Origin of the sequence: Novosphingobium sp. ES2-1 (assembly GCF_015169775.1) — a bacterium.
Lineage (GTDB): Bacteria > Pseudomonadota > Alphaproteobacteria > Sphingomonadales > Sphingomonadaceae > Novosphingobium > Novosphingobium subterraneum.
This window is the reverse complement of record NZ_CP063445.1, coordinates 2,316,250-2,427,576: the sequence shown is the minus strand read 5'-3', so window position 1 is coordinate 2,427,576 and position 111,327 is coordinate 2,316,250. Positions and strand designations below refer to the sequence as shown.

The window sequence follows — 111,327 nt, the reverse complement described above, 5'->3', positions numbered from 1 at the left end:
CGGCGCGGCCTGATCCTCGTCGACAAGTCGTCGCTGTGGAAGGGCAAGCCCGTCAAGGCGCTGACCGAAGGCAAGTCGAAGACCGGCGGCCGCAACAACAAGGGCCATGTCACCTCGCGTGGCATCGCCGGTGGTCACAAGCAGAAGTACCGCTACATCGACTTCAAGCGTCGCAAGTGGGACATGCCGGCTACCGTCGAGCGTCTGGAATATGACCCGAACCGCACGGCGTTCATCGCTCTCATCAAGTATGAGGACGGCGAGCAGACCTACATCATCGCTCCGCAGCGTCTCGCCGTTGGCGATACCGTTGTCGCCGGAGAGAAGACCGACGTGAAGCCTGGCAATGCCATGCTGCTGTCGCAGATGCCGGTCGGCACCATCATCCACAACGTGGAGATGAAGCCTGGCAAGGGCGCGCAGATCGCACGTTCGGCAGGCACCTATGTCCAGCTCGTCGGTCGTGACCGCGGCATGGTCATCGTTCGCCTGAACTCGGGCGAGCAGCGCTACCTGCGTGGTGACTGCATGGGCACCGTCGGTGCCGTGTCGAACCCCGACAACGCCAACACGAACCTTGCCAAGGCCGGCCGCAATCGCTGGCTGGGCAAGCGTCCGCTGACTCGCGGCGTTGCCAAGAACCCGGTCGACCACCCGCACGGTGGTGGTGAAGGCCGTACTTCGGGTGGCCGTCATCCTGTGACTCCGTGGGGCAAGCCGACCAAGGGCGCCCGCACCCGTCACAACAAGTCGACGGACAAGATGATCATCCGTTCGCGCCACGCGAAGAAGAAGAGGTAAGACCACATGGCACGTTCCGTCTGGAAGGGCCCCTTCGTCGACCTGCATCTGCTGAAGAAGGCGGAAGCCGCTCACGATGCAGGATCGCGCGCTGGCGCCATCAAGACCTGGTCGCGTCGTTCGACCATCATTCCGCAGTTCGTTGGCCTGACGTTCAACGTCTACAACGGGCACAAGTTCATCCCGGTTTCCGTCTCGGAAGAGATGGTCGGCCACAAGCTCGGCGAGTTCGCACCCACGCGCACTTTCCCGGGTCACGCCGCTGACAAGAAGGGCAAGCGCTGATGAGCAAGCCTAAGGCACCCCGTCGCGTTGGCGACAAGGAAGCGCTGTCGGTCGGCACGCAGATCCGTGGTTCGGCCCAGAAGCTGAACCTCGTTGCTGCGCTGATCCGCGGTCACAAGGCCGAAGACGCGATGAACATCCTCGCGTTCTCGAAGAAGGCCATGGCTGTTGATGCCCGCAAGGTTCTCGCTTCGGCGATCGCCAATGCGGAAAACAACCACAACCTCGACGTCGACGCTCTGGTCGTGGCGGAAGCCTCGGTCGGCAAGTCGATCACGATGAAGCGCTTCCACACCCGTGGTCGCGGCAAGTCGACCCGCATCCTCAAGCCGTTCTCGCGGCTGCGGATCGTGGTCCGCGAAGTTGAGGAGGCCTGATCATGGGTCATAAATCGAACCCCATCGGTCTGCGCCTGCAGATCAACCGCACCTGGGACAGCCGCTGGTACGCGGAAGGTCGCAACTATGCGCAGATGCTCAAGGAAGACCTTGAGATCCGCAAGTTCATCGTCACGAACCTGCCGCAGGCAGCGATTTCGAAGGTGGTGATCGAGCGTCCTGCCAAGCTGTGCCGCGTATCGATCTATGCCGCCCGTCCGGGCGTCATCATCGGCAAGAAGGGCGCCGACATCGAGAAGCTTCGCTCGAAGCTTGCCACGATGACCGGCAGCGACGTGAAGCTGAACATCGTCGAGATCCGCAAGCCGGAAATCGACAGCAAGCTCGTCGCCCAGGGCGTTGCCGACCAGCTGGTCCGTCGCGTTGCCTTCCGTCGTGCGATGAAGCGCGCCGTGCAATCCGCCCTGCGTCTTGGTGCCGAAGGCATCAAGATCACCTGCGGCGGTCGTCTCGGCGGTGCGGAAATCGCCCGCGTCGAATGGTACCGCGAAGGTCGCGTTCCGCTGCACACGCTGCGCGCGAACATCGACTACGCGGAAGCCGAAGCCCACACCGCCTATGGCGTGATCGGCATCAAGACCTGGATCTTCAAGGGTGAGATCCTCGGTCACGATCCGATGGCGCAGGACCGACTGATGATGGAAGCCCAGACTTCCGGCGTCCGTCCGGCACGCTGAGCCTAGAGGGTAGAGAAGCACCATGTTGCAACCGAAGAAGACCAAGTTCCGTAAGGCCTTCAAGGGCCGCATCCACGGCGTTGCCAAGGGTGGTACGGACCTGAACTTCGGCTCCTACGGCCTCAAGGCCCTTGAGCCGGAGCGCGTTACCGCTCGCCAGATCGAAGCGGCCCGTCGTGCGATCACGCGCCACATCCGCCGTCAGGGCCGTCTGTGGATCCGCGTGTTCCCGGACGTGCCGGTCTCGAAGAAGCCCGCCGAAGTCCGCCAGGGCAAGGGCAAGGGCTCGATCGAATACTGGGCAGCCCGCGTGAAGCCGGGTCGCATCCTGTTCGAACTGGACGGCGTCCCCGGCCCGCTCGCGGCCGAGGCATTCAGCCGCGCCGCGATGAAGCTGCCGATCAAGACGAAGGTCGTTGCCCGCCTGGGTGACACTTCGCACCTTGGTGGCGAGTGATTGGGAGTCGAATGATGGCCAAGATCGAAGACCTTCGCGCCAAGAGCGACGACCAGCTGAACGCTGAACTCGCCGAGCTCAAGCGCGAGCAGTTCAACCTGCGTTTCCAGGGCGCGACGAACCAGCTTGAGCGCCCCGCGCGCATCAAGGAAGTCCGTCGCGACATCGCGCGCATCAAGACGCTGCAGACTGAGCGTTCTCAGTCGGCCCAGGCGTAAGGAAGCCAATATGCCCAAGCGTATTCTGATCGGCACCGTGGTGTCCGACAAGACCGACAAGACCGTGGTCGTGAAGGTCGAGCGCAAGGTGAAGCACCCGCTCTACGGGAAGATCATCCGTCGCTCGAAGAAGTATCACGCCCACGACGAGGCGAATGCCTTCAAGACCGGCGAGACCGTGCGCATCGAAGAGACCGCGCCGATCTCGAAGCTGAAGACGTGGAAGGTCATCGACCGCGTCCAGGCCGGCAAGGGCACCGCCATCGAAGCGGACGTCTGATAAGGTCGTCAGCCAAAGTTTGGGGTTGCTTCGCGGCTCAAGTCGTGTAGCGGCCCCGGCTACTGTTTTGGAACTGCCGGACTGGTTCCGGCAAGCCAGTGAGAAGGAACCGGATCAATGATCCAGATGCAATCCAATCTCGACGTGGCGGACAACAGCGGCGCAAAGCGCGTCCAGTGCATCAAGGTGCTGGGTGGCTCGAAGCGTCGGTTCGCAAGCGTCGGTGACATCATCGTGGTGTCGGTCAAGGAAGCGCAGCCGCGCGCCCGCGTTAAGAAGGGCGACGTGCACCGCGCCGTCATCGTTCGCACGAAGAAGGACGTCCGTCGCACCGACGGTTCGGTCATCCGCTTCGACAGCAATGCCGCCGTTCTGGTCGGCAAGAACGAAGAGCCGATCGGCACGCGTATCTTCGGCCCCGTGGTTCGCGAACTCCGCGGCAAGGGCTTCATGAAGATCATCTCGCTCGCTCCGGAGGTGCTGTAATGGCTGCCGCGAAGATCAGGAAGGGCGACACCGTCGTCGTTCGTTCGGGCAAGGACAAGGGCCGCACCGGCACCGTTCTCCAGGTCCTTCCGAAGGATGAGAAGGTCGTTGTGCAGGGCGTGAACATCGCTGCCCGTCACCGCAAGCCGAGCCAGCAGAACCCCCAGGGCGGCATCGACCGCTTCGAGGCTCCGCTGCACATCTCCAAGGTTTCGGTCGCCGACAAGGATGGCAAGCCCACCCGCGTCCGCTTCGAGACCAAGGACGGCAAGAAGGTCCGTGTGGCCGTCAAGTCCGGGGAGGCCATCGATGGCTGACAAGTACACTCCGCGTCTGAAGGGCAAGTACGACGCCGAAATCGCAGCTGCGATGCAGGCCAAGTTCGGCTACAAGAACGCGCTCGAGATCCCGCGCATCGAAAAGATCACGCTCAACATGGGTGTGGGCGAAGCGAGCCAGGACAAGAAGAAGGTCACGACCGCAGCTGCCGAAATGGAGCTGATCGCCGGTCAGAAGCCTGTCATCACCAAGGCGAAGAAGTCGATCGCGCAGTTCAAGCTGCGTGAAGGCATGCCGATCGGTTGCAAGGTCACCCTGCGCCGCGAACGTATGTACGAATTCCTCGACCGCCTCATCACCATCGCAATGCCCCGCATCCGCGACTTCCGTGGTCTGAACCCGAAGTCGTTCGATGGTCGCGGCAACTACGCGATGGGTCTGAAAGAGCAGATCATCTTCCCCGAGATCAGCTACGACCAGATCGAGAAGGTGCGTGGCATGGACATCATCGTCACCACGACCGCGAAGACGGACGAGGAAGCCCGCGAGCTGCTTCGCCTGTTCGGTTTCCCGTTCCCGCAGGAAGCTGCTGAAGAGCAGCAGGCCGCGTGATCCAGAATTGAAGAAGAGAGCTTAAGTCCATGGCGAAACTGAGTTCCATCAACAAGAACGAGAAGCGCAAGAAGCTCGTTCAGAAGTACGCGGCCAAGTACGCTGCGCTCAAGGCCCAGGCCGACGATGAATCGCTCGACGAAACCGAGCGCCTGATCGCCCGCCTGAAGATGGCCGAGCTGCCGCGCAACGCGAACCCGACCCGGGTGCGCAACCGCTGTGCAACCACCGGCCGCCCGCGTGGCTACTATCGCAAGTTCGGCCTTTGCCGCATCGAGCTGCGGGACAAGGGCAACAAGGGCCTTATCCCCGGCCTGACGAAGTCGAGCTGGTAAGGATCATCCGATGGCTATGACCGACCCCCTGGGTGATATGCTCACCCGCATCCGCAACGGCCAGCAGGCGAAGAAGGACTCGGTCCTTTCGCCCGCTTCGAAGCTGCGTGCGCACGTGCTCGAAGTCCTTCAGCGTGAAGGCTACATCCGCGGTTTCTCGGAGGACGCCACTGGCGCCCATCCGCAGCTGCGCATCGAGCTCAAGTATTTCGAAGGCCAGCCTGCGATCAAGCATGTTGCCCGTGTCTCCAAGCCTGGCCGCCGCGTCTACTCGGGTTCCAAGGAACTTCCGGTGATCCGCAACGGTCTTGGCATCACCATCGTCTCGACGCCGAAGGGCGTGCTTTCGGATGCCGAAGCACGCGCTGCCAACGTCGGTGGCGAAGTGCTGGCGGAGGTGTTCTGATGAGCCGCATCGGCAAGAAGCCGGTGGCGATCCCGAGTGGCGTCACCGCGAACATCGCGGACGGCGTGCTGACCGTGAAGGGCCCCAAGGGCACCCTGACGCTCACGCTGCGCGACGAGATCAGCTACACCGTCGATGGCGACACGATCCTCGTGAAGCCTGCGAACGACACCAAGGGCGCTCGCGCGTTCTGGGGCATGCAGCGCACTCTCGTCGACAACCTCGTCACTGGCGTGACGCAGGGCTACACCAAGGTCCTCGAGATCACCGGTGTCGGCTACCGCGCCAACGCCCAGGGCAAGAACCTGAAGCTGCAGCTTGGCTACAGCCACGACGTCGACTTCGCGGTGCCGGAAGGCATCGAGATCAAGACCCCTGACAACACCACGGTGGAAATCTCGGGCATCGACAAGCAGAAGGTCGGCCAGGTTGCCGCCGAGATCCGTCGCTGGCGCAAGCCCGAGCCTTACAAGGGCAAGGGCATCAAGTACCGCGGCGAGTTTATCTTCCGCAAGGAAGGGAAGAAGAAGTAATGGCAAAGCTGTCTCTCTTCGAACGCCGCCGCCGTCGCGTCCGCACTGCGCTCAAGGCGCGCTCGGGTGGCCGTCCTCGCCTGTCGGTGCATCGCTCCGGCCGTCACATCTACGCCCAGATCATCGACGATGCGGAAGGCAAGACCCTTGCTGCCGCTTCGACGCTGGTGAAGGGCCAGAAGTCGATCGGCGCGAATGTCGATGCCGCCGCCAAGGTTGGCACCGAGATCGCCGAGAAGGCCAAGGCCGCCGGTATCACCACTGTCGTGTTCGATCGCGGCGGGTTCCTGTTCCATGGCCGCGTCAAGGCGCTGGCCGATGCCGCCCGTGAAGGCGGGCTGGAGTTCTGACAATGGCTGACGAAACCAACCTGGAAGGCGCAGCCGCGGTCGAATCGACCGGCGGTGAGCAGCGCGAAGGTCGCGGTCGTGGCCGCGGCCGTGGCGGCAATGACCGTGGTGGCGAGCGTGGTGGCCGTGGCCGTCGCGACGACCGTCGCGGTCGTGGCAACAACGACGAGGAAGGTGGCGAGGAGCTGATCGAAAAGCTCGTCCACATCAACCGCGTTTCCAAGACCGTGAAGGGCGGCAAGCGCTTCGGCTTTGCAGCACTCGTCGTGGTCGGCGATGGCAAGGGCCGCGTCGGCTTCGGCAAGGGCAAGGCTCGCGAAGTGCCCGAGGCGATCACCAAGGCTACTGCCGCTGCAAAGCGTGCAATGGTCCGCGTGCCGCTCAAGGAAGGCCGCACCCTGCACCACGACGGCAAGGGTCGTTTCGGCGCTGGCAAGGTCAACGTGCGTTCGGCTCCGGCCGGTACCGGGATCATCGCCGGTGGCCCGATGCGCGCCGTGTTCGAAAGCCTTGGCGTTGCTGACGTGGTGACCAAGTCGGTCGGCACCTCGAACCCCTACAACATGATCCGCGCAACCTTCGACGCGCTGACCGACCAGACTTCGCCGAAGTCGGTTGCACAGCGTCGTGGCAAGAAGGTCGCCGATCTCCTCGGCCGTGGTGGCGCTTCGCAGGTCGAAGCCGAAGCCGCTGCCGAAGCCATCACGGAGTAATCGGTCATGGCAACGATCAAGATCAAGCAGATCGGTTCGCCGATTCGTCGCCCGGAAAGCCAGAAGAAGATTCTGATCGGCCTGGGCCTGGGCAAGATGCACCGCGTGGTCGAGTTGGAAGACACGGCCGAAGTGCGTGGCGCCATTGCCAAGCTTCCCCACATGGTGGCCGTGGTCGACTGACCATCGCTCCCCGATGGGAAAAAGGACGCCCCGGCCCCGTGCCGGGGTTTTCCTTTGGGGCTCGGCGGCGCGGTGCCTCCAGTCCCGTGAGGGGGTGACAAGTCCGGCCTGATCGGCTAGGCGGCGCCCTTTCCAAAGCGCGTCTCAAAGCGAAAGCGAGTGCAGAACATGAAACTGAACGAACTCAACGACAACTACGGCGCCCGCAAGGGCCGCATGCGCGTTGGCCGTGGTATCGGCTCGGGCAAGGGCAAGACTGCCGGTCGCGGCCAGAAGGGTGCGAAGGCACGTTCGGGCGTCAGCATCAACGGCTTCGAAGGCGGTCAGATGCCGCTTCACATGCGCATCCCGAAGCGCGGCTTCAACAACATCTTCGCTAAGGACTACGCCGAAGTGAACCTCGGCATGATCCAGAAGATGATCGATGCCGGCAAGCTCGACGTCTCGGGCACCGTTGACCACGCCGCTCTCAAGGCTGCTGGCCTTGCTCGCGGTGGCAAGGATGGCGTCCGTCTCCTCGGCAAGGGCGAACTGACCACCAAGGTCGCGTTCTCGGTCGCTGGTGCCTCGAAGGGCGCCGTGGCTGCTGTCGAGAAGGCTGGCGGTTCGGTCTCGGTCATCGAAACCGGCCCGAGCGAAGCCGAGAAGAAGGCAGCCCGCGCTGCGGCCAACAAGGCCAAGTAAGCCAGTTCCGATCCCCGCTCGCCAGTCGGGCGGGGATTTCGGCTTGCAGGGGGTTCGACTTTCGTCACCCCGCACTATATGGGCTAGCTCAAGACGTCCGAAACGCACGTGGCCAGCAGGCCCGGTTTCGCAGCAAGGCTTAGAACCCCGAAATGGCATCACGCGCCGACAACATCGCCAGCAACCTCAGCCTGGCCAACTTCTCCAAGGCAACCGAGCTCAAGAAGCGCATCTGGTTCACGGTGGGCGCGCTCATCGTCTTCAGGTTCCTCAGCTTCGTTCCGCTGCCCGGCGTAAATCCGCTGATCCTGGAGACGCTTTACGACCAGACGCGCGGCGGCGTTCTCGACATCTTCAACGCGTTTTCAGGCGGCTCGCTCGAGCGCATGAGCCTGATCGCGCTCGGCGTGATGCCCTACATCACCGCGTCGATCGTGGTGCAGCTTGCCGCCTCGCTCCATCCGGCGCTCGCCGCGATGAAGAAGGAAGGTGAAAGCGGGCGCAAGAAGCTCAACCAGTACACCCGCTATGGCGCGGTGCTGCTGACCGCCATCCAGGGCTGGGTGCTCGCCTCCGGGCTGGAAGCATACGGCGCGTCGAGCGGGCTGCAGGCTGTCGTGAACCCGGGCATGCTGTTCCGGGTCGGTGCCGTCATCTCGCTGATCGGTGGGACGATGTTCCTGCTGTGGCTTGGCGAGCAGATCACCTCGCGCGGAATCGGCAACGGTGTTTCTCTGATCATCATGGCCGGTATCGTCGCGCAGCTGCCCACGTTCTTCGGCAATCTGTTCGAAGGCGGTCGCACCGGCTCGATCTCGCCGTTCCTGATCGTCGGCATCGTGATCATGCTGATCGCGCTGGTGCTCGGCATCTGCTTCTTTGAGCGCGCGACGCGGCGCCTGCTGATCCAGTACCCCAAGCGCGCCACGCAGCGCGGCATGATGAATGCCGACCGCAGCCACCTGCCGCTGAAGCTCAACACTGCGGGCGTCATTCCGCCGATCTTTGCCAGCTCGCTGTTGCTGCTGCCGCTGACGATCACGCAGTTTGCCGGCAACTCGATCTCGCCCGACACGACGATGGGCCAGGCGATCGTCACGCTGAACCAGTATCTCGGCCACGGCAAGCCGCTCTACATGCTGCTCTATGCGCTCGGCATCATCTTCTTCGCGTTCTTCTATACTGCTGTGGTCTTCAATCCCGAGGAGACGGCCGAGAACCTCAAGAAGAACGGCGGGTTCATTCCTGGCATCCGCCCGGGCAAGAACACCCAGAACTACTTGGACTATGTGCTAACTCGCATCACCGTGCTGGGTGCGGCATATATCACCGTGGTCTGCGTCGTGCCGGAATTCATCATGGCGGAGACGGGCATGGGAACGCTGTTCTTCGGCGGCACCAGCCTGCTGATCGTGGTCAACGTCACGGTCGACACCATCACGCAGATCCAGTCGCACCTGCTGGCCCACCAGTATGGCGATCTGATCAAGAAGGCGAAACTGAAGGGCAGGCTGCGCTGACAGCAGCAGCCGCATGAGGGGGACGGTACCTTGAACATCATCCTTTTGGGGCCTCCGGGCGCGGGCAAGGGCACCCAGGCCCAGCGTCTGGTCGAACGCCACGGCATGAAGCAGCTCTCCACGGGCGATATGCTGCGCGCGGCCGTGAAGGCGCAGACGCCGGTCGGTCTCAAGGCCAAGGCTGTGATGGAAGCGGGCGAGCTGGTCTCTGACGAGATCGTATCAGCGCTGATCGGTGACGAGCTCGATGCCATGCCCGAGGGGCAGGGCGCGATCTTCGACGGTTACCCTCGCACGGCGCCCCAGGCCGAATCGCTGGGTGAACTGCTTGCTTCGCGCGGCAAGAAGCTGGACCACGTGATCGAACTCGACGTCAACGAGGATGCACTGGTCGAGCGCATCACCGGCCGTTACACCTGCGCAACCTGCGGCAAGGGCTATCACGACACCTTCGAGAAGCCTGCAGTCTCAGGCACCTGCGACAAGTGCGGAGGGCATGAATTCAAGCGCCGCCCTGACGACAACGAGGAAACCGTGCGCACGCGCATGGCCGAGTATCGGGCCAAGACCGCGCCGATCCTGCCGATCTATGAAGCGCAGGGTATCGTCGCCCGCGTTGACGGCATGGCGGACATGGACGACGTGACGGCAGCCATTGAGGCTATCCTCGGCAAGCGCTAACACCCGAGCGTGACCCGCCCGTCCCGGAGCGGGCGGAGGCGCGTGATGGGCAAGCTGTGGTATATCCTGACGGCGGGGCTTGGTGGCCTCGCCGTTGTTGCATCGGTGCCTGCCCGGGCTGAAGTTACGGCACGGACCGATTCCGGTTTCGTTATTCGCGTCACCGGGGAAGTCGCCGCCAGCCCGGCAGAGGCGTGGAAGGCCTTTACGACGCCGTCGCTGTGGTGGAACCCGCAGCACACTTTTTCCGGCGAGGCGGCCAATCTTTCCCTGGATGCGAGTGCAAACGGCTGCTTCTGCGAGAAGCTGCCCGTTCCGAAGGGCGCTCCGGCTACGCAGAAGCCGGGTTCTGTCATGCACATGCGCGTGATTTACGCCGAACCTTACCGTGCCCTCAGGCTGGTGGGCGGGCTTGGCCCGCTGCAGTCCGAGGCGGTGAACGGGACCATGACGGTAACATTCAAGCCAGTGGAGGGCAGCGGTGGAAAGTCGACCCGCATTCTCTGGGAATATGTTGTCGGCGGCTTCATGCGCTACAAGACCGACACCATTTCGGGGGCCGTCGACAAGGTCCTGGGCGAGCAGATCAGCGGTTTGACCAAACTTATCGGACCAGCGAGTCCGGTTGACACCAAGCTGCTTTCGACGGAGCCGCTGGCCCCGGAAGCCTCGCTTGCCGGAACCAGGCCGGGTGCGAACGACAGTACCACAGACGTGGCACCACCACCACCAGAAGAAGATGCACCGACCTACACCCCCGATCCGACAAAGGATGACGCAGCGGCCGGTGAGTCGGTGAAGTCGGCGCTCGACCAGCTTTTCAAGAAGAAGGACGATCGCTTGCCGCCTGGGCGGTGAGGGCAAGCATCGCCGCTTTCCCACGGCGCAAAAGGCGTTAATCTGAATGCCAACAACAGCGCGACTCGGAACCTCTCCGGGTTGGGCGAATAACGGGCCGCACCCGCCGCTACCGGCATGCATATCGTGAGCCGACAGAGGCTCCGACCTGGGGGAGAGTACCGTGGCCGTATCCGATCATGTTGACCTGCCGACCTTCATGGAGGGCGTGAAGAAGCGCAATCCGTATCAGCCGGAATTCGTCCAGGCGGTTCAGGAGGTTGCTGAAGACATCTTCGAGTTCATGCAGGACAAGGAGGAGTATCACTCGCAGCAGATCCTGCGTCGCATTGCCGAGCCGGATCGCGTGGTCTCGTTCCGCGTTTGCTGGGAGGACGACAACGGCAACATTCGCGTGCAACGCGGTTGGCGCGTGCAGAACAACAATGCGATCGGTCCCTACAAGGGCGGCATCCGCTTCCATCCTTCCGTCACCGAATCCGTGCTGAAGTTCCTTGCGTTCGAGCAGACCTTCAAGAACGCGCTGACCGGCCTGCCGATGGGGGGTGGCAAGGGCGGATCGAACTTCAATCCCAAGGGCAAGAGCGTGCGGGAGATCATGCGCTTCTGCCAGAGCTTCATGACCGAACTCTACCGCCACATTGGTGCCGACATTGACGTTCCCGCAGGCGACATCGGCGTAGGCGGGCGCGAGATCGGCTTCATGTTCGGCCAGTACAAGCGCATCACCAACAACTTCACAGGCGTGCTGACCGGCAAGGGCCTCGAATGGGGCGGTTCCCTGATCCGCACCGAGGCGACCGGTTATGGCGCGGTCTACTTCCTGGCCAACATGCTGGCGACGAAGGGAGAAGACCTCACGGGCAAGACAGCGGTGATCTCCGGCTCCGGCAACGTGGCAACCCATGCCGCCGAGAAGATCGTGCAACTGGGCGGCAAGGTCCTGACACTGTCGGATTCGGGGGGCTACATCCACGACCCCGACGGTATCGATCAGGAAAAGATCGACTGGGTGAAGACGCACAAGACCCACCGTCGCGGCCGGATCGAGGAATATGTCACGGCGTTCCCGAAGGCGACATTCGTGGCCGGCAAGACGCCTTGGGGCGTGCCTTGCGACGTCGCGCTGCCCTGCGCGACCCAGAACGAACTGCTCGGCGATGATGCGCGCATGTTGATCGCCAACGGCTGCAAGGCGGTGGCCGAGGGTGCCAACATGCCGACCGATCTGGACGGTGTGCATGTCTTCAAGGCAGCCAAGATCCTTTACGCGCCAGGCAAGGCCTCCAACGCTGGCGGCGTGGCCGTCTCCGGCCTCGAAATGAGCCAGAACTCCGAACGCCGCTCGTGGAAGGAGGAAGAACTCCAGCAGATGCTCAAGGACATCATGTCGGGCATCCACAAGTCGTGCCTCGCCTATGGCGATCAGGGCGGCGGCTATATCGACTACGTCAAGGGAGCGAATATCGCCGGCTTCAAGAAGGTGGCGGATGCGATGCTGGCCTTCGGCGTCGTCTGATCCGCAAGGCGAGGCTGGAGAACCGGGGGTGCCGAACGGGGCACCCTCGGGTCAGACGGTAGGTTGCTCAAGTTATCTTAGAGGCGCTGTCGAGCAATGACCGGACCGGAGAGATCTCCTGCAGGGAGTACCCTGCCGGGCCCTGACTGACGATTCGCAGATTTGGACGCAGCTTGGAGCGCAGGCCGGAAATCAGGACTTGCAGCGACTTCGTGCTGATCGGTCGATGCGTCGAACGGCCACTGATGGCAAGCTGGCTGCTCCGCACAGGTGACCCGCGCGCGGCCACGAGCATGGACAGGACACGCGCCTCGCGGCCGAGCAGTGGCTCTCGGGTGAAGTGCTGAAGATGCAGGTCCCTGACTTCCTCGACGACCTTCGACTGCTGGCTCTGGGCGATGCGGCCCAGCACGGCTCGCACCCGCGCTGCAGCCTCGGCGACCGGCATTTCACGATCGAAGACATCGTCGAAACCGGCATTGAGCAACTGCGCTTTCACGCTTGGCCGTACTTCGCGCATGATGACTATCTTGGCCTTCATTTTCAGCAAGGGGCGATAGATGCGCATGAGCTTGCGGATCCGGACAGCGTCGCTGCCAATGACGAAAAGCGTGTTATAGTATTCCCGACTGTCATCGATATGGCCGATGTAATCGTCGGTAATGCGGTGGAGCTGAACCCGGCCCGAGATCGCCCGAGCGAGCGCGGTTTCGGGCGCTGGATCGCCATTCCCGAAGTATAGCGTACGTGCACTGACGACTTCCTGGCGCGGGCCTTTCGGCTTCGCGCCCGGGGGCGGGCTACCTGGTCTGCCCCCGCCGCCGCCACCGGCCGCAGACTGCGGCTTACGGGATTGAGACATTTGGCAGTAACTTTCGATATACGGTCCGGATTAACTTTATAGATATTCTGCATTCTTGCAATGACGCCGCCGGCTCTGCGGTCGGTGAAAGGCAGGGCGCCGCGATTCGATCACAAGCAACGCTTCACGGAAGCGCGTCCAATTTGGCGCGAAACCCACCCGCGTCGTGGACAACGCCGTTTGCGCACCATCCTGCCGGCCGGGCATATTGCGAGAAAAGCGAGATAAGCTAAGGATTTGCGCCAAGGCGTTGCCAAATCGGCGCGGATATTTCGTTCCCCTCTTGTTCCACGGGAACACAACGAGTACATAACCCTTGTTGACGGCTCGTGTCAGCCAACTCTAGCAAGGGAAACGAAGCCATGGCGGCTCAGCTCAAGCTCATCGAGGAAGGTAAGATCAAGGACATGGATCGTCAGAAGGCGCTCGACGCAGCCCTTGCACAGATTGACCGTGCGTTCGGCAAGGGTTCGGCAATGAAGCTGGGCTCGAAGGAAGCGATGCAGGTGGAGGCGATCTCCACCGGGTCGCTGGGGCTTGATATCGCACTCGGTGTCGGCGGTCTGCCGCGCGGACGCGTGATCGAAGTCTATGGGCCGGAAAGCTCGGGCAAGACCACGCTCGCGCTGCACGTCATCGCCCAGGCCCAGAAGACCGGTGGCACGGCGGCATTCATCGATGCCGAGCATGCGCTCGACCCGGTCTATGCCAAGAAGCTGGGTGTCGATATCGACAACCTGATCGTGTCGCAGCCGGATACTGGCGAACAGGCGCTGGAAATCACCGACACGCTGGTGCGCTCCAACGCGATCGACGTGCTGGTGGTGGACTCCGTGGCCGCGCTCGTGCCGCGTGCGGAAATCGAAGGCGAGATGGGCGACAGCCACGTCGGCCTGCAGGCCCGCCTGATGAGCCAGTCGTTGCGCAAGCTGACCGGTTCGATCAGCCGTTCGCGCTGCATGGTGATCTTCATCAACCAGCTGCGCATGAAGATCGGCGTGATGTACGGCAACCCCGAGACGACGACGGGCGGCAACGCGCTCAAGTTCTACGCCTCGGTCCGCCTCGACATCCGCCGCACCGGCCAGATCAAGGATCGTGACGAGATCGTCGGCAACGCCACGCGCGTGAAGGTGGTCAAGAACAAGGTGGCTCCGCCGTTCAAGCAGGTTGAATTCGACATCATGTATGGCGAAGGCATCTCGAAGATCGGCGAAATCCTCGACCTCGGCGTCAAGGCCGGGCTGGTCGAGAAGTCGGGTGCCTGGTTCAGTTATGACTCGATCCGCATCGGGCAGGGGCGCGAGAACGCCAAGAACTTCCTGCGCGAGAATTCCGAACTTTGCGACCGGTTGGAAGCCGCGATCCGCGGCCGCACCGACAAGGTTGCCGAAGGTCTGATGGTCGGTCCGGACGCGGACGACGACGTCTGATCTTCAAGGCGGCGGGCAGCCTCCATCCCCGGTGCAAGCCGGGCCCGCCAGCCAGACAAAGAGCCCGCGCGTTCCCCGGCAGGATCGCGCGGGCTTTTTGTTTGCGCGCCGGCGGTTGCGGGTTAACCTTCCACTTAAACCGCACGGAGAATCGCCTTGGGCATCATCGTTCACCATCTCAACAACAGCCGTTCGCAGCGGGTCCTCTGGTTGCTGGAGGAGCTTGGCGTCGATTACGAGATTCGCCACTATCAGCGCGATGCGGTGACCAACCTGGCGCCGCCCGAACTGAAGGCCGTGCACCCGCTGGGCAAATCGCCCCTGCTGGAGATCGATGGCCGGGTCATCGAGGAATCGGGCGCGATCGTGCAGGTCCTGTGCGAACGCTATGGCAAGGGCACATGGCTCCCGGCGGAAGGTTCGGACGACGCCCTGCGGCACCTCGAACTGATGCATTTTGCCGAAGGCTCGGCCATGACCCCCGTCCTCCTGCAGCTTTATACCTCGCGCCTTGGAGAGGCTGCCGCGCCGCTGAAGCCGCGCATCGACGAACAGCTGGCAGCCCATTTTGGCTACATGGAGCAGATCCTGCGCCCGTCCGGCCACTTTATCGGCGACAATTGGACCGGGGCGGATGTGATGATGAGCTTCCCGGCAGAGATCGCGGTCATGCAAGGAGCGGGTGCGCATTTCCCCAAGCTCGCGGCATTCGTCGCGGCCATCCACGCGCGGCCCGCGTGGCAGCGCGCGCGCGAAAAGGGCGGCGACTATTTCGGGATGTAAGGCATGACCAACGCGAGTGACTGGCAGGGGACGGTCGGACGGAGCTGGGCCAGCGAATGGCGGCGCACCGATGTCAGCTTTTCCGACCTGACACCCAAACTTCTGGCCGCCATCGCTCGAGAGCCGGGCGCGGCTGTTGCAGATATCGGTTGCGGAGCGGGGGAGCTGTCGATCGCCATTGCCGAGGCAAGGCCGCAAGCGCAGGTGACCGGCGTGGATATCTCTGCCGATCTGGTCGATGCGGCCCGCTCCCGCGCCATTCAGCCAAACCTGACGTTCGAGCTGGCCGATGCCTCGCAGTGGCAACCCGCGTCACGGCCGGACCTGTATGTATCGCGCCACGGCGTGATGTTCTTCTCCGATCCGCAAGCAGCCTTCGCCCATCTGGCCGCGCAGGCGATGCCAGGAGCGCGCCTGGTCTTCTCGTGCTTTCGCAAGGCTGCCGAGAACGACTGGGCGGCGGCCATCGCGGCGCTACTGCCGAAAGGTGATTCTCCGCCAGCTTCGCCAACTGCGCCGGGCCCCTTCGCATTCGCCCTGCCGGAGCACGTGCGACGCTGCATGGCAGGATGGCGGGCGGTGGAGTTCGCGCCGGTGGATTTCCGGTACATCGCCGGCACCGGGCCAGATGCCGTGGGCGAGGCGATGGCGCTGTTCGGCCGCATCGGACCTGCTGCGGCGGCCTTGCGGACTTTGCCCGAGGCCGAGCGCGCAGCGGTCGAGATGCGGCTCGCCGAGCTTGTGGAGGCCCATCATCGGGACGGCGTGGTGGCATTCAATGCTGCGGCGTGGCTGGTAAGCGCCACGTCCGATCACAATGATGGATGAAACGTGCTTGTAGCGCGCCGAACGCTCGCCTAATCGGCCTTTCATGACTTCGACGAACGAAATCCGCCGCTCCTTCCTCGAATACTTCGGCTCGCACGGGCACGATGTGGTGCAGTCTGCGCCGCTGGTGCCCTACAACGACCCGACGCTGATGTTCACGAACGCCGGGATGGTGCCGTTCAAGAACGTTTTCACCGGGCTCGAGACACGCGCGACCCCACGCGCCACCTCGTCGCAGAAGTGCGTGCGCGCGGGCGGCAAGCACAACGATCTCGACAACGTCGGCTACACTGCGCGGCATCACACCTTCTTCGAGATGCTCGGCAACTTCTCGTTCGGCGACTACTTCAAGGAGCAGGCGATCACCCATGCGTGGACGCTGCTGACGCGCGAATGGGGCCTGCCCAAGGACAAGCTGCTCGCCACCGTCTACCATACCGACGACGAGGCGTTCGAGCTGTGGAAGAAGATCGCAGGCCTGCCTGAAGATCGCATCATCCGCATCGCCACCAAGGACAACTTCTGGGCGATGGGCGACGATGGCCCGTGCGGTCCCTGCTCCGAAATCTTCTTCGATCATGGCGATCACATCTGGGGCGGCCCTCCGGGATCGCCGGAAGAGGATGGCGACCGCTTCATCGAGATCTGGAACCTCGTGTTCATGCAGTTCGAGCAGACCGCGGGTGAAATCACCGGCAGCCTGCCCAAGCCGAGCATCGATACCGGCATGGGCCTCGAGCGGATTGCCGCCGTTCTGCAGGGCGAACACGACAACTACGACACCGACACATTCAAGGCGCTGATCGCCGCCTCCGAAAGCCTGACTTCGGTGAAGGCCGAGGGCGAGCAGCGCGCCAGCCATCGCGTGATTGCCGACCACCTGCGCTCGACCAGCTTCCTGCTGGCCGATGGCGTGCTGCCTTCGAATGAGGGCCGCGGCTATGTGCTGCGCCGGATCATGCGCCGCGCCATGCGCCACGCGCACCTGCTGGGTGCCAAGGATCCCCTAATGCACCGCCTGGTGCCGGCACTGGTCGCCGAGATGGGCGCTGCTTATCCTGAGCTTGGCCGTGCACAGCCGCTGATCGAGGAAACCCTGCTGCGTGAGGAAGTGCAGTTCCGCCGCACGCTTTCGAACGGCATCAAGCTGCTCGACGAAGCGACCGCTGCGCTGGGCGAGGGCGATGCGCTGCCGGGCGAGACCGCATTCAAGCTCTATGACACTTACGGCTTCCCGTACGACTTGACCGAAGACGCACTGCGCGCACGCGGCATCGCGGTGGACCGCGAAGGCTTCGATGCGGCGATGGCGCAGCAGAAGGCGGCGGCGCGTGCGGCGTGGAAGGGTTCCGGCCAGGCTGCGGACAGCGAAGTGTGGTTCGATATTGCCGAGCGTGTCGGCGCGACCGAGTTCACCGGCTACACCGCCACCACCGGCGAGGCGCAGGTCGTGGCGCTGGTCAAGGACGGCAAGGAAGTCGAGAGTGCTGCGGCGGGCGACGACGTTACCGTGATCGTCAACCAGACGCCGTTCTACGGCGAAAGCGGTGGCCAGACCGGTGACGCAGGGACGATCACCGGCGCTGATGGTCTCAAGCTGGCAGTGAGCGACACCGCCAAGCCGCTGGGCCGCCTGCACGCCCACAACGCGAAGGTCGAGGCCGGCGCGATCAAGGTCGGTGACGTGGTGAAGCTCGACATCGATGTCGAACGTCGCGATGCAATCCGCGCCAACCACTCGGCCACGCACCTCCTGCATGCGGCACTGCGCAATCGCCTTGGCGGGCACGTGACGCAGAAGGGCTCGCTGGTCGCCGCCGATCGCCTGCGTTTCGACTTCTCGCAGCCGACTGCACTGACGCCTGAGGACATTGCCGCGATCGAAGCGGAAGTGAACGCCGAGATTCGTGCCAACGAACCAGTGACGACGCGCCTGATGAGCCCCGATGATGCGATCGAGGCGGGGGCGATGGCACTGTTCGGTGAAAAGTATGGCGAGGAAGTGCGCGTGCTTTCGATGGGCCGTGCGACGGAGAAGCACTATTCGGTCGAACTGTGCGGCGGGACGCACGTTCGGGCGCTGGGCGATATCGGCGTGTTCCGCATCGTCAGCGAAAGCGCGGTCTCGTCGGGCGTGCGCCGCATCGAGGCGCTGACCGGCGAGGGCGCGCGGCAGTGGTTCGTGGCCCGCGAAGAGGCATTGAAGCACACCGCGTCGATCCTGCGCACGACGCCGGAAGACGTGGAAGCTCGCGTGTCCGCGCTGATGGAAGAGCGCAAGAAGCTAGAGCGCGAACTGGCCGAGGCGAAGAAGGCGCTGGCGCTGGGCGGCGGTGCAGCCAAGGCGGAGAACGCGGACGAGGAAGTGGGCGGCATCAAGTTCTCGGGCCAGGTGCTCGACGGGCTGGACCCCAAGGAACTGCGCGGACTGCTCGATCAGGCAAAGCAGCGTCTGGGTTCGGGCGTTGCGGTGATCGTCGCGGTGAACGAGGGCAAGGCTTCGATCGCGGCGGCGGTGACAGAGGATCTCGTCGGAAAGGTCAGCGCGGTCGATATGGTGCGCGCAGGCGTGGAAGCACTTGGCGGCAAGGGTGGTGGTGGCCGTCCGGACATGGCCCAAGGCGGCGGTCCGGACGGAGCAAAGGCTGCCGAGGCGATTGCTGCGGCTAAGGCTGTTCTTTCGAATTGACCGTTATTGCCTGCGCCCGCTGGCGCCGCGCGTTTCGGGTTCGGAGCCGCGGGCCAGATCCTTTTCGCGCATCGTGGCGTCGGTCTGCTGCGGCCCCTTGATCGGGCCCTTGTTCGGCTGATCGTCCTGCGTTGCCGGGTTCAGGTCGGGCTTGTTGCTGCGGTGGGTCATGTTTCTCTCCTTGCCCTGAAAACACAGGGCAAGGAGATCGGTTGCGGGCTGTCAGGCAGAGCGTTCCCGGAGCGAGGCAGACTTGAGCTTGGGAAGCGAATTGAGCTCGCCTTCCTCCTTGATCTTCTGGCGCAGTTCGTCGCGCTTTTCGTGGATCGAGGCGATGACCGGGCCCATCGGGAAGCCGAGATCGACGAGCACAGCTTCGGACAACTGTAGCGAACTCTCGAGCGTCTCGGGCACGGCATGGCTGGCGCCGGCCTTGTAAAGCGCGGCGGCGTGCGTCGCGTCGCGCGCGCGGACGATGATCGGGAGGTCAGGATGTGCGCTCCGCAGGCGCTTGACCATGCGCAAGATGAGGACGGGTTCGTCCATCGTCAGGATCATCGCCTTGGCATCATCGAGGCCGAGCCGGGCGATTGCCGCTTCGCTGTCGACGTTGCCGAACAGGACCGGCAGGCCATCCTTGCGCGCGTTCCTGACGATGCCGGGGTCCGAATCGATGCCGAGCCAGGCGGCCTTGTGGACCGTCAGCATCTCGGCGATGAGCCTGCCGACGCGGCCGAAGCCCATGACGACGACGCGCTCGCCTTCGGGCTCCTCGACGAACGTATTCTGTCCGACGTCCGCAGTCCCGCGCGCGACCCGCTGCCCCCATGTCTCACCTAGTTTGGCCAAGAGCGGCGTAATCGTCAGGCCGATGGCGGTGACGATCTGCCAGAATTGGGCAGTCTCCCGGTCGATGAGGGTTGCCTCGGCGGCCGTGGTCAGAACGATCAGGGTAGTTTCCGATGGGCTGGCCATCAGGATGCCGGCTTCGAGTGCGGTAGCGCGCTCCTTGCCCATGGCGCGTAGGGCGAACATCGTGACAAGCGCTTTGAGCACCACCACACCGACGACTGCGAGGGTGAGCGGCCCGATCTGTGCCCAGACGACGCGCAGGTCGATGCCCATGCCGATGGTGATGAGAAAAACGCCCAGCGCAAGCCCCTTGAACGGCTTGGTAATCGCTTCGACCTCGGTGTGATACTCGGTCTCGGCGATGAGCAGGCCCGCCAGCAGCGCGCCCATGATCGGCGAGAGGCCGACGAGAGACGTCGACAGCGCTGCGGCGATCACAACCAGCATCGTGGCAGCAAGGAACAACTCGGGGCTCTTCGTCTGTGCAGCCTGGGCGAAAAGGCGCGGTAGCAGCAGGCGTCCGCCGACCAGCAGGACGGCAATGACGATGCCGCCATAAAGCAGCGTTTCGCCAAGGGTTGGGCCATCCGAATGCGCGGCGACCGGGCCCATTGCACCAAGGATGAAGATGATCGGCACGAGCGCGATATCCTCGAACAGGAGCATCGACAGCGCGGCGCGGCCGACGGGACCATGGGTGCCGGCGATGGGCAGGACCAGCGCGGTCGAGGAAAGCGCAAGTGCAAGGCCGAGGCCGAAAGCGCCGCTGATCTGCAAACCGGTGGCAAGAAGTGCCGCCGACAGGAGGAAGGCCGAAATGCCAAGCTCCATCGCGCCAAGGCCGAAGACCAGTCGGCGCATGTCCCACAGGCGATTGAAGGACAACTCCAGGCCGATCTCGAACAACAGGAGGATGATGCCGAACTCCGCGAAAGGCGTGATCGCGGCCGGATCGGAAATGGTGAAGTGGTACAGCCAGGGGTACTGCGGCACGAGCGCGCCGAGGCCGAACGGGCCGACCACCAGTCCGACGAGGATGAAGCCGATGATCGGGGTGATGCGGAAGCGGGCGAAGGCCGGGATGACGATGCCTGCGGCACCGAGGATTACAAGAGCGTCGGAAAGTGCGGTCGTCGGTTCGAGATTGCCTGCCATTGGCGAAGGTTAGGGGAGGGGGGCAATGGTGTCACCCGTTTCTGCATGTCGAACTGTTGCCAAAGCAAAAGGGCCCCGGCGGCAACCGGAGCCCTTTGCTGTTTCCGTAATGGAACCGGCGCTTATGCCCAGTTCTTCATTTCGGCTTCGAGGTTCTCGACGATGGCTTCGAAGAACTTCTCGGTGGTCATCCAGGCCTGATCCGGGCCGATCAGCAGGGCGAGGTCCTTGGTCATCTTGCCGCTTTCGACGGTTTCGATGCAGACGCGCTCGAGCGTTTCGGCGAACTTCACGACTTCCGGGGTCTCGTCGAACTTGCCGCGGTACATCAGACCGCGGGTCCACGCGAAGATCGAGGCGATCGGGTTGGTCGAGGTCTGCTTGCCCTGCTGGTGCTGGCGGTAGTGACGGGTCACGGTGCCGTGGGCAGCTTCGGCTTCGATGGTCTTGCCGTCGGGCGACATGAGGACCGAGGTCATCAGGCCGAGCGAGCCGAAGCCCTGCGCAACCGTGTCGGACTGCACGTCACCGTCATAGTTCTTGCAGGCCCAGACGAACTTGCCCGACCACTTGAGCGCCGAGGCGACCATGTCGTCGATCAGGCGGTGTTCGTAGCTGATGCCGGCGGCGGCGAACTTTTCCTTGAAGCCTTCGGTGTCGAACACTTCCTGGAACAGATCCTTGAAGCGGCCGTCGTAGGCCTTGAGGATGGTGTTCTTGGTCGACAGGTAGACCGGCCAGCCCAGCGACAGGCCATAGTTGAACGACGCGCGGGCGAAGTCGCGGATCGAATCGTCGAGGTTGTACATCGCCATGGCGACGCCACCCGAGGGGTAGTTGAACACTTCGCGGTCGATCGTCTCACCGTTGTCGCCTTCCCAGACGAGACGCAGCTTGCCGGGGCCGGGGACGACGAAGTCGGTGGCGCGGTACTGGTCGCCGAAGGCGTGACGGCCGACGACGATCGGGTCGGTCCAGCCCGGGACGAGGCGGGGCACGTTCTGGATCACGATCGGTTCGCGGAAGACCACGCCGCCGAGGATGTTGCGGATCGTGCCGTTGGGCGACTTCCACATCGACTTGAGGTTGAATTCCTCGACGCGCTGTTCGTCAGGCGTGATCGTGGCGCACTTCACGCCGACGCCGTACTGCTTGATTGCATTGGCGGAATCGATGGTGATCTGGTCGTCCGTCTCGTCGCGCTTCTGGACCGAGAGGTCGTAGTACTTGAGGTCGATGTCGAGGTAGGGGAGGATCAGGCGCTTGCGGATCCATTCCCAGATGATCCGGGTCATTTCATCGCCGTCGAGTTCGACGACCGGGTTCTTCACCTTGATCTTCGCCATGTCCGTCCTGTCTTTCAAGCTGGGGAGAGAAATTGCGCCTTCCCTTAGCAGAGGCTTGCCGGTGCGCAAGGCAGTGGGGCGATTCGCGCAATTTTTGCAGGCTTTGCGCTGGACATCGGCGCATGGGCAATGCAGATATTTAAGTGACCGGTTAAAGCCGGGTGGAAGTCCTTTTGGAGAGATGCGATGAGCGAGGCGGAAGTCCTTACCCAAGTCGATGGCAACGTGCTGATCGTCACGATCAACCGGCCCGATGCAAAGAATGCCATGAACAAGGCTGCGGCCGAGGGCATTTCGGCAGCGATGGACCGGCTGGATGCCGAGGCCGACCTGCGCTGTGCGATCCTCACCGGGGCTGGCGGCACGTTCTGTTCAGGGATGGATCTCAAGGGCTTCCTGCGCGGGGAGTCGCCGTCGATTCCCGGGCGCGGTTTTGGCGGCCTGTCGGAATGGACGCCGAAGAAGCCGATCATCGCTGCGGTCGATGGCTATGCCTTGGCGGGCGGCATGGAACTGGCGCTGTCGTGCGACCTGATCGTGGCGAGCGCTTCATCCAAGTTCGGCATTCCCGAAGCCAAGCGCGGACTTGCCGCTGCTGCCGGTGGCCTGATCAAGCTGCCGCGCCAGATCCCGCCGCGCATCGCCATGGAACTGGCGCTGACCGGCGACTTCATCACCGCCCAGCGCGCTTATGAGCTCGGCTTCATCAACCAGATCGTCGAGGGCCCGTCGCTGGAAGCAGCAAAGGCTCTGGCAGCGAAGGTCGCCGAGAACGGTCCGCTCGCACTGATCGCGTCGAAGGGCATCATCCGCGATTCGCATGAGTGGACCGAGGCGGAAATGTGGAAGAAGCAGCAGGCCTATATCGCGCCGGTATTCACGTCGAGCGACGCACGCGAAGGCGCCGCCGCCTTTGCCGAGAAGCGCAAGCCGAACTGGCAGGGCAAGTAAGATCGCAAGGGCGGGGGCGCTGGTCGCTCCCGCCACTTTTCCTACCGATCAACAAAAGCCTGCGTCGATCAACAAAAAACCCCGCCATTGGCGGGGTTTCTTATGCGATGGTGGGCGTAGCAAGGATTGAACTTGCGACCCCTACGATGTCAACATAGTGCTCTACCACTGAGCTATACGCCCGCACCATCTGCTTGTCCCTTGGCTGGCGGAGAACCGCTGATCGCGTCGGGAAGCGCGCCATTAGCCCCCGTCCCGATTCATGGCAAGGGGGAATTTGCAGCCGGAGTTCAGCGGCTGCCCGCGAACTGCGCATCCTCGAACACGCGCTCGACTTCCAGCACCAGATCCTTGAGGTGGAACGGCTTTGACAGAACCCGGGCCTGGGGTGCCTCACGATTTGCCTTGAGCGTCACAGCGGCAAACCCGGTGATGAACATGACCTTGGTGCTGGGGCTGATCTCGCTGCAGCGTTGCGCCAATTCGATCCCGTCCATTTCCGGCATCACGATGTCAGACAAGAGGAGGTCGAAATGTTCGGATTCGAGCAGGGGAATTGCGGCGGTGCCCCTGTCCACGGCAGCCACCGAATAGCCGGCATTTTCCAGCGCGCGGGTCAGGTAAGTGCGCATCGCCTCTTCATCTTCGGCGAGCAGGATCCGGATCATGGCGAACCTGTTTTTTAGTGGGGCTTCAGTTCCATGGCCTATAACGCCGATGGGGTTAACAATCTCCCGCCTGAAGCTTCGCGCAAACCGCTTTTTGCCCGCAACCCGACATGTGGTCCAATCGTTGTCGGACCTTGCTTTGACTTGCGTGCGAATCGGTTGCACCTTTGCGGGATGCAGCATGAGTGTGAGCACCAGGGCGATTCGGCTTCGGTCCATGGCGGGTCGGTGCCGGGCAATCCCGGTGTGCCGGCCTACAGCCTGACCACGATCGATCCTTCGCCGATCCCCGTGGTGATCGCCGTCCCGCACGCAGGAAGGGCCTATGCCAAGTCGCTGCTGGACCGGATGCGTCATCCCGCATTCGCAGCGCCCCGGCTTGAGGATCGCTACGCCGATCTCTTGGGGCAGGCGGTTTCTCGCCGGACCGGCGCGGCGCTGCTCATCGCCCATGCGCCGCGGGCCATGCTCGATCTCAACCGTGCCAGCGATGATGTCGACTGGGAGATGGTCGGTGGTCCACCGGCCGATGCTTCGGCCGCGCCCAGCGGTTTTGGCAGGCGCGCACGAAGCGGGCTGGGGCTGGTGCCGCGTCGTCTGCCGGGCCTTGGAGAGCTGTGGAAGCGCAGGCTCGACCACAGCGAACTGGCAGAGCGGATTGCAGCGGTGCATCAGCCTTATCACATGGCGCTCGCCAGCACGCTCGAGACGATTCGGGACCGTTGGGGCGCTGCCCTGCTGATCGATCTTCATTCGATGCCACCGCTGGCGGCGCGTTCGCCCGGAGAGCGTGCGCCGGAATTCGTCGTGGGCGATCGGTTCGGCGCTTCGTGCGATGGGGGTGTGGTGGCTTCCGCGTTCGGCTTCTTCACCGAAGCTGCGCGACGGGTGTCGCACAACCGGCCTTATGCCGGGGGCTACGTGCTGGAGCGACACGCAAGGCGTGCCGAAGGCCTTCACTGCATGCAGCTCGAGATAGACCGCACCTGCTACCTCGATGCACGCATGGCCGAACCCGGCCCCGGCTTCGAAGCCACGATCGAACTGTTGGTGGGCCTGGTGCGCCGACTCGCGGTCGATGTGGCGGACCTTGGCCGCGCATCCGATCGCGGACGCTGGCGCGCTGCTGCCGAGTAGGTGCGCGCTTTATGGGCAAACGCGCGGGCAGACTTGCGCAAGCTCATGTAACCCAAGAAAAAACCACCTGGAGCAAGCTCCAGGTGGCCAAGGTTCAGGGAGGAGGTGCACGTGAGTGCACCAGTTACGCTGGGCCATGAGGGGAGCCGCAACGCAACAATCACAAGATAGGTGAGGGGATTTGCCCCTGCAAGGCCTTTCGAGGGATTTTTGCAACACCCCAAGAAAAAACGCGATGAACCGAATGGTTCACCGCGCTTTTCTGTTGACCTGTGGCGCGATCGCTCAAGCCCGATGTCAAATCGTGTCCGGCTTATTCAGCCGGAACCTGGATCGCCGGAATCGGACCCTTGCCCAGTTGAACCTGTGCGCCGAAGATCTGGCTGATCAGTTCGAGCGAGAACAGGTGGGCATAAAGCAGCGGCAGCAGGCCGCTCTGCGCCCAGCCACGCAGCACGTCACCCCGCACATCGCGCAGCTTTTCCTGATTGACCATCTGGAAGCCGCGATAGACGAACGGCTGGTCATTGCCCTGCTGCTGGATCGCGACTTCGCCCTCCATGAGCAGGTCGTGCTTCTTCAGCTCGTCGATGAAGGCCTGCGTGCGCTGGCCGGCCTGTTCGAACTGTTCGCAGAAGCCGAGTGCAGCCTGGGTCGCTTCAGAAGGCTGGCCGTCGGTGAAGAGCTCCTGCCCTTCCACCGAATCGCCGAGCAGGTTTGCCGAAGGGTCGAAGCACAGCGAAAGTTCTTCGCTATTGGGGTTCAGCTTGGCGAGCAGGAACGGGTAGCGGCGGACATAGGCCGGAATGTAGATCGGCTGGGTGACCTTGCCTTCATCATCAACAAAGACGTTCACGCCTTCGTTCAGCCCCATCAGCGCCAGCGGAACCGGGTTGTCACCCGATGCAAAGATGATCGGGTAATGGCGTGCTGCTTGGGGAAATTCCTCAGCCGTCAGGGGGATGGCGTGCTGTCCGATCAGCCAGGGAGCTGCATCCGCGTTCTTCGCCTTCCACGTTGCATGGTCCCGGCTGTTGAGCGGCATCAGGTCGTTGTAGAACATCGGCAGGTTCGCTTGCGGCGCGCTGGCCATTTTGCATCTCTCCAAGAATCAAAACATTCGCGCGGGCAAAACTCACTCTGGCCGCGGCTTAGCGGGAACGCCGGTTCTTAGGGGCTGCCAGAAGGCCGCGCAAGCCGCGTCAGACAAGCTTTCCGGGGTTTAGCAGGCCGTCCGGGTCCAGTGCCTGCTTGATGGCGCGCATCGTGGCAAGCACCGTGGGATCGGAAAGGCGGGCCAGTTCGTCACGTTTCAGCCTGCCGATTCCGTGTTCGGCAGAGATCGAGCCTCCCCACGCAACCACCATGTCGTGGACCTGTGCACTGATCGCCTTGCCGTCGCCTGCTTCCCACGATGCCCGGTCGCTGACCGGCGGCGCGATGACGTGGAAGTGGACGTTGCCGTCACCGAGATGCCCGAAACAGACCGCGCGGGTGCCCGGCCAATCGGCTTCGAGGCGCGGGACGGCGGCCTCGACAAAGGCGGGCATCTTTTCGACCGGCACGGAAATGTCGTGCTGCATCGCCGGGCCAAGCGCGCGTTCGGCTGGCGAGATGGTCTCGCGGATCAACCACATGCGCTCGGCCTGGTCTTCGCTGGCGGCGATCGTGGCGTCAGCGATGAGATCGCGTTCGAACGCCGTGGCAAGGATGCGCTCGGCCAGTTCGGGCAATCTCGCGGCGGTGTCCTCGTCGCCTGCGACCAGTTCGATCAGGGCGTGCCAGGCATGAGGCTCCGTCAGCGGCGCGCGCGTTCCGGGGGTGTAGGCCTGAACCGCCTCGAGGCTGTGCTGGGGCAGGACCTCGAAGCCTTCCAGCAGCCCCGGCGCCATGTCCTCTGCCAGAAGCAGGAGGCTGCGCGCATCGTGGAGTGAGGTCGTGCCGGCCCACATCACCGTCCTGCCGGCAATGGCGGGAGCGAGCCGCAAGGTCGCAGCGGTGACGATGCCCAGCGTTCCTTCCGAACCGATCAGCACCTGCTTGAGATCGAAACCCCGGTTGTCCTTCTTGAGCGGGGTCAACAGGTCGAGCACGCTGCCATCGGCCATGACAGCTTCGACCCCCAGCACCAGCGCTCGCATCGAGCCATGGCGCAAGACTTGCGTACCACCGGCGTTGGTCGATACGAGCCCGCCGATCGTGGCCGAGCCCTTGCCGCCAAGCGTGAGGGGGAAGCGCAGGCCCTCTTTCTCCGCCGCCTCGTGCAGGACCTGCAGGATGACGCCTGCCTCGCACGTGGCCGAACGCGCCGCGGTATCGAGCGCGGTGATCCGGTTCATGCGGCGCAAGGAGAGGATGATCTCGCGCCCGCTTTCGAATGGTGTCGCGCCACCCGACATGCCGCTGTTGCCGCCCTGCGGCACGATCGGCACGCCATGCCTGGCGCACAGCTTCACCAGAGCGGCGACCTCGGCGGTCTTGGCTGGCGAAGCGATTGCCCGCGCCGCGCCGGTGTAGCGGCCGCGCCAATCGGTCAGCCATGGGGCCATGTCAGCGGGATCGGTAGTCAGACCCTTTGGCCCGAGCAGACGGGCCGCTTCTGCAAGAAACGTTTCGCTCATCACGGCATCGGCTATTGCCACCCCGCAGGAAGGGCAATTCATTTTTCATTGCTGGCAGGTTAAGCAACCGTTCAACCCCGGAGGCTAGGGGTGTCAGGAGCGGTTGGAGCGGGGTCAGGGCCGCTTGGCCGTAGAGGGGACGTCGAGAGTTTTTGCATCGGAATGCCCAACGTATTCAACCTATTGGCCTCATTGGGCATGCTGCTGGCCGTACCGGTTGGTACACCCGTGGCGATACCCGATAGCGATACGCAATGGGCGACTGCTTCCATTCCGGCAGGATCGCCCCTCATTGTCGACGACTTCGGGGCGAGCGCTTTCAACAGCTTCATTGCCGACGGCTTGGGCGACCAGTCCTGGAATCAGGTGCGCATCGAGCAGCGCATGATCATCCGTATTGCACCGCGCCTGCCCGGCCAGATGTACACGCCGATGCCGGCCGCGCCTCAGCCGCCGCGTTTTTATGAGCGCAAGACCAGCAAGTGCCTGCCGATCACCAGCATTGCGGGCGTGCAGATCGAATCGCAGGATCGCCTCCTGCTTGTCACGCGCGGGCGGAAGCTGATCGGTGCCAGTCTCGACAAATCCTGCCGCGCTCGCGACTTTTATTCGGGCTTCTATGTCGAGAGGAACGAGGACGGGCAGCTCTGTGCCGGCCGGGATACGATCCATTCGCGGGCCGGAGCGAACTGTGCCATTACCAAGATGCGCGAACTCGTGCTGGAAGATGACTGACAGTCCCGTCTCGTCGCGGAATTCTTGACTTTTCGGGCCGTATCGTCTTAGCGCGCAGACAGTGCTGGCGGCGTTTTGCGATGCAGGCTGTCCAGCGGGCACATTTGCGTTCGTGCCGTCTCTAGTTCTCGGAAAATTGCCTGCATGAAGTTTGCCGATCTCGGCCTCTCGGATGAATTGCTCCAGTCGGTGCTCGACGCCGGCTATGATGAGCCCACTCCGATCCAGGCGCAGGCAATTCCCGCTGTCCTGATGATGAAGGACATCATCGGCATCGCCCAGACCGGCACCGGCAAGACGGCCGGGTTCGTGCTGCCGATGATCGACATTCTCGCTCATGGCCGCCGCCGCGCGCTGATGCCGCGCTCGCTGATTCTCGAACCGACGCGCGAACTGGCCGCGCAGGTTGCCGAGAATTTCGAGAAGTACGGCAAGAACCACGACCTCAAGATGGCGCTGCTGATCGGTGGCGTGCAGATGGGCGATCAGGTCAAGGCGCTGCAGGACGGTGTGGACGTGCTGATCGCCACGCCCGGGCGCCTGATGGACCTGTTCGAACGCGGCAAGATCCTGCTCACCGGCTGCGATCTGCTCGTGATCGACGAGGCCGACCGCATGCTCGACATGGGCTTCATCCCCGATATCGAGAACATCTGCACCAAGCTGCCGACTCAGCGCCAGACGCTGCTGTTCTCGGCAACGATGCCGCCGCCGATCAAGAAGCTGGCCGACAAGTTCCTGTCGAACCCGAAGATGATCGAAGTGGCACGTCCGGCCTCGACCAACACCAGCATCGCCCAGTTCAAGGTGAAGTGCACCTCGCGCCAGAAGCGTGAAGTGCTGCGCCAGCTGCTGCGGACCGACAATGTCACCACGGCCATCGTCTTCGCCAACCGCAAGACGACCGTGCGCGAACTGGCCAAGTCACTGCAGCGCCATGGCTTTGCCGCAGGGGAAATCCACGGCGACATGGACCAGAGCGCGCGCAACGCCGAGCTGCAGAAGTTCAAGGACGGCGACATCTCGATCCTCTGCGCCTCCGACGTCGCCGCACGCGGGCTTGATGTGAAGGGCGTGAGCCACGTCTTCAACTTCGACACGCCCTGGCACCCGGACGACTACGTCCACCGTATCGGCCGCACCGGTCGCGGCGGGGCGACGGGACGCGCCTTCACGCTGGTGGCGTCGGAAGATGCCGAGGCGATCGACAATGTCGAGAAGCTGCAGGGGACCAAGATCCCCGAGTTCAAGCTCGAGATCGCCGAGAAGGAAGAGCGCAAACCCCGCGAGACCGAGCGCCGCGAGGAAGAGCCGAAGCGCGAAAGCCGCCGCGAACGTCCCGCTCGCGAGGAACGCAAGCCCCGCGCCGAACGCGAACCGCGTGCAGAAGCCCGCCAGGAACGCGCTCCACGGCGCGAACAGCCCAGCTACCGCGACCACTCCGAACCGCCGTCAAAGCCGGGTGAGTGGAACGGACCGATTCCGGAATTTCTGGCGGTTTCGGCGCTTTAATCAGGCGACACGAACGGATGTTGGGCGATTGAGACAGGACGCCCCCTGATGAAGTCGTCGGCCCGGACTTGATCCGGGCCTTGGCTTTTCTCTTCGGACGCTGCGCCGGAAGAATAGCCCAACCCCGTGTCAAGCACGGGGTGACGGGAGGTAGATCAGGGCAAGCTTATCGGAAGGCGGCAAATGGGCAAAACCGGTCATTGCCAAACGCAATTTTAGTTCGCGTTAAGGCACATAAACGAAGTGCACTTTGAAATCGAAACCGCCAGATCGCTCGAAAATGTGAACATGCAAAACTAGATCACTACATCCCTCCTCGACGGTGAATAAGTCCACCAGCACCTCCCAGTAATCCAGTTGCCACTGGCAGACCGAGGTTGCCCAGGTTGCGTCCGGGAGCGAAGTTAACGTGAATCCATAGTGTTTGATATTTCGGGCAATTGCAGAAGCTGCGTCATCGTCTTGCGGTGCGACATCGGCGACACGAAACAGGTTGAAGTTGCCATCTTTCAGCGCCTCCGCGATGTCCCGAAGCTTACTCCTCCATAATGACGGGACAGGATGTTCCCGCTCTTCGTCCTTCAGAATTGGAACTGGTCCACTCACAAGCCTGCGCTCCGAAACGGGCAATCGTTGCCGGTAGACAGGAAGTTTTGCCTTATTCCAGACTCGCGGAAACTGGGCGTATTAGATCGTTAAACAATAGCAACCGACAAAGCCAACGCTCTCAAGCCACCTTAACAAAGCTATCAATCACCCGCTTGCGCCCCGCGCTTTCGAAATCGATCTCCAGCTTGTTGCCTTCCTGCTCGGCCACGGTGCCGTAGCCGAACTTTTCGTGGAAGACGCGCGCGCCCACGGTGATGTCGCCGCGGGGTTTGGCGGCGAAGCTGGCGGCGCTGCGGGTGGGTTCGGCGATGCGGCGGGGGGCGGGGTTGAAGGTCTGCGCTGCGGCGCGTTGCCAACCCGGGCCGCGCGAGGCGGCGCGGTTGGCGTTGGCCTGTGCGACGTGGGCGAAGGGGTCTTCGCGCTCGCTCCAGCTGGCGCGCCACATCGATGCGCCGCCCGAGAGAGTGGTTTCCTCCTCGATATGCTCGGCGGGCAGCTCGCCAATGAAGCGCGAGGGGATCGAGCTGGTCCACTGGCCGTAGATCTGGCGATTGGCGGCGTGGAGGATTGTGCAGCGACGGCGCGCGCGGGTGATCGCGACGTAGGCGAGGCGGCGTTCCTCCTCCAGTGACGCCAGCCCACCCTCATCCAGTGAGCGCTGCGAGGGGAACACGCCTTCTTCCCACCCCGGCAGGAACACGTTGTCGAATTCGAGGCCCTTGGCGGCGTGGATGGTCATGATCGTGACCTTGTCCTCGTCGGCGGTGTTCTCGTTGTCCATGACGAGGCTGACGTGTTCGAGGAAGTCGCCCAGCGTCTCGTATTCCTCCATCGCGCGGGCGAGTTCGGTGAGGTTTTCGAGGCGGCCTGCGGCTTCGGCGGTCTTTTCGGCCTGAAGCGCGGCAGTATAGCCGCTTTCGTCGAGGATCGTGCGGGCGAGCTCGGCTGGCACCAATTGCTTGGCGGCATCGCGCCAGCGCGCGAAATCGCGCATCAGCGCGGCGAGGGTGTTGCGCGCGCGGGCAGGCAGTTCGTCGGTATCGAGGATTTCGACCGCCGCCATTGACAGCGGTATTCCCCGCGCTCGGGCATGGCGGTGCAGCTTTTCCAGCGTCTTGTCGCCAAGGCCGCGCTTGGGAGTGTTGTAGATCCGCTCGAACGCAAGGTCGTCCTGCGGGCTGGCGATCTGGCGCAGATAGGCCAGCGCATCGCGGATCTCGGCGCGCTCGTAGAAGCGGAAACCGCCGACGATGCGGTAGCCAAGGCCGATCTGGATGAAGCGGTCCTCGATGGTGCGCGTCTGGAACTGCGCGCGGACGAGAATGGCGACGCGATCGAGCGGCGCGCCCTCGCGCTCCAATCGTTCGATGTCCTCGCCGATCCGCCGCGCTTCTTCGGGAGCGTCCCACACGCCGATCACGCGGACCTTGTCGCCGCCGTCAACCTCGGTCCACAGCGTCTTGCCGAGGCGTTCTGAGTTCTCCGCGATCAGGCCCGAGGCCGCGCCGAGGATGTGCGGGGTGGAGCGGTAGTTCTGTTCGAGGCGGATGACCTTGGCGCCGGGAAAATCCTTCTCGAACCGCAGGATATTGGCGACTTCCGCGCCGCGCCAGGAATAGATCGACTGGTCGTCGTCCCCCACCACGCAGATGTTCTTGCGGTTCTGGGCGAGCAGGCGCAGCCACAGGTACTGCACCGCGTTGGTGTCCTGGTATTCGTCCACCATCACGTACTTGAAGCGCTGCTGCCATGATTCCAGCACGTCGCGCTCGCGCCGGAAGATGTTGAGCATGTGCATCAGCAGGTCGCCGAAATCGCAGGCGTTCAGCTCGCGCAGGCGGTTCTGGTAGAGCGCGTAGAGGCGTTGGCCCTTGCCATTGGCATAGGCCTCGTTCTCCAGCGCATCGAGATCGCCGGGGTTGAGGCCGCGGTTCTTCCACTTGTCGATCAGCCCGGCGAGCTGCTTGGCGGGCCAGCGCTTGTCGTCGACGCCTTCGGCCACGATCAGCTGCTTGAGCAGGCGCAACTGGTCGTCGGTGTCGATGATCGTGAAGTTGCTTTGCAGCCCCACCAGTTCGGCATGGCGGCGTAGCATCTTGGCGGCGATGGCGTGGAACGTGCCGAGCCAGGGCATGCCCTCCACCGCCGGGCCGATCAGATGCCCCACACGCTCGCGCATCTCGCGCGCGGCCTTGTTGGTGAAGGTGACGCAGAGGATCTCGCTCGGCCAGGCGAGCCGCTGGCGCAGCAGGTTGGCAAGGCGTGCGGTCAGCGCGGCGGTCTTGCCCGTGCCTGCGCCTGCCAGCATCAGCACCGGCCCTTCGGTCGTCGTCACAGCCTCGCGCTGGGGCGGGTTCAGGCCATCGAGCCAGCTCTGATCTTGATTCGCAATCTGGGACACTTGGGAACGGTTAGAGAACATCGGCCCGCCCGACAAGGCCGTTACGGTTCGCTCAGTCTTCGTAGTTCTCGTAATAGTCCGCGTTGTAATCGGAATGCTCGTGATAGGCGGCGGCGTTGTTGTCGCGCTCGTTATGCGCCTTGAGCTCTTCCTTCTCGTACCATTTTCCCGACCTTCTCCGACGATTTGGACACCACGACTGCAGTGCCCGCGCCGATCATCGCGCAAGACCCCAGCCAAAGCAGGCCAAGGCAGCCCAACCCCATCAGCACGTTGCGAATTACGTCAGTCGCTAGGCCCCCGATGCACAATGCAACGCTGAAATAATGCAACGCAGGTTAACGGAGACCATTTCCAGCGATCTCATCAAACGCCCGGTCCGTCCCACCTGCGGGAACCGGTTCCGGTGTCGAAGCTTCGCCGTTGTAATTCGGGTACAAAAATAAATTCAGGAGATTCCATATGCGAAACCTTCTTGCCGGGAGCGCGCTGGCGCTTGCCGTCGCTTCGAGCCCTTCGTTCGTGGCCGCCCAGTCGACCTCCACGACAGCAACCGCAACCACGTCAGACACCACCGCTGCAACCACGGCGACCGGCACCTTCTCGCCGACGCCCGACCAGCAGCTTCAGATCGACGCCTGGGCCGCCGAACAGAAGAGCAGGTATGCGGCATGGCCCTCCACGTACCAGGAGTACTTCTGGAGCCTCGATGCTGATCAGCAGAAGGGCTGGTGGGCGCTGACCGACGAGCAGAAGGCGCAGATCTATGCCATGACGCCGGAACAACGCACGCAGGTCTGGCCCTCGATCGTGGCGCAGGTTTCCGGCAAGGCAGTGCCTTCATCCGGTGCGACGCCAGCCCAGCCCAATCCCGGCATGGGTACGCCCGCAACGCCAGCCACTCCCGCAGAGCCTGCAACGCCTCCCTCAGGCGGGATGAGCAGCATGGACAGCAGCACTACCGGCAACATGACCCCGCCGCCCGCATCGGCCATGAACAAGAAGTATCCGGTCTGCAGCAAGACTGTAACTGACAGCTGCCGCAATCGTGGCGGCATCTAAGGGCTACTGACCATCGTCGCGCAATGGGGCGTCGGGAAACCGGCGCCCCATTGCGTGTGCGCAGCGGTTGACCCGGATCGCTTGAGACGGAACAACCCGCCCCGCGTACGAGGGGAGAAGCGCCACGATGAATCCGATTCGCCAGCATGGTCGCGTTCTGACTGCCAGTCTGGTCGGGACGGCGGTAGAGTTCTACGACTTCTACATCTACGCCACGGCCGCGGCGCTGGTCATAGGGCCATTGTTCTTCCCCACCGAATCGGAGGCAGCACAGACGTTGCTGTCCTTCATGACCTTTGGCCTCGCGTTCTTTGCACGGCCGGTGGGCGCCATTGCCTTCGGCCACTTCGGCGACCGGATCGGGCGGAAGTCAACGCTGGTTGCCTCGCTGATGCTGATGGGCGGCTCGACCTTCCTGATCGCCTTTCTGCCGACTTACGCGATGATCGGCTGGGTCGCACCTGCACTGCTGTGCTGCTTGCGCTTCGGCCAAGGCTTCGGCCTTGGCGGCGAGTGGGGCGGAGCCTCGCTGCTTGCAGTGGAAAACGCGCCGAAGGGGTGGGAAGCCCGCTTTGGCAGTGCGCCGCAGCTGGGCGCCCCACTGGGCTTTCTCTGTGCCAACGGGCTGTTCCTGTTGCTCGGCAAGGGGCTGTCGGATGCCGACTTCGCCGCCTGGGGATGGCGGGTGCCGTTCCTGGCGAGCGCGCTGCTGGTTGGTCTTGGCCTGTGGGTGCGCCTCAAGATCGGCGAAACACCTGCGTTCAAGGAAGCGCTCGAGAAGGCAGAGCCGCCCAAGGTGCCGGTCGGTCTGCTGTTCCGCAATCATCTTGGCGCCGTGCTGGCGGGGATCGCGGGCGTGGTCGCGTGCTTTGCGATCTTCTACCTCGCGACGACATTTTCGCTGTCCTTCGCCACGACCAGGCTCGGTTATGCCAAGCAGGAGTTTCTAGGGCTCCAGCTTGGCGCCAACAGCTTCCTTGCGCTCGGCATTCTGGTTGCGGGGTACTGGGCGGACAAGGCCTCGGCGCGGCTTGTCCTTGGCACCGGGGCGGCGCTGACGATCATCGTCGGCATGATGTTCGGCACCGGCCTTGGCGCGGCATCGCCTTGGGTGGTCTTCGCCACGCTGGCAAGCGCGCTGTTCGTGATGGGACTGGCCTATGGACCGCTGGGCGCCTGGCTGCCGACGCTCTATCCGGTCGAAGTCCGCTACACCGGCATTTCGGTGGCGTTCAACATGGGTGGGATCATCGGTGGCGCATTGGCCCCGTTCGCGGCGGCGTGGCTCGCCGGCATAGGCGGCACGGCCTATGTCGGGCTGTTCCTGACGCTGGCTGGCGCGATGACTCTGGCAGGCGTGCAGTTCTCGCCCCGACAGGCGGATTAGGACTTCAACCGCATCAGCGTGATCAGCGCCTTGCCGACCTTGCGCTCGGCATCGACCTCGCACACGCGCACGTCGGGCACTTCCTTGGCAGCCGTTTCAAGGCAGATCCAGGTCGCCTCGCCGATCCAGCCAAGCCGGGTCAGCCGGTCGATCGCGACGGCACCTGCGCCGGTACCATAGGGCGGATCAAGCATGACGAGGTCGAGCGGCTGCTTCACCGGGCCGAGGCTGAGCACCGACGAGGCGCGCACATCACATTGCGGGGCGCAGCGCAGGGCCGCGATGTTGGCGCGGATGGTGCGGATTGCGCCTGCGTCCTGCTCCACGAAGATTGCCGACGCCGCTCCGCGTGACAGCGCTTCGAGGCCGAGCGCGCCCGACCCTGCAAACAGGTCGGCGACGGTCAGGTCCTCGAAGCTGCCGAGGCGGCTGGCCAGCATCGAGAACAGCGTCTCGCGCGTGCGGTCTGCAGTGGGGCGGGTGGTGTCACCCTCGGGCGCGCGCAGGGGCCGTCCGCGCCATTCTCCGGCTATAATTCTCATTTGGCTTTCAGTGTCTTGCGGAAGCGTTCGACCATGACCTGCGGGATCTCCTCGACCGAGCCGCGTTGCAGGTCAGCCAGTTCAAACGGGCCATAGCTGGTGCGCAGCAGACGCGAAACTTCCAAGCCGAGATGTTCGAGCACGCGACGCACTTCGCGGTTCTTGCCTTCGGTCAGGGTCAGCTCGATCCACTTGTTGCGGTTGGCGCTGCGCTCAAGATTGGCGTTGATCGGGCCATAACGCACGCCGTCGATTTCGATGCCTTCCATAAGTTCTTCGAGCCGCGCCTGCGTGATGTCCCCGAAAGTGCGGGCGCGGTAGGTGCGGGGAATGCCGGTGGAGGGCAGTTCCAGCGCGCGCTTCAATTCGCCATCGTTGGTCATCAGCAGCAGCCCCTCGGTATTCACGTCGAGGCGGCCGACCGGCATGACGCGCGGCGCGTCCTTGGGCATGGCATTGCGCAAAGCGGTGTAGATCGTGGGGCGACCGGTGGGGTCGCGCTCGGCTGTGATCAGGCCTGCAGGCTTGTGGAAGCGAAACAGGCGCGGAGCAGCTATCGGGCCGACCATCTTGCCATCGACGCTCACCCCCTTGAGGCTGGTCAGCAGCGTGGCGGGCGTGGTCACGACCTCGTCGCCGATCTTGACGCGGCCTTCCTCGATCATGCGCTCCACCTCGCGGCGGCTGGCAATTCCTGCGCGGGCCAGCAGCTTGGCGATGCGATCGCCCTCGCGCTCGGAGCCATCGGCGTTCGGCGCGCGCTTGGCGGGAACGACAGGCTGCGACGTGCGCGGCGCACCGCTGCGCATGGAGAAAGGCTTCTTTTCAGTGGTACCGGGCCGAGGGCTGAACCGCTTCGGCCTGTCGCCACCGTTTCTTGGGGGAAAAGTCATGGGGCAGCCCTTACGCGAGAACGCCTCTTCCGTCACCCCTAGCGCCGCTGGAATTGGCCGCTAGTCTGCCAGCAACATTTGAGGGAGCGCAGTCGTCGATGAGCACCGAGGCCAGTGACCGGAACCTGTGGGACTCGGTGCGTCCCTATCTTGAGAAGGAATCGCTGGCCGCGTTCTTCCTCGGCGTGTCCTCGGGCTTTCCCTATGCAATGATCGGCGCGACGCTGACGACCAGGCTGGCGCAGGACGGGATCGACAAGAAGACGGTCACCGCCTTTACGCTCGCGTTTCTCGTCTACAACCTGAAGATCTTCTGGGCATGGCTGGTCGACGGCGTGCATTTGCCGCTGCTTGGGCGGCTGGGGCAGCGTGTATCATGGATGCTGCTGGCCGGATCTCTGGTCATGGCCGCAGTCGCCAACCTGGCGCTGGTCGATCCCTCGGCAGATCTTGGCGCGACGGTGCTGGCGGCCGTGCTGGTCGGCGTCGCGGGGGCGACTTTCGACATCGTGATCGACGCCTACCGCATCGAGACCTTGAAGCCCTACCAGCTCGGCACCGGCTCGGGCATGAGCCAGTATGGCTGGCGCATCGGCTCGGCAGGGGCAGGGGCGCTGGCGCTGTTCATGGCGGCGCGTTCCGGCTGGAGCGCGGCCTATCTCGCCTGTGCACTCTTCGCCCTGCCGGCCATGCTGACGGCGCTGATCCTGGGTGAACCCGAACGCCACCGCGAGCCCACCGCGCGCAAGGGCGTGGGCGAAGTCATTGCTTCGATCATCGGGCCGTTTGGCGAGTTCTTCCATCGGCACGGCGCCTGGCTGGTGCTGCTGTTTATCCTTGTTCACAAAGTGGGCGACACGCTGGCGAACCTCACCTTCCGGCTACTGTTCGACGATCTCGGCTTCACCAACGACGAAATCGCGATCTGGGACGTTGGCGTCGGCTTCTGGGCCTACCTGATCGGCGTGTTCATCGGCGGCGTGGCTTATGCGAAGATGGGCCTGAAGCGCTCGGTCCTGCTGGCGCTGGTGCTGATGGCGGTGTCGAATCTTTCCTTCGCGGCGCTTGCGGCGGCTGGCCATTCCAACCTGGGCATGGCCGGTGCGATCGGATTCGAGAACGTCGCCTCGGGCTATGGCGGCGTCGTTGTCGTCGCGTACTTCTCGGCGCTGTGCGACTTGCGCTACACGGCGGCCCAATATGCGCTGATCTCCGCTGCTGCGAGCATCGTCGGCCGCTTTGCCACCGGCACCACCGCAGGCGCTCTGATCGAGGGCATGGGCTACGTGAACTTCTACCTGCTCACCACGGTGCTGGCGCTGCCGGGCATCGTGCTGTTCTGGTGGATGAGCCGCAGCGGCCTTGTCGATGCGGCGATGGGCACGGCGGGCGAGGAGGGATCTGACGCCGATCCTTTCGCCTGATCAGTCCGGAATCTCGTCGTTCAGCCGCAGCACTTCGCCCGCGAGATAGAGCGAACCGACGATCAGCACGTCACCCTCGGGTGGCAAGGCCGCCAGCGCTTCAGGCACGGTGGCAAAACTGCCGACGGGCAGGCTGGTGAACGGCGCGAAGTCCGCAGGCTTGTGCGCATCGTGCCCGGGGGCCGGTACGACGGAGATTGACAGGGCGCGGTCCGCCAGCGGCGCGAGTATCGCCGAGGGGTCCTTGTTGGCCAGCATGCCCATGATCAGGTGCACCGGTGGCTGGCCTTCAAGATGCCGCGCAATGGCACGCCCCGCATCGGGATTGTGCCCACCGTCGAGCCAGACGGTGCGCCTGCCTGCCAGATCTGTCAGCGGCCCCGCGCCCAGACGCTGCAAGCGCGCAGGCCACCGCGCATCGACGATGCCCTTGCCGAGCGCGCCCAGCGTCACCTGCACGGCATGCTGGTGCCGGATCATTGCGACGGCCAGTGCCGCATTCTCTGCCTGGTGCGTCCCGGGCAGGGCGGGGAGGGGCAGCGGCAACTCGCCACGCTCGTCGCGATAGAGGATCGAGCTGGCAATCTCGGCATCCCAGTCGCGCCCACGCATGATCAACGGCGCACCGATTCGAGCCGCCGTCTCGGCCACCGAATCGGCGGCGACTTGGCTATAGGCCATCGTCACGAGCGGCACGCCGGGCTTCGCGATGCTGGCCTTTTCGAACGCGATCCGGGCAAGCGGATCGGTCGGCACGCCCTCTTCGGGCGCGAGCAGGAACGCTTCATGGTCCATGCCCAGCGTCGCAATCCCGCATACCGCAGCGGTCGGCATCACGTTGGTGGCATCGAGCCTGCCGCCAAGCCCGGTTTCGATCACGCAGGCGTCCGCAGGCGTGCGCGCATAGGCCAGGAAAGTGGCGACCGTGGTCACCTCGAAGAAGCTCGGCTCAAGCCCTTCGCCCGCGTCCATCACTTCCTTGAGCAGCGCGGCGAGCAGATCGTCCTCGATCAGCTTGCCGGCGATGCGGATGCGTTCGTTGTAGCGGACCAGATGCGGCTTGGTGGCGGAGTGAACCGTCAGCCCTTCGGCCTCGAGGATGTATCGCAGGTAGGTGCAGGTCGAACCCTTGCCGTTGGTTCCGGCAACATGGAACACCGGCGGCAGGCGGTCCTGCGGATTGCCAAGCCGCGCGCAGAGTTCGCGCACGGTATCCAGGCCAAGGCGCCCCGATGGCAGCGACAGTGCCCCGAGGCGGTCAAGCTGCGCCTGCACCGCCGGGTTCTCGGAGATCGCGAAGTCCTTCAAGCAACCCCTCCGTCATTGGCGTTGCCAATGCCACCTCCCCATTTGCACTTCGTGAAAACGGGGAGGAACTTTGCTGTTGGTGGAAGGGCCCTTAAGCCGCCGCCTTGCCCGCCATCAGGTAATCGATCACCTGCGCCAGCGTCACCTTCAGGTCGCGGCGGTGGGTGACCATGTCGACCATGCCGTGGGCGTGGAGGTATTCGGCGCGCTGGAAGCCTTCGGGCAGCTTCTCGCGGATCGTGTCCTGGATGACGCGCTGCCCCGCAAAGCCGATGAGCGCACCGGGTTCGGCAATCTGCACGTCGCCCAGCATCGCGTAGGACGCGGTCACGCCGCCGGTGGTCGGATCGGTCAGCACCACGATGTAGGGCAGGCCTGCCGCACGCAGGCGGGCGATGGCCACGGTCGAACGCGGCATCTGCATCAGGCTGAGGATGCCCTCCTGCATGCGCGCGCCGCCTGCTGCGGTTACGGCCACGTAGGGGCACTTCTCCTTGATCGCGCGCTCGCATCCGGCGACGAAGGCATTGCCCACGGCCATGCCCATCGAGCCGCCCATGAACGCGAATTCCTGCACGCCGACCACGGCTTTCTGCCCTTCGATCCTGCCGAAGGCATTGGTCAGCGCATCGGCATGGGGATTGGCAGCGCGGGCGGCCTTCAGGCGATCGACGTACTTCTTGCTGTCGCGGAATTTGAGCGGGTCTTCCTTGACCTTGGGCGCGGGCAGCAGCTCGTAGCCAGCGTCGAGCAACTGGTCGAACCGTGCGTCGGCACCAATGCGGCCGTGGTGGTCGCAATAGGAGCAGACCGAGAGGTTGTCCTCATAGTCCTTCGTGAACAGCATTTCGCTGCACGAAGGGCACTTGATCCACAGGTTGTCCGGCGTGTCCCGCTTCGGCGTGAAGGGGAGGGCGTTACGGACCTTGTTGAGCCAGCTCATACGAGTTCCTTGCGGGCAGAGTGGACGGCGGCGGCAAGCGCAGCGGTGAGTTCCTTCACCGGGCCAGCGGCATCCGCACCATGCTTGGCGACGAGATCGATGAAGGCCGATCCGACGACAACGCCATCGGCAACCTTGGCAATGGCCCCGGCCTGTTCGGGCGTGCGCACGCCGAAGCCGACGGCAACCGGAATCGTCGCCGAAGCCTTGATCCGCGCCACGGCCTCTTCGATGGACGATTGCGCAGCCTGCTGCATCCCGGTGATCCCGGCGACGGAGACGTAGTAGAGAAAGCCGGACGAACCTTCGAGAACAGCGGGCAGCCGCGCATGGTCGGTTGTCGGCGTGGCGAGGCGGATCAGTGAAACGCCGGCCGCGCGCAGGGCAGGGCCAAGTTCGGCGTCTTCCTCTGGCGGAATGTCGACGCAGATCACGCCATCGACGCCCGCCCTGACGCATTCAGCGGCGAACCAGTCGGCGCCACGGATGGTCATCGGATTGGCATAGCCCATCAGCACCAGCGGCACGTCCGGGTGACGCGCGCGGAATTCGCTGGCGATGCGCAGGATATCGGCCGTCTTGGTGCCGGCGCCGAGCGAACGCAGGTTGGCCAGCTGGATCGCCGGACCATCGGCCATCGGATCGGTGAACGGCATGCCCAGTTCGATCACGTCCGCGCCCCCTTCGACGAGAGCGTCGAGGATGGAAGCAGTGGCGTCAGGCGTCGGATCGCCGCCTGTGACGAACGTGACGAGGGCAGGTCGGCCCTTGGCGAAGGCGGAGGAGAGGCGGGTCACAACGAAACTCCCAGATGCTCCGCCACCGAGAAGATATCCTTATCCCCCGACCGCACAGGTTGGCGAGGATGATCTGGTCCTTGCCCATCGTCGGCGCAACCTTCTTGACCGCCGCAATCGCGTGGGCAGGTTCCAGCGCCGGGATGATGCCTTCGGTGCGGCAGAGCAGCTGGAAGGCGTCCAGGGCTTCCTTGTCGGTCACCGAGGTATAGTCCACGCGTCCGATTTCCTTGAGCCACGAGTGCTCAGGGCCGATGCCGGGATAGTCGAGGCCCGCCGAGATCGAGTGGCCTTCGGTGATCTGGCCGTCCTCGTCCTGCAGCAGGTAGGTCTTGTTGCCGTGGAGGATGCCGGGGCGTCCGCCTGCGAGGCTGGCGGCGTGCTCCTTGTCCAGCCCGTGGCCCGCCGCTTCCACGCCGAGCATCTTGACGCTGGCATCATCGAGGAACGGGTGGAAAAGGCCGATGGCGTTCGAACCGCCGCCGATGGCCGCGACCAGCACGTCAGGCAGGCGTCCGGTGCGGGCGAGCATTTGCGCGCGCGCTTCCTTGCCGATCACGCTCTGGAAATCGCGGACGAGTTCCGGATAGGGGTGGGGACCTGCGGCAGTGCCGATGATATAGAACGTGTTGTGCACGTTCGCCACCCAGTCGCGCAGCGCCTCGTTCATCGCATCCTTCAGCGTGCCCGCGCCCGCGGTGACGGGCACGACTTCGGCGCCCAGCAGCTTCATGCGGAACACGTTGGGCTTCTGCCGCTCCACGTCGGTTGCGCCCATGAAGATCACGCAAGGCAGGCCGAAGCGCGCGCAGACCGTGGCGGTGGCGACGCCGTGCTGGCCCGCGCCGGTCTCGGCGATGATCCGCGTCTTGCCCATGCGCATGGCGAGCAGAATCTGGCCGATGCAGTTGTTGATCTTGTGCGCGCCGGTGTGGTTCAGCTCATCGCGCTTGAACCAGACCTGGGCGCCGCCCAATTCCTCGGTCAGCCGGGGCGCGAAATAGAGCGGGCTCGGGCGGCCGACATAGTGTTCGAGCAGGTCATCGAACTCGGCCTGGAACGCCGGGTCGGCCTTGGCCTTGCGATATTCCTGCTCGAGATCGAGGATCAGCGGCATCAGCGTTTCGGCAACGTAGCGGCCACCGAACTGGCCGAAGTGGCCGCGTTCGTCGGGCTGGTTGCGGAAGCTGTTGGGAGTCTGCGCGTTCATGGGCTCGCGCTTGGCAGAGCCTTTGCGGAAAGTCCAGATTTGCAATGCCTGCGCCTTTGGGGCAGGGGCGGTGCAAGGATTCCATGCTGCATTGCGGCAACCTGCACGATCCGTTCATGTGCGGGCAATCTTGATCAGACTAGGGCGTCCTTGCAACGTCGTGAAGGCGGCTCCGAAAGGGGTCGCCTTTTGGCGTTATAATAATGGCCAAGTAATTCTCGAAAGTATCTGCGATTGTTAGGCTGCCGAATGTTGCAGCTATGTCACATCCTCGGATGGATTTGAATTTCTTGTGACTTTCGTCATTGTCTCCGAACTGGACCGGTTCTACCTGCCGCCTCGCCACCTTCACAGAAGGGGCCAAAAAGTCAGGAGTAAAATCTATGCGTCTGGTTCTTATCTCTCTCGCCGCCTCGCTTGTTGCGGCTACCCCGGCTCTCGCCAACGAAACCCGCGTCGAAGCACGTGGCGGCGTTGCATGGAGCGATGGTGAAAGCGAAGCCCTCGCAGGTATCGCTGCCGGTTACGACTACGACCTCGGTGAAACCGCTTTCGTCGGCGCCGAAGTTTCGGCTGACAAGCTGCTGACCGAAGGCACCAAGGTTTCGTTCGGCTTCAACGGCCGCGTCGGTGCGAAGATCGCCGAAGCTGGCAAGCTCTACGCTGTTGGCGGTTACAACACCGAATTCTGCGACCTGTGCGACGGCACCTGGACTGCCGGCGCTGGCTACCAGCACTCGTTCGGCAAGCTCTATGGCAAGGTCGAGTACCGTCACTTCTTCGTGAAGGACAGCACGATCGACGTCGACGCAGTTGCTGTCGGCCTCGGCGTGAAGTTCTGATCGAACTTCGCCACAAGCGAAATGAAGCGGGCGGCCTCAAAAGAGGTCGCCCGTTTTCGTTTGGGCGATCAGCACATGGAGGTCGTTGTCACTTCCATCCCGCATGGGTGGGCTTGCGACGTGTCGGCTCTCAGCGGAGAATCAGGCGGCCCGCGCGTTGAAGCAGAATGTGCGGATACGGTCGGCATCCTTGACGCCCGGAGCGCTTTCCACGCCCGACGACACATCGATCAGCGACGTGCCGGTGCCGCGCACGGCTTCTGCCACGTTCGCGGGCGAAAGCCCCCCGGCAAGCCCCCATGGCAGCGGGCCCTTGTAGGCACGCAGCAGGTCCCAATCGAACGCAAGGCCAAGGCCACCGGGTAGCGCCGCGCCCTTTGGCGTCTTGGCATCGAACAAGATGAAATCGGCAACCCCGGCATAGGCATCGGCCTTGGCCACGTCGCCCGGGCCTGCCACCGAAATCACCTTCCACACCGGCTTGCCGAAACGGGTGCGAATTGCCGCCGCCCGCGCCGGGTCTTCCTTGCCGTGCAATTGGATTGCGTCGAGCCGGGCCGCGGCCACGGCATCGCCCAGAGCCGCATCATCGGCATCGACGAACACGCCGACGCGGGTCAACCGGCCTTCGGCCTGCATGGCCAAGGCCTGAGCATCGGCCAGCGCAAGAAAGCGCGGGGAGGGCGGGAAAAAGTTGAACCCGACATGGCTTGCCCGCGCCTCGATCGTGGCGGAAAGCGCGTCGCGGGTGGTCACCCCGCAGATCTTGATGGACGGTCCAGGCATGAGCGGCGCGTTAGGAGAGGCGCGCCGCCCATGTCAATCAGGCCTCAGGGCGCCAGTTCGTAGCTGACGTTGACGGTCACGGTCATTTCAAGCTCGCCTGCGGCCACTGGCGAAGCGCTTTGCACCATGGCCTTTTCTGCCCGGGCGAACATCACGGGCGGCTGCGGCGGCGCCCAGCCACCGTTTTCGCTGATCGAGAGCACGCGGATAACGCGCAGCCCTGCGGCCCTGGCATAGAGATCGGCCCGCGCCCGCGCCTTCTTCATGGCTTCGAGCCGCGCCTCGTCGAGTGCACCATCGGGGCTGTCGATCTGGAAGGTGGGGCCGTTGACCTGGTTGGCACCGGCCGAAACCAGCGTATCGATGACCTTGCCGTACTGGTCGAGCTTGCGCTGGCGGACCGAGACCTGGTTGGTCGCCTGATAGCCGATGATGACCGGATCCTGCTGTTCAAAGGAGCCGTCGGGCAGGCGCTTGGGCTGGCCGTAAACCGGGTTCACCGAGAGGTTGCTGGTCTGGATGTCGCGCTCGGCGATGCCGGCTTTCTTCAGGGCGGCGATGACAGCGGTCATCCGCTGCGCATTCTCGGTCAGCGCTTCGCCCGCTGTCTTGCCCTGCGTGGTGACGCCGGCGTTGAACACTGCGAGGTCAGGAGTGCGGGCGGATTTGCCCTCTGCCGAGATGTTGAGCAGGGTGTTTCCAGCGGCGACGACGGGCCCGGACGAGACGGCCTGCGCGTGCGCACTCTGCGCAAGGCCTGCGCCGGCGAGCGCGACCAGCGGCAGTGCGGCAAGAACGGTTGCGGATTTGAAGAACTTCACGGGGCTTGTCTCCTGATGGATTGCGGCAAGACTTGCCCAGTCCAACTGTCGCACACCTGAACTGGTGCCCGGTTAAACGCGAAACCCCGGATTAATCCTTCGCGGTTATGTGATGTTCATGTTGGGCGGGGGGAATACATGAAGCGTTCGGGACTGATTCTTGGAGTTGCACTGGCCAGTCTGCTTGCTGGATGCGTCGCCAAGCCTGACGAATATCCGCTCAGCCGCAAGCAGGCATACGACAAGCTGCTCTCTGCCCGCATCGCGTCGTCCGGAGACGGGCCGTTCTTCCGGTTGCGGACGACCATCACCGGCAATGGCGGCTCCGAAGTCACCTATGATGCCCTGGGCGACATGGCCCACCGCGTTTGCCACATGCACCTGACCGAGCTTGAGCCCGAGCTGACCAAGGTCAAGGTGACCTGCGAAGGCGGCGGCGCCGGGGAAGGCGCAGCGGCAGGCATGGCCCACAACATGATCCGCAACCGCGTGATCGAACTGGTCGATGCCACGCTGAAGGACCGTCCATTCAACCCGGAGCTTGCCGGGGGCTCGACTGCCTACCGCTGGCCAAGCGACGGTGTTGATGGCAGCTTTGCAGGGGCTGCAGGCAAGGCGCTCAAGCAGGATGCCGAAATGCACCGCGACATTGCTGAGGCCGAGCAGGCTGCGAGCGAGGCACAGGCCGAAGTGCCGAGCGATTATGGCGATTCGGCTGCCGGTTCGGAACCGTCGCCCGAATAGACCGCTCAGCTAAGGTCTTTCTCAAGCACAACCATGCGGAACGGCACGGCCTCGTCATTGGGGAACGGCCGCGTCTCGCCGCTGCGCGCATACCCGCGGCGTTCGTACCAGGCGATCAGTTCGGGCCGCGCGTCGATGACGGTCATTTCCATGAGCCGCGCGCCGAACACTTCGCTTGCCATATCCTCGGCATCGGCAATCAGTGCGCGGCCCAGGCCTTCGGCCTGAAGGTCGGGATCGACGCAAAGCATGCCGAGATAGGCGCGGTCCTGGCCCACATCGGTGATCGTTACCGTGCCTGCCAGCGCTCCGTCGATCTCGGCGAGCAGCACCCTCGATGATGTCGAGGCAATGGTCTCGGCGAGTTCCGCGTCGCTCGTGCGTTCGTCGTCGAGCAGGTCGGCCTCGTGCGTCCAACCGCGCTTGGCGGTGTCACCGCGATAGGCTTTCTCGACCAGCGCCCGCAGCGCTGGCACGTCCCCAGCCTTGGCCAACCGAAAGCGGATCATGGGGTCAGAGCGTTGCCTCGATCGCGCGCGCGGCGGCGACCGGGTCTTCCGCGCGGCTGATCGGGCGGCCGATCACCAGCACGCTGGCGCCCGCATCGCGTGCGGCGCGAGGGGTGACGGCGCGCTTCTGGTCGCCCAGCTTGCCGTCGGCAGGGCGCAGGCCCGGCACCACGAAATAACCGTTCTTCCAGCGCTTGTGGATCGCTCCGACCTCATGCCCCGAACAGACGATGCCATCGAGCCCAGCTTCATGGGCGAGGTCGGCAAGGCGAAGCGCCTGGTCATGGGCCGAGCCGCCAACGCCCATCGCCGCCATGTCGCTGTCGTCCAGGCTGGTCAGCACGGTCACGGCGACGACCTTGGTATGCTCCCCTGCCGCCGCCTTGGCATCCTCCATCATCGCGCGGCCACCGCCGGCATGGATCGTCACAATCGCCGGTTCGAGCACATGGATCGACTGCATCGCGCCCGCCACCGTGTTCGGGATGTCGTGCAGTTTCAGGTCGAGGAAGATCGGCAGGCCCACCTTGGCCACCTCGTGCACGCCATGATGGCCGTGCGCACAGAAGAACTCGAGCCCCAGCTTCAGCCCGCCGACGTGGCCCTTGACCTTCTTGGCAAGCGCGATGGCGGCGTCGAGCCGGGGCAGGTCGAGGGCAAGGTAGATCGGGTTGCTCACGGGGTCTCGCTCTTGAGTGTATCCGCGTCACGCGCGGTTTCGAGATTGGTCGACGACAGCGAAGGCGCGGCCTTGGCGCCAAGCGATGCCTCGAGGTTGGCAATGCGCCGCGTCAGCCGCCAGCGCGTCGTCCGGTACAGCAGCCAGGTCGGCACGAGACCGAGCAGGAAAGCAAGGATCACCAGCGCGGGCAGGCGGGTCTCCAGCAGCAGGCCTTCCCAGATGCGGACCTCGACCGGTTGCCAGTTGGCTGCGGTGAACGCAGCCAGCACGCCAACGACGAGTACCCAGAAAATCGTGCGCAGCATCCTCATGCCTTTCGCTCCGTGAGCCACCCGTCCTGCCCCGATGATTAGGACAGGTTAAGTCTCTTGGCGAGTCCCGGCAGGAAGGGGCTCAGGCTTCCCCGAACACCCGCGCGAAGATCGTGTCGATGGCCTTGAAGTGGTAATCGAGGTTGAACTTCTCCTCGATCTGCTCCGCGCTCAGCACCGCAGCGACCTCAGGGTCCGCCTTGAGCAGTTCCATCAGCGAAAGCTGGCCGTCCGATTCCCACACCTTCATCGCATTGCGCTGCACCAGACGGTAAGAAGCGTCGCGCTCCAACCCGGCCTGGGTCAGCGCCAGCAGCACGCGCTGCGAGTGGACAAGGCCGCCCATCTTGTCGAGATTCTTCTGCATCCGCTCGGGGTAGATCACGAGCTTGTCGACCACCGAGGTCAAGCGGGCGAGTGCGAAATCGAGCGTGATCGTCGCGTCCGGGCCGATGAAGCGCTCGACCGAGGAGTGCGAGATGTCACGCTCGTGCCACAGTGCCACGTTCTCCAGCGCCGGGGTGACGGCCGAGCGGACCATGCGGGCAAGGCCGGTGAGGTTCTCGGTCAGCACCGGGTTGCGCTTGTGCGGCATCGCCGACGAGCCCTTCTGGCCGGGCGAGAAGTATTCCTCCGCCTCGAGCACTTCGGTGCGCTGCAGGTGGCGGATTTCCACGGCAAGGCGTTCGATCGACGAGGCGATGACGCCGAGCGTCGCAAAGAACATCGCATGACGATCGCGCGGGATCACCTGCGTCGAAACCGGCTCGACCGCAAGGCCGAGCTTATCGGCGACGTATTCCTCGACCGAGGGATCGATGTTGGCGAACGTGCCGACCGCGCCCGAGATTGCGCAAGTCGCGACTTCCGCCCGCGCGGCGACAAGGCGCGCACGGCAGCGGGTGAACTCGGCATAGGCTTCGGCGAGCTTCTTGCCGAAGGTGGTCGGCTCGGCATGGATGCCGTGGCTGCGGCCGATGGTTGGGGTGTACTTGTGTTCGAACGCGCGGCGCTTGATCGCCTCGAGGAGGGCGTCCAGATCGGCCAGCAGCAGGTCCGAGGCGCGGGCGAGCTGCACGCTCAGCGTGGTGTCGAGCACGTCCGAGCTGGTCATGCCCTGGTGCATGAAGCGGGCTTCGGGGCCGACCTGCTGCGCCACCCAGTCAAGAAAGGCGATGACGTCGTGCTTGGTCACGGCCTCGATCGCGTCGATCGCGGCGACGTCGATGGCGGGGTTGGTCGCCCACCAGTCCCACAGTGCCTTGGCGCCCGAAGGCGGCACCACGCCCAGTTCGCCCAGCTTTTCGGTGGCGTGCGCTTCGATCTCGAACCAGATGCGGTAGCGGGCTTCGGGCTCCCAGATCGCGGTCATTGCGGGGCGGGCGTAACGGGGGACCATGTTCGACTCCGTGAATCTTGGCGCGGCAGGCTTCGCCGGGGCCGCTAGGGGCAAGGGGGCCGGAACGCAAGGGGCGAGGCGTCAAATCGGCCCGATCCGCTCCAGCATCCGGGCAATCACCCGGTCTGCTCCATGCGGGGTGAGGTGGGTGTCGTCAAAGTAGAGCGCTTTGCCGTGCTGCACGATGTCGCAGGCCTGCGGCCCGCACAGCACCTCTTGCGGATCGAAGAATCTGACGCCCGGGTGCGTTGCGGCGTAGCGCGAAAGCAGGGGGTTGATCCGGTACCCTTCCGCATCTTCGCGCGGCAAATGCTGCGGGCAGCGCGCGTTCACGAAGGCCAGGCACCGCATGTACCCGCCAACCATCTCGGGGCCCGCAGAAGCAGCGGTCGGCACGCTGCCGATGATCACGATTCGCGTTGCTGCAGGCAGGCTGGCCCGCAGCTGGTCCAGCGCTGCCTCGAGGCGGGGCCATCCGTCCCTTGAAGCGCGACCGAAGCGATGAAAATCCGAAGGGTCGAACAGCGCGCGGTCCCACCGATTCGCGATTATCACCACGGGAATAGCCCGCTGGCGCACCAGGCCGGCCAGAGCTGTGTAATGCTCGACGCAAGCCGAAGCCTCGCTGGATGCATAGCTGTAGTTGGTCACGCCCGGCAGGGAGAAACAGCCTGCCTGGGTCAGCATTGCCCCTTCGCCCGCGCGTGCCGCCAGTACGTGAACATATTGGCGGGCATGGCTGTCGCCGAACAGGATGTATGGAACAGGCACCCCTGCCGGCGGCATGTGTTCGACCGGCTGGGGCAGTGCAGCCGGGTAAGCCAGCAGGGCATCGCGCCGGGCAGCGCTGGCCGGTTCCAGTTTCCCGAAAGCGCCAGCTGCACCAATGCCGAGGCAAAGCGCCAACCCGGCAATGCAGAACGCGGCCAGCGCCTTGCGTGAAGCCAGCATCCGACGCTCGCGCACCGGACGCTCGACAAGGTGCAGCGATCCGAACCCCAGCAGGACCGAAAAGGCGACCGCAGCTGCCGTCAGCCAGATCGGCGGCGTCCCCAGCCATTGATAGCGCGCAAATGCCAGAAGCGGATTGTGCCAGAGATAGAGGCCGAAGGAGGCACTGCCGATCGCCACCAGCGGGCGGAGCGACAGCATGCTGCCGAAAGCATTGTCCGGCCGCGCATGGCGGAGGAGGAGTGCGGTGCCCAGAACGGGCAGCATCAGCCGCCAGTCCGGTGCGCTCGCCGCCTCGACGAAGGCTAGCCCCGCCAGAACCAGTGACAGGCCGGAAAGGGCCAGCCACGGGTTCGTCCGACCTTGCGGCAAGGCCATGCAGAATGCACCGAGCAGAAGTTCCCATGCGCGCGTCGGCAGATAATAGAAGGCGATCGTCTGGTGGCTGCCCGCAAGGGCGAGGCAACCGGTCAGCGATACGGCCGCCGCCCCGGCAAACCAGGGATGCAGGCGCCTTTGGCCTGCCCACCATAGCAGCATCACCAGCGCGGGAAACAGGATGTAGAACTGCTCTTCGACCGACAGGCTCCAGGTGTGGAGCAGGGGCTCGAACCCCTCGTCATCGTCGAAGTAGCCCGAGCCCCGAGCGAACATCATGTTCGAGGCGAAGACTGCGCTCGCACCCAGTCCTTTGGCGAACCGGCGAAAATCATCGGGGATCATCACGGCCCACGCCGCCAGTGCACTTGTCAGCAGCACCGGAATCAGCGCAGGCAGGATGCGGCGGGCGCGGCGTTCATAGAAGTCTGCAAGGCTGAAGCGCCCTTGCTTCAGATCGGCCAGGATCACGCCGGAGATCAGGTAGCCGCTGATCACGAAGAACACGTCGACGCCCACGAAGCCGCCACCGAATCCCGGCGTGCCGGCATGGAACAGCACCACCGGAATCACGGCAAGCGCTCTCAGCCCTTCGATTTCACGCCTGTATTGCAAAACTGCCCGCCCAACCGTCCTGAGGACCACGATGGCCAAACCCGGCCGATCACGCAATTCCTGTTACGCTGCCGGTGTCGTGGTGCCGGTGTCGTGGTGCCGGTGTCGTAGTGGAGGTGTCGTGGTGAAGATTGCCGGACCCGTCGCCATGGCCATGCACGAGATTGCATCGACGGCGGCCGCGCTATATCCGCGTCAGCGCATATTGCACGGAGAATGCACATGGCTCGCAAGGTTCTGGTCCTCGTCGCACTTGGCTGTTCACTGGCCCTCGCGGCCTGCAACACCGTCCAGGGCATCGGTCGCGACATCGAATCGGTCGGCAAGGCAGGCGAGAAGGCGATCTGATCCGCTAGATCAGGCCCTGTGCCTTGAGCGAGGTATAGCCTTCGCGCCCGATGACGATGTGGTCGTGCACGGTCATGCCCATAAGGCGCGCGGCTTCCGTGATCTTCTGCGTAACCTGAATGTCGGCCCGGCTGGGTTTGGGGCTGCCCGAAGGGTGGTTGTGGACGAGGATCATCGCCGCCGCCCCCACGTCGAGCCCCTTCTTTACCACCTCGCGTGTATAGATCGGACTTTCGTCGAGCGTGCCATCGCCGACCAGATGGTCGAGTATCAGCATGTTCTGGGTGTTGAGATAGAGCACCCGCACCCGCTCCACGTTGAGATGGGCCATGTCGATATGCAGGTAATCGAGGAGAGCCTGCCAGTTCGAAAGCACCGGCTGTTCGCGGACGACCGTCCTCGCCAACCTGCGTGCGGCAAGCGCGACGATCCGCAGCGCGGCCGCGCTGGTCTCGCCCATGTTGGGATGCAGCGCCAAGGCTTGTGGATCGGCGGTGAGCACGCCTGCCAGACTGCCGAAACGCTGGATCAGCGAACGTGCAATCGGCTTGGTGTCGATCCTCGGCCGCGCCACCATCAGCAGGTATTCGATCACCTCGTGGTCGGCGAGGGCGTCTTCCCCGCCGCTCATCAGACGCTTGCGCAGACGCGCGCGATGGCCGCTGGCATCGCCGCCATCGAAGCTTGTCTTGCTGCCGCTTTCGCCGTTCCGTTCAGGAAAGAGTCCGGTTTGATCCGTCATTGATCCTATCCGGGCACCACTTCGGCGCTCAAGTGTTCGCCAATCGGTACAAACAGTTCGTACACGCAAGATGTAGATGCCGTGCATTGCCCAAGCGGTGGGAGTGCGCAAGAAGGGGGCAGATGGCAGATAGTTTCGAATTGGCGGAACCGGATGCGCCGCCAGACCCTGCGCGTTCGCGAAAGGGGCTTCGGCGCGTCAGCGTATCTGTGCTTGTCCTTGCCGTGGCAGGTCTGGGGGGGCTGTGGATTGCCCGCAATTCGATCGCTGACCGCATCATTGTCGGCCAGCTCAAATCCTACGGTTTGCCCGCGACTTATGAGATAGAAAGCATCGGTCCTGGCAGGCAGGTTCTCCGCAACGTGGTTGTGGGGGATCCCCGCCGCCCGGATCTCACGATAGAGCGGGTCGAGGTGGGTATCCGCTACGGCCTTGGTGCGCCCTATCTCGGTTCGGTCAAGCTGGTCGCCCCGCGTCTTTATGGCCAGTACCGGGATGGCAGGGTCAGTTTTGGCTCGCTCGACAAGGTGATCTACGCGCCCAAGACCGACAACCAGCCTTTCGCGCTGCCCAGGCTCGACCTGCAGGTCCGGGACGGTCGCGGCCTGATCCTCACCGATTCGGGGAAGATCGGCCTTTCGGTGGAAGGCAAGGGCGGCTTGCAGAACGGCTTTGCCGGGACACTGGCTGCGGTTGCGCCGTCGCTGATGGGGGGCGGCTGCAAGGCGGACGGCGCTCGCTTTGTCGGCAGAATCGCGGTGCGCGAGGAGCGCCCATCGCTGACCGGGCCGCTCCGGCTGGATCGCATTGCGTGCGACAGCGGTGCGAGCAGCGGGCCACTGGTGGCGGATCTTGATGCACGGGCCGACAAGGGTTTTGCAGGAATCGCCGGTGCCGCCACGGTGCGCGGCAACAAGCTGGTCTTCCCCGGCCTCTCTGCCGAAACGCTGGCGCTTGATACGCGCCTCGCTTTCCGTGATGGCGCATTGACCGGTCGGGTCGATGCCAATGCTGGCGGGGTCAGCAGCGGCGGCGTTCGCTTTGGCCTGCTCGGGCTGGAAGGTTCGGTCCGCACTCGCGAGGCTTTCCGCAAGGCCGAATTCCGCGGAACGATCGACGGGCAGGGCCTGCGGCAGGGGGCGGCCCTCGACAACGCCTTGGCCTCGGGTGAGCGGAGTGCCAGCGGCACGCTCCTCGCCCCGATGCTCGCCCAACTGCGCGCCAGCCTCAAGCGCGAGGAACGTGGCAGCCGCCTCGGCGGCGAGATCGCGCTGCGCCGCAATGGCGAGGCGATTTCGGTGGTTGTTCCGCAGGCACGGCTGACCGGCGGAACCGGGCAGACCCTGCTCACGCTTTCGCGCTTCCAGATGGCCAGTGGCACCAAGGGCGGGCCACCGCTGCTGGCGGGCAGTTTTGCAACCGGTGGCGCGGGTCTGCCGCGAATCGTCGGACGGATGGAGCGCGGGCGGGCCGGGCAGGCGCTGTTCCGTCTGACCATGGCGCCGTGGCGTGCAGCCGGCGGCTCGCTGGCAATCCCCGAAATGATGGTCGCCCAGATCGCCGATGGATCGCTGGGCTTTTCAGGAACCACGCAACTGTCCGGCGCAATTCCGGGCGGTTCGGTGCAGAACCTCGTGCTCCCCGTCAGCGGTGCCTACGGTGCGCGAGGCGAACTCGCACTCTGGCGCCACTGCGTCACCGCCCGCTTCGACCGGTTGGAACTCGGCCAGATGGCGGTGGATGGCAATGCCCTTCAGCTCTGCCCGCCCGGTGGCAGCGCGATCGTTCGCAATGGGGCGAGGGGGCTGCAGGTGGCAGCCGGCACGCCCGGACTCGACCTCACCGGCAAGCTTGCTGACACGCAACTTGCCCTGCGCACCGGCGCTGTTGGATTTGCCTGGCCGGGCGTGCTCAAGGCGTCGGCCGTGCATGTCACGCTGGGCCCGCCTGCTACCGCAACGCACCTCACAGTTGCCAATCTGGACGCGAGAGTTGGGGGAGAGTTGGGGGGGAGTTACGGGGGAGTTGGAGCCACGCTCGCAGCCGTCCCGCTCGATATCTCCAATGCCTCAGGGCATTGGCGCTATGTCGATGAAAAGCTTGTGCTTTCCGGCACCGAGTTTGACCTCACCGACCGCCTGGACCCAGCGCGGTTCGAAAGGCTCCATGCCACGGGCGCGACGCTCACGCTGGCGGATAATCGCATTACGGCCAATGCCTTGCTGCGTGAAGCAAAGACCTCGCGCGAGGTTGGAGCGGTGAAGGTGCGCCATGATCTCGCAACCGCCAGCGGCCACGCCGACATCAGCGTCGACAACCTCGTCTTCGACAAGGGCTTCCAGCCTGCGCAACTGACCCGCCTTGCCCTCGGCGTGGTCGCCAATGTCAACGGCAAGGTGACCGGCGACGGGGTCATCGACTGGAATGCGCGCGGGGTGACAAGTTCCGGCACGTTCGGCACCGAAAACCTTGATCTTGCAGCAGCTTTCGGTCCGGTGAAGGGCCTGAAGGGCAAGCTTGTGTTCACCGACCTGCTCGGCATGGTCACCGCCCCGCATCAAAAGCTGACTGTTGCCTCGATCAACCCCGGCATCGAGGTGACCGAGGGTGTGGTCGACATAAGTCTCCTGCCGGATCAGGTGCTTAGACTGCACGATGCGCGCTGGCCGTTCCTCGGGGGCACGCTGGTGCTGGAGCCAACCGACTTGCGCCTCGGCCTGGCCGAAGCCCGTCGTTACACCCTGACGGTCATCGGCATTGATGCCGCCAAGTTCATCGAGAAGATGGAACTGGGAAATCTTGCTGCGACAGGCACTTTCGACGGACAGTTCCCGCTGATTTTCGACGCGAACGGCGGGCGGATCGAGGAAGGGACGCTGGTCTCCCGCGCGCCCGGCGGCAACGTCTCATACATCGGCGCGTTGACCTACGAGAACATGGGGGCGATGGCGAACTTCGCGTTCGATGCGCTGAAATCATTGGATTACAAGACGATGACCATCGCCATGCGGGGCGATCTGGAAGGCGAGATCGTCACCAACGTCAAGTTCGGCGGTGTAAAGCAGGGTGCTGGCACGAAGCGGAACTTCATCACCAAGCAGGTTGCCAACCTGCCGATCCAGTTCAACGTGAACATCCGCGCGCCATTCTACCAGCTCATTACCTCGTTCAAGGCGATGTACGATCCCGCCTTCGTCAAGGATCCCAGAACCCTGGGCCTGGTCGATGCGCAGGGACGACCGCTCTACCGTTCGGCATACGGCGTGCGCCCCGGCGGGGTGCCGGTGATCGTCCTTCCCGGAAACACTGAAAACATTCAGCCTGCAGAAAGCGGAAAAATGCCATGAGGAACCTGGAATTGACCCGATCCGCGAAGCCTGCGACGAGAACCGTCATGGGGAAAGACGGATTTCAGTTCTGGTCGCGCCTTCTGCTGGCGTTGCCATTGATGGGGGGCCTGGCATTGGGCGGCTGCATTTCGGTGAAGGCGCCGGACAAGCCGATCGTGATCGAGCTCAACATCAACATCAAGCAGGAGGTCGTGTACCGGCTCGCGCAGGATGCGAATAACACGATCGAAAGCAACCCGGACATCTTCTGATGTCAGGCGCGTTCTAAGGACGAAGACGATGACCAAGGTTTCGATGCGCAGGCCTTTCGCAATTATCGCTGCAACCGGGCTCGTGCTCGGCACGATCGCGGTGCCCGCCTTCGCGCAGAGCCGCGATCCGGCTTATGCTGCGGCGCGGTCTGCCGGCCAAGTTGGCGAAAAGATGGACGGCTATCTCGGGTATGTCACGCCGCCCTCTCCGGCGCTGCGCGCGGTGGTCGAGGACATCAACATCAAGCGCAAGGCCGTCTATGCCGAGAAGGCCCAGGCCAACAAGGCAACCGTGGAAGAATATGCGCTCACCTCGGGCTGCCTGCTGATCGCCCAGACCAAGCCCGGCGAGAAGTACCAGGCGCCCGACGGTTCCTGGCAGACCCGCGGTGCGGGCGCCCCGTTGCGTGATTCGCGCTGCCCCTGACGCAAAATTCCGCATACGAATCGCTGCCCGGTTTCAGCCACTTTCACGCCCTTCCTCGCACTTGCGGGGGAGGGCGTTCGCATTTGCGATGATACCTTGGGTCAGACTGGGGATCAGACACGGTTCGTGACGGTTGACTCAAGAATACCCCCCGCCTAAGGGGGCGGCGCTCTCGGCGGTCATCCGTCGTTTGTGCTGCACTTTCGGTCGGGCGACTGATCAGGGGAACAAGCATGAATGACGAACCCGGCGGGACGGAGCCAATCGGCGAGGATGCGCGGATCGACGCGCTCGACAAGCGGCTGAAAGCCCTTCGCGAGCGGGAAGAGGAGCGCAACCGGCCAAAGGCAGGTGGGGAAACCGATGCGAATTACCGCATGGGAAACCGCGTGCTGGCGGAACTGATAGGCGGCCTCGTGGGCGGCGCGTTCATCGGCTGGGTCATCGACCAGTTTGCCGGGACGAGCCCTTGGGGTCTCTTGGTGATGCTGTTCATGGGGGTCGTCGTGGCATTCCGGAACATCATCCGAATTTCGAGCCGGCGCCCCGAATAGGGCGCTGTTGTTGTATTCGAGTGATACGGGGTTAAGCGCGTGGCCGAAGGCAAGGTCGATCCGGTTCACCAGTTCACGATCGAGACCCTTTTCGGGACCGATCACTGGTCTATCGGCGGTTACAACATCGCGTTCACCAACTCGTCGCTGTGGATGGCGATCACCACGGTCGTGCTGGTTGCGTTCGTCGCCGGTGGCGCCAAGCGCGAACTGGTTCCGGGGCGCTGGCAGATGGCTGTCGAAGGCCTGACCGGTTTCGTCGACAACCTGCTTCAGGCCAACATCGGCAAGGCCGGTCGCAAGTACCTGCCTTACGTGTTCTCGCTGTTCGGCTTCATCCTGTTTGCCAACATGCTCGGCCTGCTGCCGCTGGCTCTGGTCGGCGTGCATCCGTTCACGGCAACCAGCCACTTCACCGTCACCGGCGTGCTCGCGATCATGAGCTTTGCCATCGTGCTCGGCGTCGGCTTTGCCAAGCATGGCCTTCACTTCTTCTCCCTGTTCGTGCCGCACGGCACGCCCGTTCCGATGATCCCGATCATTTTCCCGATCGAGCTGATCTCGTTCATGGTGCGTCCGTTCAGCCTTGGCCTGCGTCTCTTCGTGGCGATGATGGCCGGGCACGTGCTGCTCGAAGTGCTCTCGGGCTTCGTCATCTCCGGCACCAACGCCGGGGTGGGGACCTTCTTCCTCGCCGCCGTTCCCAGCTTCGTGCTGATGATCGGCATCTGCGCGCTGGAACTTCTGGTGGCTGGCATCCAGGCTTACGTCTTTGCCCTGCTCACTTGCGTCTATCTGAACGACGCCGAGAACCTTCACTGATACCCGCAACATTTTCCCATACGGAATTGAGAAAAAGGAGTTTTTGACATGGACGCAGAAAGCGCAAAGCTGCTCGGTGCTGGTCTCGCCGCTGTTGGCGCCGGTCTCGCCTCGCTCGGCGTGGGCAACGTGTTTGCCAAGTTCCTCGAAGGCGCGCTGCGCAATCCGGGTGCTGCTGACGGTCAGCAGGGCCGCCTGTTCATCGGCTTCGCCGCCGCCGAACTTCTGGGCCTGCTCTCGTTCGTCGTCGCGATGATCCTGATCTTCGTTGCCTAAGGCACGCGAAGCTCACTGATTGTTGAAATGCTGGCCGGGGTCCGCCCCGGCCGCCTGACGCCCGGACACCCGCGATGCCTCAGATTGAACAGCTTGCCACCACCTATTCCAGCCAGGTCTTCTGGCTGCTGGTGTTTTTCGGCATCGTCTTCTTCGTGATCGGCCGGGGCATGCTGCCCAAGGTCGTCTCCACGATGGACGGCCGCGACAAGCAGATCGCCGACGACCTTGCCGCTGCCGAAGCCGCACGGGCCGCCGCCGATGCCGAGGAAGAGGCATGGCGCGTCCAGGCGAACAAGCAGCGCGCCGAAGCCCAGGCCGTGATTGCGGCCGCCAAGGCTGACGCCGCCAAGGCCACCGACGCCAAGCTTTCCGCCGCTTCGGCTCGCATCGACGAGACCGTGACGGCTGCCGAAGCCCGCATTGCCGCTGCCCGCGCTGCCGCGCTGGGTGAAGTGGAAGGCGTTGCCGCCGAAGCCGCGCAGGACATCGCAAGCCGCATTGCCGGCCTGTCGATCCCCGCTGCCGAAGCGCAGGCCGCCGTGAAGGGAGTTCTCGCAAATGGCTAACGCTGTAGAGACGACCGCTGTCGTCGAGCACGAAGCTGCGGGCGGCGAACACCACGTCGAACCTTCGGCACTCGGCCTTGGGCCTGGTGCATGGGTTGCCCTGTCGATGGCCATCTTCCTCGCGATCCTCGTGTCGAAGAAGGTCCCCGGCGCGATCGTCGGCGGTCTCGACAAGCAGATCGACGCGATCCGCAAGCAACTCGATGAAGCCAAGGTGCTCCGCGCCGAAGCCGAGAAGCTGCGCGCCGAATACGCCGCAAAGATCGCCAACGCCGAGAAGGACGCGGCGGCCATGGTCGAGCACGCCAAGACCGAAGCTGCTGCCATCGTCGCCAAGGCCGAAGCTGACACTGCGGCCGTGATCGCCCGCCGCGAGAAGATGGCCTCGGACAAGATCGCTGCTGCCGAACGCGCTGCGGTCGACGACCTGCGCGCCAAGGCTGCACAGGCTGCAACTGCTGCCGCGCGCGACCTGATCGCGAAGAACCACTCCGCAGGTGCCGACAAGGCTCTGGTGGATGGAGCGATTGCCGGGCTGGTGAACTGATCGGCTTCAAGCCGCTTCACGGCCAACAAAACATGAAAGCCCCTCTCGGTGTGAGCCGGGAGGGGTTTTTGTTTGTGTCCTCAATTCCGCCCTTCAGTGGTGTGGGTTGAAGGCGAAAAGAAGAGCACCCAGCAGCGGCAATGAGAGCAAGGCTGCGATGATACCGGCAAGCGTCAACGCGTCTTTGGAATCCTGTCGATTCCACTTCATGCCCGTGTCGATCCCCGGATCACCAGCTTGACCGGTACGCGCCGTCCCGACCCTTCGGTGCCGTTTATCTTCGCCAAGAGTTGCTCGACCAGCAGGGCCCCTGCCATCTGGAAGTCCGGTTCGATCGAGGTGAGGGGCGGGGTGGACCACGCGCCGGCGCGGATGCCGTCGAAGCCGATGATGCCGACCTGGTCTGGGATAGCGTAGCCGCGCGCGGTCAGTTCCTTGAGCGCGCCCAGGGCCATGTCGTCGCAGACGGCGAAGATGGCGTCGAACGGGGTGCCGCTCTCGGCCAGGGCAATCGCGGCGCGGCGGCCCTGTTCTTCGCGGGCGAGGCCGCTTTCGACCTGTTGCAGGACAGGTTCCAGGCCTGCCGAGCGCATTGCCTCGGCATAGCCTTCATAGCGCTCCTGGAACTGGCGCTGGGGCGAGGTGGCTGAGCCGATGCAGACGATCTGGCGGTAGCCGCGCACCAGCAGATGGCGGGTTGCGAGCGTTGCGCCCGAGAGGTTGTCGCTGCGCACCCATGGCATGTCGTTGTCGGGCGAGCCCCAGCAAGTCCAGTGCGTGCCTTCCGGCATGTCGCGGAAATAGTCCCAGGCCTTGGTGTTGGTGGTCGTGCCGATCACGATCATGCCGTCGGCCTTGCGGCGCTCCTGAAAGTGGCCCCAGAAGTTCTCGGGCGCATCCTGGAAGGAGACAAGGGTTTCGTAGCCCTTGGCCGAGGCGGCGGCGCAAGTGGAGCCGAGCAGCGAGAAGTAGAAGGGGTTGATATCCTTGCGGTCCTGCGCCTCGCGACAGATCATCACGACGGCCAGTGTGCCGGTGCGGCCCCGACGCAGGCGAGCGGCGTTTTCGTCGACCTGATAGTTCAGGCGGCGGGCGGCTTCCATGACACGCTGGCGGGTGGGTTCGCTGATCGATGTGTCACCGGCAAGGGCACGGCTGACGGTCGACTGGCTGACGCCCGCCGCCTCGGCCACGTCGAACGACGTTACGCGGATGATCTTTCTCTCGCCGGCCATGCTACCCCCAAGTCAACTATCGCTTTAGCAGGATCGGCGTCAGCGGAAAGTGTCCTTGGCCTTGCGCAGGGCGGCAAATGTCTCTTCGGGCGATGATCCGCCCCAGCGCGAGGCCATCTCCGCGTCGTCCGCGCGCAGGAAGGGGTTGGCGGCGAGCTCTGCGGCGAGGGTGGTGGGCACGGTCCATTCGCCGCGCGAGCGCTTTTCATCCACGCCTCGGGCATAGCCGGCGAGGGCTGCGTTGTCCGGATCGGCGAAGAGCGCAAAGCGGGCGTTGGACTGGGTGTATTCGTGCGCGCTGTAGAGCGTTGTTTCGTGGGGCAGGGCCTTGAGGCGCGTGAGACTCGCCCAGAATTGCGGCGGGGTGCCTTCGAACATGCGGCCGCAGCCCAGCGGGAAGAGGGCGTCACCGACAAAAGCCACCGAAGCTGTGGGCAGGTGGTAGGCGCAGTGACCCATGGTGTGACCGCCGACGTCGATGACCGTCGCGGTAAAGCTGCCGAGTTGCACGGTGTCGCCTTGAGCCACAGTGCGGTCCACGGCGGCGATCTTTCCGGCGTCATCTTCGGGGGCGATGACGGTGCAGCCGGTGGCGGCCTTGATCGCCTCGTTGCCGCCGGCATGGTCGGGGTGCCAGTGTGTGTTCCAGATCTGAGTGATGCGCCAGCCCTTCGCCTCGGCCTCGCGCAGGTAGGCTGGCGCGTCGGGCGTGTCGATGCACGCGGTTTCGCCGCTTGCCGGATCGTGGGCGAGGAAGCCGTAGTTGTCGGACAGGCAGGGGAATTGGTGGATCTGTAGCGTCATGGCTGCAGCTTAGCGCCGCGTTCCGGACAAAGCAAAAGCCCGCCCGGATTTCTCCGGACGGGCCTTGCTTTTTGCTCACTTCGAGGAAGCGCAGCGCTTGGCCGAGGGGGGCCCCCGCCTTCGCGGGGGCGCAACCTTCGGTCGCGCTTACTGCTTCGCCTTCAGAGCGGCGCCGAGGATGTCGCCCAGCGATGCGCCGGCATCCGACGAGCCGTACTGTTCCACGGCTTCCTTCTCTTCGGCCAGCTGGCGGGCCTTGACCGAGAAGTTCGGCTTCTTCGAACGATCGAAGCCGGTGACCATGGCGTCGAGCTTCTGGCCGACCTGGAAGCGGTCCGGACGCTGTTCGTCACGGTCGCGGCCCAGATCCGAGCGCTTGATGAAGCCGGTTGCGCCGTCTTCGCCAGCCTGCACTTCGAGGCCGCCGTCGCGGACTTCGAGAACGGTGACGGTGACGACTTCGCCGCGACGCAGCGAGCCAGCGCCAGCAGCCGAAACGCCACCAGCAGCCGGAGCGCCCTTTTCAAGCTGCTTCATGCCGAGGCTGATGCGTTCCTTCTCGACGTCGACATCGAGAACCACGGCCGAAACCTGCTCGCCCTTGCGGTGCAGAGCCAGCGCGTCTTCGCCCGAGATGCCCCAGGCGATGTCGGACATGTGGACCATGCCGTCCACGTCGCCATCGAGGCCGATGAACAGGCCGAATTCGGTCGCGTTCTTGACTTCGCCTTCCACGGTCGAACCGACCGGGTGCTTTTCGGCGAAGGCTTCCCAGGGGTTCTGCTGGGCCTGCTTGAGGCCGAGGCTGATGCGGCGCTTGTCGCTGTCGACTTCCAGAACCAGCACGTCGACTTCCTGCGAGGTCGAGACGATCTTGCCGGGGTGGACGTTCTTCTTGGTCCAGGACATTTCCGAAACATGGACGAGGCCTTCGATGCCGGCTTCGAGTTCCACGAACGCACCGTATTCGGTGATGTTGGTGACAGTGCCCGAGAGCTTCGCGCCGACCGGGTACTTGGCGGCAACGCCATCCCACGGATCGCTTTCAAGCTGCTTCATGCCGAGGCTGATGCGCTGCGTATCCTGATTGATGCGGATGATCTGCACCTTGACGGTATCGCCAATGGCGATGACTTCCGACGGGTGGTTGACGCGCTTGTAGCTCATGTCGGTGACATGGAGCAGGCCGTCGATGCCGCCGAGGTCCACGAACGCACCGTAATCTGTGATGTTCTTGACGACGCCGTCGATGATCTGGCCTTCCTTGAGGTTCTGGATCAGGCCCGAGCGCTGTTCGGCGCGGGTTTCTTCCAGCACCGCACGGCGCGAGACGACGATGTTGCCGCGGCGGCGGTCCATCTTGAGGATCTGGAACGGCTGCGGCATGTCCATCAGCGGGGTCACGTCGCGGACCGGACGGATGTCGACTTGGCTGCCGGGGAGGAAGGCAACGGCGCCGTCAAGGTCGACGGTGAAGCCGCCCTTCACGCGGCCGAAAATCACGCCTTCAACGCGCTTGCCTTCGCCGAATTCGTTCTCGAGCTTGTCCCACGCGGCTTCGCGGCGGGCGCGGTCACGCGACAGCATGGCTTCGCCATCGGCGTTCTCTACGCGGTCGACGTAGACTTCGACTTCGTCGCCGACCTTGAGGCCGTGCGCCTGGCCCGGGGCAGCGAATTCGCGCAGGGCAACGCGGCCCTCGCTCTTCAGGCCCACGTCGATGACGGCCTTGTCGTTTTCGATGGCGGTGATGGTGCCCTTGACGACGCGGCCTTCGAAGCCACCGTTGGCGGCTCCGCCAAGCGATTCGTCAAGCAGCGCGGCGAAATCGTCGCGCGACGGGTTGGTAGCCATTATCAAAGCTTCCTGTTTCTAGGTATTCCGGCCAGGCGGTTGTTTCCGCCGGTCTTTCCTCCACGTACCGCCCCATGCGGGCCGTGGGCCAAAAAGGGCCGAACCGCCCCCGGAGCCGAATGCTGCCGAAGGCACCCGCTCAGGCAAAGACCTGCGCGGACGGGCGGCGCTTAGGCTCATGGCCCGAGAAAAGCAAGAAAAATGGGGTATTCAAGATATCGTGTGGCCGTTCGCAGAACCTGTTAAACTTCTCGTGATAGTCTGCATCTTCAAGGAGATCCGCGATGGAGCAGCCGGGGGTGTTCAGCACGTTCCATGACGCGGCGACCGAAGCCCGCTACAACGAGACGGCGCGTACTTTGCGGACGCCGTTCGTCCGGCTTTACGCTGTCCTGTTCATGGCAGTGATGCTGGCCTATTCCGTCATCAATCCGCTCTATCTCGATCCGGTCGAGAATGCGCGTCTGGCCTTCTGGCTGGGCATCGGCCTGATGTGCATCGGGGCCTATATCGGCGCCACATTCTGGCAGGACTACGTCCGTCATCCGATGGTCGATTTCACCGCCCTGCTGGTGATTTCGCTGATCGTGGCGCGGATCAATTTCGTTCTGTTCGACCACCTGCTGCACATCCATACCAACCTTCATGCCGTCGGCGTCATCAACAGGCTGGCGATCACGGCATTTGCGGCAGTGACCCTGGCCGGCCGTCCGCACCTTTTTCTGGGATGGCTTGGATGCGACCTTCTTGGCTGGCTGGGTCAAGTCATTCCGGAACAGACTGTCGATGCCGCGGTGGTCTATGCCTTGCTGAGCTACTTGAGTGGAGCCCTGGTCATGGCGGCGATAAATCTGGCGGTAGGACGGACGAGCCGCGCTGCCTTCATGCTGGCGGATTCGCTGGACGCAGAGCGTGCCCGCAACGAGGAGCTGGTGCTCAACATGCTGCCCACCACGGCGGTGGAGCGGATACGGACAGGGCAGATGGTTGCGGATTCGTACGCCGATGCCAGCGTGATCTTCATCGACATGGTCGGTTTCTCGAAGCTGACGAAGCGGGTTTCGCCGGGCCATCTGGTGGAGTTGCTCAACAGCTTCTTCAATCATGCTGACGCCTGCGCCCGCGAGTTTGGAGTCGAAAAGGTCAAGACGGTGGGCGATGCCTACCTCGCGATCGCCGGCGGGAACATACCGAGCGGTAACAGCGCCGATGCCGCCATCGCGTTTGCACGCGCGGTGCTCTCCGGTGTCGAGGAGCTCAAGCGCGTTGCCGGCGTCGATGAAGTAGGCCTGCGAGCCGGCATCCACTCCGGACCTGTGGTTGGCGGCGTGATCGGCGCGACCCGCATGGCATACGATTATTGGGGCGACACGGTGAACATTGCAGCACGCCTCGAAGGGACCGCGGCGGCAAATGGGATCGCGATCTCGGAAAGCACATGGCTGCGCGCAAATGACCGTGGCGCGTTTGGTCCGCCCATGATGATGACGTTGAAAGGAATCGGCGAGACCTGCGTTTTTCAAGCGGTGGTCGAAGAGGCCGATCTGAAGATGCGTCCAGCTGCGGCCTAGGCCTTTTCCCCTAGCTGTTTTTCGACAAGCGCAATCGCTGTCGCCACTGCCATTTCCTTGGTCAGATTTGATGTATCGAGCAGCGCCGCGCCTGCGGCCTGGCGAAGCGGAGCCTCGGCGCGGTTGCGGTCGCGTTCGTCCCGGGCTTCGAGGTCGGCTTCGATCTCGGCGCGCTCCACGTCCTTGCCAAGCTGCTTCATTTCCACCCAGCGGCGCATCGCGCGGGCGCTTACGCTGGCGGTGACAAAGAGCTTGGCGTCGGCGTGGGGGGCGATGACGGTGGCGATGTCGCGGCCGTCTAGGACCGCGCCGCCGGGCTGGTTGGCAAAGGCTTGCTGGCGTTCAAGCAGCGCGGCGCGGACGGCAGGGTGGACTGACACGCGGCTGGCGTAACCGCCGGTCTCTTCGCTGCGCAGTTCAGGGTCAGCCAGCAGGCTTTCCGGGAAGGCGCAGGCAGCAAGGGCGGCGCCCGCGTCATCCGGGTTGCCTTCGCTCAGAAATACCTGTCGGCCCACGGCGCGATAGAGCAGGCCGGTATCGAGGTGAGGCAACCCGTAATGTGCGGCCAGCGCCCTGGCGATGGTGCCCTTGCCCGAAGCGGTCGGGCCGTCGACAGCGATGATCACGGGTTGGAACTCCGGTTGCGGAAGGCCTTGACCAGCCCCCATATCGCAATTGCCGCCCAGAAGAACTCCAGCACGAACGAGGCGGGGTTCATGTTGAACAGCAGCGAGATCGTCAGCAGCACCGCGCCGAGCAGGTTGACGCCGTGCTGGACGAAGGGGTCGGGGCGGTCCTGCCGGGTGGCATAGCCGTAGGCGAAGATAATGCAGGCGGTGCCGCAGAAGCCGATGATGTTGGCCAGATCGTGACTGGTCAACGCGTCGCGCCCTCCAGCAGGCTTTCGAAGACCGGGAAACTGGTGGCGATGGGGCGGGTGTCGTCAACCTCGACGCCGCGCTTGCTGGCGATGCCGGCAATGGCCATCGACATGGCAATGCGGTGATCGAGGTGGGTGACGACGCTGGCACCTTCCGCAGTGCCGGGAAGCGGATCGCCGCCGGTGCCATCTATGATCAGCCCGTCCTCGGTTTCGGTGACGGTAGCACCGGCCAGTTCCAGTGCGGCGCGCATGGCGCTGATGCGGTCGCTCTCCTTGACGCGCAGTTCCTCGAGACCGGTCGTTACCGTGCGGCCCTTGGCCAGCGCAGCGGCGACGAACAGGATCGGGAATTCGTCGACCATGCTGGGCACCACGGCGGGATCGACGTCGATGCCGGTGAGCAGCGAATGCCGCACGCGCAGGTCAGCCACGGGCTCGCCGCCGACATCGCGACGGTCAAGCTCCTCGATGCTGCCGCCCATCAGGCGCAGCACATCGAACAGCGCAGCGCGCGTGGGGTTGAGGCCGACGTTCTCGACCACGAGGTCCGAGCCTTCGATCAGAAGCGCGGCGACCACGAAGAACGCGGCTGAGGAGGGGTCGCCGGGCACGACGATGTCCTGTGGCTTGAACTCGGCCTCGCCCCGCACCTTGATTACGCGCGCGCCGTCATCGGCGATGTCGACCGTCAGCTCGGCGCCGAAGCCGCGCAGCATGCGTTCGGAATGGTCGCGCGTGGGGATCGGCTCGATCACCGTGGTGATGCCGGGGGTGTTGAGGCCTGCGAGAAGGATCGCGCTCTTCACCTGCGCCGAGGCGACTGGCAGTCGGTATTCGATCGGGACTGCGGGCGAGATGCCGCGCAGCGTGAGGGGCAGGCGGCCGCCGGGGCTCGCGGTGAATTCCGCGCCCATGGTCGAGAGCGGATCGATCACGCGCCCCATCGGGCGCTTCGACAGCGATGCGTCGCCCACGAATGTCGCGGTGATCGGATGCGTGGCGACAAGGCCCATGAGCAGGCGAGTCGAGGTGCCGGAATTGCCCATGTCGAGCGCGGCCTGAGGCTGCAGCAGGCCGCCGACGCCGACGCCATGGACGTGCCACATGCCATCGGCATCACGCTCGATCGTCGCACCCATCGCGCGCATGGCAGCAGCGGTCGAGAGCACGTCCTCGCCTTCGAGCAGCCCTGTCACTCGCGTCTCGCCCACGGCCAATGCGCCGAGCATGATCGAGCGGTGGCTGATCGACTTGTCGCCGGGCACGCGGATCCGGCCCTTGAGAGGTCCGTTGGCAGTGAAACGGCGGGGGCGCATCTGCGCCGGATCGTGAGAGGACACGGAATCTCTACTTTCGAAGCGGGGAGGGCTGATAAAGCGCGCGGCTTTTGACAGCAGCGCGCCGCTATGGCAAGGCGCGCGCTCTCTTGATTCCGCGCACGAGCGGACCCATCAAGCGTGCAGTTCTCCGCCCGGCGATGTTCTGTCCTGCCGGGCCAGTCTTGAGGAAGTTTCATGGTCAAGCCGGAATGGGGCGCCAAGCACAGCTGTCCGAAGTGCGGCACCCGCTTCTACGATCTGGGCAATGCCGACCCGATCACCTGCGTCGAGTGCAAGTACACCTGGACCGCCGAGCCGGTGCTCAAATCGAAGCAGCCGATCCCGTACGAGGAGATCCAGAAGGACAAGGTTGATGTCGCACCTGACGTCGATCTGGCCGACGAGGATCTCGACATCGATGAGGACGGTGATTCGCCGGACAACGACGTCGATCTCGGAGGCGACGATGATCTTGGCGTTGCCGGTCACGACGGCGACGACGACGAAGTGTAATGGTTTCGGGGCCGGTTTTCGGACCGGCTCCAAAAAATTTCCGGGGGCGATTTTTTCGTCTTGCCAGCCAAGGCAACCTCCCTTAGAGGCGCGGCTCCCGGCGAGAGACACCGCCGGAACGGTTCGCCTCCCAGGGCGAGCCTGATGGGAAATGGGGCCTTAGCTCAGCTGGGAGAGCGCCTGCATGGCATGCAGGAGGTCAGCGGTTCGATCCCGCTAGGCTCCACCATCCCCTCCTTGAAGGGCCGCCTCCGGGCGGCCTTTTGCGTTGGTGCGCGTAGCATCTGAGGTGGGTGATGTGATCAGCCTGTCGCGCCGCGATTGACGAAGATCACAGCCTTGCTAGCCTCCGGTCACCTAAAGGGCCGCACAAGTCACATTGCCGGAAAGACCTGTCATGCGCCGCGCGCCAAAGCCTCTTGCCATTTCCTGCCGTATTGCGGCGACTCTCGCAGCCATGGCCCTGGTCGGTGGCCAGGCCTCGGCGCAGTTCGGCGGTTTCAGCATTCCGTCGATCCCGCGCAGTTCGTCGTCCACGCAAAAAAGCGCGGACGGCTGCCCCAAGGGCAAGAGCAAGAGTGCCGGGTCTTCGATCCTCGGCGGGCTGATCGGACAGGGCGTGGGCCGGGCCGCAAGTTCGGCAGGTGTCGGCAGCTTCTTCCCTTCGGCCGAGTTCGCCGACACGCTGACAAACGCGATTGCCTGCCGTCTCGATCCCGAGGAGCAGAAGCAGGCAGCCGAAGCCACGGTTGAAGCGACGCGGGGCGAAGAGGTTGGCAGCACCTCGTCGTGGACGTCGAACACCCGCGAGAACGTCTCGGGCACTTCGACCATCACCGCGCGCAATGATGAGCTGGCATCGAACGGAGCGGTGGGACGCCAATGCATAACCGTGACCGACGTCATCATCGTCAACGGTGAGGAGACGACTGCCAACAAGCGCATGTGCCGTGCTCCGGGTTCCGCACGCTATTCGCTGGCGGCCTGATGCGGCTGGCTTTCCCGTTTCTGGCCCTGCTGCTGGCCACAGGGGCAACAAAGCCGGTCGCGATGGACCCCAGGAACCCGACATGCCCTGAGAAACCGGAATGGGGCCTTGCCCAGGCCATGAAGCTGACCCCTGTCGACAAGGGCGGCAAGCGCGTGCTGATTGCCGACGGCATCATCGATTCGCGTTTGCCTGAACGCCTGAAAGCGGCGATCGACGCCGACGAGCGGATCGAGGAGGTCTGGCTGAAATCCCGAGGGGGAGATGCCGCTGCCGGCAATCGCGCGGGGAAGGTGATTCGGTCCTATCCCGGCATGGTCACCCGCATTCCTGCGGGATGGACGTGCTTTTCGGCCTGCAATTTCGTGTTCATGGGCGGCGATCGCCGGTTTGTGGAGCCCGGTGGAATGTTCATGGTCCACATGTTCACCCACACCGGCGACCGCGACGTCATCGAGATATCGGTCGATGAAGGCACCGAGGAGACCACTCGGTTGATCGGCGAGATCGAACAGGCCAGCGCCTTGTTGGCAAGCGAGGACAACGATTTCCTGATCCGCATGGGCATCAGCCGAAAGTTGCTGACCGAGGTGATGTACAAGCAGCAGGCCGTGGCGACGAAGGAGAACCCGTCGACACGCTATTGCCTGAGCCAGGATGAGGTGCGCAAGTACAACGTCGTCCCGGTGGAGCGGCCGGCGGGCTGAATCTGCAATGCCGCGCCCCCGCTCGGGCGAGGGCACGGAATTCCGAGGTTACTTCTTCAGCCCGATCTCGCGCAGGCGTTCCTGCAGGTAATCATCGGCCGTGATCGAAACCGGGTAACGGTCGGGGTTTTCCGGGGTGATGCACTGGTCCAGCGTCCTGAAGGGGAAGTCGCTGCGCAGGTGCAGGAAGAAAGGCATCGAATACCGGCTGTGGCGGGCGCGCTCGCCTTCGGGATTGCGCACGCGATGCGTCGTCGAGGGCAGGACGTGGTTGGTCAGGCGCTGCAGCATGTCGCCGATGTTGACCACCAGCGCGCCTTCAGGCGGCGAGACGCCAATCCATTCGCCCTGCTTCGTCAGCAGTTCAAGGCCTGCTTCCTCTGCGCCCAGCAGCAGCGTGATCAGGTTGATGTCCTCGTGCGCACCGGCGCGAATCGCGCCGGGTTCGGCATCGGCGGGCAGGGGGGGATAGTGCAGCAGGCGCATGACCGAGTTGCCATCCTCGATCGCCGGGTCGAACCAGTGCTCGTCAAGCCCCAGCCACACCGCAATGCGCGACAGGATGCGCGCGCCGACGCGGTCGAACTCGGCATAGAGCGCTTCGAAAGTCTCGCGGAAGCCTGTGGGGCGGGTCGGCCAGAGGTTGGGGAACATCGACATCGCGGCAAGCGGATGGTCTGCTGGCAGATCGCGGCCGACGTGCCAGAATTCCTTGAGGTCGTGGCGCTTTGCACCCTTGGCGATTTCAGTGCCGAATGGGGTGTAGCCACGGGCACCGCCAAGGCCCTCGATGTAGTAGCTGCGCTTCTCGTCCTCGGGCAGGGCGAAGAACTCGGCGGTGAGAGTCCAGGCGCGCGCGATCAGGTCGGCATCGATACCGTGGTCGCGGACCATGGCAAAGCCGAAGGTCTGGAAGGATTCGCCAAGGTCACGGGAAAGCGTTGCGGGCTCGCTGTTCAGCGAGATCACCGGCAGGGTTTGCAGGGGCATGGTGTTCCAGTTCGGAAAATTGTCGCTATGGAAACCGCCTGTAACGGGATTCGCGTGGGGTTTCATGACCAAAATCAACATCACCGACACGACTGGCCGCAACCTGTGGCTGATGAAGTCCGAACCGGACGTCTATGGCTGGGATGACCTCGTCGCAGAAGGGGAGGGGACGTGGGACGGCGTGCGCAACCACCTCGCCGCGCGCAACCTGCGCACAATGCAGGCTGGCGATCTGGCGTTCTTTTATCATTCCAACATCGGTGTCGAGGTGGTTGGCGTGATCGTGATCAGCGAGGGCGGACTGACTGATCCTACCGATCCGGAAGGCAAGTGGGCGGCGGTGAAGGTTAAGCCGGTCGAGAAGTTGCCGCAGACAGTGACCCTGAAGCAGATAAAGGCCACGCCGGACCTTCAGGAGATGGATCTGATCCGGCTTTCGCGCCTTTCCGTGGGTGCCGTGCGACCAGTCGAATGGAACCTTATCCTGCGCATGGCAGGAGTGCTCTAAGCCGGAACCGCGGCGGATTCAGTGCGTATTGATCTTCGTGAAGGCGATGCAACTTCGCCGTAAATTCAAGGAGATCAAAGATGGGTGAGCTGACCGATCGCGCCAAGGGCCTTGCCAACGAAGCCATTGGCAACACCAAGCAGGCAGCGGGCAAGGCAACCGACAATGCCAGCCTCCATGGTGAAGGCGTGGCGCAGGAGCGCAAGGGTGAAGCGCAACAGGCGGCCGGGAAGGTCAAGGGCGCACTCGGCGACGACGTCTGATTCAATTCAGGACCAGTTTTGACCGGCAGGCCGGTCACAGGAGGCCGTCCCGGATGGGGCGGCCTCTCTTTCTGTCTGCGCCAGACTGTCCCGAACAGGCACGACTGCAAAAAGCGCAGAATGCCGGGATACCGAAGGGTGAAAAAAGCGTTAAGGTCAGGTCATGACCATGTCGCCCAGCACCGCCTATGGCACCGCACGCCACCCGTTCCGCGCCCAGTTGCCGCGGCACGCGTTGCGCGAGTTGCCGCGCCATGAGCCGGAAGTGCTGGCGGCGATGAAGCGGGCAGAGGCTCTGCTGCGCGAAGCAGACATACGGTCTGAACCAGTCAACCTGCGGCGCATATCCATGCAGGATATCCGCGATTTCCTGATCGCCTATTGCGCCTGCTTCCTGGCAATCATGGTGTTTATCGCCTGATCAGACTGCCTTGGCAGCCTTCTCCGCGCGGTACAGCAGATAGCCGAGCCAGGCCGAGACCACGCACATCGCTGCGCCGAGCAGCAACTGGTCGACAATGGCGACCCCTGCTGCGCTGAGGCCAACCGCGAGCAGCGACCCCACCACCATGGCTCCTGAATTGACAATGTTATTGGCAGCGATCGTGCGGGCTGTCTCGGACTTGTCGACCACGGTCGTCAGGAATGCGTAGAGCGGCACGACGAACATGCCGCCTGCCACTGCGATGCCGAGCAGGCAAAGCAGCAGGGGGATGGCGAGGGGCTGAGCGATGAAGGTGGCAACGTCCATCAATGGCATGCCGGGATGTGCGGGCCAGTAATCGCAAACCTGATGGAACGCGGCGATGAACAGGCCCATCACGATCACCGACGCGGGCGAATAACGCGCCGAGACGGTCCCCTTGAGCAGCGCGTTGATCGACATCGAACCGATGGCAATGCCGATCGAGAACATCACCAGAAAGAGGCTTGCCACCTCCTTGCTGGCAGAAAGGACGTTCTTGGCAAGGGGCGGGAACTGGATGAACAGCACGGTGCCGACGGTCCAGAAGAAGCTGATCGCCACGATTGCCATGAACACCTGTCGGTGTCGCGTCGTGTTGCGGATCAGTCTCCACGATGACGTGAAGACGTTGAAATCGATCTTCTGTGCCTCGATCATCGGCGGGGCAGGGGGGACCTGTCGACCGGAGAAGTAGCCGATGAGCGCCGTCACGACTACGCCACCTGCCGCCACTTCCACCGGAATCCAGCCTGCCAGGATCGTGCCGGCGAGGATGGCGATATAGGTGCCTGCCTCGACGAGCCCGGTGCCTGCCAGAACCTCGCCGTCATGCAGGTGCTGTGGCAGGATGGCGTACTTGATCGGGCCGAAGAACGTGGAATGCACGCCCATTGCAAGCAGGGCGGCAAGCATCAGCGGAATGGCGACCTGTTCCACCTCAAGCCCCAGCCAGGCCAGGACAAGGCCCGTCCCACCGACAAGCATGATCGCGATCTCACACGCTTTCACGACGCGGATGATCTTCGCCTTGTCACGCATGTCGGCCAACTGGCCTGCCAAGGCTGAGAGCAGGAAGAAGGGCAGGATGAACAGGCCCGAAGCGATGGCGGAGAAGCGCGCTTCGGCAGCTTCCGAATTGTAGACGCTGTACACAACGTACAGGACCATCGCGTTCTTGTAGAGATTGTCGTTGAAGGCCCCCAGCAGCTGGGTGACGAACAGCGGCAGGAAACGGCGCGTGCGCACCAGATGCGTCGATGTTGTCATGAACCCTTTGCCGACATCGCTTCTTGAGCGCACCCTTAGCCCGGTGAGGATTGCGGGCAAGAGGTTTTGCGGTGGCTGTCTTAAGCGGTGAATGTTGCGATTCCGTTTGGCGCGAATGCAGGCTATGCCTTTTCCATGCTGACGCTGCCCAATCTGCTCACCCTGTCACGGATCGTTACGGTGCCCTTGCTGGCAGCGCTGCTTTGGTGGCCGGAATGGCACCTCGGTTATGGGCTCGCCTTTGGCGTCTATTGCCTGATGGGGATCACCGATTATTTCGATGGCTATCTTGCTCGCGCCCAGGGGACCGTCAGCAAGCTGGGCGTCTTCCTTGATCCGATAGCCGACAAGATCATGGTCGCCGCCGTTATCCTGGTGCTGACAGCGCAGGGCGTGCTGCGCGGACCGTACGTTGGCGACATGCACGTGATCGCCGGGTTGGTGATTCTGCTGCGCGAGATCGCGGTGTCTGGTTTGCGGGAGTTTCTCGGGGGCCTGCGTGTCTCCGTGCCGGTCAGCCGCCTCGCCAAATGGAAGACGACGTTCCAGATGATCTCGCTCGGCGCGTTGATCCTCGGTCAGGCCCTGCCCGATTGGGTGCTGACAGCTGGAGGTTTGACGGTGAACGTCCCGCATACCGTTGGCCTCACCACGCTGTGGGGCGCAGCGGTGCTGACCGTGGTCACGGGCTGGGACTACTTGCGCGTCGGCCTCAAGCACATGGATTGAGCGCGCTTGCGGTTCTGGATAGCGGCAGTTAAATGAGCACTACTGGATGTCCGGGGCGATGCAACCTCCCGGTCAGGCGTTCTGCCATGGCAGAAGCCCAAGCGTTGCCTGCACGGCCCGCTTTGCGGGCCGCAGGTAGTTGGGCTGATCATGAGTGAACGTACAGATTTGCTGAATAAACCCGATTTCTCCGAGCTGGTTCGCGTGGGCGCGCGGATCGGCTGCCTCAGTTTCGGCGGTCCGGCCGGACAGATCGCCCTGATGCATCGCGAACTGGTGGACGAACGCCGCTGGGTCAGCGAGGACCAGTTCCTGCACGCGCTGAATTTCTGCCATCTTCTGCCTGGCCCTGAAGCGCAGCAGCTGGCGACGTGGATCGGCTGGAAGCTGCACGGCAATCGCGGTGGGCTGGCCATGGGGCTGCTCTTCGTCCTGCCGGGGGCCGCGGTGATCCTCGCCCTGTCGATCCTCTATGCGGCCGCGGCAGGTCTTGGCTGGTTTTCCGCACTGTTTCTCGGCATCAAGGCGGCCGTTCTGGCGATTGTCGTGCAGGCGCTCCTGCGGATTGCCGGGCGGGCGCTTGGCACGCCGACCAAGAAGATCATAGCGCTCGCGGCCTTCATCGGGCTGGCGTTATTTGCCGTACCGTTCCCTGCGGTCGTTCTCGGAGCAGGGGCACTCGGCATGGTGCTCGCAGCGCGGCGACCCGACATGCTCGGGGTCAAGTCCAGCGCGCCGGCTGAAACCAGCGGGCCGCGACCCTGGGGTGCCACGATGCGCGCCATTGCGGTGGGCGCGATGATCTGGGTGTTGCCCCTGGCTCTGGTGCTGACAACTCTGGGCGCCGACCACGTGCTGTGGAAGATCGGCGTGTTCTTTTCCCAGCTGGCAGTCGTGACCTTCGGCGGGGCCTATGCCGTGCTTGCCTACATGGCGCAGCAGGCGGTCGACGGGTTCGGCTGGCTGCGGCCCGGTGAAATGGCCGATGGACTGGGCCTTGCCGAAACGACGCCCGGGCCGCTGATCATGGTTACGCAGTTCGTGGGCTACCTTGCCGCGTTTCGCGCGCCAGAGCCGTTCGGCCCCTACCTTGCCGGACTCTTGGGCGCAATCCTGACGACTTGGGTGACCTTCGTGCCTTGCTTCATGTGGATATTCGCGTTCAGCCCTTGGTTGGACCGGCTGGAGAATGCGCCGCGTCTGAAGGGTGGATTGGCGGCTATCACCGCGGCCGTGGTGGGCGTGATAGCGAACCTGACGCTGTGGTTTGCCCTGCACGTGCTGTTCGCGCGTCTTACGCCGACTAGCTTGGGGGCCATCACGCTGGATCTGCCCGACCTAGCTTCCCTTGACTGGAGAGTGCTGGTCATCGCGCTTGGAAGCGCGGTGATGATCTTTCGTCTGCGCCTGGGCATCATCACGACGCTTGGTGTCTGCGCGTTGGCGGGTCTCGTGCTAGCGGGAATTTAGAGCGCTCAACCCGCCCGGAGTTCCTGCGCCAGCATGTGGAACTCCTCGGCGCGGGGGCTGTTGCGGCGCCAGACCAACGCAATGTCGCGCCAGGCGTGGTCGGCCTTCAGCGGGCGGGCGACGATCTGGGTATCGTGCAGGATGCCCGCATCGATCGCCATCTTTGGCAGCATGGTGAGGCCAAGCCCGTTGTCGACCATCTGCACCAGCGTGTGGAGCGATGTGCCGATCATCGTGGCACTGGCGCGCATTTCGGGGCGGTTGCAGGCGGCCAGTGCGTGCTCTTTCAGGCAGTGGCCGTCTTCGAGCAGGAGCAGGCGGTTCTCGTCGATCAGGTCTGCGGTGATCGTTGCAGGCGGATCGCGCGGATCGTCCTTGGGGAAGGCGACCAGCAATTCGTCTTTGAACAGGACTTCGGTTTCGACTTCGCCAGTGGCGTAGGGGAGAGCCAGCAGCACGCAGTCAGCCCGGCCATGGTGGAGCGATTCGATTGCCGCGGCGCTCGGCTCCTCGCGCAGGAAGAGCTTGAGCTGCGGGCGCTCCTTGCGCAGGCGCGGCAGTATGCGCGGCAGCAGGAACGGCGCGATCGTCGGGATCACGCTCATGCGCAACTCGCCGGCGAGGGGCGCGCCGTGGCTCTGCACCAGTTCGGAAAGCTCCTCGGCCTCGCGCAGCAGACGATGCGCCTTGGCCACCACCTGATTTCCCAGCGGCGTGAAGCGGACCACGCGGCGAGTGCGTTCGACCAGCACGACGCCCAGCAGCGATTCCAGCTCGCGCAGACCGGCTGACAGCGTCGATTGCGAGACGAAGCACGAGTCCGCCGCACGCCCGAAATGCCCATGCTCGTGCAAGGCCACGAGGTACTGCAATTGCTTGAGCGTGGGCAGGTATGTGCTCATCTTGATCTATTCGTCCACGTGAACGACGACTTCGGGCTTGTCTGCGGAACCGCCGATATCGTCGATATGCGCCATCTTGAGCCGGCCGTTCACCACCGCGAACGCCAGCTTGCCCTCTACCAGTTCAAGGGCGTCGCGACCGAACTGCTCGAAGCGCCAGCCTTCGAGGATCGGCAGGTTCTTGCGCTGACCAGCTGCAAGCAGTTCGAGATCGTCCGTCCGCGCGAGGAGGCGCGCAGCGATATCGATCTCGCGGCTGCGGATCTTGAGCAGGAGCTTGAGCAGATCGGCGACCAGCGCGCCTTCCTTGCCGAGCGGGGCGCCGCGGGGCGCCTTGGGCGGCATCTCGGCGTCGGTCAGGGGCTTGGATTCGGCCAGCGTCTGCATCAGTCGGCGCCCGATGTCGTTATCCTTCCATCCCGTCGAGAGCCCGCGCACCTTGGCAAGGTCCTGCTGCTCCTTGGGCGGGTGGCTGGCGATATCCGCCAGCGTTTCATCGCGCATGATGCGGCCACGCGGGATGTTCTTGTCCATCGCCTCGCGCTCGCGCCATGCAGCCAGCGCCTTGAGCCGACCAAGCACGGCCGGGTTGCGGCTGGGCGCGCGGATCTTCTGCCAGACGGTGTCCATGTCGGTCCGGTAATTCTCCGGATCGGCGAGCTTCTCCATCTCGATGTCCAGCCACTCGCCACGACCGGTCTTGATCAGGCGTTTGAGCAGCTTGGGGAAGATCTTGGACAGATGGGTGACGTCGCCGATGGCATATTCGATCTGTCGGTCGGTCAGCGGACGGCGCGACCAGTCGGTGAAGCGGGCGCCCTTGTCGATCGAGAAGCCGAGCCAGGATTCGACGAGGTTGGAATAGCCGATCTGTTCCGACTGGCTGACCGCCATCATTGCGATCTGGGTGTCGAAGATGGGATGAGGTGTCTTGCCGGTGAGGTTGTAGATGATCTCCACGTCCTGTCCGCCAGCGTGGAAGACCTTGAGCACATCCTCGTTGTCCACCAGCAGGTCGAGCAGCGGCGTCATGTCCAGCCCAGGCGCCAGCGGATCGATCGCTGCGGCTTCCTTGTCATCGGCGATCTGCACCAGGCACAGTTCCGGCCAGTAGGTGTTCTCGCGCATGAATTCGGTGTCGACCGTGATGAAATCGGCTTTTGCCAGACGCTCGCACAAGTCAGCCAGAGCGTCGGTCGTCGTGATCAGGGGATGTATCTTCATCGGTCTTTTCTGTATGGCGCGCCGGTAAGGGCGACCCGGTGGTGCTCCCGTCAGGGAGCGCGGCTTGACAAAAGCGCGGCCATCGCCTGTTAGCCGCCCATTCCCCCTGCCCGATTGCAGACCGATTGGAAAGAGTTTCGATGCACCTTTACCGTTCCCATACCTGCGGCGCCCTCACGCGCGGTGATGTCGGGCAGACCGTCCGCCTTTCGGGCTGGGTGCACCGCAAGCGCGATCACGGCGGCGTGCTGTTCGTCGACCTGCGCGACCACTATGGCATGACGCAGATCGTCGCCGATGCCGACAGCCCGGCGCTGCCGATCCTGGAAGCGCTGCGCGTGGAATCGGTCGTCACCATCGACGGGGAGGTCAAGGCGCGCTCGGAAGGCACTATCAATGCCAACCTGCCGACCGGCGAGATCGAAGTCTTCGCGCGTGGTGCAACGGTGCTTTCCGCCGCCGAGGAATTGCCGATGCCGGTGGCTGGCGAGCAGGAGTACCCTGAAGACATTCGCTTGCGCTATCGCTTCCTCGACCTGCGCCGCGAGACGCTGCACGCAAACATCGTCACGCGCACCAAGGTCATCTCGGACATGCGCCACCGCATGGAAGGCGCAGGGTTCACGGAATACTCGACGCCGATCCTCACCGCATCCTCGCCCGAAGGTGCGCGCGACTTCCTCGTGCCGAGCCGCATCCATCCCGGCAAGTTCTATGCACTGCCGCAGGCGCCGCAGCAGTACAAGCAGCTGCTGATGGTGGCGGGCTTCGACCGCTATTTCCAGATCGCCCCTTGCTTCCGCGACGAGGATCCGCGCGCCGACCGTCTGCCGGGCGAATTCTACCAGCTGGACCTCGAGATGAGCTTCGTGACCCAGGAAGAGGTCTGGGAGACGATGGAGCCGGTCATCGGCGGCGTATTCGAAGCATTTGCCAACGGACGCTCGGTGACGCCGACTGGCAGCTTTCCGCGCATTCCCTATGCCGAAGCGATGCTCAAGTACGGTTCGGACAAGCCGGATCTGCGCAACCCGATCATCATCTCGGATGTTTCGGAAGAATTCACCCAGTCGGGCTTTGGCCTGTTCGAGAAGATCGTCGGCACCGGTGGCGTCGTGCGTCTGATCCCGGCACCGGGCACGGCAGACAAGAGCCGCAAGTTCTTCGACGACATGAATGACTGGGCGCGGTCCGAAGGTCACGCAGGTCTGGGCTATGTCACTCGCAAGGGTGGCGAATTTGGCGGGCCGATCGCCAAGAACCACGGCGCCGACAAGATGGCCGCGCTGTTCGACAAGCTCGGTCTCGGCCCGGATGATGGCTGCTTCTTCGCTGCCGGCAAGGAGGGCCAGGCCGCCAAGCTTGCCGGTGCCGCCCGCACCCGCGTCGCCGATCAGCTTGGCTTGATCGACAAGGACCGGTTCGAGCTGTGCTGGATCGTCGACTTTCCGTTCTACGAGTGGGATGAGGAGAACAAGAAGGTCGAGTTCAGCCACAACCCGTTCTCGATGCCGCAGGGCGGGATCGAGGCGCTGAACACCCAGGACCCGCTGACGATCAACGCCTTCCAGTACGACCTCGTCTGCAACGGCTTCGAGATCGCCTCGGGTTCGATCCGCAACCAGTCGCCCGAAACGATGGTCAAGGCATTCGAGATCGTCGGTCTGTCCAAGGCTGACGTGGAAGAGCGCTTCGGCGGCCTCTATCGCGCCTTCCAGTATGGCGCGCCGCCGCATGGTGGCATGGCCGCTGGCGTCGATCGCATCGTCATGCTGATCTGCGGTGCGCAGAATCTGCGCGAGATCACGCTGTTCCCGATGAACCAGCGCGCCGAGGATCTGCTGATGGGTGCACCGTCTCCTGCCGCACTCAAGCAGCTGCGCGAGCTGAACATCCGCGTCGTCGAGCAGACAAAAGGCTGAGACGGACAGGGCGTGCGCTGAGGTGATCCACAGCGCGCCTCTTGCCAGCGCCCTTTGCGTTGATTAGGGCGAAGTCCGAAACAGATAACCAACCGCTTTCCTTCGAAGGGGCATTTCATGAGCGATACCGCCGACCGCGTTAAGAAGATCGTTGTCGAGCACCTCGGCGTCGAGGCTGACAAGGTCACCGAAGAAGCCAGCTTCATCGACGATCTGGGCGCTGACTCGCTCGACATCGTTGAGCTGGTGATGGCGTTCGAAGAAGAATTCGGCGTCGAGATCCCCGACGATGCGGCCGAGAAGATCTCGACTGTTTCGGACGCGATCAAGTACATCGACGAAAACAAGGGCTGATCGCCCACATCCCCCTATTGCCCTGAGCGTGTCGAAGGGCTGCCAAGGCACTCGATGTCGGGCAGGGGAGGACTTCGGCAGGCTCAGCCCTAATTCAGGGGCTGGGCCTGTTTGCTTATTTTCCGGAGATTTCAATGCGTCGTGTCGTCGTAACCGGACTTGGCCTCGTCACCCCGCTGGGCGCAGACGTGGAGACCGTGTGGAAGAACCTGCTCGCCGGCAAGAGCGGCGCGGGCCTGATTACCAAGTTCGACACCAGCGACCAGAAGTGCAAGATCGCCTGCGAGGTAAAGCCTGCTGACCACGAATACGGCTTTGATGCCGGAAAGCGTGTCGATCACAAGATCCAGCGTCAGGTCGATCCATTCATCGTGTTCGGCATCGATGCCGCTGGACAGGCGCTCGAAGACGCCGGCCTTGCCGACATGGACGACGATCTCAAGATGCGCACCGGCTGCTCGATCGGTTCGGGCATCGGTGGCCTTCCGGGCATCGAAAGCGAATCGATTGTCCTGCACGAGAAGGGCCCGGGCCGCGTCTCTCCGCACTTCGTCCACGGCCGCCTGATCAACCTGATCTCCGGCCAGGTTTCGATCAAGTACGGCCTGATGGGTCCAAACCACGCTGTGGTCACTGCCTGCTCGACCGGCGCGCACTCGATCGGCGATGCCGCGCGCATGATCAAGGACGGCGATGCCGACGTGATGCTGGCAGGTGGTGCGGAAAGCACCATCAACCCCTTGGGCGTGGCCGGATTCGCGCAGGCCCGCGCACTGAACTGCAGCTACAACGACCGTCCCGAAGAGGCGAGCCGTCCTTACGATAAGGACCGCGATGGCTTCGTGATGGGGGAAGGCGCAGGCGTTGTCGTGCTCGAGGAATACGAGCATGCCAAGGCGCGTGGGGCGAAGATCTACGCCGAAGTCGTCGGTTACGGCCTCTCCGGCGACGCCTACCACGTCACTGCACCCCACCCTGAAGGCAAGGGCGCCGAACTCGCGATGCGCATGGCGATGCGCAAGGCGGGTATGGAGCCGGGCGACATTGATTACGTCAACGCTCACGGCACTTCGACCATGGCCGACACGATCGAACTGGCTGCGGTCAAGCGCGTGCTCGGCGATGATCTTTCGGGCGCTTCGATGAGCAGCACCAAGTCGGCCATCGGCCACCTGCTTGGCGGTGCCGGCGCGGTCGAGACGATATTCTGCATCCTCGCCATCCGCGACCAGATCGTTCCGCCGACGCTCAACCTGCACAACCCCGACGAAGGCACCGAGGGCGTAGACCTTGTCCCGCTCAAGGCCCGCCAGCGCAAGGTGCGTGCGGCGCTGAACAATTCGTTCGGTTTTGGCGGCACCAATGCCAGCGTGATCGTCAAGGCGATCGAAGACTAAGGACGCAAGCGATGGCCCGCCGTCGTCCATCCCGGCTGCCGTTGCTTGCGGCAGCCGTCATCTTGCTTGCTCTCGCCGGCTGGCTCGTGGGTGGCTGGTACGCTTCCGGCCCCCTTGAGCAGCAGATCGAATTTGATGTTGGCGAAGGCGAGGGCCTGAGTGCTCTGGCTGACGATCTGCAAGGGCAGGGTGCGATCGGCTCGGCCACATTGTTCAAGTTGCGGGCGAAGCTGCTTGGCGGAGGCACCGACATCAAGGCAGGCTCGTTCCTGATTCCCAGACGGGCCAGCGAAGCGACCGTTCTTGAAATCCTGAAGGGTGACAAGGTCATCCGCCGCCTGATTACCGTTCCCGAGGGCATGCCGTCTATCCTCGTCGCCGAGCGCCTGTCGGCCAACAAGGATCTGACTGGCGAGATCTCCGCTCCCGAGGAAGGCTCCGTCCTGCCGGACAGCTACGACTGGCAGAAGGGCGAACCACGTGCCGCAGTGCTCAAACGCATGCAGGCAGCAATGGACAAGACGCTGGCCGAGCTTTGGGCCAAGCGCAGCCCTCGCACCGTCGCCAAGACGCCACAGGAGGCTCTGATCCTCGCCTCCATCGTCGAAAAGGAAACCGGCAAGCCCGAGGAGCGCCGCATGGTGGCCGGGCTTTACTCCAATCGCTTGCGCAAGGGCATGCTGCTGCAGGCCGATCCGACGATCATCTACCCTATCACCAAGGGCAAGCCGCTCGGGCGGCGCATTCGCCAGTCCGAAATCCAGGCCGTGAACGGATACAACACCTACACGATGGTTGGACTGCCGAAAGGCCCGATCACCAATCCGGGCCGCGACTCGATTGCCGCGGTGCTTGATCCTGCCGAAACGGAAGCATTATTCATGGTTGCCGATGGGACCGGTGGCCACGTCTTCGCAGACACCTTGCAACAGCATAACGCTAATGTTGCCAAATGGTTCGCGCTGCGCAAGGCGCGCGGCGACCTGTGACCTGGAACCGATTCGGCAGGATTTCCGATAAGCGCAGGTTCTTCCATTATTAAGTAACATCGCTTAAACCTCTGCCCCGGAGGCACGGGAGGAGCTTGCTTCTCCAGTATCCAGGGAACATTCCGGCTGTGCCGGGCAGCGGACGCGTGCCGCCGTCTCGACTTTGCCGAATGTTCCCACTTCTCCATTTCTCTTGAAATCGCTGTGAATGCTGCTCAGGCAGATGCGGTGGTATCGCATCCTTCCCGAACAGCGCCGCTGGTGGTGACGGCTAGCCTTCCGCCAGAATTGCAGGCCCGGCTTGATCGTCTGCGCCGCGCCCACTTCCCCGCGGAGCGCAACTGGATCTCGGCCCATGTCACGCTGTTCCATTCGCTGCCCCCGCAGGTTGAGGCGGAGGCGCGCGATCTGCTGTCTGGGATGGCGAGCGCCACGCCCCCGGTCGATGCGCAGTTGCGGCGCGTCATGGATCTTGGCACGGGCACCGCGTTCCTGATCGAAAGTCCTGCAATGATCGCCCTGCGCGATTCTATTGCCGAGCACTTTCATGGAATGCTGACGGTGCAGGACAGCCATCGCCCCCGTCTCCACGTGACCATACAGAACAAGGTCTCGCAAGGCGAAGCGCGTGCATTGCAAGAACTGCTGGCGCGCAATTTCGAGCCTTCCCGCTTTGCCTTTGCCGGGCTGGCGCTACACCGCTATCTGGGCGGACCATGGGAAGCGATCGGACGCTGGCCGTTTCGTGCGGCCCTTCAGCACAAGCCACGCAGGATAAGGACAGTCACATGACCGCGCCAGACTGGTTCGACAAGGGCCGGAAGCATGTGTGGCTCCCGTACACCCAGATGCAGACTGCCAGAGCTCCCCTGCCGGTGGCATCTGCGGCCGGTACTCGGCTTCGTCTCTCCGACGGAAGGGAGCTGATAGACGGCATTTCCAGCTGGTGGGCCTGTGTTCATGGCTACCGCCACCCGCATATCGAGGCTGCGGTACGTCGCCAGCTTGAGACGTTGCCCCATGTCATGCTTGGCGGTCTGGCCCATGAGCAGGCCTATACCTTGGCACAACGGCTCGCTGCATTGCTGCCCGGCGATCTGGACCACGTCTTTTTCAGCGACTCCGGTTCGGTCGCCGTCGAAGTCGCAATGAAAATGGCTTCGCAATATTGGCTCAATCGCGGACGGCGCCGAGTGAAGTTCCTCTGCTTCAAGGGCGGCTATCACGGCGATACCTTCGCAACGATGAGCGTTTGCGATCCCGACGAAGGCATGCACAGCCTGTTCAAGGGCGCATTGCTTGAACAGATCGTGGTCAACCTCCCCACGAACGCTGCGCAAGAGGCTGCGCTCGGCGAACTGCTGGAGCAGCATGGCAAGGATCTTGCCGGCATTGTTGTCGAGCCCCTAGTGCAGGGTGCGGGCGGCATGGTCTTTCACGATCCGTTTACATTGCAGGCTCTTCGGCGCCTTGCAGATACCCACGAACTCCTGCTGATCTTCGACGAGATTTTCGTGGGGCTTGGACGGCTTGGCGACGCGATGTTTGCCTGTGAGATCGCGGGCGTGCAGCCTGACATCGTCACGTTGTCCAAAGCCTTGACCGGCGGGACGCTGCCACTTGCGGCCACGATCGCCAGTCGCCGTATCCACGAAGGCTTCCTGTCCGACGATCCGATGCATGCTTTGATGCATGGGCCGACCTATATGGGCAATGCCCTGGGTTGTGCAGCGGCCAATGCTTCGCTTGATCTTTTCGAACAGGAACCGCGTCTTGCCCAGGCCCGCGCAATCGGTCGTCAGCTTCAGGCGTTGCTCGAACCTGCCCGGGAATTGCCTGGGGTAAGGGACGTGCGCGTGCGCGGTGCGATCGGCGTGATCCAGCTGGATGGTCCTGCGCCCGCCGACCGCCTTTCCGAAAGCTGCATCGCAAGTGGTGTCTGGCTTCGCCCGTTCCGAGATATCCTGTACACCACGCCCCCGCTTGTCGCCCAAGAGGAGGATGTTGCGCACATCGCAAATGCCATGGTTGCGGCTGTCAGCGAATGGAGCGCCGACCGGGCAACGTGAATCGCTCCGGCGCGAGGCGAAAAAGGGTTGCCTAGCACCCGGGTGCTGGCTAAACGGCGCCCCTGCCCAAGAGGCACGCCGCTTTAGCTCAGTTGGTAGAGCACATCATTCGTAATGATGGGGTCACGTGTTCGAGTCACGTAAGCGGCACCACCTTCTTTAAGGTGCTTTCCAAGGAAAATCATCGGCTTCCTACCAACGGGCGTTAGCACCATGCGCTGCGGTCGGGCCTGCTATGGGAAGGGCCGCCACTATTCATCTCGGGCCTCGGGACCTCCTGCGATTCCCAACCGTTCGCTTTGGAAAAAACCGAGCCACAGTTCACGCCCCACCAAGGCGGCTGCCGACAGGCCGTTAAATTGCTGGCGCGGGGTGCCATAGGCGAAAGTTGCGATGCGTCCCGTGCCCGTGTCGAGTTCGCCGACGATCCAGCCTCGCTTGCAGAGCATCGGGTCCGCTTCTCCCTTCACGACCTTGCGAAGGCCGCCGCAGGCCGGTTCGTCGAGCCGCATGCCGGCCAGCAGAAGGTGTCCGCCCGTTCAGTGGATATTGTCCGGCATGAAGTCCGGCGCGGTGATGCGAGCTAGCGGGCGGCGCGTGTCCTTTCGTTCGAAGACGACGACGGCATGCCAGCCAAACGCCACCACATAGAAGCGGCGCTGGTCGGGATCGACTTCGATGCCGTTGTTGCCGGGGAGTTCAGTGCCGGGCAAGAGCCGAAATTGGTGGTCTGCGGGACCGCGTTGCCAGACGGCACCTGTCTTCCGGCCCAGCATGAAATCGCCGATCGTGGTGCCCGGGCGGGTGAGCACCGTGACCAGCATGGTCCCATCCGCGAATTGCGCGACGCTGTTGCCGATTTGTCCTGCGGGCATGACGACGCAGCCGCGCCACAGGAGGTTCGGCTCCTTGCCTTGTTCCAGCGTTACATCGAACGCCTCGATCGATTCCCGCCCGCCATGGTTGACGACGAACAGTCGGAAATGGCCGGCGGCGAGGGGCGCAGCGACAGCCCGCGGGTGTTGAACAAGGCAGGGTCTGGCGGGCCTGGGCAATCAGGGAAGGCTTCCGCGTCGGGGGCAAGCTGGCTTTCCTCGCCAGTATACCATTGTCGGTAGGATCGTGTACGGGCGTCGACCAGTTTCAGGCCGGCGCCTTTCGCAAATCCGCTTACGACCAACCATGACGTGCCGGGCACGGCAAGCAAATCTTCCGGCTTCTGCAGGCCGCAGAGATAGGTAAGCTCTGCATCGGGACTGCATTCGGCGGGCTGACCACGTCCCGGCGCAGAGGCGAGCAGTGCCACAAGTCCCGCGCAGATAAGCCTGTAGAATGGGCGCATCAGTCTCGCGGCCGTGAGGATGCCGGTCGGGTTGGCGCTTTGCCATCCCGCAGCAGGGCAAAGTCGCTAAGATGCGGCCAGGTTACCACCGACGATTTTTCCCCAAGCCAGACGAGTTGCGGCTTTTCCGGCCTGAACGCGGGCCATGAGCCGACCGTGGTGCTGGCAGGAACGCCGGTGCGGGCGAACGAGAGCAGCGCCCCTGCCATCTCGTTCTCGAGCGACTCATCGGTTGGCTCCCAGATGCGGGTCTGGCGGAACAGGTTGAGCGAATCTCGCGTGCGCAGCCAGTAGGGCACGTCGCCGGTGTGGTAGGCCCCGACCGTGGCCGGATCGTGATCGCTGAACCTGATACCCGGCGCATAGGGCTGGCGTCGGGTGAACAGATAGGCATAGGTGGGTGCTCTTCCATACTTGCGCTGCGCCAGCGCCCAGTCACCCATCTGCAGGCCCACCGAGCCATCGCGCGCGATGTCGGTAGCGGCGCGCGGGCCGCTTGAAGCATATGCCTTCAGGATCGCGTCGGCGCTCGCTGGATAGCGTTCGCGGACGGCGGCAGCGAGGCCGAGGCTGTTGTCCGCAGGTGCGAAGGGGCGAAAGCTCTCGTCGCGGGTGTAGCCGATCAGTATCGGAACGTCGGACTGTTGGCGCGCAGCGAAAACCTCTTCGTTGGAGCCGGTGACGACCTTGCCGTCGCGGACGATAGGACTTCGGGGCGTTGTTGCGGAAATGATGCGGTCACCGGGGAGGCCGCGCATTTCGGTTAGCGAGGCTGCACCAAGTTCCTTTTGCAGGGCAAGGCCCTGCTCTTCCGCCGTGGCCAGCGAGATGGGGCCGAGCATGCCACCGAACGCGCTGCCGCTCATGGCAACGGCCTTTGCAAACAGGCCCTTGGCGAGCGGAGATGCCTGCAGCAGCGAGACTGACATTGCCCCTGCCGATTGGCCGACAATGGTGACATTGGCAGGATCTCCACCGAACCTGGCGATATTGCGCTGAACCCATTGCAGCGCGGCGATTTGGTCCATCAAGCCATAGTTGCCCGAAGTGCCCGCTTCGCCGGTAAGGTCTGGGTGGGCAAGAAAGCCCAGCGCACCGACGCGATAGGCGAGGTTGACCCGGACCACTCCATCGCGCGCCAGTGGTGCGCCCGAATAGTTTGCCATCGAGGCCGAGCCGATGTTGAAACCGCCGCCGTAGATCCACACCACGACGGGGGCCTTGGCGGCATTCTTCGGGGCCCAGATGTTGAGGTAGAGGCAGTCCTCGCTGGTCGCCTCGTTGCCGAAGTAATGGTTCTGGAGCGAACCGCGCAGGGGCTGGAGGCATTCGGGGGCGAAGCGGTCGGCGTGGCGAAGGCCCGACCAGGGCTCCACCGGCTGTGGTGACTTCCAGCGCAGTTCACGCAGGGGCGGCGCGGCAAAGGGCACGCCGAGCCATGCTTCGATTCCGGAGGGGAGGGTGACGCCTTCGATCTGACCGCCGTCGACTTCGATTGGCTCGGCCAGCGCCGACTGTGCGGCGGCGAGGGACAGTGCCGCGATCAGCTTGCGGATCACTTGCGCGGCACCCCCAGCTTGTCGTGGAAGAAATCGAAGGTCGCGTTCATCGCCTTGAGCGAGGTGCGGCGGGTATCGTCGGGCGTCGCTCCCATGAAGCTGTGGTCGATGCCGGGGTAGTAGGTGGCGCTCACAGGAACGCCTGCGGCCTTCAGCGCGGCTTCGAGCTGTTGCGACTGGCCAACGGGCACGACCTTGTCGTCCACGCCGTGGAGCAGGAGAACCGGTGCGTCCTTGACATCGACATAGCTGATCGGGCTGGCGGCGCGGATGGCTTCGGGCGTGCAGGTGCTGTCCTTGCAGCCGAGCAGGCGCTGCTCGGCAGAATCCTTCTGCGTTATGCGCGGCATCGTGGCGAAATCGTGGATGCCATACCAAGCGGCGGTGGCTTGCACGCAGCCATCATTGGCCGAGGCGGGATCGAGCGTGGCGTCGATCTTGCCGTCGGTGCAGGCAAGGCCCGTAAGTGCAGCGAGCTGGCCCCCCGCCGAACCGCCGAACACGCCGACGCGCGATGGGTCGATGTGATATTGCGCTGCATTCTGGCGCAGGAAGCGCAGGGCGGCAAAGATATCCTTGGCCTGCGCCGGGAAGGTGGCCTCGCCCGACAGGCGATATTCGACGCTGGCGACGGTGAAGCCCTCGGCGGCAAAGGCGGCGAGCATCTTCGGGAAATTGTCGAAGGCACCTGACTGGCGGGTATGGCCTCCCATCCAGCCACCGCCGTGAATATAGAGCACAAGCGGATGCGGGCCTTTGCCGGCGGGCACATAGATGTCGACGATCTGCGGGCGGTAGCCGGGGTTGACCTGATAGGTCACGTCCCGCCACGCCTTGACCCCGCCGGGAAAGGCGACCGCCACCTGCGGGAACTTGTCGGCCATCGACGGTTCGGGATTGACCGGGACGGAGCGCTCAGCGGGTGTCTTGGCGCTGGTGGGCGCGGCGACCAGGGCAGCGCAGGCGAACGCCGCCAGTGGGGTGAAACGGGCCATCTTGTCCTCTCCTTTGTCTGTTCTCGTTGCGCGTTCAGCTGGCGCGGTAGAAGCGGATGCGCACCGCGCGCTTGCCACCGGGCAGGCTCACCGGATCGAGCGTGCCGATGAAGCAGCCTTGCGAGAGCCAGTCGTACTTGCCCTGCGGCGCTTCGAAGACGGGGTGGGTACGGACGACTGCCTTGGGGTCCTTGGCGCGGCAACTGACGCCGGTGTTGACGACGTTGATCACGGCACCGTCATCGGTGCGCAGCATGTAATCAGCCTTGATCTGCAGGCAGCCATCGGCGCGCCGCAATTGCCAGTCCCAGCCACCGCCCATTATCGTGCCGCGAATGCCGGGGCCTTCGAAGGTGCCGCCGGTAATGGGCACGATGTTGCGGGTGCCAAGCGAGGTCTGGCCGACAGTCACATCGGCATCGAGCGTGACCGTTTCCTCGAAGGCGAATTCGAGCGCGGGTTCAGCGGCGTGCGCGCTTGTGGCAGTTGCCAGCGCGGCGGTGGCTATCGTGGCGATCAGGCGCATGAGCTTCTTCAATCGAGATATTCGGGTTTGTGTCTGGCCTGCGCGGCAAGGCGGATCGGGGCATTGGCTGCACCGTATCCGGCGTATCCGCGTCGCTCGACCACTTCGAAGAAGACGCGTCGGGCGAAGGCGCGACTGTAGAACTGGAAGTATTCCGCCTCGCCGTCGCAGTCGTAGAGGATGCCGAGCCGAGCCATCCGCTCGATCAGTCCGGGATCCAGTCCCCAGCGCGCTTCGAGATCGTCATAGTAGTTGCGCGGAATTTCGAGGACGGGCAGGCCATCGGCGCGGGCAGCTTCGGCTACGGCGAAGACATCGGACGTGGCAAACGCGATATGCTGCACCCCCGCACCGAAATAGTTCTGCACGAATCGCGAAGTCAGCGACTGGCTGGCGAGCGAGCCGTTGAGCGTGAAACGTACCGAACGATCGGCGTTTTCAACCGCCTGACTCTGCACGAGGCCCATCGGGTCGGCGATCTCGAGCTGGGGCGTCTTTTCAACGTCCAGCAGGGCGACGTAGAACAGCAGCCAGCTGAGGAATTCCTCGTACTGCATGGTCTGCGCAATGTGGTCGACGCCGTTCAGCAGTGGCGCGGCTTCGGGTTCGAGAGCGTGAGGGAACTCATGAGCCCACATCGCCTCGCGGCTGGCTGCATCGACGAGGTAGATCAGGCTGCCTCCGACGCCGCGCACGCTCGGGATCGGCCATTCGTCGGGGCCGACTGCCTGCTCGAACCGCGGGACGCGCAGAAAGTCGGCGCGAGAAAGCGCTGCGGGAACGTCCGGCACGGTAAGTCCGAGCGCGCAGACGGCGGCGCCGTGGACCATGTCAAAGCTGTGGGCGAGGCCTTCGGGCTCGCAATTCACGACGATGCTCGCCGCGCCTTGCGTCCAGCGGGTAACGTCCTTGCTGCGATGGCGCGCGGTGGGTCGGAAGCCGAGCGGGCGGAGCATCGCGCCAAGTGCCTCGGCTTCTTCGTGGCTGGCGGCAAATTCGATGAACTCGACGCCCGTGGTGGTGGCCCGCGGCGGCAACGTGGGGGCAGCGGCAGAGGGCTTCGCAATTCCGCCCTCCAGAAGGCGCAGTGAGCGATAGCCATCGAGCGCCACGCCGCTGGCCGAACCTGCGCGGAAGCGGTCGTTGAAGATCTCGAGGCTCCAATACCCGTCGTAGCCGATCTTGCGGATCGCCTGCGCCCAATCATCGAGTGGAAAGTCGCCTTGGCCCGGCATCGAGCGGAAGTGGCGGCTCCACTGCAGAAGGTCCATGTCGAGCACCGGGGCGTCGGCTACTTGCACAATGAACAGCTTGTCGGCGCGGATATCGCCAATGCTGGAGGAGGGGATGCGGCGCGAGAGCGAGTGGAAGCTATCGAGCACGAGGCCGATGGCCGGGTGATCCACGTCGCGCACGATGCTCCAGGCATCGCGGTGATCGTTGACGTGGCGGCCCCAAGCAAGCGCTTCGTAGCCGATGCGCAGGCCGCGTGCGGCGGCGCGTTCCCCGGCTTCGTGAAGATCGGCGATGGTGTGGGCGCGATCGGCTGAAGCGATGGGTGAGCAGCTTGAGCAGAGCAGGAGCAGATCGGTGCCAAGTTCCTGCATGACGTCGAACTTGCGCTCGAGCCGGTCGAACGCCCGGGTGCGCTGCGGTTCGGGCAATCCGTCGAGATCGCGGAACGGCTGGAACATCGTGCAGACAAGGCCGAGATCAGCCATCATGCTTGAAATGTCGCGTGCCGAGAGGTGCGTCGAAAGAAGGTCGTTCTCGAAGATCTCGGCCCCGTCGTATCCGGCAGCAGCGATGGCCTGCAGCTTGGCATCGAGCGTACCACTGATCGAAACGGTGGCGATGGACGTCTTGATGGGCACTGCAGGCTCTCCGTCGCCTCGGCTCTTGCGAGGTTGACATCTATAAATGTTAGGGACTAGTTCGTTACATAAATGGAGTGCGGGCGCAAGGGGAGGAATGTGAAGGGAATTTCTGATGCGGTGGCCGGAACGGCGCTTATGGGCGGGGAAAACCTGCGCGCGCGCTGTGTCACGGGCAGACCGCAGCCGAAAATCCCGCTAGCATCGCTGCCAACGGGGCAGGCGCTCGATGGCGAGCGAGAGGACCTCGTGCCAGTCGCGGAGACCACCATCTTGCCCGAGAGCGAAATAGCGAAGAAGCCGGAACGCCGGAGTCGCGCGGAAAGCCGCGAGCAGGCGATCAACCAGATCATCGACATCGCCACCAACGAATTTGTCGAGAAGGGCCTGGCCGGGGCGAGGATCGACGAGATCGCGGGCAAGGCGACCAAGCGCAAGATCTACTATTACTTCGAAGGCAAGGACGAGCTTTATCGTGCCGTCCTGCAACGCGCTTATGCTCGCGTCCGCGAGAGCGAGGCCGAAGTCGACATCGAGAGCGGCAGCGCTACCGACGCGCTGCGCCGTCTGATCGAGCATGACGTGCGCTATCACGCGCGCCATCCTGAACTGGTGCGACTGGTGATGAACGAGAACATCCACCGCGCCGAACATCTCAAGCAGATCGAGGGCCTGCCCCAAGGCAACCGCCGGGTCATCGGCATCCTCGAAAGCATCATCGCCCGGGGACAGGCGGAAGGTACTTTCCGCGATGGCATCGACCCGGTGGACCTGCATCTCAATCTGACCGCATTGAGTTTCTACAACGTCTCCAACCAGTTCACCTTCGCGCACAACTTCGGGGTGGACATGACCAGCCCCGAGGCGATCGAGCGACGGGCAGGGCAGGTGGCGGACATCATTCTGGCCTGGGTGACGAAGAAGGACTGACCGGCCGGGCAGCTATTGCTGCTCGTCCATGGATCGGCCGGACGTCTGCCCTTGCGCCAAAAGGAGAGGACGAATGGCACTTCCCGCACCCGATTCCATGGCCGACGGCCCCACGGAGTGGTCGCGCAAGGCCTTGGGCATCGTTGCTCTGTGCTTCGCGATCAACATGGCCGACGGCGTGGACGTGACGATCCTGTCGTTTATTGCTCCGCGACTGCAGGCGGAATGGGGCATTGGCGCAGCAACGATGGGCAACCTGTTCAGCGCTGGCCTTCTCGGCATGGCCATCGGCGGCATGTTCATTGCCCCGCTGGCTGATCGGCTTGGGCGGCGCGCGGTTATCCTTGCGGCGCTGTGCCTGATGTCGGTCGGCATGTTCGCCAGCAGTATCGCTCCGAACGTGCCATTCCTGTTCGCGATGCGGGTAATCGTGGGCTCGGGCATCGGAACGGTGCTCGCGGCGATGGCGGCGCTTGCCGCGGAGAGCGCGCCTCCCGCACAGCGCAATCTGGCGGTGGGCGTGGTACAGGCAGGGTATCCCTTCGCGGCGGTGTTCACCGGGCTGATCGTGGCGCATGCGCTTCCGATCCATGGCTGGCAGGCCATGCTGCTGGGCGCTGCGGTGCTGACGGTGGCGCTGTTGCCGGCAGCGTGGCTGGTCCTGCCTCATGTGAAACCTGAGGCGAGCCAGGGGCGCGCCTCGGCGGGCAAGGTAGGCCAGTTGTTTGCTCCGGCCCTGCGCGCACGGACCATCGCCCTGTGGTGTGCCGTGTTCTTCGGACTGATGGTGCTCTACTTCATCGTCAGCTGGATCCCGAAGCTGTCGATCGCGGCGGGCCTTTCGGAGACCAACGGTATTTACGCTGGCGCGCTCTACAACCTTGGTGCCTTCGTCGGCACGATGGCGATGAGCGTCCTTGCCTTGCGCGTGCCGCTGGGAAAGCTGGTTCCCGTGATGCTGACCGGCGCGGGCGTGGCGATGGTGGTTTTCGGATCGATCGCAATGCCGGTGTGGCTGACGCTGGTCGTCGCCTTCGTGATCGGCGTGACCCTGCAGGGGGGATACAATGGCGTCTGGCCGATCGCGGCGGGCGCCTATCCCGGCGAGGTGCGCGCCACCGGCGTGGGTTGGGCCATTGGCGTGGGCCGGGGCGGGGCGGTGATCGGCCCGATGCTGGGCGGCTACCTGATGGCGGCAAACGCACCGTTACCGGCGCTTTTCGGAGCCTACTGCGCGCCCTTGCTCATCTGTGCGGCAGCAGCGTTTCTGGTGGAACGCCACAAAGTGTAACTAACCAGTAACAAGTTATTTGACAGGGACTAGTTCGTCACATAAATGAACCCTCGGTGAAGGGCGGCGAATCCAGCTGCCCCTGGAGGAGGATGACCATGAATTTGAGGGGCACTCGCCTTGCGTTTTCCGCGTCCCTGTTGACCGTAGCTGCCGCGCTCTCTGCGCCCGCGCTCGCTCAGGATGCGGCCCAGAATGGTGCAGAGGACCAAGCTGCTGAAGCGCCGGGCGACACCAAGGAAATCATCGTTACCGGCTCGCTGATCGCGCGACCGAACAACACCGCCGTCAGCCCGATCGTCTCGGTGGGCGAGACCGCGCTCAAGGAGACCGGACAGGTCAACCTGCAGGACGCGCTGAACCAGTTTCCGAGCTTCACGACCGCGGGCAACGCCAACACCGGCGGGCAGGGCACGGGTGGCCGCGCATCGGTCAACCTCCATGGCCTTGGCACCAACCGCAATCTCGTGCTGCTTGATGGCAAGCGCCTGCCGCTGTCGGATATCAATGGCAACGTGGACATCAACATCCTGCCTGAATCGATCATGGGTGGTGTCGACATCATCACGGGCGGCGCGTCGGCTATCTACGGTTCCGATGCCATCTCGGGTGTCGTCAACTTCAAGACCCAGCGCGCTTTCGACGGCGTGCGCATCGACGTGCAGAACTCGATCAGCGACCGCGGCGATGCCTACAAGTTCAACGGCTCGCTCGCTTTCGGATCGAGCTTTGCCGAGGATCGTGGTCACGTCATGGCGGCGTTCAGCTATGCTCATCAGGACCAGGTGAACGGCTCGACCCGCGACTTCTTCTTCGACAAGACGCCCTCGTCGTTCATCGGCAACGGCACCTTCGTGCCGAGCGCGACCAATGCTCCTGACGCGGCAGTCGTGTCGGCCGTATTTTCGGGATACGGCATCAGCAATCTGCCCGCCAATTTCCAGCTGCTGAACCTCGGTTTCAACAATGATGGGACGTTGTTCACGCAGACCGGTGCGCGCAACTACAAGGGTCCCAACGGCTCAAACGGCTACCTGATCGTCGGCAACAACGTGCGCATGCCGGTCGGCCAGCAGATCGATTTCGCCAATGGCCTCAAGCGCAAGACTGCCTTCGTCAAGGCCGACTACGACCTTGCGCCGGGCCTCACCGCCTATGGCCAGTTCATGTACGTCGACCTTTCGGTCAAGACTGCGTCAGGCGGCAGCCTCACCCAGTTCGGTTCACTGACCACGATCCCGGTCACCAATCCGTTCATCCCGCAGGACCTTCGCACGATCCTCGCTTCGCGCCCCAACCCTAATGCGCCGTTCACTTGGAATGGCCGCTACGTTGGCGTGCCTTACAAGAACTGGGACGAGAACTACGTCGTCCAGCAGTACATGGCCGGCCTGAAGGGGGACATCACCTCGGGCTGGTCGTTCGATCTCTATGCATCCTACGACCAGTCGGTCCATGACCAGCAGCTCAACGACGCCGTGGTCAAGAGCCGCGTCCAGACCTTGCTGAACGCGGCTGACGGTGGCCGTTCGCTTTGCACCGGCGGCTTCAACATCTTCGGTGATGCCAACGCCCGCTCGCTGTCGCAGGCCTGCGTGGACTACATCACCAAGACCGCATTCTCGAAGGAGAAGCTGTCCCAGACGCAGGCCCAGTTGCAGGTCAACGGCAAGCTGTTCGATCTTGGCGCTGGCCCTGCCCAGATCGCCTTCGTCGCAGGCTATCGCAGGAACAGCTACAACTACATTCCAGACAGCGATCTTCGCGCCCAGAACATCGAATCCGTGATTGCCTCGCAGCCCGCCTCGGGTCGCATCTCCGTGAAGGAATTTGCTGCGCAGGTTGACGTACCGCTGATCGCCGACAAGCCGTTCATCGAGGAATTCGGCATCGGCGGCGCGATCCGCTACTCCGACTATTCGGTCACCGGCGGGGTCACCAGCTACGAAGTCGACGCCCGCTGGAAGCCGGTGGAGCCGCTGCTGTTCCGTGGCAGCTACCAGCGCGCGGTGCGTGCGCCGAACATCGGCGAACTGTTCTCGCCGCAGCAGGGCAACCAGCTGGTGATCGGCACGCCGCCAAGCGCACTGGGCGATCCTTGCGATATCCGCTCGACCGCGCGCACGGGTGCCAACGGTGCCAAGGTTGCAGAACTCTGCGTTGCACAGGGCATTCCGCAGGCTGCAATCTCCAGCTACACCTTCCCGACCACGGCCACCGGCCAGCTCGTCTCGGGCAACACCAACCTGACGGCCGAACGCGCCGATACCTACAATTTCGGCTTCGTGCTCAATTCGCCCTTCCAGAGCGGGCTTCTGTCGGACTTCACGCTTTCGGTCGACTACTACAATATCGCGGTCAAGAACGTGATCTCGACCGTGCCCGGCCTGACCGTGCTGTCGAAGTGCTTCAACCTCGATGGCTCGAACCCCAGCTACGACAAGACCAACCTCTATTGCGGCCTGCTCTCGCGCGATAACTCGGGGCAGCTGGTCAACGTCGCCACGCCGTTCCTCAACCTTGGATCGGTCAAGACCGATGGCGTCGAGGCGCAGGTGAACTGGACAGTGCCGTCACCGATCCTGCGTGGAGACAGCGGTCGTCTGTTCGTGAACGCGGCCGTGGGCTGGCTGCACAAGTACAAGCTGCAGCTGATCCCTGGCGCGGCAGAGCTCGACTACACGGGCATCAGCAACGGTGCGGCAGGTGTCAGCAGCCTTCCGCCGCGCGCCACGCCGAAATGGAAGTCGGTCACCAGCTTCGGCTACCGTTCGGACGCCACCACGCTCGGCCTTCGCTGGCGTTACCAGAGCGCGATGAAGGACACGACCTCGGTCCTTACTCCTGCCACCGCCCAGGTTGGCGTGGGTGCCTATGCGCTGTGGGACATGTTCGGCACTGTTCGCGTCAACAAGTCGATCGAGTTTCGCGCCGGCGTGAACAACCTGTTCGATCGCGGCCTGCCCTTCGTGGCGAGCTCGCAGAATGGCACGGACGTTGCGCTCTACGATCCGATCGGTCGCTCGTTCTATCTTGGCGCACGCGTAAACTTCTGATCCACCCTATGTCCCGGCATCCCCGTGGTGCCGGGACGCTTTTCGAAGGCACAAATGATCCTATCCGGCCTTCTTGGACGTTCGATCCTCGCCTCGCGCTCGCCCGAGTTGCACGAGAAGGAAGCGCAGGCGCAGGGTATCGCCTTGCGTTACGACCTTTATGATTTTTCCGCGCGAGGCTGGGCCGACAGTGATCTTCCACTGGTCCTGAAGCGCCTGCTGGACCAGGGCTACAGCGGCTTCAACGTGACCTATCCGTTCAAGCAGGCCGTGGTATCGCTGCTTGATGAACTCGACGAGACCGCGCTCTCCGTGGGCGCAGTCAACACCGTATCCATCCGCGATGGCAAGCTGTGCGGCTTCAATACCGACATGGCCGGCTTCCGGGACTCCATTGCCGAAGGATTGCCGGGCGTCGCCTTGAACAATGTGGTCCAGCTCGGTGCAGGAGGGGCGGGGGCTGCCGTCGCCAATGCCCTGCTCTCGCTGGGGGTCGGCACGCTGCAACTGGTCGATGTGGACGAGAACCGCGCAAGGCTCCTGGCAGACGATCTTGCTGCGCGTTTCACCAATGCCCGGATCATCGCCCTTACTCCCGATGCGGTCGAGATGGCGGTTGCTGACGGTATCGTCAACGCCACGCCGATCGGCATGAACGGCAAACCCGGTATGCCGATTGCCGAAGATGCCGTCGAAGCGCGGCACTGGGTCGCCGATATCATCTACTTCCCGCCCGAAACGGAACTGCTTTGCCTTGCCAGGCAGCGCGGGTGTCGCACGATCAATGGTATCGGCATGGTCATCGGACAGGCGGCCCGCGCATTCGAAATCATCACTGGCCGCGTTGCAGACAGAAGCAGAATGGCGTCCAGCCTTGCGTAGTACAAAAGCTGCAGGACACGAGCTCGGCCAGGCTAGACCGATGGAATGCTCATCTCGGGCCGGAAACCAAGTCGGTGGGCAGCAATGAGGCACTCCACGGCCATCAATGGCAACCAGGGCGGCGTGTCCCTGTCCAGCGCTGCACGACCCAGCTGTGAAATATCATCCAGCCTTGCTGCATCGGGTAAAAGCCGGAGCCCGGCGCCGATCGCGTCCAGATCGAAGATCGTCGACTGTCCATCGACAGAGGCGCGCAGCAGATCAAGCGACAGCAGCAGTTTCTCTTTCAGCTCTGCGTAGCCCATGAAGCGCTCGTCGAATAATCCGACCTTGACCTGCGCCAAGCGGACTTCGTCGGGCAGGATGCCCTCCATGGCGGTGCGGAAGGGTTGTCGACTGTACCCGTCGTGCACGAAGTGATGCAGCGGCAAAGACAACATGAAGTCCACGACCGTTCGATCAAGCATCGGAAAGGTTACCGCCAGTCCATGGCGGGCAGCCATTATCGAGAAGTAGGTGCAACGCGATGGGATATGATGATCCGCAAAGGCCGTGACTCGCTCCCTTGGCGTATTCGCCTGGAGAATCGGCTGCATGCTTCTGTCGAGGATTTCGCTCCTGAATGCGGGTTTCACGAAGCGGAGAATGCCTGAAGCTGCATCCATCGGTGAACGGGATGGTCCGCGACGCGTCATCGGAAGCTTGGCAAGCAGGGGTTTCAGAAGGCGAGCGCGGATCGTGGCTTTCAGCGATTTGCCATCGGTCCTGGCGCGCGACCGGAGTTCCCGGGCGAGAGTTCGCATATCCCCCTTCAGGAACAGGGCAGCGTAAAGGTTGGCGCCGTTGTAGGTCGCTCCTTCGTCGCCACCGACGCCGCTGAGGACCCGATCTGCGCCGGCTTTGGCCGCCAGCGCCATCATCTGATCGTCATGCCCGCCGATCACACCGCCCGGCCAGTCCGTATCCTCCGGCTGGCCGGGCATATGCAGGCAATCGTGGACCACGTGGTGTTCAACGTCCGGATATTGCTTCAGGAGAGCTTCGATCAAGGGGCGCTCATCGAGTTGCGCTGGGCCGATCGGCTTGAGTGTTGTCATGCTTAACGCGATGACGCCCGCGCCGCGCCCGCGCGCGGCCTTGGCTGCCAGCGCCGTTATCGCCGAACTGTCGAGCCCTCCGCTGAGGTGGCAGGCGACGGGCTTGTCCGTTGGCAGACGCCGCCGAACGGCTTCGTCGAGCAGCGTTTTCAGCTTTCGGGCGGCAGCGTCCCGGGTTCCTGTCCATTTGCCGACGGCGCTTTCATCCGGGCGGTATGCCCGATGAATCTGCGGAGCTTGGTCCTCGACACTGAACCGCAGGCTGTGACCGGCAGGGAGATAGGCGATTTCGGCAAAGCCACTGTCGCTGCCCCGAAAGAATGACTGGCGCAGTCTGATTGCATGGGCAGGCTGGTCCGGAATCGCGGATGCCACACCGGCTTTGTGAAGACCTTTCGGCAGGCTGGCGAACGCGAACCAGCGTCCCGCGCGCAGAGTCCAGGCCAAGGGCCTTGCCCCGATGAAATCGCGGGCCAGCCAGAGGACGTTTTGCTTCTGCTCCCACATCGCCACGGCGAAGTCGCCATTGATGCGATCGGGAAAGTCCGCGCCATGCGTGGCAAGGCTGGTCAGAAAGATCTGCTCCGGACAATCCGAGAAGACATCCAGTCGCACATCTGCCGCTACGATCCACGCCTCCTTCTCGACCGGACGCGCGCCTTCATGCGAGAAATCCAGGATGGCCATGCTCAGGCGACCATGTGTCTGGCGGCTGACGGCGGGGGACAGCCCCTCGGGAATCATCGCCTCAATCATGCCGTCGAGCATTTGCTCTGGCGGGCAGGCATCATCCAGGCGCACAATACCGCAGATCAGTTTCACGCCGTTACACCACTTCCAGCATCCCGCGCTCCCTCAGTTCGCGGAGAAATGCTATCACCTGATCCCGGCAATCGGCAGCCGGCACATCATACTCGGCCTCAAGCGTTGCAACGATATCGTCTTCGTCGATAGGCTGTGCGAGGAGTTCCCAGATCCGCGAGGCCACCTCGTTCAATTCGTGGTAGCGCCCAGCCTGCACATTGAGCAGCAAGGTGGAGTTCTCCTGAGCCGAGCCCAACATGCCCCGCGCGCGCTGAACCAATTTTCCCATCTGTAACTCCCTTGGAATGTACGGCCGATCAGACGTGCGGCCTGCGATCAGACATGGTGCACCTGGGAATAGCCCCACTGTTCCATCACCGGCCCAAATGCGTCTTCGATCCTGCGGATCTGACCAGGGGTCAGCGCCTGGCGCCATTCCCCGGCCTTGCCCGACCGGAAAAAGCGCTCTTGCTGCGGCAGGCTTTCGCGAAAGCCGTGCGTTGCCTCCTGGCGCTGCAGTTCTCTAAGAGACGAATGGTCGATCGCTCGATCCACTTCCGCAGAACTGGCGGTGCCATTCAACCACCCGATGATTCTGGTAAATTCGGCTTTGGTGTCCTGCCGCAGATCCTCATATCGCACGACCTGAACCGGAATTTCCTCTTGCGTGGTCCAGCCCGTCACATGCGAAGCCCAGTCCCCCAAGGCGTAGCGCAACTGCATCGGTCCGTCTGAGTGGGCCGTCGCATCGAGCATCTGTGCAATGGCTGCATCGATCGAAATGCCGGCGTGATGCGAAAGCGAGATCGCGACATCGCGGGGATCGCGGACAAGGTACAGGCCGCGGCTTCCTGGCAGTCCGGTTACTTCGGTATCAAACCTGTCATGGGTCTTGCAGATGAAAGGTGTTCCAAGACGCCTTGCGACGAACGCGCCTTGCATCGCGCGAAGTTTCGCCAGCTCTGCCGAATAGAGGCTGTCCGGTTCCACCAGAAGCTCGTCGCAGAACCGCCAGCGGCTTATCAGCAGTTCTTCCTCGGACAGCCGGTTGATGTTGCAAGGTTGTTCGCTGCCAGTCAGCAAGTTGGCAAACAGGACGCGCATCCAGGTGTTGCCGGACTTGGGATAGGATGCGAGCCAGATCAGTCCGGCCGGTAGGGTCGCCACGGTCGCTACGCCACGCTCGGACTTTGCCAGTGCTTCATCAATGCTGCAGTCGTCTCGTCCAGACGCTCCAGGTCGCGAGGCCTGCTCAGGTGATAGACTCCGATCCCGGCTGCAAGCGCGCCGATGCGGCCCGCCAGCCCGCTCTGGTTGGCATAGGAAAGCGCGATCTGACGCCGGTATGATTGCCGCAGGAGAGCTTGAGCCGCATTCAGGGGTGTCATCCGGGTTATGGCAGGAGCCTGTCCCGGATCGGAAGCTGTCAACATGTAGATTGCCCCGATCGGCACGGCTCCGCCTTGGTCCGCTGTCGTCGGCGGAGCAACGTGAAACTTCTCGACGAGGTGTCGTACGCGAGGGCCTGTCGAGCTCCCCAGTGCCAGGCGTTCAATGCTGTCAGCGTACAGGCGGAGCGCCCGTCCATCGCGCTCCACCATCGCCGGCCCTTGGTCTGGCTGGATGATGGCACACATGTCATCGGACAGAAAATCGCATCCGGCGCGGCATAAAGCCGCTGAAAGAGTGGGTTTGCCGGCGCCGCTCGGCCCGCAGAAGAGGTAGGCGCGACCTTCGTGAACCACTGACGAGGCATGAAGCAGCAACCCACCGCGCTGGTACAGAATGGCCGAAAGGCCCGTCCCGGTCGCGAATATCAGCACATCCTCGACCGGCATGTCCGGCGCTGGGCAGATGCTGATGCGGTTACCGTCCGTAGCCATGAAGCGGCCGGTATCCGGCAGGTTCAGCAGGAAGCTGTTCCGGTTGATTTCCCAGTTGGCGCCGCTGTGCAGGATGTCTTCAAGGTGCTCGGGGACATCCTCGACATGCATTGTCACATCCGCCTCGGCTACCTCGACGGCCCCCGTATCCGCTCGCATCGGCAAAGCGATCATGGATCGGACATTCAGTCCTGACATTCGATAGGTATACGGTGGGGGACCAACAGGCTCGATCATGCTGAACTATCGCCGACAAGCAGACATATGCAAGTCGCAATGCAGATTAAAAATCCAAAACAATCATTGATCTAATCACATTATTTCTGCACTGCTATGCGTTGCGTGAAAGAGTTTGGAGGTCTCCTTATGCCTAACCAAAAGTTAACGATCGAAGCTGGTGCAGAAGTTCAGGCCCCCGCTCGCAAGGCTTGGCAGTCACCGCGCATCGAAGATGCAGACATCAGCGCACTGACCGCGGGCGGCGGCACTTCGGGCATCGAAGGTACGCCGTTCCTCAAGACAGGTTCCTGAAGTCGAGCCATCACTGATGGGGCGTGTGCGCTGGGTATCCTCAGCACCCGGAAAGCCGCGTCCCTACAGAGTCCTCAAGGGATGAGTGTCTGGCGAAGCCTCCCTTTTGACGGGCTTGGCTGGGGACGTTGCGCCGATCGTGACGTCGGTCGATGTCGCCAGTGGGCGTCGGCCAGGTGGTACGGCAGGTTTCCGGTTGTTCTGCGTCCCGTTCTGTTCTGCGCAAATCGCATTGCCTGGCCCATTGCGGCTTTGGTTCGGGCAGCACGCTTTGCGCGTTTGCGAAGGCTGGAACTTCGCGCATTCCTTTCGCTTTACCGGGATTGCCTTCTCACAGGCGCCGACCCTGTCGACGCTTTTGTGTGGCGGCGGCTGTATCGTCGCGCTCCCCTCATGTCGGCACGCTCCGCAGCATTGCTGGTGCGAGAACTTGGCTCTCCCGACGGACAGGCGCTTCTTTCAGACAAGCGGGCGCTGGCCGAGCGCCTGAAAGCGGCCGGCGTGTGTGTGCCGGGTACGCACACGGTACGCAATCCGCTGTGCATCGAAGAACTGGCGCGCGTCATCGGGCCGACCGGGCTGGTCCTCAAACCCCGTTATGGTTCTGGCGGTCGCAACGTATCGGCGATCACCCGAAGCGGCGATCGTTGGCAGATCGATGGCCTCGATGTCGATGCAGGCAGGTTGAGTGAACACCTGACGCAATTGAGCGCAGGGCACGAGTTGATTGTGCAGGACCGGCTGGTGTCCGCTGATGGCCTCGCCGATCTGTCATGGCGCGGCCGCGCGCCAGTCCTGCGTCTGGCAACGTCGCGCATACCCGCTGGCCCGCCGCAGTTGGACTCTGCCTTGCTGATACTGCCTCGCCCCGGGTTCAAGCCTCGGAACTTCCTGAACGGCCAGATTTACGCCCCGATCGATCCGGACACCGGCATTGCCAAAGGCGGAGTCGTGCTCGAAAGCCCCGACACGATGCTGGATTTCCGGAAGGTGGATGGACCTCGCATCTCGGGCAGGAGGGTCCCGTTCTTTGCCGAAGCGGTTCGGGACGCGCTTCTCGCGATGTCGACTGTTCCTGCCGTTCCCGCGATTCATTGGGATATCGTCCTGACACCGATGGGACCAGTATTTCTGGAAGGCAATGGCAACGGGAACTGGATCATCGCAAATCTGGTCGGTCGATATGGGGCGCAGGTCAGGCCGCTCGCTGCAACGCTCGATCGATGGCTGGAAACGGCGGCGCCAGTACGCCGCCGATCTGCTCTCGCAATACTGCGGGATAAATGGGAAAGGACAGGCAAGCCTGTCCGCGCATCAGGCCTGGTGCTCGAAGCCGTTCTTTGTCTTGCCCTTGCCCGCCTGATCTTGATGGTCATGCCGTTTCGCAAGGTGGCGGAACACCTCGGCGACCTTGTAGCACCGGACGACCCTCGCGCCATCGCGGCAGCTTCTGTGGCACCCTCGGCGAATGCAGACACCGCAGCCCGGATCGGGCGAACGCTTGAAACCGTTGCCCGATGGGTGCCGTTCCGGGCGGTCTGCCTTCAGCAGGCACTGGCGGGCCACGCCATGCTCCGTCGCCGGCATATTCCGTCGGTCCTGCATCTGGGCTCAGGCCGGGACACGGACCGGAAGTTCATGGCTCATGCCTGGCTCGAGGCGGCGGGCCTCCCCGTGACGGGCTACCCTCCAGCGCCTCAGATCCGTGAAGTCGGATGCTTCATTCCGGCAACGGCCTGTCGATAGCAAGTCTGCGTATGCTGCCAGCCGCCTTGGCGGCGACAGCCGCCGTCAGGCCGCCACTGCCGCGTCGCTTGCCAGCTTGTCGACCCGCTCGTTCTCGGGGTGGCCGTCGTGGCCCTTGACCCAGACCCATTCGACCTTGTGCGGACGCACGGCTTCCACCAGCGCGCGCCACAGGTCTTCGTTCTTGACCGGCTTGTTGTCGGCCGTCTTCCAGCCCTTCTTCTGCCAGCCGAACACCCACTTGGTGATGCCGTCGAGCACGTATTTGCTGTCCGTATGGAGCGTCACCCGGCACGGCTGCTTCAAGGCCTGCAGCGCCATGATCGCGCCCATCAGCTCCATGCGGTTGTTGGTCGTCTCCTTTTCAGAGCCAGCCATTTCCTTCTCGTGCTCGCCCATGCGCAGAAGCGCACCCCAGCCACCCTTGCCGGGATTGCCCTTGCACGCGCCGTCGGTGAAGATCTCGACGTGCTTCACGCGAATACCCCCGGGTTCGCCGCATAGAACTGCAAGCGCCGGGCGAATGCCATCGGGTCCTTGCGCACCACCAGCGCGTCGGCGGGTGTATTGAGCCAGTCGTAGGCGCGGCTCGAAGTGAAGCGCATTGCCGCCCCTTGCGCCAGCAGGGGCAGGGCAGCCCGCTCCTTCGCCGACAGTGGCCGTACCGCCTCGTACCCATCGAGCAGTGCTGCCGAGAGCTCGGTGCTGAAGTTCCGGCCCGTCGCGTCGAAGCACCACGCCGCATGCGTCACCGCGACGTCGTAGGCCATCAGGTCGTTGCAGGCGAAATAGAAGTCGATCAGCCCGGTAACCTTGTCGCCCAGCATCAGCACGTTGTCGGGAAACAGGTCGGCGTGGATGACCGCACACGGCAGGTCCTGCGGCCAGCCTGCAGCGATCTTCGGCATGTGTTCGGCAACCAGCCCGGCCAGTTCGGGATCGATCGCGGCCAGCCCTTCGGGTCCGCAGGCGTCGAACAGCCGCTGCCATTCGGCGAGGCCCATCCCGTTCTCACGCGTGCCGGCAAAGTCCGCCGACGCCTGATGCATCTGCGCCAGCGCAGCACCTACCGCTCGGGCCTGTCCCACCGTCGGTTCGCTCACCGAAACGCCGGGGAGGAATTCAATCAGCGCCAGCGCCTTTTCGCCCCGCCTGCGGAACAGCGCCCCCTCGCGATCGTGGATGGTGCGCGGCACCGGGCAGCCCTTTGCAGCCAGGTGATCGAGCAGCGAGAGGAAGTAGGGCAGGTCCTCCAGCTCGATGCGGAACTCGTACATCGTCAGGATGAAGCGCGCACCGCTGCCATCCCGGCCCGTCGTTTCCAGCAACCAGTTGGAGTTCGAGACGCCCTCGGCGATGCCCTTGGCCGAGACCAGTGCGCCCACGTCGAATTCGTTGACAAGCGCGGCCATCTCTTCCGCGCCGATCTGGGTATAGACCGCCATGTTGCTTGCGCCTTAGTCGAGCAGCTGGCGCGGCAGCTTGAACACCATCTTTTCCTCGGCGGTGGTCACCGTCTCTTCCGAGATGGGGCGCAGCTCTCCGATCTTCGCCACCACTTCCCGCACCAGCACTTCGGGCGCGGAGGCCCCCGCGGTGAGCCCCAGCGTGTTCACGCCTTCTAGCCATTCGGGATCGATCTCGTTCGCGCGCTGGATCAGGCGCGAACGCGTGCCCATGCGCTCGGCCACCTCGACCAGACGCAGCGAATTGGAGCTGTTCGGCGCACCGATTACCAGCAGCAGGTCGCATTCCCCGGCAATGGCCTTGACCGCTTCCTGCCGGTTCGAAGTGGCATAGCAGATATCTTCGGCCTTTGGCCCGGCGATCTGCGGGAACTTCGCACGCAGCGCCGCCACGATTTCGGCAGTATCGTCCACCGAAAGGGTCGTCTGCGTCAGGAACGCAAGCGGCGCGTCGGCCGGGAATGACAGCTTGGCGACGTCATCCACGGTCTCGACCAGCGAGATCGAACCTTCGGGGACCTGGCCCATCGTGCCGATCACTTCGGGATGACCCTTGTGGCCGACGAACAGGATGTGGCGCCCGGCCTCGACCTGGCGCTCGGCTTGGCGGTGGACCTTGGACACGAGTGGGCAAGTGGCATCGAGCCAGTCGAGCCCGCGCGCGGTCGCATCCTGCGGCACGACCTTGGGCACGCCATGCGCCGAGAACACCACCGGCGCGCCATCCGGGACCTGATCCAGTTCCTCCACGAAGATCGCGCCCTTGGCCTTCAGGCCGTCCACGACGAAGCGGTTATGCACGATCTCGTGCCGGACATAGACCGGCGCGCCATAGCGCTGCAGCGCGCGTTCGACGATCTCTATCGCCCGGTCGACCCCGGCGCAGAAGCCGCGCGGAGCAGCAATGAGAAGGCGTAATGGAGCCGTTTCGGCAGCGACGTCTGGCAAGCTGGCGTTCATCCTGCGGCCCTTAGCAGCAAGCGCGGCGTACCGCCATTGCCGAAAGCGGCTGCGGTGGGTAGAGGTGGCCGAAATGTTGGCCGGAGTTCGGTTTCCGGTCGATCAGACGCTGCAAGTATCGAGGATCGAGTGCCCATGAACGCAAGTGCCCGCCGTATCGCAATTCTGGGCGCCCCGCTCGTGGCAGCCCTCGCGCTTTCGGCCTGCGGCGGCAAGAAGGGCGAGCTTGTCGTTGATGACGCGGTGGGCGTCACGGCGCTGCGCGATCCGTGTCCGCGCGTGGGCATCCCTGATTACACCGGCGACGTCACCGTTTTCAGCGATCCGTCTCGCACCGATTCGGCGGCGATCGATATCGAGGCGACGATCACCAACCTGCGCGCACAGTGCACCGACGGTTCGAAGCTGCACTCTGTCGCCAGCTTCGACGTGCTGGCCCGCCGGTCGAGCAAGGTCGGCGCACGCCGCGTCGAACTGCCCTATTTCTCCACTGTCGTGCGCGGCGGTAACATCGTCGTGGCCAAGCGCGTGGGCAAGGTCGTGATCGATTTCGCCGACGGGCAGGATCGCGCCACGGGTCGGGCGCAGGCCGGAGCCGATGTGGACAAGGCCGAGGCATCGCTTCCGGAAGACATCGTCAAGCGCATCTCGCGCAAGCGGCGCGCGGGCGACGAAGACGCAGCAGTCGATCCGCTTTCGCAGCCCGATGTCAAGGCAGCTCTCTCCAAGGCCAACTTCGAACTGCTCGTCGGCTTCCAGCTGACCGACGCGCAGCTCCAGTACAACGTCCGCAAGTAAGTCTCCAACTCTCGGGGGCAGAGGGGCAACTCACCTGCAACTCTCGCAGGCAGAGCGGCAACTCGCCGGAGTGAAGGGCAGGTAGATCGATGCCCTTTCGCTTTGTCCGTGATTGGGCTAACCGCCCGCCCATGACTGACGCCCGGATCAACCTCCACGCCGACTTCGCCTCGGTAATCGACACCGCGCTGACTGCGCTCGAAGCCGCAGGAACCCTCCCTGCCGGTCTGAACCGAGGCGCGGTGACGTGCGAGCCGCCCCGCGATCCTTCGCATGGCGATCTGGCGACCAACGCGGCGATGGTGCTGGCCAAGCCCGCGGGCACCAATCCGCGCGCGCTGGCGACTGCGCTGGTGGCCGAACTTGAAAAGGAGCCGCGCGTCGTTTCGGCCGAGATTGCCGGGCCCGGCTTCATCAACCTGCGGCTGACCGACGATGCCTGGCGCGGTGAACTTGCGCTGATTGCGTCGGCGGGGGCGGACTATGGCCGCTCGAACATGGGCGGCGGCAAGATCGTCAACGTCGAGTACGTCTCGGCCAATCCGACCGGGCCGATGCACATGGGCCACTGCCGTGGAGCGGTGGTCGGCGATGCGCTGGCGGACCTGCTCGTGTTCAGCGGGCACAAGGTTATCAAGGAATACTACGTCAACGATGCAGGGGCACAAGTCGATGTCCTCGCCCGCTCGGTGCACATGCGCTACCGCGAGGCGCTGGGCGAAAGCATCGAAATCCCCGAAGGCCTCTACCCCGGCGACTATCTCGTTCCCGTGGGCAAGGCGCTCGCGGACGAGTTCGGCGACAAGTACGTCGGTGCGCCCGAAGCTGACTGGCTGATCCTCTTCCGCACCCGCGCCGTTGCCGCGATGATGGACATGATCCGCGCCGATCTTGCCACGCTCGGCATTCACCATGACCTTTTCTCATCCGAAGCGGAGCTTCAGGCTTCGGGCAAGGTGGACGCGGCCGAACAGTGGCTGCGCGCCCACGATCTTGTCTATGATGGCCTGCTCGAAGCGCCCAAGGGCAAGACGCCGGAAGACTGGGAACCGGTTGAGCTGCCGCTGTTCCGTTCGACAAAGTTCGGCGACGATCAGGATCGTCCGATCAAGAAGTCGAACGGCGCCTGGACCTACTTCGGCGCAGACCTCGCCTACCACTTCCAGAAGGCGCAGTCGGCCGATGCCCTCGTGGATATCTGGGGCGCTGACCATGCTGGCACCGTCAAGCGGATCAAGGCCGCGGTTGCCGCGCTGACCAGCGCGGAGGGTGGTGAGCCCAAGCCGTTCGAGGTCAAGCTGGTGCAGATGGTGCAGTTGATGAAGGGCGGCCAGCCCTTCAAGATGTCCAAGCGTTCCGGCAACTTCGTCACGCTGGCCGATGTCGTCGAGATGGTCGGCAAGGACGTGGTGCGCTTCACCATGCTCACACGCAAGCCCGACGCGCAGATGGACTTCGATTTCGACAAGGTGGTCGAAGCCAGCAAGGACAACCCGGTGTTCTACGTGCAGTACGCCCACGCGCGCATCTGCAGGAACATTCGCAAGGGCGCCGACGAAGGCTTTGCCCCGTCAGGGGAAAATCTCTCGCTGCTGGGCGAGGAGGAGCTGGCACTGGTCAAGCTCGCCGCGCAATTCCCACGCACGGTCGAAGCCGCTGCCGTGGCGCGTGAGCCGCACCGCATCGCCTTCTTCCTCCACGATCTCGCCTCGGCGTTCCACTCCTACTACAATCTCGGCAACGACCGGCCCGAGAAGCGCTTCATTGTGGCACAAGACTCCGCAATGACTGCAGCCCGCCTTTTCCTCGCCCAACAAATCGGGCAGGTAATTCGTAACGGTCTTGCGCTATTGGGCGTTGAGGCAGCGCAAGAACTTTGACGTCAATCGGGGCAGGGCACTCATGAACGGGTCTGGCATGAACGGGGAAAACAGGCAGAATTCGTGGGACGAAGAGCCGGGCAAGCCGTTTGACGTCGCTGCCGAGATGGCGGAACCCGCAGGGGACCGGCTTGCGCTCGGCGACGAGGAACGCCTGCCCTGGCTCGAAAGCGCTGACGATATCGATGGTGAGGACGAAGATAGCGGCAATGGCCGTCTGATCGGCTTTGCCGTGATGGGCCTTGTCGTGCTTGCGGCGCTGGTTGGCGGGATCTGGTACGCCAGCAACCGCACGGCAGGGCCTGCCGGGGCCGACGGGAGCCTGATCGAGGCAAGTCGCGAACCCTACAAGGTCGCGCCAAAGGATCCCGGCGGGAAGACTTTCGAAGGCACCGGGGATTCCAGCTTCAAGGTCAGCGAAGGGGAAAAGCCTGTCGCCAACCTTGCCGGTTCCGCCTCGCCAACCCCGGCGCCAGCCCCTGCAGCTGCCCTGTCGCCAACACCTTCGGCCAAGCCGAGCGCCGGCGCGACCTCTGCGCCGAAGCCGAACCAGGCCGCTGCGACCGGCGGTGTCGGCGTGCAGGTCGGCGCCTTCTCGTCCAATGCAGCGGCGGAAGCGGGCTGGCAGAAGCTCATTGCCAACCATGAAGCCTTGAAGGGCCTCTCGCACCGCGTGATCGAGGGCAAGGCCGATATCGGCACTGTCTACCGCCTTCAGGCGGTGGCGGGTGATCTGGCTTCGGCCAACGCGCTCTGTTCACGGTTGCAGGCCAATGGCCTGAAGTGCCAGGTGAAGCGCTGACCTGATCCGGCATGGGCGAGGGGGCTTGTTTTCCCCCGCCTTCGCCGCACAGCCCCTTGCCAAGCACGCGCCTTTTCGCGCACCTCCAAGCCATGTTGCCTGCAATTTTCGGGCTTTCCGGCCTAACCCTGACTGAAGACGAACGCGCCTTTTTCCGCGACGCGGATCCGGCGGGGTACATCCTGTTCGGGCGCAACGTCGAAAGTCGCGCGCAGGTGCGTGCGTTGACCGACGAATTGCGGGCATTGCATGGGCGGGACCGCACCTTCATCTGCATCGATCAGGAAGGCGGGCGCGTCGCGCGGATGAAACCCCCGGTCTGGGCGGCCTACCCGCCGGGCGAACGCTTTGACCGGCTTTACGACGTGGCGCCCGCCAGCGCGATCGAGGCGGCACGGGCCAACGCCCATGCGCTGGGGCTCGATCTGGCAGAAGTGGGCATCAGCGTGGACTGCCTTCCGCTGCTCGACGTGCGCCAGCCCGGGGCGCATGACGTTATCGGCGACCGTGCGTTGGGGGCCGAGCCGATGCGCGTTGCCGCGCTTGGCCGGGCCACGCTCGACGGACTGGCGCGGGCAGGCGTTGCAGGCGTGGTCAAGCATATGCCCGGCCATGGTCGGTCGATGGTCGACAGCCACAAGGAAACTCCGGTTGTTACGGCGAGTGCCGAGGAGCTGGAACTGGACCTCGCGCCGTTCCGCGCGCTGAAGGATGCGCCGATCGCGATGACCGGACATTTGCGCTTCACCGCGTGGGATGCCGAGAACCCGGCAACGCTTTCGCCTTATGTGATCGAAACGGTGATCCGCCAGGCCATCGGCTTTGACGGCCTGCTGCTGACCGATGATCTCGATATGCAGGCACTTGGTGGGACTGTCCCCGAACGGGCGGTCCGCGCGCAGGCCGCCGGATGCGATCTTGCCCTCAATTGCTGGGCGAAGATGGACGACATGATCGGCATTGCTGAAGGTCTCACGCCGATGAGTGCGACGACGGCGGAGCGGCTGGAGCGCGCCCTGCGGGGCACGGCGGCGTTCGATGGACCTGCCGACATTTCGGCCCAGGCCGAACTCCTCGCCACGCGCGACCGGCTGCTGGAACTTGCGTGATGACAGGCGATGTCGTTCCTGCGCTGTTTGACGGAGATGAGGCGTGGGACGGCATTGCCACTGCACCAACCGGCGATGCGGCGCTCTATCTAGAGCTTGATGGCTGGGAGGGACCGCTTGACCTGCTGCTGGAACTGGCGCGGCGGCAGAAGGTTGACCTGCGCACCATCTCGATCCTTGAGCTGGTCGCCCAGTATCTCGACTACATCGATCGTGCCAAGGCGCTGAAGCTGGAGCTTGCGGCCGATTATCTGGTGATGGCGGCGTGGCTGGCCTATCTCAAGTCATTGCTGCTGCTGCCGCGCGATCCCGAAGTGCAGCCGAGTCCTGAAGAACTGGCGCTCAAGCTGCAATTGCGGCTGCAGCGGCTGGGCGCGATGCGCGAGGCAGGCGCGCGGCTTATGGGGCGGGACCGCACCGGCCGCGACGTGTTCCTGCGCGGGCGCCCTGAAGGCCTTCGCGTTGACCGCAAGGCGCTGTGGAAGTCCGATCTGTTCTCGTTGATCCAGGCCTATGGGGCGATCAAGCTGCGCAGCCAACCGGTCGTCCATATGGTACGCGAGCGTGCCGTCGTGACGTTGGATGCAGCTCTGGCACGGGTCTCGCAAATGCTGGGCATCGCGGTGGAATGGACCGATCTGCGGGCGTTTCTCCCGCTGGATGCCGATCCGGCGTTGCGCAAGTCTGCATTGGCTTCAAGCTTCCTGGCCGCGCTTGAGCTGGCCAAGCAGGGTCGTGCCGAACTTGCGCAGGACGAGGCATTCGGGCCGGTCATGCTGAGGGCTTCGCGGGCATGACGGAGCGGGCGGGCGATCTCGAGCGTGCGGTGGAGGCTACGCTGTTTGCCGCAGAGCAGCCGCTGACCGCGCTGGAAATCTCGGCGCATCTGGGCGGAGCAGCGGTGGACGATACGCTGGTGTCGCTCACGCAGGCCTATGCGGAAAGAGGGATCAATCTCGTCGAACGAGGCGGACGCTGGCACTTCCAGACGGCGGCCGATCTTGCCCATCTGTTGCGGCGCGAGAAGGAAGAGCCACGCCGCCTGTCGCGCGCGGCGACCGAGGCCTTGGCGATCGTTGCCTACCATGAACCCGTCAGCCGCGCCGAGATCGAGGCGATTCGCGGAGTGCAGACGGCCAAGGGCACGCTGGACGTGCTGCTGGAAGCGGGCTGGATTCGCATTGCCGGGCGTCGCGAAGTGCCGGGCAGGCCGACGATCTATGCGACGACCCCTGAATTTCTCACGCATTTCGGCCTGGCTTCGCGGCGCGACCTGCCGGGAATCGAGGAATTGCGCGCTGCGGGGCTGCTCGACCCGGTCGAAGAGGCGTTTGCCGTCTTGACGGGGGGCGAGGATGGGGACACGGGGGCGATTGATCCGTCAGGCGGGGAAGACGCCGACTGACGCGACGGAAAAACTGGCATGTGGGGCGCGCGGTCCCTATCTAGGGAACGCAAAGGAGTTAGTGACATGGGTGGTCTTTCCCTTCCGCACCTGATCGTGCTTGCGCTGGTCGTGCTGATCCTGTTCGGCCGTGGTCGCATTTCCGAAATGATGGGCGATTTCGGCAAGGGCATCAAAAGCTTCAAGCAGGGCATGAACGACGAGGACAACAAGCCGGTCACGCCGCCGCCTGCGCAGATCCAGCAGCAGCAGGTGCCGCCTCCGGCACCGGCGCCTGCGCCGACCTCGACCGATCAGGCTCAGTAAGCTGCTGTAAGACAAGGCGACAGGGCCGTGTTCGACATCGGCGCGTCCGAACTTCTGGTGCTGGTCATCGTGGCAATCGTCGTGATCGGCCCGAAGGACCTGCCTATGGCACTGCGCACCGCAGGGCGGTGGGTGGCGAAGATGCGTCGCGTTTCCAACCACTTCAAGTCGGGCATCGAAACCATGATCCGCGAGGCGGAAATGGAGGAGATGGAGCGCAAGTGGAAGGAACAGAACGAGCGGATCATGCGCGAGACTGCGGCTCAGGAAGCCGCCGCCGAAGCGCAAGGCCAGACCGTGGCTGCCGCAGAGGACCAGAACGATCCGTTCCCGAACCCGCTGCCTTCGGATGCGCCACCCTCTGCCGCAGATCCGGTGATGATCGGGCCGATGCCGCCTGAGGAAAAGACCGCCAGACCGGAAGCTCCGCTGCCATGATCTCGGACATCGACGAGACGCAGGCCCCGCTGCTCGACCACCTGCTGGAGTTGCGCACGCGCCTGCTGCGCTGTGTCTATGCGCTGGCGATTGCCTTTGCCGTCAGCTTCTACTTTGCTGACCAGATCTTTGCGCTGCTGGCGCAGCCGCTGGTCCATGCCTTTCCGCCGGGGCAGGGCAAGCTGATCTATACCAAGCTTTACGAAGCCTTCTTCGTGGAACTGAAGGTTTCCATGTTCGCGGCGTTCTTCGTCAGCTTTCCGGTGATCGCCAACCAGCTCTGGGCGTTCGTCGCGCCGGGGCTCTATGCGCGTGAGAAGCGCGCGTTCCTGCCTTTCCTGTTCGCGACACCGGTGCTGTTCACCGCAGGTGCGAGCCTTGCCTACTTCGTGGTGATGCCGACAGCGTTCAAATGGTTCCTCGGGTTCGAGGGTAACAAGGGCGGCCTGCAGTTGGAGGCACTGCCGGGAACGGGCGATTACCTCAGTCTGGTCATGCAGTTCATCCTCGCCTTCGGGATCAGTTTCCTGCTGCCTGTGCTGCTGATGTTGCTGAATCGCGCGGGGATCGTCAGCCGCGACCAGCTGGTCAAGGCGCGGCGCTATGCGATCGTGGTGATCTTTGCCGTGGCGACGGTGGCGACGCCGCCTGACGTCGTTTCGCAGCTGATGCTGGCGATTCCGCTGCTGATCCTGTTCGAGGGAACGCTGCTGCTCATGCGCTTCACCGAAAAAGCCGATGCAAAGCGCAAGGCTGAGGAAGAAGCCGAAGCCGCTGCACTTGCGGCTGGCGAGACGCCACCCCTTCTTCCGTAAAAGGAAACGGGGGCACACAGGCCCCCGTTTCGGTACTTATAAGTCAGAGCCTCGCAAAGCTC

At 63.7% G+C, this 111,327-nt stretch carries 118 protein-coding genes, 3 tRNA genes and 1 pseudogene (1 of these 122 only partly in view); 75 read left to right on the top strand and 47 right to left on the bottom strand.

What is annotated here, in order from left to right; translation table 11 throughout:
- The 21 genes from rplB to gdhA form a co-directional block, all read left to right on the top strand.
- Positions 1–801: the 3' portion of a 50S ribosomal protein L2 gene (gene rplB, locus IM701_RS11840; RefSeq protein ID WP_039334367.1), read on the top strand. The gene continues 36 nt to the left of window position 1, outside the view; the window shows 801 of its 837 coding nt (coding positions 37–837); its start codon lies off the left edge, out of view; it ends in the stop codon at positions 799–801.
- Between the two features lie 6 nt (positions 802–807).
- A complete protein-coding gene (gene rpsS / locus IM701_RS11835; protein ID WP_039334365.1) occupies positions 808–1,086 on the top strand; it encodes a 30S ribosomal protein S19 in 279 nt (92 codons plus the stop codon).
- The gene (gene rplV, locus IM701_RS11830; protein ID WP_039334363.1) at positions 1,086–1,463 is read left to right on the top strand and encodes a 50S ribosomal protein L22; all 378 of its coding nucleotides are present in this window, start codon (positions 1,086–1,088) and stop codon (positions 1,461–1,463) included. The genes rpsS and rplV overlap by 1 nt, the downstream gene beginning before the upstream one ends.
- Positions 1,464–1,465: 2 nt before the next feature.
- Positions 1,466–2,161, top strand: coding sequence for a 30S ribosomal protein S3 (gene rpsC / locus IM701_RS11825; RefSeq protein WP_039334362.1), 696 nt, complete (start codon positions 1,466–1,468; stop codon positions 2,159–2,161).
- Positions 2,162–2,183: 22 nt separating this feature from the next.
- Positions 2,184–2,618, top strand: coding sequence for a 50S ribosomal protein L16 (rplP, locus tag IM701_RS11820; protein WP_039334360.1), 435 nt, complete (start codon positions 2,184–2,186; stop codon positions 2,616–2,618).
- An 11-nt stretch (positions 2,619–2,629) separates the two neighbouring features.
- Complete coding sequence (gene rpmC, locus IM701_RS11815; protein ID WP_039334358.1) at positions 2,630–2,836, top strand: 50S ribosomal protein L29; 207 nt, start codon at positions 2,630–2,632, stop codon at positions 2,834–2,836.
- A gap of 10 nt (positions 2,837–2,846) precedes the next feature.
- Positions 2,847–3,116, top strand: a complete 270-nt coding sequence (gene rpsQ / locus IM701_RS11810; RefSeq protein ID WP_039334356.1) for a 30S ribosomal protein S17 — start codon at positions 2,847–2,849, stop codon at positions 3,114–3,116.
- Positions 3,117–3,233: 117 nt separating this feature from the next.
- A complete protein-coding gene (rplN, locus tag IM701_RS11805; protein ID WP_039334354.1) occupies positions 3,234–3,602 on the top strand; it encodes a 50S ribosomal protein L14 in 369 nt (122 codons plus the stop codon).
- Entirely contained in the window at positions 3,602–3,919 is a 318-nt protein-coding gene (rplX, locus tag IM701_RS11800; RefSeq protein WP_039334352.1) for a 50S ribosomal protein L24, read from the top strand. The genes rplN and rplX overlap by 1 nt, the downstream gene beginning before the upstream one ends.
- Entirely contained in the window at positions 3,912–4,493 is a 582-nt protein-coding gene (gene rplE / locus IM701_RS11795) for a 50S ribosomal protein L5 (protein ID WP_039334350.1), read from the top strand. Before rplX ends, rplE begins: the two co-directional genes overlap by 8 nt.
- 29 nt (positions 4,494–4,522) lie before the next feature.
- Positions 4,523–4,828, top strand: coding sequence for a 30S ribosomal protein S14 (gene rpsN, locus IM701_RS11790; RefSeq protein WP_039334348.1), 306 nt, complete (start codon positions 4,523–4,525; stop codon positions 4,826–4,828).
- Between the two features lie 10 nt (positions 4,829–4,838).
- On the top strand, positions 4,839–5,234 hold the full coding sequence (rpsH, locus tag IM701_RS11785; protein WP_039334346.1) for a 30S ribosomal protein S8: 396 nt from the start codon (positions 4,839–4,841) through the stop codon (positions 5,232–5,234).
- Positions 5,234–5,767, top strand: coding sequence for a 50S ribosomal protein L6 (gene rplF, locus IM701_RS11780; RefSeq protein WP_039334344.1), 534 nt, complete (start codon positions 5,234–5,236; stop codon positions 5,765–5,767). The genes rpsH and rplF overlap by 1 nt, the downstream gene beginning before the upstream one ends.
- Positions 5,767–6,117: a 50S ribosomal protein L18 gene (gene rplR / locus IM701_RS11775; protein WP_039334342.1), complete on the top strand. Its 351-nt coding sequence runs from the start codon at positions 5,767–5,769 to the stop codon at positions 6,115–6,117. The genes rplF and rplR overlap by 1 nt, the downstream gene beginning before the upstream one ends.
- 2 nt (positions 6,118–6,119) lie before the next feature.
- Positions 6,120–6,830, top strand: a complete 711-nt coding sequence (rpsE, locus tag IM701_RS11770; RefSeq protein WP_039334340.1) for a 30S ribosomal protein S5 — start codon at positions 6,120–6,122, stop codon at positions 6,828–6,830.
- A gap of 6 nt (positions 6,831–6,836) precedes the next feature.
- Positions 6,837–7,013, top strand: a complete 177-nt coding sequence (gene rpmD, locus IM701_RS11765; protein ID WP_039334338.1) for a 50S ribosomal protein L30 — start codon at positions 6,837–6,839, stop codon at positions 7,011–7,013.
- 168 nt (positions 7,014–7,181) lie between these two features.
- Entirely contained in the window at positions 7,182–7,697 is a 516-nt protein-coding gene (gene rplO, locus IM701_RS11760; protein ID WP_039334443.1) for a 50S ribosomal protein L15, read from the top strand.
- A gap of 152 nt (positions 7,698–7,849) precedes the next feature.
- A complete protein-coding gene (gene secY / locus IM701_RS11755) occupies positions 7,850–9,217 on the top strand; it encodes a preprotein translocase subunit SecY (protein ID WP_193827041.1) in 1,368 nt (455 codons plus the stop codon).
- A gap of 30 nt (positions 9,218–9,247) precedes the next feature.
- Positions 9,248–9,898: an adenylate kinase gene (locus IM701_RS11750; protein WP_039334332.1), complete on the top strand. Its 651-nt coding sequence runs from the start codon at positions 9,248–9,250 to the stop codon at positions 9,896–9,898.
- A gap of 45 nt (positions 9,899–9,943) precedes the next feature.
- On the top strand, positions 9,944–10,756 hold the full coding sequence (locus IM701_RS11745; RefSeq protein ID WP_193827040.1) for an SRPBCC domain-containing protein: 813 nt from the start codon (positions 9,944–9,946) through the stop codon (positions 10,754–10,756).
- A 163-nt stretch (positions 10,757–10,919) separates the two neighbouring features.
- Positions 10,920–12,275, top strand: a complete 1,356-nt coding sequence (gene gdhA / locus IM701_RS11740) for an NADP-specific glutamate dehydrogenase (protein WP_039334327.1) — start codon at positions 10,920–10,922, stop codon at positions 12,273–12,275.
- Positions 12,276–12,342: 67 nt separating this feature from the next.
- Here gdhA and IM701_RS11735 read toward each other — a convergent pair whose 3' ends face one another.
- Positions 12,343–13,137, bottom strand: a complete 795-nt coding sequence (locus IM701_RS11735) for a helix-turn-helix domain-containing protein (RefSeq protein ID WP_193827039.1) — start codon at positions 13,135–13,137, stop codon at positions 12,343–12,345.
- 362 nt (positions 13,138–13,499) lie between these two features.
- Here IM701_RS11735 and recA point away from each other — a divergent pair, with 362 nt between their 5' ends.
- The 4 genes from recA (at position 13,500) to alaS (ending at position 18,870) form a co-directional block, all read left to right on the top strand.
- Complete coding sequence (recA, locus tag IM701_RS11730; protein ID WP_039334323.1) at positions 13,500–14,570, top strand: recombinase RecA; 1,071 nt, start codon at positions 13,500–13,502, stop codon at positions 14,568–14,570.
- Positions 14,571–14,726: 156 nt separating this feature from the next.
- Positions 14,727–15,353: a glutathione S-transferase family protein gene (locus tag IM701_RS11725; protein WP_193827038.1), complete on the top strand. Its 627-nt coding sequence runs from the start codon at positions 14,727–14,729 to the stop codon at positions 15,351–15,353.
- A 3-nt stretch (positions 15,354–15,356) separates the two neighbouring features.
- Positions 15,357–16,181, top strand: coding sequence for a trans-aconitate 2-methyltransferase (locus IM701_RS11720; protein WP_193827037.1), 825 nt, complete (start codon positions 15,357–15,359; stop codon positions 16,179–16,181).
- A gap of 43 nt (positions 16,182–16,224) precedes the next feature.
- Positions 16,225–18,870 (top strand): alanine--tRNA ligase, encoded by a 2,646-nt coding sequence (gene alaS, locus IM701_RS11715; RefSeq protein WP_193827036.1) that lies wholly within the window; start codon positions 16,225–16,227, stop codon positions 18,868–18,870.
- A 3-nt stretch (positions 18,871–18,873) separates the two neighbouring features.
- On the opposite strand, the gene IM701_RS11710 is transcribed toward alaS, so the two are convergent.
- The 3 genes from IM701_RS11710 to IM701_RS11700 all read right to left on the bottom strand — a co-directional run bounded on the left by IM701_RS11710 (position 18,874) and on the right by IM701_RS11700 (position 22,223).
- Positions 18,874–19,041, bottom strand: coding sequence for a hypothetical protein (locus tag IM701_RS11710; protein WP_156135766.1), 168 nt, complete (start codon positions 19,039–19,041; stop codon positions 18,874–18,876).
- Positions 19,042–19,092: 51 nt separating this feature from the next.
- Positions 19,093–20,877, bottom strand: coding sequence for a cation:proton antiporter (locus tag IM701_RS11705; RefSeq protein WP_039334317.1), 1,785 nt, complete (start codon positions 20,875–20,877; stop codon positions 19,093–19,095).
- A gap of 122 nt (positions 20,878–20,999) precedes the next feature.
- The gene (locus IM701_RS11700; RefSeq protein ID WP_193827035.1) at positions 21,000–22,223 is read right to left on the bottom strand and encodes an NADP-dependent isocitrate dehydrogenase; all 1,224 of its coding nucleotides are present in this window, start codon (positions 22,221–22,223) and stop codon (positions 21,000–21,002) included.
- 186 nt (positions 22,224–22,409) lie between these two features.
- Here IM701_RS11700 and IM701_RS11695 point away from each other — a divergent pair, with 186 nt between their 5' ends.
- On the top strand, positions 22,410–23,174 hold the full coding sequence (locus IM701_RS11695) for a crotonase/enoyl-CoA hydratase family protein (RefSeq protein WP_039334313.1): 765 nt from the start codon (positions 22,410–22,412) through the stop codon (positions 23,172–23,174).
- A gap of 108 nt (positions 23,175–23,282) precedes the next feature.
- Here the strand turns inward: IM701_RS11695 and IM701_RS11690 are convergent.
- Both IM701_RS11690 and cpdR read right to left on the bottom strand, forming a co-directional pair.
- Positions 23,283–23,357 (bottom strand) — tRNA-Val (locus IM701_RS11690).
- Between the two features lie 107 nt (positions 23,358–23,464).
- Positions 23,465–23,842 carry a cell cycle two-component system response regulator CpdR gene (cpdR, locus tag IM701_RS11685; RefSeq protein ID WP_062348304.1) on the bottom strand — a complete coding sequence of 126 codons (378 nt, stop codon included), beginning with the start codon at positions 23,840–23,842 and terminating at the stop codon, positions 23,465–23,467.
- 174 nt (positions 23,843–24,016) lie between these two features.
- Here cpdR and IM701_RS11680 point away from each other — a divergent pair, with 174 nt between their 5' ends.
- Positions 24,017–24,979: an N-formylglutamate amidohydrolase gene (locus IM701_RS11680; protein WP_052242349.1), complete on the top strand. Its 963-nt coding sequence runs from the start codon at positions 24,017–24,019 to the stop codon at positions 24,977–24,979.
- Positions 24,980–25,292: 313 nt separating this feature from the next.
- Here the strand turns inward: IM701_RS11680 and IM701_RS11675 are convergent, their stop codons facing one another.
- Together IM701_RS11675 and IM701_RS11670 are read right to left on the bottom strand one after the other, a co-directional pair.
- On the bottom strand, positions 25,293–26,072 hold the full coding sequence (locus IM701_RS11675) for a SapC family protein (protein WP_193827034.1): 780 nt from the start codon (positions 26,070–26,072) through the stop codon (positions 25,293–25,295).
- A 109-nt stretch (positions 26,073–26,181) separates the two neighbouring features.
- Positions 26,182–27,600, bottom strand: coding sequence for an FAD-binding oxidoreductase (locus IM701_RS11670; RefSeq protein WP_193827033.1), 1,419 nt, complete (start codon positions 27,598–27,600; stop codon positions 26,182–26,184).
- Positions 27,601–27,762: 162 nt separating this feature from the next.
- Here IM701_RS11670 and IM701_RS11665 point away from each other — a divergent pair, with 162 nt between their 5' ends.
- The gene (locus IM701_RS11665) at positions 27,763–28,335 is read left to right on the top strand and encodes a hypothetical protein (RefSeq protein WP_156135765.1); all 573 of its coding nucleotides are present in this window, start codon (positions 27,763–27,765) and stop codon (positions 28,333–28,335) included.
- Between the two features lie 144 nt (positions 28,336–28,479).
- A complete protein-coding gene (locus IM701_RS11660; protein ID WP_193827032.1) occupies positions 28,480–29,847 on the top strand; it encodes a DEAD/DEAH box helicase in 1,368 nt (455 codons plus the stop codon).
- Between the two features lie 225 nt (positions 29,848–30,072).
- Here the strand turns inward: IM701_RS11660 and IM701_RS11655 are convergent, their stop codons facing one another.
- Positions 30,073–30,453, bottom strand: coding sequence for a hypothetical protein (locus IM701_RS11655; protein ID WP_193827031.1), 381 nt, complete (start codon positions 30,451–30,453; stop codon positions 30,073–30,075).
- A 121-nt stretch (positions 30,454–30,574) separates the two neighbouring features.
- The gene (locus tag IM701_RS11650) at positions 30,575–32,878 is read right to left on the bottom strand and encodes an ATP-dependent helicase (RefSeq protein WP_193827030.1); all 2,304 of its coding nucleotides are present in this window, start codon (positions 32,876–32,878) and stop codon (positions 30,575–30,577) included.
- Between the two features lie 441 nt (positions 32,879–33,319).
- On the opposite strand from IM701_RS11650, the gene IM701_RS11645 reads away from it, so the two are divergent.
- Together IM701_RS11645 and IM701_RS11640 are read left to right on the top strand one after the other, a co-directional pair.
- Positions 33,320–33,919 carry a hypothetical protein gene (locus IM701_RS11645; RefSeq protein ID WP_193827029.1) on the top strand — a complete coding sequence of 200 codons (600 nt, stop codon included), beginning with the start codon at positions 33,320–33,322 and terminating at the stop codon, positions 33,917–33,919.
- 127 nt (positions 33,920–34,046) lie between these two features.
- Positions 34,047–35,306: an MFS transporter gene (locus tag IM701_RS11640; RefSeq protein WP_193827028.1), complete on the top strand. Its 1,260-nt coding sequence runs from the start codon at positions 34,047–34,049 to the stop codon at positions 35,304–35,306.
- On the opposite strand, the gene rsmD is transcribed toward IM701_RS11640, so the two are convergent.
- Both rsmD and IM701_RS11630 read right to left on the bottom strand, forming a co-directional pair.
- A complete protein-coding gene (rsmD, locus tag IM701_RS11635) occupies positions 35,303–35,848 on the bottom strand; it encodes a 16S rRNA (guanine(966)-N(2))-methyltransferase RsmD (protein ID WP_039334304.1) in 546 nt (181 codons plus the stop codon). The genes IM701_RS11640 and rsmD overlap by 4 nt on opposite strands.
- Positions 35,845–36,657: a pseudouridine synthase gene (locus tag IM701_RS11630; RefSeq protein WP_230487686.1), complete on the bottom strand. Its 813-nt coding sequence runs from the start codon at positions 36,655–36,657 to the stop codon at positions 35,845–35,847. Before IM701_RS11630 ends, rsmD begins: the two co-directional genes overlap by 4 nt.
- Before the next feature lie 182 nt (positions 36,658–36,839).
- Between IM701_RS11630 and IM701_RS11625 the strand changes: the two genes are divergently transcribed.
- A complete protein-coding gene (locus IM701_RS11625) occupies positions 36,840–38,165 on the top strand; it encodes an MFS transporter (RefSeq protein WP_039334300.1) in 1,326 nt (441 codons plus the stop codon).
- Here IM701_RS11625 and IM701_RS11620 read toward each other — a convergent pair whose 3' ends face one another.
- The 4 genes and pseudogenes from IM701_RS11620 to trpB form a co-directional block, all read right to left on the bottom strand.
- On the bottom strand, positions 38,166–39,473 hold the full coding sequence (locus IM701_RS11620; protein ID WP_193827027.1) for a folylpolyglutamate synthase/dihydrofolate synthase family protein: 1,308 nt from the start codon (positions 39,471–39,473) through the stop codon (positions 38,166–38,168).
- 91 nt (positions 39,474–39,564) lie between these two features.
- Positions 39,565–40,416, bottom strand: a complete 852-nt coding sequence (gene accD, locus IM701_RS11615; RefSeq protein WP_039334295.1) for an acetyl-CoA carboxylase, carboxyltransferase subunit beta — start codon at positions 40,414–40,416, stop codon at positions 39,565–39,567.
- Positions 40,413–41,213, bottom strand: a complete 801-nt coding sequence (trpA, locus tag IM701_RS11610; protein WP_193827026.1) for a tryptophan synthase subunit alpha — start codon at positions 41,211–41,213, stop codon at positions 40,413–40,415. Before trpA ends, accD begins: the two co-directional genes overlap by 4 nt.
- A pseudogene (gene trpB / locus IM701_RS11605) lies at positions 41,210–42,423 on the bottom strand (tryptophan synthase subunit beta). Before trpB ends, trpA begins: the two are co-directional and overlap by 4 nt.
- A 383-nt stretch (positions 42,424–42,806) precedes the next feature.
- Between trpB and IM701_RS11600 the strand changes: the two are divergent.
- Positions 42,807–43,265 carry an outer membrane protein gene (locus tag IM701_RS11600; protein ID WP_193827025.1) on the top strand — a complete coding sequence of 153 codons (459 nt, stop codon included), beginning with the start codon at positions 42,807–42,809 and terminating at the stop codon, positions 43,263–43,265.
- Between the two features lie 141 nt (positions 43,266–43,406).
- On the opposite strand, the gene IM701_RS11595 is transcribed toward IM701_RS11600, so the two are convergent.
- Positions 43,407–44,051 (bottom strand): phosphoribosylanthranilate isomerase, encoded by a 645-nt coding sequence (locus IM701_RS11595; RefSeq protein ID WP_193827024.1) that lies wholly within the window; start codon positions 44,049–44,051, stop codon positions 43,407–43,409.
- 44 nt (positions 44,052–44,095) lie between these two features.
- Entirely contained in the window at positions 44,096–44,872 is a 777-nt protein-coding gene (locus tag IM701_RS11590; RefSeq protein ID WP_193827023.1) for an SIMPL domain-containing protein, read from the bottom strand.
- Positions 44,873–45,010: 138 nt separating this feature from the next.
- Here IM701_RS11590 and IM701_RS11585 point away from each other — a divergent pair, with 138 nt between their 5' ends.
- A complete protein-coding gene (locus tag IM701_RS11585) occupies positions 45,011–45,616 on the top strand; it encodes a hypothetical protein (RefSeq protein ID WP_193827022.1) in 606 nt (201 codons plus the stop codon).
- Between the two features lie 5 nt (positions 45,617–45,621).
- Here the strand turns inward: IM701_RS11585 and IM701_RS11580 are convergent, their stop codons facing one another.
- From IM701_RS11580 to IM701_RS11560, 5 genes are all read right to left on the bottom strand, one after another.
- Entirely contained in the window at positions 45,622–46,125 is a 504-nt protein-coding gene (locus IM701_RS11580; RefSeq protein ID WP_193827021.1) for a GNAT family N-acetyltransferase, read from the bottom strand.
- 4 nt (positions 46,126–46,129) lie between these two features.
- The gene (pyrF, locus tag IM701_RS11575) at positions 46,130–46,804 is read right to left on the bottom strand and encodes an orotidine-5'-phosphate decarboxylase (protein WP_193827020.1); all 675 of its coding nucleotides are present in this window, start codon (positions 46,802–46,804) and stop codon (positions 46,130–46,132) included.
- Positions 46,801–47,118: a lipopolysaccharide assembly protein LapA domain-containing protein gene (locus IM701_RS11570; RefSeq protein ID WP_062348484.1), complete on the bottom strand. Its 318-nt coding sequence runs from the start codon at positions 47,116–47,118 to the stop codon at positions 46,801–46,803. Before IM701_RS11570 ends, pyrF begins: the two co-directional genes overlap by 4 nt.
- Before the next feature lie 82 nt (positions 47,119–47,200).
- Positions 47,201–48,517 carry an adenylosuccinate lyase gene (gene purB / locus IM701_RS11565; protein WP_039334274.1) on the bottom strand — a complete coding sequence of 439 codons (1,317 nt, stop codon included), beginning with the start codon at positions 48,515–48,517 and terminating at the stop codon, positions 47,201–47,203.
- A gap of 81 nt (positions 48,518–48,598) precedes the next feature.
- On the bottom strand, positions 48,599–50,461 hold the full coding sequence (locus tag IM701_RS11560; protein WP_193827019.1) for an acyltransferase family protein: 1,863 nt from the start codon (positions 50,459–50,461) through the stop codon (positions 48,599–48,601).
- Positions 50,462–50,683: 222 nt separating this feature from the next.
- Here IM701_RS11560 and IM701_RS11555 point away from each other — a divergent pair, with 222 nt between their 5' ends.
- On the top strand, positions 50,684–50,809 hold the full coding sequence (locus IM701_RS11555) for an entericidin A/B family lipoprotein (protein WP_082013356.1): 126 nt from the start codon (positions 50,684–50,686) through the stop codon (positions 50,807–50,809).
- Between the two features lie 4 nt (positions 50,810–50,813).
- Here IM701_RS11555 and radC read toward each other — a convergent pair whose 3' ends face one another.
- Complete coding sequence (gene radC, locus IM701_RS11550) at positions 50,814–51,551, bottom strand: DNA repair protein RadC (protein WP_039334272.1); 738 nt, start codon at positions 51,549–51,551, stop codon at positions 50,814–50,816.
- Positions 51,552–51,673: 122 nt separating this feature from the next.
- On the opposite strand from radC, the gene IM701_RS11545 reads away from it, so the two are divergent.
- From IM701_RS11545 to IM701_RS11510, 8 genes are all read left to right on the top strand, one after another.
- Positions 51,674–54,898: a YdbH domain-containing protein gene (locus IM701_RS11545; RefSeq protein ID WP_193827018.1), complete on the top strand. Its 3,225-nt coding sequence runs from the start codon at positions 51,674–51,676 to the stop codon at positions 54,896–54,898.
- Entirely contained in the window at positions 54,895–55,152 is a 258-nt protein-coding gene (locus tag IM701_RS11540) for a YnbE family lipoprotein (RefSeq protein ID WP_230487685.1), read from the top strand. Before IM701_RS11545 ends, IM701_RS11540 begins: the two co-directional genes overlap by 4 nt.
- A 28-nt stretch (positions 55,153–55,180) precedes the next feature.
- On the top strand, positions 55,181–55,579 hold the full coding sequence (locus tag IM701_RS11535; RefSeq protein WP_230487684.1) for a YdbL family protein: 399 nt from the start codon (positions 55,181–55,183) through the stop codon (positions 55,577–55,579).
- A 233-nt stretch (positions 55,580–55,812) separates the two neighbouring features.
- Positions 55,813–56,133 carry an AtpZ/AtpI family protein gene (locus IM701_RS11530; protein ID WP_062347609.1) on the top strand — a complete coding sequence of 107 codons (321 nt, stop codon included), beginning with the start codon at positions 55,813–55,815 and terminating at the stop codon, positions 56,131–56,133.
- 39 nt (positions 56,134–56,172) lie between these two features.
- Positions 56,173–56,955, top strand: coding sequence for a F0F1 ATP synthase subunit A (locus tag IM701_RS11525; protein ID WP_039334268.1), 783 nt, complete (start codon positions 56,173–56,175; stop codon positions 56,953–56,955).
- Positions 56,956–57,003: 48 nt separating this feature from the next.
- Complete coding sequence (locus IM701_RS11520) at positions 57,004–57,231, top strand: F0F1 ATP synthase subunit C (RefSeq protein WP_011444975.1); 228 nt, start codon at positions 57,004–57,006, stop codon at positions 57,229–57,231.
- 74 nt (positions 57,232–57,305) lie between these two features.
- Positions 57,306–57,800 carry an ATPase gene (locus IM701_RS11515; protein ID WP_193827017.1) on the top strand — a complete coding sequence of 165 codons (495 nt, stop codon included), beginning with the start codon at positions 57,306–57,308 and terminating at the stop codon, positions 57,798–57,800.
- On the top strand, positions 57,793–58,347 hold the full coding sequence (locus IM701_RS11510) for an ATP synthase subunit B (RefSeq protein WP_039334263.1): 555 nt from the start codon (positions 57,793–57,795) through the stop codon (positions 58,345–58,347). Before IM701_RS11515 ends, IM701_RS11510 begins: the two co-directional genes overlap by 8 nt.
- 206 nt (positions 58,348–58,553) lie before the next feature.
- Here the strand turns inward: IM701_RS11510 and IM701_RS11505 are convergent, their stop codons facing one another.
- From IM701_RS11505 to rpsA, 3 genes are all read right to left on the bottom strand, one after another.
- Positions 58,554–59,582 (bottom strand): LacI family DNA-binding transcriptional regulator, encoded by a 1,029-nt coding sequence (locus tag IM701_RS11505; RefSeq protein ID WP_193827016.1) that lies wholly within the window; start codon positions 59,580–59,582, stop codon positions 58,554–58,556.
- A 39-nt stretch (positions 59,583–59,621) separates the two neighbouring features.
- The gene (gene gloB / locus IM701_RS11500) at positions 59,622–60,386 is read right to left on the bottom strand and encodes a hydroxyacylglutathione hydrolase (protein WP_193827015.1); all 765 of its coding nucleotides are present in this window, start codon (positions 60,384–60,386) and stop codon (positions 59,622–59,624) included.
- A 147-nt stretch (positions 60,387–60,533) separates the two neighbouring features.
- Positions 60,534–62,240 carry a 30S ribosomal protein S1 gene (gene rpsA / locus IM701_RS11495; RefSeq protein WP_039334259.1) on the bottom strand — a complete coding sequence of 569 codons (1,707 nt, stop codon included), beginning with the start codon at positions 62,238–62,240 and terminating at the stop codon, positions 60,534–60,536.
- 284 nt (positions 62,241–62,524) lie between these two features.
- On the opposite strand from rpsA, the gene IM701_RS11490 reads away from it, so the two are divergent.
- Positions 62,525–63,811, top strand: a complete 1,287-nt coding sequence (locus IM701_RS11490) for an adenylate/guanylate cyclase domain-containing protein (RefSeq protein WP_193827014.1) — start codon at positions 62,525–62,527, stop codon at positions 63,809–63,811.
- On the opposite strand, the gene IM701_RS11485 is transcribed toward IM701_RS11490, so the two are convergent.
- The 3 genes from IM701_RS11485 to aroA are packed head-to-tail and all read right to left on the bottom strand — an operon-like array spanning position 63,808 to position 66,010.
- The gene (locus tag IM701_RS11485; RefSeq protein ID WP_193827013.1) at positions 63,808–64,437 is read right to left on the bottom strand and encodes a d(CMP) kinase; all 630 of its coding nucleotides are present in this window, start codon (positions 64,435–64,437) and stop codon (positions 63,808–63,810) included. The two genes, IM701_RS11490 and IM701_RS11485, sit on opposite strands and share 4 nt — an antisense overlap.
- Positions 64,434–64,691: a hypothetical protein gene (locus IM701_RS11480; protein ID WP_062347614.1), complete on the bottom strand. Its 258-nt coding sequence runs from the start codon at positions 64,689–64,691 to the stop codon at positions 64,434–64,436. The genes IM701_RS11485 and IM701_RS11480 overlap by 4 nt, the downstream gene beginning before the upstream one ends.
- Positions 64,688–66,010 carry a 3-phosphoshikimate 1-carboxyvinyltransferase gene (gene aroA, locus IM701_RS11475; protein WP_193828438.1) on the bottom strand — a complete coding sequence of 441 codons (1,323 nt, stop codon included), beginning with the start codon at positions 66,008–66,010 and terminating at the stop codon, positions 64,688–64,690. The genes IM701_RS11480 and aroA overlap by 4 nt, the downstream gene beginning before the upstream one ends.
- 198 nt (positions 66,011–66,208) lie before the next feature.
- Between aroA and IM701_RS11470 the strand changes: the two genes are divergently transcribed.
- The 4 genes from IM701_RS11470 (at position 66,209) to IM701_RS11455 (ending at position 68,221) form a co-directional block, all read left to right on the top strand.
- Positions 66,209–66,526, top strand: a complete 318-nt coding sequence (locus IM701_RS11470; protein WP_039334252.1) for a TIGR02300 family protein — start codon at positions 66,209–66,211, stop codon at positions 66,524–66,526.
- Between the two features lie 153 nt (positions 66,527–66,679).
- Positions 66,680–66,755 (top strand) — tRNA-Ala (locus tag IM701_RS11465).
- 168 nt (positions 66,756–66,923) lie between these two features.
- Positions 66,924–67,514: a hypothetical protein gene (locus tag IM701_RS11460; protein ID WP_193827012.1), complete on the top strand. Its 591-nt coding sequence runs from the start codon at positions 66,924–66,926 to the stop codon at positions 67,512–67,514.
- Positions 67,514–68,221, top strand: coding sequence for a hypothetical protein (locus tag IM701_RS11455; protein WP_193827011.1), 708 nt, complete (start codon positions 67,514–67,516; stop codon positions 68,219–68,221). Before IM701_RS11460 ends, IM701_RS11455 begins: the two co-directional genes overlap by 1 nt.
- Before the next feature lie 48 nt (positions 68,222–68,269).
- On the opposite strand, the gene IM701_RS11450 is transcribed toward IM701_RS11455, so the two are convergent.
- Positions 68,270–69,211 carry an isopenicillin N synthase family oxygenase gene (locus tag IM701_RS11450; RefSeq protein WP_193828437.1) on the bottom strand — a complete coding sequence of 314 codons (942 nt, stop codon included), beginning with the start codon at positions 69,209–69,211 and terminating at the stop codon, positions 68,270–68,272.
- A gap of 64 nt (positions 69,212–69,275) precedes the next feature.
- On the opposite strand from IM701_RS11450, the gene IM701_RS11445 reads away from it, so the two are divergent.
- The 3 genes from IM701_RS11445 (at position 69,276) to IM701_RS11435 (ending at position 70,403) form a co-directional block, all read left to right on the top strand.
- Entirely contained in the window at positions 69,276–69,719 is a 444-nt protein-coding gene (locus IM701_RS11445) for an EVE domain-containing protein (RefSeq protein ID WP_193827010.1), read from the top strand.
- Between the two features lie 80 nt (positions 69,720–69,799).
- A complete protein-coding gene (locus IM701_RS11440) occupies positions 69,800–69,982 on the top strand; it encodes a CsbD family protein (RefSeq protein ID WP_039334242.1) in 183 nt (60 codons plus the stop codon).
- Between the two features lie 163 nt (positions 69,983–70,145).
- Entirely contained in the window at positions 70,146–70,403 is a 258-nt protein-coding gene (locus tag IM701_RS11435; protein WP_039334239.1) for a hypothetical protein, read from the top strand.
- On the opposite strand, the gene IM701_RS11430 is transcribed toward IM701_RS11435, so the two are convergent.
- Positions 70,404–71,714: an MFS transporter gene (locus IM701_RS11430; RefSeq protein WP_039334426.1), complete on the bottom strand. Its 1,311-nt coding sequence runs from the start codon at positions 71,712–71,714 to the stop codon at positions 70,404–70,406.
- Between the two features lie 135 nt (positions 71,715–71,849).
- Between IM701_RS11430 and pgsA the strand changes: the two genes are divergently transcribed.
- Positions 71,850–72,443 carry a CDP-diacylglycerol--glycerol-3-phosphate 3-phosphatidyltransferase gene (gene pgsA, locus IM701_RS11425; protein ID WP_193827009.1) on the top strand — a complete coding sequence of 198 codons (594 nt, stop codon included), beginning with the start codon at positions 71,850–71,852 and terminating at the stop codon, positions 72,441–72,443.
- A 150-nt stretch (positions 72,444–72,593) separates the two neighbouring features.
- Complete coding sequence (gene chrA, locus IM701_RS11420) at positions 72,594–73,913, top strand: chromate efflux transporter (protein ID WP_193827008.1); 1,320 nt, start codon at positions 72,594–72,596, stop codon at positions 73,911–73,913.
- Between the two features lie 5 nt (positions 73,914–73,918).
- On the opposite strand, the gene IM701_RS11415 is transcribed toward chrA, so the two are convergent.
- Complete coding sequence (locus IM701_RS11415) at positions 73,919–74,815, bottom strand: hydrogen peroxide-inducible genes activator (RefSeq protein ID WP_193827007.1); 897 nt, start codon at positions 74,813–74,815, stop codon at positions 73,919–73,921.
- Positions 74,816–74,821: 6 nt separating this feature from the next.
- A complete protein-coding gene (rnd, locus tag IM701_RS11410; protein ID WP_039334233.1) occupies positions 74,822–76,039 on the bottom strand; it encodes a ribonuclease D in 1,218 nt (405 codons plus the stop codon).
- A gap of 140 nt (positions 76,040–76,179) precedes the next feature.
- Here rnd and aspS point away from each other — a divergent pair, with 140 nt between their 5' ends.
- From aspS to IM701_RS11375, 7 genes are all read left to right on the top strand, one after another.
- Entirely contained in the window at positions 76,180–77,961 is a 1,782-nt protein-coding gene (gene aspS / locus IM701_RS11405; protein WP_193827006.1) for an aspartate--tRNA ligase, read from the top strand.
- A 117-nt stretch (positions 77,962–78,078) separates the two neighbouring features.
- Positions 78,079–78,315 carry an acyl carrier protein gene (locus IM701_RS11400; protein WP_011444997.1) on the top strand — a complete coding sequence of 79 codons (237 nt, stop codon included), beginning with the start codon at positions 78,079–78,081 and terminating at the stop codon, positions 78,313–78,315.
- Positions 78,316–78,449: 134 nt separating this feature from the next.
- The gene (gene fabF, locus IM701_RS11395) at positions 78,450–79,712 is read left to right on the top strand and encodes a beta-ketoacyl-ACP synthase II (protein WP_039334225.1); all 1,263 of its coding nucleotides are present in this window, start codon (positions 78,450–78,452) and stop codon (positions 79,710–79,712) included.
- An 11-nt stretch (positions 79,713–79,723) separates the two neighbouring features.
- On the top strand, positions 79,724–80,701 hold the full coding sequence (gene mltG, locus IM701_RS11390) for an endolytic transglycosylase MltG (protein ID WP_062347630.1): 978 nt from the start codon (positions 79,724–79,726) through the stop codon (positions 80,699–80,701).
- Between the two features lie 264 nt (positions 80,702–80,965).
- Positions 80,966–81,493, top strand: coding sequence for a 2'-5' RNA ligase family protein (locus tag IM701_RS11385; protein ID WP_230487683.1), 528 nt, complete (start codon positions 80,966–80,968; stop codon positions 81,491–81,493).
- On the top strand, positions 81,490–82,770 hold the full coding sequence (locus IM701_RS11380; RefSeq protein ID WP_193827005.1) for an adenosylmethionine--8-amino-7-oxononanoate transaminase: 1,281 nt from the start codon (positions 81,490–81,492) through the stop codon (positions 82,768–82,770). Before IM701_RS11385 ends, IM701_RS11380 begins: the two co-directional genes overlap by 4 nt.
- A gap of 77 nt (positions 82,771–82,847) precedes the next feature.
- A tRNA-Thr gene (locus IM701_RS11375) sits at positions 82,848–82,923 on the top strand.
- Positions 82,924–83,021: 98 nt separating this feature from the next.
- On the opposite strand, the gene IM701_RS11370 is transcribed toward IM701_RS11375, so the two are convergent.
- The 6 genes from IM701_RS11370 to IM701_RS11345 form a co-directional block, all read right to left on the bottom strand.
- Complete coding sequence (locus tag IM701_RS11370; RefSeq protein WP_193827004.1) at positions 83,022–83,282, bottom strand: hypothetical protein; 261 nt, start codon at positions 83,280–83,282, stop codon at positions 83,022–83,024.
- Positions 83,283–83,309: 27 nt separating this feature from the next.
- On the bottom strand, positions 83,310–83,825 hold the full coding sequence (locus IM701_RS11365) for a hypothetical protein (protein ID WP_193827003.1): 516 nt from the start codon (positions 83,823–83,825) through the stop codon (positions 83,310–83,312).
- Between the two features lie 286 nt (positions 83,826–84,111).
- Positions 84,112–85,671: a carboxylesterase/lipase family protein gene (locus tag IM701_RS11360; protein WP_193827002.1), complete on the bottom strand. Its 1,560-nt coding sequence runs from the start codon at positions 85,669–85,671 to the stop codon at positions 84,112–84,114.
- Positions 85,668–86,666, bottom strand: a complete 999-nt coding sequence (locus tag IM701_RS11355; RefSeq protein WP_193827001.1) for an alpha/beta hydrolase — start codon at positions 86,664–86,666, stop codon at positions 85,668–85,670. The genes IM701_RS11360 and IM701_RS11355 overlap by 4 nt, the downstream gene beginning before the upstream one ends.
- 34 nt (positions 86,667–86,700) lie before the next feature.
- Entirely contained in the window at positions 86,701–87,204 is a 504-nt protein-coding gene (locus tag IM701_RS11350) for a DUF3237 domain-containing protein (RefSeq protein ID WP_230487682.1), read from the bottom strand.
- Positions 87,201–89,066: a bifunctional sugar phosphate isomerase/epimerase/4-hydroxyphenylpyruvate dioxygenase family protein gene (locus IM701_RS11345; protein WP_370584313.1), complete on the bottom strand. Its 1,866-nt coding sequence runs from the start codon at positions 89,064–89,066 to the stop codon at positions 87,201–87,203. Before IM701_RS11345 ends, IM701_RS11350 begins: the two co-directional genes overlap by 4 nt.
- Positions 89,067–89,165: 99 nt before the next feature.
- Between IM701_RS11345 and IM701_RS11340 the strand changes: the two genes are divergently transcribed.
- The 4 genes from IM701_RS11340 to IM701_RS11325 all read left to right on the top strand — a co-directional run bounded on the left by IM701_RS11340 (position 89,166) and on the right by IM701_RS11325 (position 95,225).
- Positions 89,166–89,996 carry a TetR/AcrR family transcriptional regulator gene (locus tag IM701_RS11340; protein ID WP_230487681.1) on the top strand — a complete coding sequence of 277 codons (831 nt, stop codon included), beginning with the start codon at positions 89,166–89,168 and terminating at the stop codon, positions 89,994–89,996.
- Positions 89,997–90,069: 73 nt separating this feature from the next.
- Positions 90,070–91,287: an MFS transporter gene (locus tag IM701_RS11335; RefSeq protein WP_193827000.1), complete on the top strand. Its 1,218-nt coding sequence runs from the start codon at positions 90,070–90,072 to the stop codon at positions 91,285–91,287.
- A gap of 98 nt (positions 91,288–91,385) precedes the next feature.
- Complete coding sequence (locus IM701_RS11330; protein WP_230487680.1) at positions 91,386–94,343, top strand: TonB-dependent receptor domain-containing protein; 2,958 nt, start codon at positions 91,386–91,388, stop codon at positions 94,341–94,343.
- Between the two features lie 54 nt (positions 94,344–94,397).
- Complete coding sequence (locus IM701_RS11325; RefSeq protein ID WP_193826998.1) at positions 94,398–95,225, top strand: shikimate dehydrogenase; 828 nt, start codon at positions 94,398–94,400, stop codon at positions 95,223–95,225.
- A 32-nt stretch (positions 95,226–95,257) separates the two neighbouring features.
- On the opposite strand, the gene IM701_RS11320 is transcribed toward IM701_RS11325, so the two are convergent.
- The 4 genes from IM701_RS11320 to IM701_RS11305 are packed head-to-tail and all read right to left on the bottom strand — an operon-like array spanning position 95,258 to position 99,183.
- Complete coding sequence (locus tag IM701_RS11320) at positions 95,258–97,144, bottom strand: asparagine synthase-related protein (protein ID WP_193826997.1); 1,887 nt, start codon at positions 97,142–97,144, stop codon at positions 95,258–95,260.
- 4 nt (positions 97,145–97,148) lie between these two features.
- The gene (locus tag IM701_RS11315; protein WP_193826996.1) at positions 97,149–97,415 is read right to left on the bottom strand and encodes a PqqD family peptide modification chaperone; all 267 of its coding nucleotides are present in this window, start codon (positions 97,413–97,415) and stop codon (positions 97,149–97,151) included.
- A gap of 47 nt (positions 97,416–97,462) precedes the next feature.
- The gene (locus IM701_RS11310; RefSeq protein ID WP_193826995.1) at positions 97,463–98,293 is read right to left on the bottom strand and encodes a sulfotransferase domain-containing protein; all 831 of its coding nucleotides are present in this window, start codon (positions 98,291–98,293) and stop codon (positions 97,463–97,465) included.
- Between the two features lie 5 nt (positions 98,294–98,298).
- Positions 98,299–99,183: a hypothetical protein gene (locus IM701_RS11305; protein WP_193826994.1), complete on the bottom strand. Its 885-nt coding sequence runs from the start codon at positions 99,181–99,183 to the stop codon at positions 98,299–98,301.
- A gap of 192 nt (positions 99,184–99,375) precedes the next feature.
- Here IM701_RS11305 and IM701_RS11300 point away from each other — a divergent pair, with 192 nt between their 5' ends.
- Together IM701_RS11300 and IM701_RS11295 are read left to right on the top strand one after the other, a co-directional pair.
- Positions 99,376–99,540 (top strand): hypothetical protein, encoded by a 165-nt coding sequence (locus IM701_RS11300; RefSeq protein WP_193826993.1) that lies wholly within the window; start codon positions 99,376–99,378, stop codon positions 99,538–99,540.
- Positions 99,541–99,933: 393 nt separating this feature from the next.
- Entirely contained in the window at positions 99,934–101,286 is a 1,353-nt protein-coding gene (locus IM701_RS11295; protein ID WP_193826992.1) for a lasso peptide biosynthesis B2 protein, read from the top strand.
- Between the two features lie 45 nt (positions 101,287–101,331).
- Here IM701_RS11295 and rnhA read toward each other — a convergent pair whose 3' ends face one another.
- From rnhA to ispH, 3 genes are read right to left on the bottom strand one after another with little or no spacing between them, the layout of a single operon-like run.
- Positions 101,332–101,763 (bottom strand): ribonuclease HI, encoded by a 432-nt coding sequence (gene rnhA, locus IM701_RS11290; RefSeq protein ID WP_039334207.1) that lies wholly within the window; start codon positions 101,761–101,763, stop codon positions 101,332–101,334.
- Positions 101,760–102,731 (bottom strand): homoserine kinase, encoded by a 972-nt coding sequence (gene thrB / locus IM701_RS11285; RefSeq protein WP_193826991.1) that lies wholly within the window; start codon positions 102,729–102,731, stop codon positions 101,760–101,762. The genes rnhA and thrB overlap by 4 nt, the downstream gene beginning before the upstream one ends.
- A 12-nt stretch (positions 102,732–102,743) precedes the next feature.
- A complete protein-coding gene (gene ispH / locus IM701_RS11280; RefSeq protein ID WP_039334202.1) occupies positions 102,744–103,712 on the bottom strand; it encodes a 4-hydroxy-3-methylbut-2-enyl diphosphate reductase in 969 nt (322 codons plus the stop codon).
- Positions 103,713–103,847: 135 nt separating this feature from the next.
- Here ispH and IM701_RS11275 point away from each other — a divergent pair, with 135 nt between their 5' ends.
- The 9 genes from IM701_RS11275 to tatC all read left to right on the top strand — a co-directional run bounded on the left by IM701_RS11275 (position 103,848) and on the right by tatC (position 111,265).
- On the top strand, positions 103,848–104,510 hold the full coding sequence (locus IM701_RS11275; RefSeq protein ID WP_039334200.1) for a hypothetical protein: 663 nt from the start codon (positions 103,848–103,850) through the stop codon (positions 104,508–104,510).
- A gap of 131 nt (positions 104,511–104,641) precedes the next feature.
- Positions 104,642–106,390, top strand: a complete 1,749-nt coding sequence (argS, locus tag IM701_RS11270) for an arginine--tRNA ligase (RefSeq protein WP_193826990.1) — start codon at positions 104,642–104,644, stop codon at positions 106,388–106,390.
- Between the two features lie 37 nt (positions 106,391–106,427).
- The gene (locus tag IM701_RS11265) at positions 106,428–107,192 is read left to right on the top strand and encodes an SPOR domain-containing protein (protein WP_193826989.1); all 765 of its coding nucleotides are present in this window, start codon (positions 106,428–106,430) and stop codon (positions 107,190–107,192) included.
- A gap of 92 nt (positions 107,193–107,284) precedes the next feature.
- Entirely contained in the window at positions 107,285–108,301 is a 1,017-nt protein-coding gene (gene nagZ, locus IM701_RS11260) for a beta-N-acetylhexosaminidase (protein WP_062347766.1), read from the top strand.
- Positions 108,301–109,098: a ScpA family protein gene (locus IM701_RS11255; RefSeq protein ID WP_039334193.1), complete on the top strand. Its 798-nt coding sequence runs from the start codon at positions 108,301–108,303 to the stop codon at positions 109,096–109,098. The genes nagZ and IM701_RS11255 overlap by 1 nt, the downstream gene beginning before the upstream one ends.
- Positions 109,095–109,706 carry an SMC-Scp complex subunit ScpB gene (gene scpB / locus IM701_RS11250; protein WP_062347763.1) on the top strand — a complete coding sequence of 204 codons (612 nt, stop codon included), beginning with the start codon at positions 109,095–109,097 and terminating at the stop codon, positions 109,704–109,706. Before IM701_RS11255 ends, scpB begins: the two co-directional genes overlap by 4 nt.
- 66 nt (positions 109,707–109,772) lie before the next feature.
- Positions 109,773–110,012: a twin-arginine translocase TatA/TatE family subunit gene (locus IM701_RS11245; protein WP_039334189.1), complete on the top strand. Its 240-nt coding sequence runs from the start codon at positions 109,773–109,775 to the stop codon at positions 110,010–110,012.
- Positions 110,013–110,039: 27 nt separating this feature from the next.
- Complete coding sequence (tatB, locus tag IM701_RS11240; RefSeq protein ID WP_039334187.1) at positions 110,040–110,450, top strand: Sec-independent protein translocase protein TatB; 411 nt, start codon at positions 110,040–110,042, stop codon at positions 110,448–110,450.
- A complete protein-coding gene (gene tatC / locus IM701_RS11235; protein WP_039334185.1) occupies positions 110,447–111,265 on the top strand; it encodes a twin-arginine translocase subunit TatC in 819 nt (272 codons plus the stop codon). Before tatB ends, tatC begins: the two co-directional genes overlap by 4 nt.
- Positions 111,266–111,327 lie beyond the last annotated feature (62 nt).

Coding starts and splice junctions, on each gene's coding strand:
- rpsS (WP_039334365.1), top strand. CDS start 808: ATGGCACGTTCCGTCTGGAAGGGCCCCTTCGTCGACCTGCATCTGCTG.
- rplV (WP_039334363.1), top strand. CDS start 1,086: ATGAGCAAGCCTAAGGCACCCCGTCGCGTTGGCGACAAGGAAGCGCTG.
- rpsC (WP_039334362.1), top strand. CDS start 1,466: ATGGGTCATAAATCGAACCCCATCGGTCTGCGCCTGCAGATCAACCGC.
- rplP (WP_039334360.1), top strand. CDS start 2,184: ATGTTGCAACCGAAGAAGACCAAGTTCCGTAAGGCCTTCAAGGGCCGC.
- rpmC (WP_039334358.1), top strand. CDS start 2,630: ATGATGGCCAAGATCGAAGACCTTCGCGCCAAGAGCGACGACCAGCTG.
- rpsQ (WP_039334356.1), top strand. CDS start 2,847: ATGCCCAAGCGTATTCTGATCGGCACCGTGGTGTCCGACAAGACCGAC.
- rplN (WP_039334354.1), top strand. CDS start 3,234: ATGATCCAGATGCAATCCAATCTCGACGTGGCGGACAACAGCGGCGCA.
- rplX (WP_039334352.1), top strand. CDS start 3,602: ATGGCTGCCGCGAAGATCAGGAAGGGCGACACCGTCGTCGTTCGTTCG.
- rplE (WP_039334350.1), top strand. CDS start 3,912: ATGGCTGACAAGTACACTCCGCGTCTGAAGGGCAAGTACGACGCCGAA.
- rpsN (WP_039334348.1), top strand. CDS start 4,523: ATGGCGAAACTGAGTTCCATCAACAAGAACGAGAAGCGCAAGAAGCTC.
- rpsH (WP_039334346.1), top strand. CDS start 4,839: ATGGCTATGACCGACCCCCTGGGTGATATGCTCACCCGCATCCGCAAC.
- rplF (WP_039334344.1), top strand. CDS start 5,234: ATGAGCCGCATCGGCAAGAAGCCGGTGGCGATCCCGAGTGGCGTCACC.
- rplR (WP_039334342.1), top strand. CDS start 5,767: ATGGCAAAGCTGTCTCTCTTCGAACGCCGCCGCCGTCGCGTCCGCACT.
- rpsE (WP_039334340.1), top strand. CDS start 6,120: ATGGCTGACGAAACCAACCTGGAAGGCGCAGCCGCGGTCGAATCGACC.
- rpmD (WP_039334338.1), top strand. CDS start 6,837: ATGGCAACGATCAAGATCAAGCAGATCGGTTCGCCGATTCGTCGCCCG.
- rplO (WP_039334443.1), top strand. CDS start 7,182: ATGAAACTGAACGAACTCAACGACAACTACGGCGCCCGCAAGGGCCGC.
- secY (WP_193827041.1), top strand. CDS start 7,850: ATGGCATCACGCGCCGACAACATCGCCAGCAACCTCAGCCTGGCCAAC.
- IM701_RS11745 (WP_193827040.1), top strand. CDS start 9,944: ATGGGCAAGCTGTGGTATATCCTGACGGCGGGGCTTGGTGGCCTCGCC.
- IM701_RS11735 (WP_193827039.1), bottom strand. CDS start 13,137: ATGTCTCAATCCCGTAAGCCGCAGTCTGCGGCCGGTGGCGGCGGCGGG.
- recA (WP_039334323.1), top strand. CDS start 13,500: ATGGCGGCTCAGCTCAAGCTCATCGAGGAAGGTAAGATCAAGGACATG.
- IM701_RS11720 (WP_193827037.1), top strand. CDS start 15,357: ATGACCAACGCGAGTGACTGGCAGGGGACGGTCGGACGGAGCTGGGCC.
- alaS (WP_193827036.1), top strand. CDS start 16,225: ATGACTTCGACGAACGAAATCCGCCGCTCCTTCCTCGAATACTTCGGC.
- IM701_RS11710 (WP_156135766.1), bottom strand. CDS start 19,041: ATGACCCACCGCAGCAACAAGCCCGACCTGAACCCGGCAACGCAGGAC.
- IM701_RS11705 (WP_039334317.1), bottom strand. CDS start 20,877: ATGGCAGGCAATCTCGAACCGACGACCGCACTTTCCGACGCTCTTGTA.
- IM701_RS11700 (WP_193827035.1), bottom strand. CDS start 22,223: ATGGCGAAGATCAAGGTGAAGAACCCGGTCGTCGAACTCGACGGCGAT.
- IM701_RS11695 (WP_039334313.1), top strand. CDS start 22,410: ATGAGCGAGGCGGAAGTCCTTACCCAAGTCGATGGCAACGTGCTGATC.
- cpdR (WP_062348304.1), bottom strand. CDS start 23,842: ATGATCCGGATCCTGCTCGCCGAAGATGAAGAGGCGATGCGCACTTAC.
- IM701_RS11680 (WP_052242349.1), top strand. CDS start 24,017: ATGCAGCATGAGTGTGAGCACCAGGGCGATTCGGCTTCGGTCCATGGC.
- IM701_RS11675 (WP_193827034.1), bottom strand. CDS start 26,072: ATGGCCAGCGCGCCGCAAGCGAACCTGCCGATGTTCTACAACGACCTG.
- IM701_RS11670 (WP_193827033.1), bottom strand. CDS start 27,600: ATGAGCGAAACGTTTCTTGCAGAAGCGGCCCGTCTGCTCGGGCCAAAG.
- IM701_RS11665 (WP_156135765.1), top strand. CDS start 27,763: ATGCCCAACGTATTCAACCTATTGGCCTCATTGGGCATGCTGCTGGCC.
- IM701_RS11660 (WP_193827032.1), top strand. CDS start 28,480: ATGAAGTTTGCCGATCTCGGCCTCTCGGATGAATTGCTCCAGTCGGTG.
- IM701_RS11650 (WP_193827030.1), bottom strand. CDS start 32,878: ATGTTCTCTAACCGTTCCCAAGTGTCCCAGATTGCGAATCAAGATCAG.
- IM701_RS11645 (WP_193827029.1), top strand. CDS start 33,320: ATGCGAAACCTTCTTGCCGGGAGCGCGCTGGCGCTTGCCGTCGCTTCG.
- IM701_RS11640 (WP_193827028.1), top strand. CDS start 34,047: ATGAATCCGATTCGCCAGCATGGTCGCGTTCTGACTGCCAGTCTGGTC.
- rsmD (WP_039334304.1), bottom strand. CDS start 35,848: ATGAGAATTATAGCCGGAGAATGGCGCGGACGGCCCCTGCGCGCGCCC.
- IM701_RS11630 (WP_230487686.1), bottom strand. CDS start 36,657: ATGCGCAGCGGTGCGCCGCGCACGTCGCAGCCTGTCGTTCCCGCCAAG.
- IM701_RS11625 (WP_039334300.1), top strand. CDS start 36,840: ATGAGCACCGAGGCCAGTGACCGGAACCTGTGGGACTCGGTGCGTCCC.
- accD (WP_039334295.1), bottom strand. CDS start 40,416: ATGAGCTGGCTCAACAAGGTCCGTAACGCCCTCCCCTTCACGCCGAAG.
- IM701_RS11600 (WP_193827025.1), top strand. CDS start 42,807: ATGCGTCTGGTTCTTATCTCTCTCGCCGCCTCGCTTGTTGCGGCTACC.
- IM701_RS11595 (WP_193827024.1), bottom strand. CDS start 44,051: ATGCCTGGACCGTCCATCAAGATCTGCGGGGTGACCACCCGCGACGCG.
- IM701_RS11585 (WP_193827022.1), top strand. CDS start 45,011: ATGAAGCGTTCGGGACTGATTCTTGGAGTTGCACTGGCCAGTCTGCTT.
- IM701_RS11580 (WP_193827021.1), bottom strand. CDS start 46,125: ATGATCCGCTTTCGGTTGGCCAAGGCTGGGGACGTGCCAGCGCTGCGG.
- IM701_RS11570 (WP_062348484.1), bottom strand. CDS start 47,118: ATGAGGATGCTGCGCACGATTTTCTGGGTACTCGTCGTTGGCGTGCTG.
- purB (WP_039334274.1), bottom strand. CDS start 48,517: ATGGTCCCCCGTTACGCCCGCCCCGCAATGACCGCGATCTGGGAGCCC.
- IM701_RS11555 (WP_082013356.1), top strand. CDS start 50,684: ATGGCTCGCAAGGTTCTGGTCCTCGTCGCACTTGGCTGTTCACTGGCC.
- radC (WP_039334272.1), bottom strand. CDS start 51,551: ATGACGGATCAAACCGGACTCTTTCCTGAACGGAACGGCGAAAGCGGC.
- IM701_RS11545 (WP_193827018.1), top strand. CDS start 51,674: ATGGCAGATAGTTTCGAATTGGCGGAACCGGATGCGCCGCCAGACCCT.
- IM701_RS11540 (WP_230487685.1), top strand. CDS start 54,895: ATGAGGAACCTGGAATTGACCCGATCCGCGAAGCCTGCGACGAGAACC.
- IM701_RS11535 (WP_230487684.1), top strand. CDS start 55,181: ATGACCAAGGTTTCGATGCGCAGGCCTTTCGCAATTATCGCTGCAACC.
- IM701_RS11530 (WP_062347609.1), top strand. CDS start 55,813: ATGAATGACGAACCCGGCGGGACGGAGCCAATCGGCGAGGATGCGCGG.
- IM701_RS11520 (WP_011444975.1), top strand. CDS start 57,004: ATGGACGCAGAAAGCGCAAAGCTGCTCGGTGCTGGTCTCGCCGCTGTT.
- IM701_RS11515 (WP_193827017.1), top strand. CDS start 57,306: ATGCCTCAGATTGAACAGCTTGCCACCACCTATTCCAGCCAGGTCTTC.
- IM701_RS11510 (WP_039334263.1), top strand. CDS start 57,793: ATGGCTAACGCTGTAGAGACGACCGCTGTCGTCGAGCACGAAGCTGCG.
- IM701_RS11505 (WP_193827016.1), bottom strand. CDS start 59,582: ATGGCCGGCGAGAGAAAGATCATCCGCGTAACGTCGTTCGACGTGGCC.
- gloB (WP_193827015.1), bottom strand. CDS start 60,386: ATGACGCTACAGATCCACCAATTCCCCTGCCTGTCCGACAACTACGGC.
- rpsA (WP_039334259.1), bottom strand. CDS start 62,240: ATGGCTACCAACCCGTCGCGCGACGATTTCGCCGCGCTGCTTGACGAA.
- IM701_RS11490 (WP_193827014.1), top strand. CDS start 62,525: ATGGAGCAGCCGGGGGTGTTCAGCACGTTCCATGACGCGGCGACCGAA.
- aroA (WP_193828438.1), bottom strand. CDS start 66,010: ATGCGCCCCCGCCGTTTCACTGCCAACGGACCTCTCAAGGGCCGGATC.
- IM701_RS11470 (WP_039334252.1), top strand. CDS start 66,209: ATGGTCAAGCCGGAATGGGGCGCCAAGCACAGCTGTCCGAAGTGCGGC.
- IM701_RS11460 (WP_193827012.1), top strand. CDS start 66,924: ATGCGCCGCGCGCCAAAGCCTCTTGCCATTTCCTGCCGTATTGCGGCG.
- IM701_RS11455 (WP_193827011.1), top strand. CDS start 67,514: ATGCGGCTGGCTTTCCCGTTTCTGGCCCTGCTGCTGGCCACAGGGGCA.
- IM701_RS11450 (WP_193828437.1), bottom strand. CDS start 69,211: ATGCCCCTGCAAACCCTGCCGGTGATCTCGCTGAACAGCGAGCCCGCA.
- IM701_RS11445 (WP_193827010.1), top strand. CDS start 69,276: ATGACCAAAATCAACATCACCGACACGACTGGCCGCAACCTGTGGCTG.
- IM701_RS11440 (WP_039334242.1), top strand. CDS start 69,800: ATGGGTGAGCTGACCGATCGCGCCAAGGGCCTTGCCAACGAAGCCATT.
- IM701_RS11435 (WP_039334239.1), top strand. CDS start 70,146: ATGACCATGTCGCCCAGCACCGCCTATGGCACCGCACGCCACCCGTTC.
- IM701_RS11430 (WP_039334426.1), bottom strand. CDS start 71,714: ATGACAACATCGACGCATCTGGTGCGCACGCGCCGTTTCCTGCCGCTG.
- pgsA (WP_193827009.1), top strand. CDS start 71,850: ATGCTGACGCTGCCCAATCTGCTCACCCTGTCACGGATCGTTACGGTG.
- chrA (WP_193827008.1), top strand. CDS start 72,594: ATGAGTGAACGTACAGATTTGCTGAATAAACCCGATTTCTCCGAGCTG.
- IM701_RS11415 (WP_193827007.1), bottom strand. CDS start 74,815: ATGAGCACATACCTGCCCACGCTCAAGCAATTGCAGTACCTCGTGGCC.
- rnd (WP_039334233.1), bottom strand. CDS start 76,039: ATGAAGATACATCCCCTGATCACGACGACCGACGCTCTGGCTGACTTG.
- aspS (WP_193827006.1), top strand. CDS start 76,180: ATGCACCTTTACCGTTCCCATACCTGCGGCGCCCTCACGCGCGGTGAT.
- IM701_RS11400 (WP_011444997.1), top strand. CDS start 78,079: ATGAGCGATACCGCCGACCGCGTTAAGAAGATCGTTGTCGAGCACCTC.
- fabF (WP_039334225.1), top strand. CDS start 78,450: ATGCGTCGTGTCGTCGTAACCGGACTTGGCCTCGTCACCCCGCTGGGC.
- mltG (WP_062347630.1), top strand. CDS start 79,724: ATGGCCCGCCGTCGTCCATCCCGGCTGCCGTTGCTTGCGGCAGCCGTC.
- IM701_RS11380 (WP_193827005.1), top strand. CDS start 81,490: ATGACCGCGCCAGACTGGTTCGACAAGGGCCGGAAGCATGTGTGGCTC.
- IM701_RS11370 (WP_193827004.1), bottom strand. CDS start 83,282: ATGCGGCTCGACGAACCGGCCTGCGGCGGCCTTCGCAAGGTCGTGAAG.
- IM701_RS11355 (WP_193827001.1), bottom strand. CDS start 86,666: ATGGCCCGTTTCACCCCACTGGCGGCGTTCGCCTGCGCTGCCCTGGTC.
- IM701_RS11335 (WP_193827000.1), top strand. CDS start 90,070: ATGGCACTTCCCGCACCCGATTCCATGGCCGACGGCCCCACGGAGTGG.
- IM701_RS11330 (WP_230487680.1), top strand. CDS start 91,386: ATGAATTTGAGGGGCACTCGCCTTGCGTTTTCCGCGTCCCTGTTGACC.
- IM701_RS11325 (WP_193826998.1), top strand. CDS start 94,398: ATGATCCTATCCGGCCTTCTTGGACGTTCGATCCTCGCCTCGCGCTCG.
- IM701_RS11315 (WP_193826996.1), bottom strand. CDS start 97,415: ATGGGAAAATTGGTTCAGCGCGCGCGGGGCATGTTGGGCTCGGCTCAG.
- IM701_RS11305 (WP_193826994.1), bottom strand. CDS start 99,183: ATGATCGCTTTGCCGATGCGAGCGGATACGGGGGCCGTCGAGGTAGCC.
- IM701_RS11300 (WP_193826993.1), top strand. CDS start 99,376: ATGCCTAACCAAAAGTTAACGATCGAAGCTGGTGCAGAAGTTCAGGCC.
- IM701_RS11295 (WP_193826992.1), top strand. CDS start 99,934: ATGTCGGCACGCTCCGCAGCATTGCTGGTGCGAGAACTTGGCTCTCCC.
- thrB (WP_193826991.1), bottom strand. CDS start 102,731: ATGGCGGTCTATACCCAGATCGGCGCGGAAGAGATGGCCGCGCTTGTC.
- ispH (WP_039334202.1), bottom strand. CDS start 103,712: ATGAACGCCAGCTTGCCAGACGTCGCTGCCGAAACGGCTCCATTACGC.
- IM701_RS11275 (WP_039334200.1), top strand. CDS start 103,848: ATGAACGCAAGTGCCCGCCGTATCGCAATTCTGGGCGCCCCGCTCGTG.
- argS (WP_193826990.1), top strand. CDS start 104,642: ATGACTGACGCCCGGATCAACCTCCACGCCGACTTCGCCTCGGTAATC.
- IM701_RS11265 (WP_193826989.1), top strand. CDS start 106,428: ATGAACGGGGAAAACAGGCAGAATTCGTGGGACGAAGAGCCGGGCAAG.
- nagZ (WP_062347766.1), top strand. CDS start 107,285: ATGTTGCCTGCAATTTTCGGGCTTTCCGGCCTAACCCTGACTGAAGAC.
- IM701_RS11255 (WP_039334193.1), top strand. CDS start 108,301: ATGACAGGCGATGTCGTTCCTGCGCTGTTTGACGGAGATGAGGCGTGG.
- scpB (WP_062347763.1), top strand. CDS start 109,095: ATGACGGAGCGGGCGGGCGATCTCGAGCGTGCGGTGGAGGCTACGCTG.
- IM701_RS11245 (WP_039334189.1), top strand. CDS start 109,773: ATGGGTGGTCTTTCCCTTCCGCACCTGATCGTGCTTGCGCTGGTCGTG.
- tatC (WP_039334185.1), top strand. CDS start 110,447: ATGATCTCGGACATCGACGAGACGCAGGCCCCGCTGCTCGACCACCTG.